Annotated in this window: 97 protein-coding genes and 2 pseudogenes (2 of these 99 cut by a window edge); 57 read left to right on the top strand and 42 right to left on the bottom strand. The window is 68.7% G+C overall.

Annotated features, from left to right (window positions below; translation table 11 throughout):
• Positions 1-627 carry the 5' portion of a DUF4476 domain-containing protein gene (locus BO221_RS37465; protein WP_158079983.1) on the bottom strand. It extends 93 nt beyond the left edge of the window, so 627 of the gene's 720 nt are visible here — the first part of the coding sequence; the start codon lies at positions 625-627; the stop codon falls past the left edge of the window.
• A gap of 359 nt (positions 628-986) precedes the next feature.
• Between BO221_RS37465 and BO221_RS37460 the strand changes: the two genes are divergently transcribed.
• Entirely contained in the window at positions 987-1,880 is an 894-nt protein-coding gene (locus tag BO221_RS37460) for a lipopolysaccharide assembly protein LapB (RefSeq protein WP_158079982.1), read from the top strand.
• Between the two features lie 21 nt (positions 1,881-1,901).
• On the opposite strand, the gene BO221_RS37455 is transcribed toward BO221_RS37460, so the two are convergent.
• From BO221_RS37455 to BO221_RS37445, 3 genes are read right to left on the bottom strand one after another with little or no spacing between them, the layout of a single operon-like run.
• A complete protein-coding gene (locus BO221_RS37455) occupies positions 1,902-2,705 on the bottom strand; it encodes a carbohydrate ABC transporter permease (protein WP_073565669.1) in 804 nt (267 codons plus the stop codon).
• Entirely contained in the window at positions 2,705-3,589 is an 885-nt protein-coding gene (locus BO221_RS37450; RefSeq protein WP_073565668.1) for a carbohydrate ABC transporter permease, read from the bottom strand. Before BO221_RS37450 ends, BO221_RS37455 begins: the two co-directional genes overlap by 1 nt.
• A 13-nt stretch (positions 3,590-3,602) precedes the next feature.
• On the bottom strand, positions 3,603-4,886 hold the full coding sequence (locus BO221_RS37445; protein WP_073565667.1) for an ABC transporter substrate-binding protein: 1,284 nt from the start codon (positions 4,884-4,886) through the stop codon (positions 3,603-3,605).
• 111 nt (positions 4,887-4,997) lie between these two features.
• Between BO221_RS37445 and BO221_RS37440 the strand changes: the two genes are divergently transcribed.
• The 4 genes from BO221_RS37440 to BO221_RS37425 all read left to right on the top strand — a co-directional run bounded on the left by BO221_RS37440 (position 4,998) and on the right by BO221_RS37425 (position 6,683).
• Positions 4,998-5,435, top strand: coding sequence for a DUF2809 domain-containing protein (locus tag BO221_RS37440; RefSeq protein ID WP_073565666.1), 438 nt, complete (start codon positions 4,998-5,000; stop codon positions 5,433-5,435).
• A gap of 250 nt (positions 5,436-5,685) precedes the next feature.
• A complete protein-coding gene (locus BO221_RS37435) occupies positions 5,686-5,892 on the top strand; it encodes a cold-shock protein (protein ID WP_043411966.1) in 207 nt (68 codons plus the stop codon).
• 90 nt (positions 5,893-5,982) lie between these two features.
• Positions 5,983-6,165, top strand: a complete 183-nt coding sequence (locus BO221_RS37430; RefSeq protein WP_073565665.1) for a hypothetical protein — start codon at positions 5,983-5,985, stop codon at positions 6,163-6,165.
• A 137-nt stretch (positions 6,166-6,302) separates the two neighbouring features.
• The gene (locus BO221_RS37425; protein ID WP_073565664.1) at positions 6,303-6,683 is read left to right on the top strand and encodes a hypothetical protein; all 381 of its coding nucleotides are present in this window, start codon (positions 6,303-6,305) and stop codon (positions 6,681-6,683) included.
• Between the two features lie 57 nt (positions 6,684-6,740).
• On the opposite strand, the gene BO221_RS37420 is transcribed toward BO221_RS37425, so the two are convergent.
• The 6 genes from BO221_RS37420 to BO221_RS37395 all read right to left on the bottom strand — a co-directional run bounded on the left by BO221_RS37420 (position 6,741) and on the right by BO221_RS37395 (position 16,202).
• Positions 6,741-7,058: a hypothetical protein gene (locus BO221_RS37420; protein WP_073565663.1), complete on the bottom strand. Its 318-nt coding sequence runs from the start codon at positions 7,056-7,058 to the stop codon at positions 6,741-6,743.
• A 103-nt stretch (positions 7,059-7,161) separates the two neighbouring features.
• Positions 7,162-7,551: a response regulator gene (locus tag BO221_RS37415; protein ID WP_073565662.1), complete on the bottom strand. Its 390-nt coding sequence runs from the start codon at positions 7,549-7,551 to the stop codon at positions 7,162-7,164.
• Between the two features lie 23 nt (positions 7,552-7,574).
• Positions 7,575-10,076: an ATP-binding protein gene (locus BO221_RS37410; protein WP_073565661.1), complete on the bottom strand. Its 2,502-nt coding sequence runs from the start codon at positions 10,074-10,076 to the stop codon at positions 7,575-7,577.
• Between the two features lie 215 nt (positions 10,077-10,291).
• On the bottom strand, positions 10,292-11,437 hold the full coding sequence (locus tag BO221_RS37405) for an acyl-CoA dehydrogenase family protein (RefSeq protein ID WP_073565660.1): 1,146 nt from the start codon (positions 11,435-11,437) through the stop codon (positions 10,292-10,294).
• Between the two features lie 94 nt (positions 11,438-11,531).
• Positions 11,532-12,164: an RNA polymerase sigma factor gene (locus tag BO221_RS37400; RefSeq protein WP_073565659.1), complete on the bottom strand. Its 633-nt coding sequence runs from the start codon at positions 12,162-12,164 to the stop codon at positions 11,532-11,534.
• A gap of 48 nt (positions 12,165-12,212) precedes the next feature.
• Positions 12,213-16,202, bottom strand: coding sequence for a protein kinase (locus BO221_RS37395; protein WP_083681995.1), 3,990 nt, complete (start codon positions 16,200-16,202; stop codon positions 12,213-12,215).
• Between the two features lie 329 nt (positions 16,203-16,531).
• On the opposite strand from BO221_RS37395, the gene BO221_RS37390 reads away from it, so the two are divergent.
• Genes BO221_RS37390 through BO221_RS37365 form a run of 6 tightly spaced genes read left to right on the top strand, consistent with a single transcriptional unit; the run spans position 16,532 to position 23,463 of the window.
• Positions 16,532-17,413, top strand: coding sequence for a patatin-like phospholipase family protein (locus BO221_RS37390; RefSeq protein ID WP_158079981.1), 882 nt, complete (start codon positions 16,532-16,534; stop codon positions 17,411-17,413).
• Between the two features lie 26 nt (positions 17,414-17,439).
• Complete coding sequence (locus BO221_RS37385) at positions 17,440-18,726, top strand: hypothetical protein (RefSeq protein WP_073565657.1); 1,287 nt, start codon at positions 17,440-17,442, stop codon at positions 18,724-18,726.
• Positions 18,708-20,237, top strand: a complete 1,530-nt coding sequence (locus BO221_RS37380) for a Dyp-type peroxidase (protein WP_073565656.1) — start codon at positions 18,708-18,710, stop codon at positions 20,235-20,237. Before BO221_RS37385 ends, BO221_RS37380 begins: the two co-directional genes overlap by 19 nt.
• Positions 20,234-21,448, top strand: a complete 1,215-nt coding sequence (locus tag BO221_RS37375) for a cytochrome P450 (RefSeq protein ID WP_073565655.1) — start codon at positions 20,234-20,236, stop codon at positions 21,446-21,448. Before BO221_RS37380 ends, BO221_RS37375 begins: the two co-directional genes overlap by 4 nt.
• Before the next feature lie 36 nt (positions 21,449-21,484).
• Positions 21,485-22,996, top strand: coding sequence for a DUF2380 domain-containing protein (locus tag BO221_RS37370; RefSeq protein ID WP_233166430.1), 1,512 nt, complete (start codon positions 21,485-21,487; stop codon positions 22,994-22,996).
• A complete protein-coding gene (locus BO221_RS37365; RefSeq protein WP_073565918.1) occupies positions 22,993-23,463 on the top strand; it encodes an NUDIX hydrolase in 471 nt (156 codons plus the stop codon). Before BO221_RS37370 ends, BO221_RS37365 begins: the two co-directional genes overlap by 4 nt.
• A 20-nt stretch (positions 23,464-23,483) precedes the next feature.
• Here BO221_RS37365 and BO221_RS37360 read toward each other — a convergent pair whose 3' ends face one another.
• The gene (locus BO221_RS37360; RefSeq protein WP_073565654.1) at positions 23,484-24,017 is read right to left on the bottom strand and encodes a WbuC family cupin fold metalloprotein; all 534 of its coding nucleotides are present in this window, start codon (positions 24,015-24,017) and stop codon (positions 23,484-23,486) included.
• A gap of 52 nt (positions 24,018-24,069) precedes the next feature.
• Positions 24,070-28,161 (bottom strand): protein kinase, encoded by a 4,092-nt coding sequence (locus BO221_RS57455; RefSeq protein ID WP_143195911.1) that lies wholly within the window; start codon positions 28,159-28,161, stop codon positions 24,070-24,072.
• 329 nt (positions 28,162-28,490) lie between these two features.
• Between BO221_RS57455 and BO221_RS37350 the strand changes: the two genes are divergently transcribed.
• From BO221_RS37350 to BO221_RS37340, 3 genes are all read left to right on the top strand, one after another.
• On the top strand, positions 28,491-28,922 hold the full coding sequence (locus BO221_RS37350) for a response regulator (protein ID WP_073565653.1): 432 nt from the start codon (positions 28,491-28,493) through the stop codon (positions 28,920-28,922).
• A gap of 97 nt (positions 28,923-29,019) precedes the next feature.
• The gene (locus tag BO221_RS37345) at positions 29,020-29,577 is read left to right on the top strand and encodes an RNA polymerase sigma factor (protein ID WP_073565652.1); all 558 of its coding nucleotides are present in this window, start codon (positions 29,020-29,022) and stop codon (positions 29,575-29,577) included.
• A 143-nt stretch (positions 29,578-29,720) separates the two neighbouring features.
• Positions 29,721-30,350: a DoxX family protein gene (locus BO221_RS37340; protein ID WP_158079980.1), complete on the top strand. Its 630-nt coding sequence runs from the start codon at positions 29,721-29,723 to the stop codon at positions 30,348-30,350.
• Between the two features lie 141 nt (positions 30,351-30,491).
• Here the strand turns inward: BO221_RS37340 and BO221_RS37335 are convergent, their stop codons facing one another.
• Complete coding sequence (locus tag BO221_RS37335; RefSeq protein WP_233166429.1) at positions 30,492-31,127, bottom strand: hypothetical protein; 636 nt, start codon at positions 31,125-31,127, stop codon at positions 30,492-30,494.
• A gap of 201 nt (positions 31,128-31,328) precedes the next feature.
• Between BO221_RS37335 and BO221_RS37330 the strand changes: the two genes are divergently transcribed.
• The 3 genes from BO221_RS37330 (at position 31,329) to BO221_RS37320 (ending at position 34,989) form a co-directional block, all read left to right on the top strand.
• The gene (locus BO221_RS37330; protein ID WP_073565650.1) at positions 31,329-31,886 is read left to right on the top strand and encodes a hypothetical protein; all 558 of its coding nucleotides are present in this window, start codon (positions 31,329-31,331) and stop codon (positions 31,884-31,886) included.
• 328 nt (positions 31,887-32,214) lie between these two features.
• Positions 32,215-33,411: a GDSL-type esterase/lipase family protein gene (locus BO221_RS37325; RefSeq protein ID WP_233166428.1), complete on the top strand. Its 1,197-nt coding sequence runs from the start codon at positions 32,215-32,217 to the stop codon at positions 33,409-33,411.
• Between the two features lie 90 nt (positions 33,412-33,501).
• A complete protein-coding gene (locus BO221_RS37320) occupies positions 33,502-34,989 on the top strand; it encodes an NAD(P)/FAD-dependent oxidoreductase (protein ID WP_073565648.1) in 1,488 nt (495 codons plus the stop codon).
• A 10-nt stretch (positions 34,990-34,999) separates the two neighbouring features.
• On the opposite strand, the gene BO221_RS37315 is transcribed toward BO221_RS37320, so the two are convergent.
• On the bottom strand, positions 35,000-36,409 hold the full coding sequence (locus BO221_RS37315) for a deoxyribodipyrimidine photo-lyase (RefSeq protein WP_073565647.1): 1,410 nt from the start codon (positions 36,407-36,409) through the stop codon (positions 35,000-35,002).
• A 90-nt stretch (positions 36,410-36,499) separates the two neighbouring features.
• On the opposite strand from BO221_RS37315, the gene BO221_RS37310 reads away from it, so the two are divergent.
• From BO221_RS37310 to BO221_RS37295, 4 genes are all read left to right on the top strand, one after another.
• Positions 36,500-37,864: an AHH domain-containing protein gene (locus BO221_RS37310; RefSeq protein ID WP_073565646.1), complete on the top strand. Its 1,365-nt coding sequence runs from the start codon at positions 36,500-36,502 to the stop codon at positions 37,862-37,864.
• Positions 37,861-38,469 (top strand): imm11 family protein, encoded by a 609-nt coding sequence (locus tag BO221_RS37305; RefSeq protein ID WP_073565645.1) that lies wholly within the window; start codon positions 37,861-37,863, stop codon positions 38,467-38,469. The genes BO221_RS37310 and BO221_RS37305 overlap by 4 nt, the downstream gene beginning before the upstream one ends.
• 192 nt (positions 38,470-38,661) lie before the next feature.
• Positions 38,662-40,026 (top strand): AHH domain-containing protein, encoded by a 1,365-nt coding sequence (locus BO221_RS37300; protein WP_073565644.1) that lies wholly within the window; start codon positions 38,662-38,664, stop codon positions 40,024-40,026.
• A gap of 65 nt (positions 40,027-40,091) precedes the next feature.
• Complete coding sequence (locus BO221_RS37295; protein WP_083681987.1) at positions 40,092-40,628, top strand: imm11 family protein; 537 nt, start codon at positions 40,092-40,094, stop codon at positions 40,626-40,628.
• Between the two features lie 42 nt (positions 40,629-40,670).
• Here the strand turns inward: BO221_RS37295 and BO221_RS37290 are convergent, their stop codons facing one another.
• Together BO221_RS37290 and BO221_RS37285 are read right to left on the bottom strand one after the other, a co-directional pair.
• The gene (locus BO221_RS37290) at positions 40,671-41,864 is read right to left on the bottom strand and encodes an MFS transporter (protein ID WP_073565642.1); all 1,194 of its coding nucleotides are present in this window, start codon (positions 41,862-41,864) and stop codon (positions 40,671-40,673) included.
• 59 nt (positions 41,865-41,923) lie between these two features.
• Positions 41,924-44,662 carry a bifunctional acetate--CoA ligase family protein/GNAT family N-acetyltransferase gene (locus BO221_RS37285; RefSeq protein ID WP_073565641.1) on the bottom strand — a complete coding sequence of 913 codons (2,739 nt, stop codon included), beginning with the start codon at positions 44,660-44,662 and terminating at the stop codon, positions 41,924-41,926.
• Between the two features lie 118 nt (positions 44,663-44,780).
• Here BO221_RS37285 and BO221_RS37280 point away from each other — a divergent pair, with 118 nt between their 5' ends.
• The 6 genes from BO221_RS37280 to BO221_RS37255 all read left to right on the top strand — a co-directional run bounded on the left by BO221_RS37280 (position 44,781) and on the right by BO221_RS37255 (position 52,197).
• Positions 44,781-45,224: a hypothetical protein gene (locus BO221_RS37280; protein WP_073565640.1), complete on the top strand. Its 444-nt coding sequence runs from the start codon at positions 44,781-44,783 to the stop codon at positions 45,222-45,224.
• A gap of 95 nt (positions 45,225-45,319) precedes the next feature.
• Entirely contained in the window at positions 45,320-46,822 is a 1,503-nt protein-coding gene (locus BO221_RS37275) for a GDSL-type esterase/lipase family protein (protein WP_073565639.1), read from the top strand.
• Positions 46,819-48,786 carry a serine hydrolase gene (locus BO221_RS37270; protein WP_073565638.1) on the top strand — a complete coding sequence of 656 codons (1,968 nt, stop codon included), beginning with the start codon at positions 46,819-46,821 and terminating at the stop codon, positions 48,784-48,786. The genes BO221_RS37275 and BO221_RS37270 overlap by 4 nt, the downstream gene beginning before the upstream one ends.
• A gap of 275 nt (positions 48,787-49,061) precedes the next feature.
• On the top strand, positions 49,062-51,317 hold the full coding sequence (locus BO221_RS37265) for a molybdopterin oxidoreductase family protein (RefSeq protein ID WP_073565637.1): 2,256 nt from the start codon (positions 49,062-49,064) through the stop codon (positions 51,315-51,317).
• Positions 51,317-51,985, top strand: a complete 669-nt coding sequence (locus BO221_RS37260; RefSeq protein WP_073565636.1) for a hypothetical protein — start codon at positions 51,317-51,319, stop codon at positions 51,983-51,985. Before BO221_RS37265 ends, BO221_RS37260 begins: the two co-directional genes overlap by 1 nt.
• Positions 51,986-51,993: 8 nt before the next feature.
• A complete protein-coding gene (locus tag BO221_RS37255; protein ID WP_073565635.1) occupies positions 51,994-52,197 on the top strand; it encodes a hypothetical protein in 204 nt (67 codons plus the stop codon).
• Positions 52,198-52,342: 145 nt separating this feature from the next.
• On the opposite strand, the gene BO221_RS37250 is transcribed toward BO221_RS37255, so the two are convergent.
• A complete protein-coding gene (locus BO221_RS37250) occupies positions 52,343-53,044 on the bottom strand; it encodes a phytanoyl-CoA dioxygenase family protein (protein WP_073565634.1) in 702 nt (233 codons plus the stop codon).
• An 80-nt stretch (positions 53,045-53,124) separates the two neighbouring features.
• Here BO221_RS37250 and BO221_RS37245 point away from each other — a divergent pair, with 80 nt between their 5' ends.
• The 4 genes from BO221_RS37245 (at position 53,125) to BO221_RS37230 (ending at position 56,580) form a co-directional block, all read left to right on the top strand.
• Positions 53,125-53,535, top strand: a complete 411-nt coding sequence (locus BO221_RS37245; protein WP_073565633.1) for a VOC family protein — start codon at positions 53,125-53,127, stop codon at positions 53,533-53,535.
• A 101-nt stretch (positions 53,536-53,636) separates the two neighbouring features.
• Entirely contained in the window at positions 53,637-54,743 is a 1,107-nt protein-coding gene (locus BO221_RS37240; protein ID WP_073565632.1) for a glycoside hydrolase family 3 N-terminal domain-containing protein, read from the top strand.
• A 467-nt stretch (positions 54,744-55,210) separates the two neighbouring features.
• Positions 55,211-55,645 carry a hypothetical protein gene (locus tag BO221_RS56645; RefSeq protein WP_233166427.1) on the top strand — a complete coding sequence of 145 codons (435 nt, stop codon included), beginning with the start codon at positions 55,211-55,213 and terminating at the stop codon, positions 55,643-55,645.
• Positions 55,646-55,728: 83 nt separating this feature from the next.
• Complete coding sequence (locus BO221_RS37230; protein WP_083682086.1) at positions 55,729-56,580, top strand: DUF3396 domain-containing protein; 852 nt, start codon at positions 55,729-55,731, stop codon at positions 56,578-56,580.
• Between the two features lie 3 nt (positions 56,581-56,583).
• Here BO221_RS37230 and BO221_RS37225 read toward each other — a convergent pair whose 3' ends face one another.
• The gene (locus BO221_RS37225) at positions 56,584-58,212 is read right to left on the bottom strand and encodes a sigma-54-dependent Fis family transcriptional regulator (protein ID WP_073565630.1); all 1,629 of its coding nucleotides are present in this window, start codon (positions 58,210-58,212) and stop codon (positions 56,584-56,586) included.
• Between the two features lie 139 nt (positions 58,213-58,351).
• On the opposite strand from BO221_RS37225, the gene BO221_RS37220 reads away from it, so the two are divergent.
• Together BO221_RS37220 and BO221_RS37215 are read left to right on the top strand one after the other, a co-directional pair.
• Positions 58,352-58,798, top strand: a complete 447-nt coding sequence (locus tag BO221_RS37220) for a hypothetical protein (protein ID WP_073565629.1) — start codon at positions 58,352-58,354, stop codon at positions 58,796-58,798.
• A gap of 29 nt (positions 58,799-58,827) precedes the next feature.
• Complete coding sequence (locus BO221_RS37215) at positions 58,828-59,292, top strand: hypothetical protein (protein WP_073565628.1); 465 nt, start codon at positions 58,828-58,830, stop codon at positions 59,290-59,292.
• 53 nt (positions 59,293-59,345) lie between these two features.
• Here BO221_RS37215 and BO221_RS37210 read toward each other — a convergent pair whose 3' ends face one another.
• Complete coding sequence (locus BO221_RS37210; protein ID WP_073565627.1) at positions 59,346-60,215, bottom strand: hypothetical protein; 870 nt, start codon at positions 60,213-60,215, stop codon at positions 59,346-59,348.
• Positions 60,216-60,317: 102 nt separating this feature from the next.
• Here BO221_RS37210 and BO221_RS37205 point away from each other — a divergent pair, with 102 nt between their 5' ends.
• A complete protein-coding gene (locus tag BO221_RS37205; protein WP_073565914.1) occupies positions 60,318-60,806 on the top strand; it encodes a MarR family winged helix-turn-helix transcriptional regulator in 489 nt (162 codons plus the stop codon).
• A gap of 1 nt (position 60,807) precedes the next feature.
• On the opposite strand, the gene BO221_RS37200 is transcribed toward BO221_RS37205, so the two are convergent.
• The 3 genes from BO221_RS37200 to BO221_RS37190 all read right to left on the bottom strand — a co-directional run bounded on the left by BO221_RS37200 (position 60,808) and on the right by BO221_RS37190 (position 63,182).
• The gene (locus BO221_RS37200) at positions 60,808-61,248 is read right to left on the bottom strand and encodes a type III secretion system chaperone (RefSeq protein WP_198956272.1); all 441 of its coding nucleotides are present in this window, start codon (positions 61,246-61,248) and stop codon (positions 60,808-60,810) included.
• A gap of 77 nt (positions 61,249-61,325) precedes the next feature.
• Positions 61,326-62,273 carry a hypothetical protein gene (locus BO221_RS37195; protein ID WP_073565626.1) on the bottom strand — a complete coding sequence of 316 codons (948 nt, stop codon included), beginning with the start codon at positions 62,271-62,273 and terminating at the stop codon, positions 61,326-61,328.
• A gap of 132 nt (positions 62,274-62,405) precedes the next feature.
• Entirely contained in the window at positions 62,406-63,182 is a 777-nt protein-coding gene (locus BO221_RS37190) for an N-acetylmuramoyl-L-alanine amidase (RefSeq protein WP_073565625.1), read from the bottom strand.
• A 189-nt stretch (positions 63,183-63,371) separates the two neighbouring features.
• Between BO221_RS37190 and BO221_RS37185 the strand changes: the two genes are divergently transcribed.
• From BO221_RS37185 to BO221_RS37175, 3 genes are read left to right on the top strand one after another with little or no spacing between them, the layout of a single operon-like run.
• A complete protein-coding gene (locus BO221_RS37185) occupies positions 63,372-64,013 on the top strand; it encodes a TetR/AcrR family transcriptional regulator (RefSeq protein ID WP_073565624.1) in 642 nt (213 codons plus the stop codon).
• Positions 64,014-64,055: 42 nt separating this feature from the next.
• A complete protein-coding gene (locus tag BO221_RS37180) occupies positions 64,056-65,270 on the top strand; it encodes a cytochrome P450 (protein ID WP_073565623.1) in 1,215 nt (404 codons plus the stop codon).
• 25 nt (positions 65,271-65,295) lie between these two features.
• Positions 65,296-66,543, top strand: a complete 1,248-nt coding sequence (locus BO221_RS37175) for a cytochrome P450 (RefSeq protein WP_073565622.1) — start codon at positions 65,296-65,298, stop codon at positions 66,541-66,543.
• Positions 66,544-66,684: 141 nt separating this feature from the next.
• Here BO221_RS37175 and BO221_RS37170 read toward each other — a convergent pair whose 3' ends face one another.
• The 3 genes from BO221_RS37170 to BO221_RS37160 form a co-directional block, all read right to left on the bottom strand.
• Entirely contained in the window at positions 66,685-67,971 is a 1,287-nt protein-coding gene (locus BO221_RS37170; RefSeq protein WP_083681985.1) for a hypothetical protein, read from the bottom strand.
• Between the two features lie 209 nt (positions 67,972-68,180).
• A complete protein-coding gene (locus tag BO221_RS37165; protein WP_073565620.1) occupies positions 68,181-68,741 on the bottom strand; it encodes a pyridoxamine 5'-phosphate oxidase family protein in 561 nt (186 codons plus the stop codon).
• Between the two features lie 78 nt (positions 68,742-68,819).
• Positions 68,820-69,104, bottom strand: a complete 285-nt coding sequence (locus BO221_RS37160; RefSeq protein WP_073565619.1) for a hypothetical protein — start codon at positions 69,102-69,104, stop codon at positions 68,820-68,822.
• A gap of 263 nt (positions 69,105-69,367) precedes the next feature.
• On the opposite strand from BO221_RS37160, the gene BO221_RS37155 reads away from it, so the two are divergent.
• The 4 genes and pseudogenes from BO221_RS37155 (at position 69,368) to BO221_RS37145 (ending at position 71,883) form a co-directional block, all read left to right on the top strand.
• Positions 69,368-70,642, top strand: coding sequence for a matrixin family metalloprotease (locus BO221_RS37155; RefSeq protein ID WP_073565618.1), 1,275 nt, complete (start codon positions 69,368-69,370; stop codon positions 70,640-70,642).
• A gap of 212 nt (positions 70,643-70,854) precedes the next feature.
• Positions 70,855-71,148: pseudogene (locus tag BO221_RS57150) on the top strand (multicopper oxidase domain-containing protein); the annotation flags it as partial.
• A gap of 10 nt (positions 71,149-71,158) precedes the next feature.
• Entirely contained in the window at positions 71,159-71,296 is a 138-nt protein-coding gene (locus tag BO221_RS57710) for a multicopper oxidase domain-containing protein (RefSeq protein ID WP_369865930.1), read from the top strand.
• A 197-nt stretch (positions 71,297-71,493) separates the two neighbouring features.
• A complete protein-coding gene (locus BO221_RS37145) occupies positions 71,494-71,883 on the top strand; it encodes a transposase (protein WP_083682084.1) in 390 nt (129 codons plus the stop codon).
• 49 nt (positions 71,884-71,932) lie between these two features.
• Here BO221_RS37145 and BO221_RS37140 read toward each other — a convergent pair whose 3' ends face one another.
• Positions 71,933-72,676 carry an SDR family oxidoreductase gene (locus BO221_RS37140; protein ID WP_073565615.1) on the bottom strand — a complete coding sequence of 248 codons (744 nt, stop codon included), beginning with the start codon at positions 72,674-72,676 and terminating at the stop codon, positions 71,933-71,935.
• 240 nt (positions 72,677-72,916) lie between these two features.
• Between BO221_RS37140 and BO221_RS37135 the strand changes: the two genes are divergently transcribed.
• Positions 72,917-73,813, top strand: a complete 897-nt coding sequence (locus BO221_RS37135) for an AraC family transcriptional regulator (protein ID WP_073565614.1) — start codon at positions 72,917-72,919, stop codon at positions 73,811-73,813.
• Positions 73,814-73,917: 104 nt separating this feature from the next.
• On the opposite strand, the gene BO221_RS37130 is transcribed toward BO221_RS37135, so the two are convergent.
• Entirely contained in the window at positions 73,918-74,469 is a 552-nt protein-coding gene (locus BO221_RS37130; protein WP_073565613.1) for a TetR/AcrR family transcriptional regulator, read from the bottom strand.
• Positions 74,470-74,573: 104 nt separating this feature from the next.
• Between BO221_RS37130 and BO221_RS37125 the strand changes: the two genes are divergently transcribed.
• On the top strand, positions 74,574-75,488 hold the full coding sequence (locus BO221_RS37125; protein WP_073565612.1) for an NmrA family NAD(P)-binding protein: 915 nt from the start codon (positions 74,574-74,576) through the stop codon (positions 75,486-75,488).
• Positions 75,489-75,613: 125 nt separating this feature from the next.
• Here the strand turns inward: BO221_RS37125 and BO221_RS37120 are convergent, their stop codons facing one another.
• Positions 75,614-77,926, bottom strand: coding sequence for an RCC1 repeat-containing protein (locus BO221_RS37120; protein WP_233166425.1), 2,313 nt, complete (start codon positions 77,924-77,926; stop codon positions 75,614-75,616).
• An 853-nt stretch (positions 77,927-78,779) separates the two neighbouring features.
• Here BO221_RS37120 and BO221_RS54260 point away from each other — a divergent pair.
• On the top strand, positions 78,780-79,178 hold the full coding sequence (locus BO221_RS54260) for a hypothetical protein (RefSeq protein ID WP_233166424.1): 399 nt from the start codon (positions 78,780-78,782) through the stop codon (positions 79,176-79,178).
• Positions 79,179-79,207: 29 nt separating this feature from the next.
• On the opposite strand, the gene BO221_RS37110 is transcribed toward BO221_RS54260, so the two are convergent.
• Positions 79,208-80,008: a S9 family peptidase gene (locus BO221_RS37110; protein WP_073565610.1), complete on the bottom strand. Its 801-nt coding sequence runs from the start codon at positions 80,006-80,008 to the stop codon at positions 79,208-79,210.
• A 127-nt stretch (positions 80,009-80,135) separates the two neighbouring features.
• Here BO221_RS37110 and BO221_RS37105 point away from each other — a divergent pair, with 127 nt between their 5' ends.
• Together BO221_RS37105 and BO221_RS37100 are read left to right on the top strand one after the other, a co-directional pair.
• Positions 80,136-80,810 (top strand): response regulator transcription factor, encoded by a 675-nt coding sequence (locus BO221_RS37105; protein WP_073565609.1) that lies wholly within the window; start codon positions 80,136-80,138, stop codon positions 80,808-80,810.
• Positions 80,803-82,086, top strand: coding sequence for a HAMP domain-containing sensor histidine kinase (locus BO221_RS37100; RefSeq protein ID WP_073565608.1), 1,284 nt, complete (start codon positions 80,803-80,805; stop codon positions 82,084-82,086). Before BO221_RS37105 ends, BO221_RS37100 begins: the two co-directional genes overlap by 8 nt.
• Here BO221_RS37100 and BO221_RS37095 read toward each other — a convergent pair.
• Complete coding sequence (locus BO221_RS37095) at positions 82,055-82,429, bottom strand: hypothetical protein (protein WP_073565607.1); 375 nt, start codon at positions 82,427-82,429, stop codon at positions 82,055-82,057. The two genes, BO221_RS37100 and BO221_RS37095, sit on opposite strands and share 32 nt — an antisense overlap.
• A 119-nt stretch (positions 82,430-82,548) precedes the next feature.
• Here BO221_RS37095 and BO221_RS37090 point away from each other — a divergent pair, with 119 nt between their 5' ends.
• From BO221_RS37090 to BO221_RS37080, 3 genes are all read left to right on the top strand, one after another.
• Positions 82,549-83,361: a helix-turn-helix domain-containing protein gene (locus BO221_RS37090; RefSeq protein WP_233166423.1), complete on the top strand. Its 813-nt coding sequence runs from the start codon at positions 82,549-82,551 to the stop codon at positions 83,359-83,361.
• A 114-nt stretch (positions 83,362-83,475) separates the two neighbouring features.
• Positions 83,476-85,056 (top strand): serine hydrolase, encoded by a 1,581-nt coding sequence (locus BO221_RS37085; protein WP_073565606.1) that lies wholly within the window; start codon positions 83,476-83,478, stop codon positions 85,054-85,056.
• Positions 85,057-85,137: 81 nt separating this feature from the next.
• Complete coding sequence (locus BO221_RS37080; RefSeq protein WP_073565605.1) at positions 85,138-89,448, top strand: LysM peptidoglycan-binding domain-containing protein; 4,311 nt, start codon at positions 85,138-85,140, stop codon at positions 89,446-89,448.
• A 139-nt stretch (positions 89,449-89,587) separates the two neighbouring features.
• Here the strand turns inward: BO221_RS37080 and BO221_RS37075 are convergent, their stop codons facing one another.
• From BO221_RS37075 to BO221_RS37060, 4 genes are all read right to left on the bottom strand, one after another.
• Positions 89,588-90,925 carry a Dyp-type peroxidase gene (locus tag BO221_RS37075; protein ID WP_073565604.1) on the bottom strand — a complete coding sequence of 446 codons (1,338 nt, stop codon included), beginning with the start codon at positions 90,923-90,925 and terminating at the stop codon, positions 89,588-89,590.
• A 14-nt stretch (positions 90,926-90,939) separates the two neighbouring features.
• On the bottom strand, positions 90,940-91,953 hold the full coding sequence (locus BO221_RS37070; protein WP_198956264.1) for a hypothetical protein: 1,014 nt from the start codon (positions 91,951-91,953) through the stop codon (positions 90,940-90,942).
• A 30-nt stretch (positions 91,954-91,983) separates the two neighbouring features.
• Complete coding sequence (locus BO221_RS37065) at positions 91,984-92,511, bottom strand: hypothetical protein (protein WP_073565603.1); 528 nt, start codon at positions 92,509-92,511, stop codon at positions 91,984-91,986.
• Between the two features lie 237 nt (positions 92,512-92,748).
• Entirely contained in the window at positions 92,749-95,430 is a 2,682-nt protein-coding gene (locus tag BO221_RS37060; protein ID WP_158079979.1) for an Ig-like domain-containing protein, read from the bottom strand.
• Between the two features lie 142 nt (positions 95,431-95,572).
• On the opposite strand from BO221_RS37060, the gene BO221_RS37055 reads away from it, so the two are divergent.
• Positions 95,573-96,535: a bifunctional helix-turn-helix transcriptional regulator/GNAT family N-acetyltransferase gene (locus tag BO221_RS37055; protein WP_073565602.1), complete on the top strand. Its 963-nt coding sequence runs from the start codon at positions 95,573-95,575 to the stop codon at positions 96,533-96,535.
• Here BO221_RS37055 and BO221_RS37050 read toward each other — a convergent pair.
• A complete protein-coding gene (locus tag BO221_RS37050) occupies positions 96,462-97,235 on the bottom strand; it encodes a delta-60 repeat domain-containing protein (RefSeq protein WP_073565601.1) in 774 nt (257 codons plus the stop codon). The genes BO221_RS37055 and BO221_RS37050 overlap by 74 nt on opposite strands.
• A 274-nt stretch (positions 97,236-97,509) precedes the next feature.
• Here BO221_RS37050 and BO221_RS37045 point away from each other — a divergent pair, with 274 nt between their 5' ends.
• Positions 97,510-97,818, top strand: coding sequence for a hypothetical protein (locus tag BO221_RS37045; RefSeq protein WP_073565600.1), 309 nt, complete (start codon positions 97,510-97,512; stop codon positions 97,816-97,818).
• A gap of 173 nt (positions 97,819-97,991) precedes the next feature.
• Here BO221_RS37045 and BO221_RS37040 read toward each other — a convergent pair whose 3' ends face one another.
• From BO221_RS37040 to BO221_RS37025, 4 genes are all read right to left on the bottom strand, one after another.
• Positions 97,992-98,285, bottom strand: coding sequence for a hypothetical protein (locus tag BO221_RS37040; RefSeq protein ID WP_073565599.1), 294 nt, complete (start codon positions 98,283-98,285; stop codon positions 97,992-97,994).
• 261 nt (positions 98,286-98,546) lie between these two features.
• Complete coding sequence (locus tag BO221_RS37035) at positions 98,547-99,320, bottom strand: SDR family NAD(P)-dependent oxidoreductase (RefSeq protein ID WP_073565598.1); 774 nt, start codon at positions 99,318-99,320, stop codon at positions 98,547-98,549.
• A gap of 102 nt (positions 99,321-99,422) precedes the next feature.
• Positions 99,423-100,559 carry an epoxide hydrolase family protein gene (locus BO221_RS37030; protein ID WP_073565597.1) on the bottom strand — a complete coding sequence of 379 codons (1,137 nt, stop codon included), beginning with the start codon at positions 100,557-100,559 and terminating at the stop codon, positions 99,423-99,425.
• Between the two features lie 16 nt (positions 100,560-100,575).
• Positions 100,576-101,220, bottom strand: coding sequence for a hypothetical protein (locus BO221_RS37025; protein WP_073565596.1), 645 nt, complete (start codon positions 101,218-101,220; stop codon positions 100,576-100,578).
• Positions 101,221-101,329: 109 nt separating this feature from the next.
• Between BO221_RS37025 and BO221_RS37020 the strand changes: the two genes are divergently transcribed.
• Together BO221_RS37020 and BO221_RS37015 are read left to right on the top strand one after the other, a co-directional pair.
• The gene (locus tag BO221_RS37020; protein ID WP_073565595.1) at positions 101,330-101,977 is read left to right on the top strand and encodes a TetR family transcriptional regulator; all 648 of its coding nucleotides are present in this window, start codon (positions 101,330-101,332) and stop codon (positions 101,975-101,977) included.
• A 342-nt stretch (positions 101,978-102,319) separates the two neighbouring features.
• Entirely contained in the window at positions 102,320-102,673 is a 354-nt protein-coding gene (locus BO221_RS37015; protein WP_233166422.1) for an SHOCT domain-containing protein, read from the top strand.
• 40 nt (positions 102,674-102,713) lie between these two features.
• Here the strand turns inward: BO221_RS37015 and BO221_RS37010 are convergent, their stop codons facing one another.
• On the bottom strand, positions 102,714-105,077 hold the full coding sequence (locus BO221_RS37010; protein WP_073565593.1) for an ATP-binding protein: 2,364 nt from the start codon (positions 105,075-105,077) through the stop codon (positions 102,714-102,716).
• A 323-nt stretch (positions 105,078-105,400) separates the two neighbouring features.
• On the opposite strand from BO221_RS37010, the gene bla reads away from it, so the two are divergent.
• Complete coding sequence (gene bla, locus BO221_RS37005) at positions 105,401-106,291, top strand: subclass B3 metallo-beta-lactamase (protein WP_073565592.1); 891 nt, start codon at positions 105,401-105,403, stop codon at positions 106,289-106,291.
• 85 nt (positions 106,292-106,376) lie between these two features.
• On the opposite strand, the gene BO221_RS54255 is transcribed toward bla, so the two are convergent.
• Complete coding sequence (locus BO221_RS54255) at positions 106,377-107,429, bottom strand: hypothetical protein (RefSeq protein WP_143195905.1); 1,053 nt, start codon at positions 107,427-107,429, stop codon at positions 106,377-106,379.
• 85 nt (positions 107,430-107,514) lie between these two features.
• Here BO221_RS54255 and BO221_RS36995 point away from each other — a divergent pair, with 85 nt between their 5' ends.
• Positions 107,515-109,353, top strand: a complete 1,839-nt coding sequence (locus BO221_RS36995) for a hypothetical protein (RefSeq protein ID WP_073565590.1) — start codon at positions 107,515-107,517, stop codon at positions 109,351-109,353.
• A 53-nt stretch (positions 109,354-109,406) separates the two neighbouring features.
• Here the strand turns inward: BO221_RS36995 and BO221_RS36990 are convergent, their stop codons facing one another.
• On the bottom strand, positions 109,407-110,951 hold the full coding sequence (locus tag BO221_RS36990) for an alkaline phosphatase (RefSeq protein ID WP_143195904.1): 1,545 nt from the start codon (positions 110,949-110,951) through the stop codon (positions 109,407-109,409).
• A gap of 312 nt (positions 110,952-111,263) precedes the next feature.
• On the opposite strand from BO221_RS36990, the pseudogene BO221_RS57705 reads away from it, so the two are divergent.
• Both BO221_RS57705 and BO221_RS36985 read left to right on the top strand, forming a co-directional pair.
• Positions 111,264-111,392 (top strand): annotated as a pseudogene (locus BO221_RS57705) (hypothetical protein); the annotation flags it as partial.
• 39 nt (positions 111,393-111,431) lie between these two features.
• Positions 111,432-112,019, top strand: partial view of a hypothetical protein gene (locus BO221_RS36985; protein WP_143195902.1) — the beginning only. The gene runs 834 nt beyond the window's last position; the window shows 588 of its 1,422 coding nt (coding positions 1-588); it begins with the start codon at positions 111,432-111,434; the stop codon falls past the right edge of the window.

The following is a 112,019-nucleotide window of genomic DNA, read 5'->3' as shown; positions in this document are numbered from 1 at the left end:
CGACCACAGCATCCGCACCGCCTTGAGCTTGTCCTGCGAGAACTGGAACTGGTTGAGCACCTGCTGCACCTGGCCGACGAGGAAGTAGTGGGTACCGGCGGCACCCTCCAGGACGTTCATCTTGTTCTCGGCGAAGGGCTCACGGGACATGGAGCCCATGATCATCTGCAGCTTGCCGTCGGCGATGGGCTGATAGGCCGGGGGCGGGGGCGGGGTGGGGCCCGGGTTGCCGTAGCCACCACCGCGGCCCTGGCTCCGCAGCTCGGGAGCATCGGCGACCAGCTCGCGGAGATCCTTCAGCTCCTCGTAGGCAGCGCGGATCTTCGCCTTGCCGCCGTTGCCGCGATTGCCGCTCTCGAAGGCCTGACCCAGCAACTTCTCCAGGTCGGCGAGGCGCTGCTCCACATCCTCGCGCTCGAGCACCACCAGGGTGCCACGGCGGCCGCGGCGGTACTCGCGGAACTCGTCGCCGTCGTCACGGCCGCCGCGGAACTCGTTGGACGAGGTCGGAGGCGCGTTGCCGGTGGGCTGGCCGGGGGGAGGAGCGAAGGAAGGGGCTGTCTGGGCGGAGGCGGCAACCGAGGTCAGGAGCGTGATGGCGACGAAGAGGGCCTTCATGGGAGTCATCTTTCTGGACTGTGTCCTTGCTGCATCTGCCCACTCTGACGGGCCGCGAGCGTCCGCATTCAAACGGATCCACTCCATTCCCGCCCAGGCCCCCCACCCTCGTGGGTCGTGCTCGTTGGTCCAGCAACGAGCCCGCCAGCGGAGCGGGGTCCGGGCGCGGTCTTCCTGAACTTGTCCAACAGTTGGACAAGTTCGTACCGGGTGCGCCCGGAGGGGGCGGCCCAGGTCATCACACGCGCAGCAGGGGCCCTGCCGTCGTCCCCTGCGGACGGAGCATCCCGCGCATGGACGCACTGATGAGCCAGGTGCCGGAAAAGACGTGGGTCCACCCTGGGCCGGGCATTGCACGGGGGCCGGGCATGATGACACTCACGACTCCCTCCCTCCGCCCGTCGTTCAAGCATGACCCGCTCCTCGGGGCCCGGCTCAAACAGCTGAGCCTCCTATCCGGCGTGATGACGTTCGCGGGCTTTGGCGGCATCGTCATGCTGCTCGACCCGAGCGCCCTGGCGGACTTCTCGGAGGTGGACCTCGGGGTGACCCAAATCCCCCTGCCCATCGTCCTCGCGGGCCTCTTCTGCGCGGGCCTGGCACTCCGCCACTGGCTGGGCTGGCGGGTGCGCCAGCTGGAGCGGCGGGGTTGGGAGCAGCTCCAGGCGGGCAGACCCGATGCGGCCATCCATTCGCTGGAAGCCGCGGTGTCCGCCGGAAACGATATCTCGCGCGGCCGGGGCTATTACGCGCTCGCCCTCGCCTGGTTCCGCCAGGGCGACTACGAGCGCGCCCTCGCCCTTGGAGAGAAGACCACCTGGATCGGGAGGAAAAGGGACACCAGGGTCTGCGATGCCCAGGTCCCCGCGCTGATGGCCGTCATCCTGGCCCTCTACGGTGAGCTGGACGACGCCAGGGAGTGGGTGGGGCGCATCCGCCGCCCCATGTTCGACGAGACGGACCACGCGCTGCTGGCGCAGGCGGTGATGCTCTGCCGCGAGGGCAGGTACGTGGAGGCGGTGAAACGCATCCAGCGCACCGTGCACGAGGACGTGCCCGAGACGGACGTGGGAGCGGTGGCGGTCATCCACGCCTTCGCGCGCAGCCGGCTGGGCGGGCAGCTGGTGCCCCTCAAACCGGGATGCGTCCTGCCCCAACGGCCCGCGCGGGGCTCGGAGTACGAGTACCTCGCGTGCGAGTGGCCCGAGCTCGCCGCCTTCCTCCGGGGTGAGGACGCCCCGGTGCCCGTGCTCGACGCGTGACGGGGACCGCCGGAGGGCGAGCTACTCCTTCACGGCCCCGGCGGTGAGCCCGCTGACGATGCGCCGCTGGAAGAGGACGGTCATCACCACCAGGGGCAGCGTGGCGATGACCGAGGCGGCGGCGATCTCCCCCCACGGCTCCTTGTGCTCGCTGGCGAAGAGGCTGATGGCCACGGGCACCGTGCGCTTCTCCGGCGAGGACAGGAAGGTGAGCGCGTAGAGGAACTCGTTCCACGCGAAGATGAAGACGAGGATGGCGGTGGTGGCCAGGCCCGGAGCGGCCAGGGGAAGCAGCACCCGCCAGAAGGCACCGAGCGGAGTGCATCCGTCCACCCGCGCGGCGCGGTACAGCTCGTCCGGGAGCTGCCGGAAGAAGGACGTGAGAATCCAGAGCGTGAGCGGCAGCGCGAAGGTGGCGTAGGGAGGCACCAGGCCCACCAGCGTGTCGCGCAGGCCCACTGTGCGCAGGATGAGGTAGAGCGGGCTCACCGTGGCGATGGGCGGGAACATGGACACGGCGAGCGCCGCGGCCAGCAGCAGGCCGCGCCCGCGGAACTCCAGCTTCGCCAGCGCGAACGCCGCCGACGCGCCCACCGCCATGCAGAAGAGGGTGGTGAGCGAGGCCGCCAGCAGCGAGTTCATCAACACCTGGAGGAAGGGACGGCCCCACAGCACGCTCACGTAGTTGTCGAGGGTGAGCGAGCTGGGCAGGGGCTGGGTGAGCTGTCCGTCCGGCCACAGCGACGTCAGCACCTGCCAGAAGAAGGGCCCCAGGAAGAAGGTGAGGAAGGCCACCGTCGCCAGCCACAGTCCGGGCCGCTTCATCACCGCCCCTCCTTCCCGAGCAACCGGATGTAGACGAGGCTCAACCCCACCACGCACAGGAACGTCATCACCGACAGCATGGAGCCGTAGCCGAAGTTGCCCGCCCGCATCAGCGTCTTGTAGGCGTAGATGCTCAACGTCTCCGTGGTGTTGGCGGGGCCGCCCTCCGTCAGCACGAAGATGGCGTCGAAGACGCGGAAGGCATCCAGCGTGCGGAACAGCAACGCCAGCAGGATGGCGGGCTTGAGCAGCGGCAGGGTAATCGACACGAACGAGCGCCAGCGCGACGCGCCGTCCACACGCGCCGCCTTGTAGATGTCCTCGGAGATGCCCTGCAGGCCCGCGAGGATGAGCAGCGCCATGAAGGGCGTCGTCTTCCACACGTCCACGAGGATGGCCGCGTGCAGCGCGTACCCCGGCACACCCAGCCAGTTGATGTCCTGCCCCGGCAGCAGCCGGTTGATGAGGCCGTAGTCCGGGTTGAAGAGCCACGCCCACAGCTTCGCGCTCACCACCGTGGGGATGGCCCACGGCACCAGCACCGAGGCGCGCAGGAGGCCCCGTCCCGGGAACGCGGTGTTGAGCAGCAGGGCCAGCGGCAGCGCCAGCAGCAGCTCCACCGACACCGCCACCAGCGTGAAGTAGCCCGTGTTCCCCAGCGCGTTCCAGAAGCGCGCGTCGCCCAGCATGAAGCCGTAGTTCTCCAGCCCCAGCCACCGCTGCTCGCCGAAGACGAGGATGAGCCGGTGCAGGCTCAGCCAGATCGCCGCGAGAATCGGGTACACCGCCACGCCCACCAGCACCAGCACCGCGGGCGCCACCAGCAGGTACGCCTGCCGCCGCTCGCGGCTCATGGAGCCCGTGGCCTTCACCGTGCCATTCATCTCGCGCGCTCTCCTACTCGAACTGCCCGGTGAGATGGTCCACCTGCCGCTGCGCCTGCTTCAGCGCCGTCTCCGGCGTGCGGATGCCCGCGATGGCCGCGGAGAACTCGCTCTGCAGCACGTCCGAGAGCAGGTTGTAGTACGGCGTCACCGGCCTCGGCCGCGCGTTCTCCACCATGCCCAGCAGGCTCGCGATGAAGGGCACCCGCTCCACCAGCCTCGGGTCCTTGTACACCGAGGGCCTCGGCGGATTGCGGCCATAGCTCAACGCCATCATCACGTTGGCCTCCGGCGAGGTGAGGTGCGCGATGAGCCGCTCGGCCGCGTCCTTGCGCTTGGGCGACACGTGCGCGTTCACCGCCAGCTGCCACCCGCCCAGCGTTCCCCAGCCCGGCTCGCCGCTCACCGTGGGCAGCGTGGTGATGCCCACCTTGCCCCGGATGGGCGAGTCCGGCTTCTGCGCCTCCTCCCACGCATAGGGCCAGTTGCGCATGAAGACCGCCTGGCCGGACTGGAAGACGCGCCGCGCCTCCTCCTCGCCCGCCGAGGTGACGCCCGGCGGGGAGATGCCACTGGCGATGAGCCTGCGCAGGTACTCCAGCCCCGCGCGGGCCTGCTCCGTGTCCAGTGCCAGCCGCCCCTTCTCGTCCAGCACCTGGCCCCCGTGGCCCCAGATGGCCTCGAATGCGTTGCAGTTGAGCCCCTCGTACTGCCGGCCCTGCCACACGTAGCCCTGCAACCGCGGGTCCTTCGCCTTCGCCTCGCGTGCGAACTGCTCCAGCTCCGCGTAGGTGCGCGGCGCCTGGGGCACCAGGTCCTTGCGGTAGAAGAGCACCCCCACGTCCACGTACCACGGCACCGCGTACGTCTTGCCGTCCACCACCACCGCCTCCACCGGGCCGGAGAGGAAATCCCGGCGCAACACCTCGGGCGGGAAGGCCTTGGAGATGTCGGCGATCCATCCGGCCTTCGCGAACTCGGGCACCCAGACGACGTCCACCACCAGCACGTCGAAGTCGTCCGCCCCACCCTCCAGCGAGGTGAGGAAGAACTGGTGCGCCACGTCCGAGGAGTTCGGCAGCGCCTCGGTGCTCAGCGCCACGTCCGGGTTCTTCCGCTCGAAGTCCGCGAGCAGCTCGCGGAAGGCCACCGGGTCTCCCAGCGGCTGGTACTTGAAGACGAGCGGCGTCTTCCCCCCGGCCACGGAGGCCTCTTCCTTCTTGCGGCGGCAACCCGGGAGCGTCCCGAGGACGAGCCCCAGCACGAGCACGAGCACGGAGATGAGCGGGCGGCGCATAGGGCCCGATGGTCCACATCTCCCCACGCCAGGGGCAAGCACGTTCGCACCACCCCCTCGCGAAATGTCGCCCTGTCTCCGGAAACCGGCGCGTAGCGTACACTGCCCGGGATGCGTCCCGGCCCCCGCTCCCGCGCGCTGCTGCTGCCCCTGATGGTGCTCGTCGTCGCGCTGGGCCTGGGCTCGCGCTCCCAGGCGGCGAGGCTCCACCTGCCCCGCTTCGTCACCGACTACGCGGGCGATGCGCTGTGGACCGTCATGGTCTACCTGTGCCTCGTCTTCGTCCTGCCCCGCCTCTCCGTCCGGCGCGCCGCCGCGAGCGCCCTGGGCCTCTCCGTGCTCGTCGAGCTCAGCCAGCTCGTCCACACCCCCTGGCTGGACGCCCTGCGGGCCCACCGCCTGGGCGCACTCGTGCTGGGCCGGGGCTTCCTCGCCTCGGACCTCGTCTGCTACACGGTGGGCGCGGGGCTCGCCGCTGGCACGGACCTGCTGCTCGCCCGTCGCCCCCCCACGCGCGCCCTGCCGCCGGCAAATGGTGCCCATCCCTGAACAGCCCGTATTCCCGGAGTCCGTCACCGTCCTACCGGAAAGCTTCTGGCGGACGGTGATTCCGGAAGAACACGGCCTCAAAGGAGTGTTATGTGGTGGATCGCCGCCGTGTGCCCGGCGTTGTGAAAACGAAAGCCGGAGGGTTCCCGGCTCGACTTCACGAGCAACCGGGTGTACGCCCGGCATGCGCTCCAGTGAGCGCACAGACCGGCGATGGTCGCCCGGCTGTGTAGGAGAAAGAATCAGAGCAATGGCAAGTGGCACCGTGAAGTGGTTCAACGACGCGAAGGGCTTTGGCTTCATCACCCAGGACAGCGGGGGCCCGGACGTGTTCTGCCACCACACCGCGATTCAGACTGATGGATTCCGGACCCTGGCCGAGGGCCAGAAGGTGGAGTTCGACGTCAAGAAGGGCCCCAAGGGTCTTCAGGCCGAGAACGTTCGTCCGATCGGCTGATCACGCGAACGCGGCTACTTACCTTTGAGTCCACGAGGCCCGGCCTCTCATGAGGTCGGGCTTCTTTTTTCCTCTTTCCCAGGAGCATCCATGCAGGGAAGGTCAACGAAGAGACAGAAGGAGATGGCCCGCCAGCAGAAGCAGCGGGACAAGGACGCCAAGAAGGCCGAGCGCCAGCGTGAGAAGGAAACGCGGCCGCCCCGCCAGCCCGGCGATGAGGATCCGGATATCGCCGGCATCGTGCCCGGCCCCCAGCCGCCCCTCGAGATGTGAGGCAGTCCAACCGTGAGGCAGGCAGACAGGCGCCCGACCGGCGTCCAGGGCTCGGATCCCCAGGGATTCCGGGCCCTTCGTGCGTTCAGGGCCCGGTGTCATGCCTACCTTCCGGAAGGAAACAGACGGAGGCGCGCATGGCGAAGGATGAGGCTCATTCGACGGGGAAGGCCGGGGCGCACGAGGCCCAAGCAGCGGAGCGGGAGCCGGCGAGCCACGTCTTCGACAAGCCCGCCACCGTCCGGGAGCCCGCGGCGCCGCGTGTTCCCCAGGTCCAATCCCCCGCGGGCGTGGCCGTCATCCCCCTGCCCGGCGAGGAGCGGGCACAAGCCTCCGAGGCCCGTCCCGAGACGCTCCAGCAGGCCCGGGAGACCACCGATGCGCTGTTGGAGGAGATTCTGGAAGAGGACTTCCTGAACGAGTCCCCCGAGTCCCAGCGCGCCGAGCCCGCGCGGCCCTCCCGGGAGGAGGACTGGCCCGCGGAGCTGCACTCCCTGCCCCTGCCGGAACAACCGTAGGCGCCCCGTGGATGTCCCCTCTCCCTCTGGGAGAGGGCCTCGGTGAGGGTCTTCTCTCTAGCGCTGATCGTCCGGCTGCTGATCCTCGGTCTCCCCCTGCCGGCCATCCAGGCCGATGCCACTGGGGGCCTCCTGCTCCGAGGGCACGCTCTGGAAGCCTTCCTCCTCGGGCAGCCGGTTCAAATCCCGGGGCTCCTGGCCCGGCCCGGTGTCCTCCTGCTGGCCCGCGCCACCCGTGCCCGGCGCTGGCTGCTGCTGCTGGTTCTGGACGTCCTGCGCTCCCTGCTGCCGGTTCGCCTGATCGCGGCAACCCGTCACCCACAGGGCCGATGCGGCCAGGCCGAGCACCACCACACGCTTGAATCCGTTCCTCATCCGGGTCTCCTTGCTGGGAGCCTTTTCTCTGGCTTCCCCCAAGGCTTTGGCGTGCCGGGCAGTGCTGCAGCGGCCCGGCACGCGCCCGTCCGGCCGTCCGCCGTCAGGGATGCTGGCTCGCCCGCCCCCACTGGGGAGGCAGCACGGACTGCACGAGGTGGAGCATCTCCTCCAGCTCGAAGGGTTTGCTCAGGCAGCCCACGGCCCCCACCTCGAGCCCACGCCGCCGAGCGTCCTCGGCCGCCGTGCACACCACGATGGGGACGCGGTGGCCATGACGCCGGCGCAGCTCCGCCGCGAAGGTCCAGCCGTCCATCACCGGCATCCGCATGTCGAGCAGGATGAGGTCCGGCGCGCACGCCTCCACCTGTTCCAACGCCTCCTGGCCATTCGAGGCCCTGCACACCTGGTAGTCCCCGGCCTCCAGGGCCAGGGCCATCACGTCCTGCATGTCCGGGTCATCGTCCACGACGAGGATGCGTGCTCCGGTCATCCCGCTCACCTCCTCTCCGCAAACTAGGAATGAAGCCCATTCCTCTCCCGCCGGGGTGCGTAGGGGACGGAGAAGCAGAAGGTGCTTCCCCTGCCCTCTTCGCTCGACACCCGCATGGTGCCGCCGTGGTGGAAGATGATCTCCCGCGAGATGTAGAGGCCCACGCCCATGCCCCCCCGGTCGTGCGGCGTGCCCGAGTGCGCGCGGTAGAAGCGCTCGAAGAGCCGGGCCTGGCGCTCCACGGGGATGCCGATGCCCTCGTCACTCACGCACACCTCCACGCCGTGCTCGTGCGGCTCCAGCCGGACCTCCACGCGCCCGCCGGAGGGGGAGTAGCGCACGGCGTTGTCCAGCAGCACCACGAGCACCTGCCGCAACCGGCCCCGGTCTCCCTGGACGATGACGGCCTCCCCCGGCCGCACGCTGAAGCGGTGCTGGGTGCCCTGCGCGGCCATGTTCGCCACCGTCTCCTCGGCCAGCTCGCGCAGGTCCAACGGCTCCTCCGTCAGCTTCAACTGGCCCAGGTGCAGCTGCGAGACGTCCAGCAGCTCTCGCACGATGCGGTCGATGCGGTCCGCGCCCCGGTTGATGGCATCGAGCATCTTCCGGTACGTGGCCGGCGTGGGCTCGGACTTGAGCGCGAGCTGGGCATAGGACTTCATGATGGCCACGGGTGTCTTCAGCTCGTGGGCGGCCACGCGGACGAACTCGTCCTTGAGATGATCCAACTCCACCATCTCGGTGACGTCGCGGGCCACGGACACGGCGCCGGTGATGTGGCCGAGCTCGTCGCGGATGGGGGCGGCGTTGGCGCGCAGGTGCAGGGTGCGGCGCCGCTCGGGCGAGGGGAAGCTCAGGTCCGCGTCCACGACGACGTTGCCGCGCAGGGCCTGGTACAGGGGCATCTCATCCAGCCGCGCCACCCGCTCTCCGCCCAGCCGCATGCCATGCAGCTCCAGGTGGCCCTCGGTGAGCTGGAGGCCCTCGGAGCCCACCTCACCGAAGAACTGGCGGCCCGCCTTGTTCACGAAGGTGATGCGGCCCGTCCGGTCGCTCACCACCACGCTGTCCACCATGTTGTCGATGGTGGCCTGCAACTCCATGCCGCGCTGTTGCAGTTGCGCGAGCAGCCGGTTCCGCTCCTCCTCGGCGCGCTGTCGCTCGGTGATGTCCGCCAGGAAGAGGTAGCGCATGAGCCTGCCTCCGCTCTGGACGACGGTGGTGGAGATCTCCACCGGAAGCTCCCCGCCGTCCTGACGCCGTACCTGCGTGCAGATGCGCTGGCGGCGCATTACCGCACCGTCGTCGCCCTCCAGCAGCGGCCGCAGCGCCGGGCAGAACAGCAACTCGAAGGCCGGACGGCCCACCGCCTCCTCCTTCGTCCAACCGAGGAGCCGCTCGGCCTGCGTGTTCCACTCGCAGATGAACTGGTGGCAGTCCACCGCGACCACCGCGTCGAGCGAGGTCTCCAGCACTTCACGCAGCCGGCGCTCGCTGCGCGCCAGGACCTCGTGCAACCTCCGTCGCTCCTCGAGCGCGAAGGACAGCTCGCGGATGCGCACGGTGCGATGGACGAGGAAGGGAACGGCCAGCAGCACGCCCCACACCGCCACGCCGAGCAGGAGGATGGCCAGCCGGAAGCGCTCGAGGCTGGCGAAGAGCGAGGACTCCGCGCTGGAGACATGCACGGTCCACCCCGACTCACCAATCTCCACCTGGGCGGTGCGCCGGGGGCCGGGAGTCCGCCCCGCCTCGTACCCACGCGCGTCCGCGAGCGTGAGCTCCCCCAACGCCGCCACCGGCCGGCCCCGCTCGCGCGCCCACGCGAGGAGTGGCTCCTGGGCGGGGTGGGCGAAGAGCCAGCCTCCGGGAGTGGTGACGTAGAACCATTCCGACCCGCCGGGAGCATTCGCCCCCTGGAGGATGCCGTGCAGGAGGGGGATGGAGACGTCCACGGCGATGACGCCCACCGGCTTCCCGGAGGCATCGAGCAGGGCGCGCGCATGGACGCGGTAGATGGAGTCCTCGACGGGGTGGGGCTCCGGAAAGACAGGCGCTCCCCGGGCCTCCAGGGCCCGCCGGTACCAGGGCTGCCCATGGGGCTCATCGGGCTGAGAGGTGCGCGCGTTGGTGACGGCGACGAGCCCCTCTCCAGAGCCGGCACGGTGGGCATAGGGGGCCACGGCGGGCCCACCACCCGTGCCAACCGAGGGCTCGAACCAGACCCCGAGTCCGTGAATGGCCTCCGTGGGAGCCGCGATGAGCAGCGCTTGGAGCAACCGCTCCAGCTCGGCCACGTCCCTCACGGGGGCCACGACGGCGGCCGCCGATTCCGCGACATGGTGGGTGTAGGAGATGCCGGGCTTGAGCTGGGAGGCGATCTCCTTGGCGCGGAGCATTTGCCGCAGCAGGGCCTCGTCCTCCAGGCGCTGGCGGGTCATCGAGTAGAAGGCCACCAGCCCCGCGGTGAAGACGGCCCCGAGGAGCAGGAGGAGGGACACCAGGGACTTGAAAGGCAGCTTCATGGTGGCGGGGACCGGCCACGGCGTGTGGGAAGGACATCCTTTTCGGGAACACGTGTGCTCCCCACTCCCCGCCGTCCATCACCCCCGGAGGCCAGCGATTGCCGTCTGGCCCACACCCCACGGAAGCGGGCGGCCGCCGGTCCGGGCGCGCAGCCGGTCAACTTGTCCAACAGTCGGACAAGTTGGAGCCGCTCGCCACCGGAAGGGTCCCGCGGCTACAGCCCCAGCTGCTTCGCGATGATGACCTTCATGATTTCGTTCGTGCCCGCGTAGATGCGCTGCACGCGGGCATCCATGAAGGCGCGGCTGATGGGGTACTCCAGCATGTAGCCGTAGCCGCCGAAGAACTGCAGGCACTCGTCCACGACCTTGCTCAGCATCTCCGTCTGCCACAGCTTGGCCATCGAGCACTCCTTCACCAGGTACTCGCCCGCCATGTGCTCGGTGAGCAGCCGGTCCAGGAACGCGCGGCCCACTTCGATTTGCGTCGCGCAGTCCACCAGCTTGAACTGCGTGTTCTGGAACTTGGAGATGGGCTTGCCGAACGCCTTGCGCTCCTGCACGTAGACCAGCGTGTCCGCCAGCACCTGCTCGGCCGAGGCCTGCGCCATGGCCGCCACCACCAGCCGCTCCTGCTGAAGCTTCTTCATCAACTGCAGGAAGCCCGCGCCCTCCTCGCCCAGACGGTTCGCCACCGGCACGCGGCAGTCCTCGAAGACGAGCTCCGAGGTGTCCTGCGCCGCCATGCCCATCTTCTTGAGCTTCTTGCCCTTGAGGAACCCGGGCGTCCCCGCCTCCACCACGAAGAGCGAAATACCCTGGTGCGCGTTCTTCGGATCCGGGTCCGTCTTGGCGGCCACCACGCACACGTCGCAGAGGATGCCGTTGGAGATGAACGTCTTGGCGCCATTGAGGACGTAGAAGTCGCCGTCACGCACCGCCGTGGTGCCCAGGGCCGCCAGGTCCGAGCCCGCGCCGGGCTCCGTCATCGCCACGGCGGACACCGCCTCGCCCGAGGCCAGCTTCGGCAACCAGCGCTTCTTCTGCGCGTCGTTGCCGAACTCGTGGATGTAGGGCACCACCACGTCCGAGTGCAGCGGCATGGCGAGCCCGGACTCGTAGATGCGGGCCAGCTCCTCCATCACCACCACCGAGTGCAGGAAGTCGCCGCCCGCGCCGCCGTACTCGGGCTCCAACCAGGGACAGAGGAAGCCCGCCTCGCCCGCCTTGCGCCACACCTCCCGGTCGACGATACCCGCCTCGTTCCACCGCTCCTGGTGCGGCTTCACCTCGCGCTCGAGGAACTGGCGGAACGACTGGCGGAACTGCTCATGGTCCTCGCGGAAGAGCTTCCTCTGCACCTGGGTGGCCTCCGGGCCTCGCGGGCCTCGTGCCCGCGCTGGGAGGCGGATGCTCCCCCGGGATTGACGCGGAATCAACCGGGGGAGCCCTCCCCTACGCGGGCGTCGGGGAGTCCTCGTCCGCGATGAGCCCCTCCTCCTGGGCGAGCGAGCGCAGGTGCGTCTTGATGCGCTGGAATTGCTGGCGCAACGCCGCCGCCTTGCGCTTGAGCGCCGAGTCCGACAACGGCTCCTCGCCCTCGGACATGACGCGCGCCACCTCCTCCCAGGACAGGCGCTGATCCACCCGGAGCAGCAACAACATGCGCTCCTGGGGTTCCAGGCTCTCGCGCAGCGCTCGGAAACGCTCCTTCACCGAGGTGCGTTGCCAGGGCCGTGTCTCCGAGCGAGGCCTTTCCGCGGCGTCCGGCAGCTTGGACATGGTCACCGGCTGCTCCCGCCCGGCCGGCGCGTGCATCACCTGGTAACATGCGTTGCGCGCCAGGCGGTAGGCCCACGTCCGGAAGGAGCTCTCCCAGCGAAATCCCGGGAGCCCCCGCAGGAGGTTCTCGCTGAAGAGGCTGAAGGCGTCCCGGCTCCGCTCATAGTCGTGCAGCACGGAGGCCATCAACCGCATGATCTCCTGCCCATACCCCTCCAGCGCCCGCTCCACGGCCCCGGCCAGGTCGCCCCGCTTGCACAGCACCTGGATGTCCTGCTCCAGCTTCTCGCGCTCTTCCAACTGCATGGTGGCTCTCCCTCGCTGCCTCTCGTTGTCCTTCACTCTCCTGCCCCCTCAGACAAGCCCCGGGACCCCCGCGCCTGGTCCCGCTGGCCGCTCGAGCGCCAGCAACGCATGCCGCTCGAATTCTCCGGCGCCCTGCTCACGGGCGATGCGCACCGCCTCGAGCAGGCTCGCGTGGGCCTCCTGCGCGTGGCCCAGCGCCCGGTGTGCTCCGGCGCCAATCCGGTGCAACTCCGCCTCGTAGGAACGCTCCCCCACCGCCTCCACCCACCGCAGTCCCTCTTGCACCGAGAGCAGCGCCTCGCGGGGCTCATTCAGGCGCAGGTGCACTTCCGCCAACAGCCCGAGGGTGTGCGGCATGCCCGCGCGCAGGCCCGTCATCCGCCACCGGCCGAGGAACTCGCGCATCTGCTCCAGCCCCTTGCCGGGCTGTCCCAGCAGGGCCAGCGCCCAGCCGCGCAGCAGGCCGGACCACTCGATGAACAACCGCAACCAGTGCTCGCTCGCGAGGGCATGGCATTCCTCGGCCAGCTCGAGCGTGCCGCGCGCGTCCCCTCTCACCTGGCAGGACAGGGCGGCGTAGAGCAGCGTATAGGCCCGGGTGTTCGCATGGCCGATGCGGGCGGCCAGCTCCAGCGCCTCGCGGCGGTACTGGAGCGAGCGCTCCGGCTGGCCGAGCACCGCGTGGATGAGGGCGGCATGGATGAGGGCCACCGCCGTGGGGTCCACCCAGTGCTTCTCGGCCAGCAACCGGTGCCGCTCCGGGGAGAAATCCGAGCACGCCAACGCCCGCTCCACGTACTCGCGCGCCGCGTGCTGCTGGCCCCAGGCGAAGAAGTCGGCGGCCATCATCCGGTAGCCCAGGGAGAGCAATTCCTGGTCGTGCCTGCGCGAGCCGAGCTCCACCAGTTGCTCAGCCAGCTCGTGCGACAGGCGGTACTCGGCGCGGGCGAAGTAGTAGGCGAAGGGCCCCCAGTAGGGCAGCTCCAGGTCCGGCAGCGCATCCCCCACGGACTGGAAGAGCTCCCGGGCCCGGGCGTACGTGTGCTTCACCTCGGGCGAGCGGTAGCCCTGCACCTGGGACAGCGGAATGCCCAGGGCGATGAGCAATTGCAGCTCCTGGTGGATGCGCTGGCCGGCGTCGGGCAGGGAGCGCAGCAGCTTCAGCGCATAGCGCAGGTGGCTCACCGCCTCCTGGTTGGCCGAGTGCAGGCTGGCGCGGATGCCGGCCCTCATCCAGTGGTGGATGGCCGGCACGAAGTCCCCCGCCTCGGTGTAGTGGTGGGCCAGCACCTCGGGCTGCGTCTCCACCACCTCGGGGAATTGCTCCACCAGCGCCTGGGCGATGCGGCGGTGGTGCTGGCGCCGGGTCCCCCGCAGCATCGACTGGTAGGCCGCGTCCTGGAGCAGGGCATGGCGGAACTGGTAGCCGGGCCCGCCCTCCTCGACGTCGTGTTGGAGCAGGCCAGAGGCCACCAGCTCCTCCAGGTCCGCGCGCAGCGAGGCGGCACCGCGCCGCGTCAGCGTGGCCATCAACGCGTGCGAGAAGCCACGCCCCACCACCGCGCACAGTTGCGCCAGCGCCTTCTGTCCTGGCGGGAGCCTGTCCAGCCGCGCCAGCAACAGCTCGTGCAGGGTGATGGGGATGGAGGGCATGACGCCGCCTCCGGCCACCATGCGCGTCATCTCCTCCACGAAGAGGGGGATGCCGTCCGTCTTCTCCACGAGCCTCAGCACCGTCTCGGGCGGCAGCTCCCGCTCCCCGGCGGATTCCCGTACCAGCGTGGCGGTGAGGCGGGCCGGCAGCCGCTCCAACCCCACCCGGAGCAGCGGGCCCGTGGCGGGCCAGGTGTGCTGGAAGCCCGGGCGGGCGCTCAGCAGCACCAGGACGCGCGCCTTCTCCACCCGGCCCAGCAAGAAGTCCAACAGCTCCAACGTGGAAGGATCCGCCCAGTGCAGATCCTCCACCACGGCGAGCACCGGGCGCGTCCGCGCCATGCGCAGCAGCAGCTCCGCCAGGGCCTCGAAGGTGCGCTCCTTCTGGCGCTCCGGCGAGAGCTGGAGGATGGGCAGGTTCTCCTTCACTGGCAGCGAGAGGAGCGCGGCGATGAGGGCCATGTGCTCCGGCGCCAGGCCGACCGCCCCCAGGTGCGATTCCAGCCGGGCCAGGTTGGCGCCGGGCGAGCCCTCCGCGTCCAGGCGGAAGAGGTGCTGCAACATCTCGACGAGGGGGTGGAAGGCGCTGTTGGCGAACTGGCTCCAGCACTGGCAGCGCAGGCGGCTGGGCGTGGACGCGGGCACCCGGAGGCGCAGCTCCTGGAGGAGGCGCGACTTGCCGATGCCGGCCTCGCCCGAGACGAGCACGAAGGAGCCCCGGCCCTCCCGGGCCCGCTCCCAGACATCGAGGAGCAGGCGCAACTCGTCCTCGCGGCCCACGAAGGCGGAGAGCGGACCGGTGGCCAGCGCCCGGTCGAAGCGGAACACCGCCTTGCGCACGCGCGTCACGCGCCAGGCCGCCACGTTGCGCGCACCGGACACGCCCTCGAAGGTGCGCGTGCCGAGTGCATCGGCCTCGAAGGCCGGGCGCACCAGGGTGTGCGTGGCGTGGCTGAGCATCACGGTGCCGGAGTTGGCCTGACGCGCCAGCCACGAGGCGATGCGGGGGGCCTCGCCCTGGATGGTGGGCGTGCGGCCGCGCAACTCCGGGAGGTTGTCGTCGAACACCACCGTCTCGGTATGGATGCCCACCCGCACCGGCAGCGACGCGGCCAGGCGCAGCCCCGCGTCCACCGCCCGCACCGAGTCCTCCTCGCGCGCCACCGGGTAGCCGAAGCAGGCCAGCACCTCGTCTCCCACGCAGGTGGTGATGGAGCCGCCGTAGCGCTGGATGACCTCCGAGCAGCTCTTCTGGAAGCTGGCCTCCAGCTCGCTGAAGTCCTCCGGGTCCAGCTCACCAGCCGAGGCCCCGGAGTCCGCGAGCCGGCAGGACACCAGGGTCACCTGACGGCGTTGGGGCACCAGCGAGCGCGGCTCCTCGCGCCAGGGCCCCAGCCGCTCCTCCACCCGGCGCAGGCTGTCTCGCAGCTCGGCCGCGGAGCGCGGGCGCTCGTGGGGCTCCTTGGCCAGGATGGCGGCCACCAGCCCATCCACCTCCTCCGGCACCTCCGGACGGTGGGCGCGGATGCGGGGCGCGGGCTCGGCGGACACCACCTGGTCGCGAAGCTCCTCGAGCGTGGCGCTCGGGTAGGGCAGCTCACCGGTGAGCATTTCGTACAGCATGACGCCCGCGGACCAGAGGTCCGTGCGCTCATCCTGCGCCCCGCCGCGCCACTGCTCCGGGGACATATAAGGAGGCGTGCCCGCGGTGGGCAGGTAGGGCACGGGCGAGCTGCTGGTGGACGTCAGCCACGCGAGCCCGAAGTCGAGCAGCTTCACCGGCCCCTGCCGGGTGAGGAAGACATTGCTGGGCTTGAGGTCGCGGTGGACGATGTGGCGGTCGTGCGCGTGCGCCAGGCCCGTGGCCACCCCGGACATGATCTCCACCGTCCGCCGCACACCCAGCCGGCGCTCGCGATGGAGCAGCTCGGCGAGCGACTCCCCTTCCAGACACTCCATGACGAGGAAGGGAATGCGCGGCTCCCAGGAGGCGCCCACCCACTCGGCCACGTCGAAGATGCGGACGATGTTCTCGTGGTCGAGGTGCGCGATGGCCCGCGCCTCCTGGCGTAGCATGGAGGTGAGCCACTTCCCGTCATGGCCCGCGCGCGGGAGGATGAACTTGAGGGCCACCTCGCGCTGCAATTCCTCGTCACGGGCGCGGAACACCTGTCCCATGGCGCCCCCGCCCAGCTCCGAGATGATGTCGAAGCGGCGGCCATCCGAGCCCCCCAGCCGCTCTCCGGGAGCCGGCTTGCGGAACGGGAGGGGCTCCTGCGCCACCTCCTTGAGGAAGGAATCGCCGAAGTCCGAGCCACCGGAGGAGTGCCCCCCCGCCGGGCGAGGCTGGCCGTCCCTGGGATTGTGACCGGTCTCTTCACGCATTCCCTGCTCCCCGGTCGACGGGCCCTCGCGATGCAAGGCCTTGCTGGATGAAGTTACGGGTCTCATGGTCACCGGGCAATGCAACGGGCCAGGAGGGCAGGAGCTCTGTCCAGGGCTGGCAACCGCATCGTTCCGTCGAAGTACCTGTGGAGGCGGAGCCACGGTGCCGCGTTCGTGACGCGACGGAGTGACGCCGCTCCCCTCTCCGCTCCCTGAGCATCCAGGCGAGGCACCGCAAGGAGCCCCCAAGGGCCACACCTCCGGTGCGTCACACCACGAGCGAGGCCAGTCTACCCGCGGGAATCCGATGTGGCACGGGGGCCATGGGCGTGACATTTCCTTTCAAGAATCTCGTCTTCGAGGGGGCCGGGGTCCGCAATTGTGCCTACGCCGGGGCGATGCTCGCCCTGGAGGACCATGGAGTCTTCGGGCAGGTGGAGCAGGTGGCGGGCACGTCCTCGGGCTCCATCGCCGCCACGCTGGTGAGCCTGGGCTACACGCCGGCGGAGATCCGCCAGGAGATGCTGAACCTGGACTTCGCGCGCATCCAGGATGGCAACTGGCTCACCGGGCCCGTGCGCATGCTCAACCACCATGGATGGAACCCGGGCGACTACTTCCTCGCGAGCATGGAGGACGTCATCGCCCGCAAGACGGGGGATGGACGCATCACCTTCGCCCAGCTCCGCGCGCGCGGCTTCAAACCGCTGTACGTGGTGGGCACCAACCTGTCGGTGCGCAACGTGCGCGTCTTCCCCGACGAGCACAGCCAGGACATGGCCGTCGCGGACGCGGTCCGCATCTCCATGTCCATTCCCTTCTTCTTCGCCAGCCGCGAGTTCCAGGGAGAGATCTACGTCGATGGCGGAGTGATGTGGAACTACCCCATCGACCTCTTCGACGGACCCGAGAGCTACAACGCCCGGACGCTCGGCTTCTTCCTGGACACGTTCAACCAGCCGAAACCGGACCCCATCCACAACCTGCACGACTTCACCGGGTCCTTCTTCGCCTCGCTGCTCAGCTCGCAGGAAATCGATCTGATGAACAGTCCCGCCAACCTGGCGCGGAGCATCCGCATCGACGACCTGGGCCTCAAGCCCACGGAGTTCGGAATCACCCGCGAGCAGAAGCTGGCCCTCATGCGACAGGGCGAGCAGTCCACGCGGGCCTTCCTGGAGCGCTACGCCGCATCACATTCCGCGGCGTGAACCTCCCTTTTCCGAGGAGTGTTTCCATGTCCAGCAATGCCCTGACCGTCGTCACCCCCATCCGGCCCGACAAGGTGAAGCAACTCGATGAACTGCTGAGTGAGATCGGCGAGGACATCAACAACAAGACGGGGCGGCACATCTCCTTCGCCCGGCTCACCACGGTGCACTTCCTGCGCTGGGTCATCCTTCCCGGGGACAATGATGGAGGGCGCCACTACCTCCCGCAGCTCGCCTTCGAGAGCAATTACGACGGTCCGCTCGACGCGCACCTGGAGGAGCTCATCCGCGTGGGGGGGCCGGTGCTGGCGCGCATCTACAGCTACTGCGCGGGCTGTCCCTCGGACGTGGCGGGCAGTGCCGCTTCCTTCAAACGCTTCCTGAAGCGCTATCAGCTCCGCAGCGCCGCCTTCTACCGGGGCTACCCGAACTACAGCGTCCAGGACGTGATGGAGAACACCCGGGCGCGGCGGGCCATCCAGGACTTCCTGGACGACCCCGAGCGCGGGGCCACCCTGCGCGGCTTGCCGCCGGAGCAGCTCTGCCAGGAGATACAGAAGTACCTGGCCACCGTGCCCGGGCTGAAGCTGGAGCGCGGCCCCAACCCCAAACCGAGCCTGTTGGATCGGTTCGTCGGGCGCCTCATGGACTCGCGCCCCGTGCAGCTGGCCGTGGGCATTCCCATGGTCCTGCTGCTGCTGCCCGTGCTCGTGCCGACGGCCCTGGTGCTGCGGTGGAAGGAATCCCGCGACGAGGTGGAACCCAAGACGAAGGACATGGTGGATCCGCGCGTGGAGGGGCAGGAGGACTACAAGGTCCAGAACCAGCTCACCCACCTGGTGGAGGTGCGCCCGGGCTTGTTCCGCCAGATCACGCTGCGCACGGTGCTGGGCGGAATCAATTTCCTGGCACGCCACTACTACAACCGCGGCAACCTGGGAGGCATCCCCAGCATCCACTTCGCGCGCTGGGTCCTCATCGACAAGGGCCGGCGCCTGCTCTTCTTCAGCAACTACGACGGGAGCTGGGAGCGCTACCTGGGTGACTTCATCGACCAGGCGGCCGTGGGGCTCACCGGCGTGTGGAGCAACACGCGCGGTTATCCGAAGACACGGATGCTCTTCGGCGAGGGAGCGACCAACGAGGAAGACTTCAAGCAGTGGACGCGCGACCACCAGCTCTACACCCAGGTCTGGTACAGCGCCCACCCCGACGAGAGCGTCCGCAACATCCTGCAGAACGTGGCGGTGTGCGCGCAGTTGAAGGCTCAGCTCAAATCCCAGGAGGCGGCGCAATGGCTGCTCAAATTGTAACGTCCGGCTCTCAGACGGCGGCGGTGGTACCGGGCGAGGCACTCGAGTTCGAGGACATCCAGGGGCTCGTCTTCTTCGGGCACGGGCACCTGAAGTACTCGCGGTATGTCTTCCTCCGGGTGAAGGACGGAGCTCGGGCACGGGCGTGGCTGCGCACACTGGTGGAGCGCAAGGAGATCACCACCGCGGGCGGCAAGCAGCATCCCGGGCGCGAGGACACCAAGGGCGACCACGCGGTCCAGGTGGCCTTCACGGCGTCGGGACTGGAGCACCTGGGAGTGCCGCCGGAGGTGATGACCACCTTCCTGCAGGAGTTCCGCGAGGGGATGAGGGACCGGCGCCGCGCGCGCATCCTGGGCGACACGGGCGGGAGCGCGCCGGAGAAGTGGCAGTTCGGCGGCACGGACGAGACGGTGCCCCACATCGCGCTGGTGCTCTTCGGCCGGGACGACGCGGACCTGGATGTCTTCCACGCCTCGCACCGCGAGCGCTACCAGGACGTATTGGAGGAGGTGTTCATCCAGGACGCGGACATGCGCCAGGGAGACACGGAGCCGTTCGGCTTCCGGGATGGCATCTCGTTCCCCTACATCAAGGGCGTGCCCACCACGCGCACGCCGGATGCGCTCGGCCTGCCCATCGACGCGGGCGAGTTCATCCTCGGCTACCACAACGCGTATGGCCAGTACCCCTTCTCGCCCCGGGTGCCGCGCGGCGAGGATCCGCGCGACCTGTTGCCCGAGGTGCCTCGGGGGCAGACGGTGCCCGGAGAGCCCCGGCCCAAGGACCTGGGACGCAACGGCACCTACCTGGTCATCCGCAAGCTGAGCCAGGACGTGAAGGGCTTCTGGAAGTTCATCGAGGAGAGCAGCCGCGACCCGGACAGGAGCGCGGAGGAGAACGAGGCGAACAAGGAATTGCTGGCCGCGAAGCTGATGGGCCGGTGGAAGAGTGGCGCACCCCTGGTGCTGTGCCCGATGAAGGACGACCCGAAGCTGGGCGAGGACGCCACGAGCAACAACCACTTCGAGTTCGGAGATGACCCGTACGGAACGAAGTGTCCCCTCAGCTCGCACGTGCGCCGCGCGAATCCCCGGGACACGCTCGTCGAGGACCCCGAGGAGTCCACCAAACTGGTCTCCCGCCACCTCATCATCCGCCGGGGCCGGCCCTATCACGACAAACTGGCTGGGGGAGAAGAGGAGCAGGGGCTGATGTTCGTGGCGCTCAACACCAACATCGGGCGCCAGTTCGAGTTCATCCAGCAGACGTGGATGAACAACCCCAAGTTCAACGACCTGTACGACAGCAAGGATCCCATCGCCGGAGACAACTACGACCCCCAGTATCCGGAAGACGACCCGAAGGACTACACCGCCGTGGTTCCCGGCTTCCCGGTGCGCCAGCGCATCTCCGGTCTGCCGCGCTTCGTGCACATGCGGGGCGGAGACTACTTCTTCATGCCTGGCATCAAGGCGCTACGGTACCTGGGCTCGGAGCGCGCGCGATGAGCTCCCGATTCGTCCGATGGCTCACCGGCGCGGACATGCAGCGGGCGGTGTTCGGATTCATGCGCCAACACCACCCCAACATGAGGCTGGGCAAGCGGGTCCTGGTGACCCGGGCCGAGGACGTGAACGAGGTATTGAAGACAGACGCGGTCTTCGGGGTGACGGAGATCTACGCCGAGCGCATGGAGCGCACCACGGGGGCCTTCTTCCTGGGAATGGAGAACACGCCGCAGTACCAGCGGGAGGCGGCCATCTCCCGGAAGGCGGTGCACCCGGGGGACATGGAGCAGATCCGGAGCATGGCGCGCGAGCATGCCGAGCAACTCATCGCCCTGGCGCGCCCCACGGGGCGGCTGGACGTGGTGAACGGGCTCGCGCGGCCGGTGGCGGTGGGGATGGTGGACCGCTTCTTCGGTGTGCCAGGACCGGATCCGGAGACGATGAAGCGGTGGATGCGCGTCATCTTCTGGGACATCTTCCTCAACCCGGGCAACGGCGCGGACGTCACCGCGCGGGCGAAGGAGGCCAGCGCGGAGCTGAAGCGCTACATGGAAGGGCTCATCACCCAGCGCAAGGCCGGGCTGGCCACCGAGAGCCGGGACGACTTCGTCACCCGGCTGCTGAGGATGCAGGAGGACGAGACCACGCGCCTGGACGACGATGCGGTGAGACGCAACGTGGGTGGCATCATCGTCGGCGCGGTGGACACCACCTCCAAGGCGCTGGCACAGCTCGTCAATGAATTGCTGGAGCGGCCCGAGGCACTGGGGGAGGCACAGAACGCGGCCCGGGCGGGAGACACGGCGCGCGTGGCGGCCCATGCCTTCGAGGCGTTGCGCTTCGACCCGCACAATCCGCTCCTGATGCGCACGTGCCACGAGGACTACGTGCTCGCGAGGGGCACGGACCGGGAGATGAGGATTCCGAAGGGCACGCTCGTCATCGCCTCTACGCTCTCGGCGATGTTCGATCCAGCGGTGATGCAGCACCCGGACGAGTACCGGGTGGACCGTCCGCCCCAGGGCTACATGCACTTCGGCCGAGGGCTGCACACCTGTTACGGAGAGCGCATCAACCACCTCGTCCTGCCCGAGGTGCTCGGGTGCCTGCTGCGGCTGCGCAACCTGCGGCGCGCGCCCGGCGGCGAGGGACGGATGCGATTCGAGGGCCCCTTCCCGGACCGGCTGATGGTGGAGTTCGACGCGGGCTGACCTGGCTAGAGTGGAAAGCCTCCATAGGAGGCACTGATGACGAACCAGCCCGCCAACCCACCCCCTGTGGATGCACCGATGGAACGGTGGAGTACCCGGACGCCCCAGAAAGTGACGGTGCTGGCGCTGCTGCTCGTGCCGGCCCTGCTATCCGCTGGTTGCGCCTCGCTGATGCCACTGCCCGACAGAGGGATGAATCTACGCTACACGCATGGCGATGCCGGCACGCCCGCCTGGGCCGGGGACCAGCGCAAGGGCGCGAGCGCGACGGTGGGTCCTGGACGTGCGGAGGAGACTGCGGGAGCAAGCGTCCTGGCGGTCCACCTGGCGTTTCGCGGCGCACTGGGCGAGGTGACTGGCACCCTCCACCACCTTTCTGGCGAGCTCTCCAGGTTGGAGAAGAGCCACTGGGGCATCGCAGGCGAGGGCACTGGCTTATTCCTGCCCCATGTGGAGTATGGCCAGCGCCAGCTGCGGTGGATGGAAACCGAGTTCGCCACCGCAACCCGGCTGGCCCACACGGCCTCGGAGGTGGAAGACGACGACATGCAACTGGCCCTGTTGCGCCTGGCGGGCCCCCGGATCGAGGCAGCCATGCTGGGCTCGCTGCTGTTAGCCACATGGGTGGACGTCCTCCACCTGCTCGATGTGGCATTCAAGCACGGCTACACCTCGTTGGAGACGCTGTTCGTGGAGATGGACCGCTGGCAGAAGAGGTTGGAGCCGGCCATGACGGCCCTGGCCTCGCAGGAGCCAGGGCAGTTGGAGGCAGCGGCCCAGGACATGCCCATGCTGATGGGACACCTGTCCAGCGAGTTCAAGGCGACGGCGCAGAGACTCCACTCGGGGCTGAGGAAGACCCAGAAGCTGATGGCACTGGCGCAGCTCGTGGAGATGGTAACGATGGTGTCCGCGATGAAGTTCTCGCTGCCTCGGCTGGGACCATCAGCCCCCGCGACACTGGGGATGGGAATGGTGATGGGAGGCGATGGGGTGATGATGGGCACGCGCCTTGTCGTCTCCGCCGAGTGGGTGGAGATGATGCGACGGTTGGTGCGGGCGGGCGTCCTCTCACTGCCTGTTGTGAGCGCGGCGGTGCGGATTCAGGCCGGACAGGTGTTGATGGCCGAGGCGCACGACGAACTGCCGCGCGGCGTGCGTGCGGCACTGGGCGATGGACCTGAGGTGCGGGGCATGCACGTGACGGGTAGAACAGGGGCAGGCATGGCCGAGCCACCGCGACACCACGTCCTGCCCAAGGAGTTCCGAGAGTGGTTCGAGAAGCGTGGTTTCACGGGCGAGATGGACATCGACCAGTTCTGCGTCAAACTGGAGCAGGCACACCATCAGGCCATCCACGGCGGTGGGAGCTGGAAGCTGGGGCGCGTATGGCCGGGTGAGTGGAACCGGATGATCATGGAGACACTGCTCGAAGCCGAGACAACGGCCGGCCGGATGTTGACGCGAAATGAGATCCTGGGAACAGTTGCGAAGCGAATGGAGGACTACGACATCCCGATGAATTTCCTCCCGTGGAGGAGGCGATGAGTGACGGGAAATCCTGGCAGGGAAACTGGAAGGTGCGCCTGCACGAGCGGGTCCGCGCTCGTGGATACGATTCGCTCACCGCATTCGCTGATGCGCGCCCTGCTGTCCCGCTGCACCTGCTGGCTGCGGAACTCGGCAAAGACGACGTCGCCGGAGTGCAGGTGTTGAACGGGTTGCTCGCCGAGGCGGAACGGCGCAAGCAGCTCACGCGTTTCGTACGCGATGTATTCACACGCCTGTGGTCCCAGAGCGTCCCCGACGGCTGGCCGGCTGTGCTGGACGACGCAAACCGCTTCAAGGTTGCCGAGGCGCTCGGCTCGTGGATTGCCTACACTCCAGAAACCCACAAGGCTCGAGCCAGGCAGGTCAGGACAGCGCTCCTCGCGGCGCCACCTCCTCCCGGGTGGCGCCCGCTCGGCCCCGACGACGAGTTGCTCCTCACGCTCCTGCCCGACGAGGAAGTCTGACTGGCGGAACTCCACCCCGCTCAACGGTGCTCCGGATACCTCCGCCGGAACTCCTCGCGCAGGGACTCGAGGTAGGCCGGGGCCTCCGGCGTGCCCTCCGCGGGCGCCCAGGGCGCGAAGGCCTTGTCATTCGCCGGTGCGTACGGCCCGTTCTTCACCTCGTAGATGACGGTGTCCGGCGTCAGGGCCACCAGCCCGTGGAAGATGCCCGGAGCCAGGTCCACCCCGAAGTGCTCTCCCCCCGCCTCCAATGACAGACAGTCGCGCACGCGCCCATCGTCCTCGAAGGTGAAGAAGGCGACCGCCCCGCGCAGCAGAATCCACGCCTCCGTCTTCGGCGGCTCCAGGTGCCGGTGCGGCCGCACGTAGCTGTCCGGCTGGACGACGTTGAACATCCGATGCAGCGGATCCGCGTCACTCTTGTGGAAGGGCTGGATGATGCGCCGGCGGGGGCTCGTCCGCGAGGCCTCCGTCACCTCCTCCACCAGCGAGCGGGAGAGAACCACCAGTTCCCCCGCGGGGGCATCCAGGGCACGTCGATGGGAAGCACTCATGTCCCCGAGCGGAGCACAGGCGCGCCCCGCCGGCCAGCCCGGACCGCCTTCCTCACGGATGCCGCGCGGGCGGCTCCTCCGCGAGCCCCAGCCGGCGCAGACTCGCCTGGGCCCTCTGCTCGTAGGCCCCCATCCCGTGCTCCCGTGCGAAGCGGATGGCCTCGAGGAACGCCGCACGCGCCTCGTCCTCCCGGCCGGCCAGCCTCAGCAGCTCGCCACGGACCCGGTGCAGCTCGGGCAGGTAGGAATACTCCTCCGTCACCGCCGGCCACGTCAGCGCCTCGTCCACCGCGGCCAGCCCCTCCTGCGCCTGTCCCAGCCGCAAGTGGATGTGGGCCAGCATGCCCAGGTTGTGGTGCATGCCCGCGATGATTCCCGAGCGCTTCCACCCCTCCAGCACCTGGCGCATCTGCACCAGCCCCTCCTGCGGACGCCCCAGCTCGGCCAGGGCCCACCCCCGCACCGCCGAGGGCCACAGGACCCACAGGAGGAAGCGGTGCTCACGCGCGAGCGGAATGCACTGCTCGGCCAGTCCCAGCGCCGTGCGCGCGTCCCACCGCAGCTGGCTGGCGATGGCGCAATAGGTGAGCGCGAGCGACGTCGTGTGCGGATGGCCGATACGGCCCGCCAGCTCCAGCGCCTCGCGGGTGAAGCGCTCGGCCCGCTCCCACTGTCCGGACACCGAGAGCGGCAGCGTCGCATACGCCAGCGCGCCCACTCGCGGATTCACCCACTGCCGGATGGCGAGCGCCCGGTGCTGCTCCAGGTCCATCTCTGGTACCGACAGCGCCAGCTCCAGGTGCCGCAGCGCATTGTCCACCTGCCCCCAGGTGAACAGGTCCGTGGCCATCATCCGGTGCCCCATGGAGAGCAGCTCCGGCTTGTGCTGGCGCTCGCCCAGGCTCACCAGCAGCTCGGCCACCTCGTGCGAGTCGTGCGATTTGCCCCGCGCGAAGTAGTACGCGAAGGAGCCCCAGAAGCTCAGCTCCAGGCGCGGCAGCTCCTCACCCACCTCGCGGAAGAGGGCCTGCACCCGCGTGTACGTGCGCTCCACCTCGGGCGAGCGGTAGCCCTGCACCTGCACCAGGGGCATGCCCAGGGCGATGAGCAGTTGCAGCTCGTCCCGCGTGAGCACCGGAGCGTCCGGCAGGCTGCGCAGCAGCTTCAACGACTGCGAGAGGTGGCTCACCGCCTCCTCGTTGGCGGAGCGCTGGCTCGCCCGCATGCCCGCCAGCTTCCAGTAGTGGATGGCCAGCTTCAGTTCCCCGGCCTCGGTGTAGTGACGGGCCAACAGCTCCGGCCGCGTCTCGGCCACCGCCGGGAAGTGCGTCCCCAAGGCCTGGGCGATCCGCTGGTGGTACTGCCGCCGCGCGCTCCGGGGCAGCGACTGATAGGCAGCCTCGTGGATGAGGGCGTGGCGGAACTGGTAGCCGGGCTCGTCCTCGTCCCGCGCCTGGAGCAACCCCGCGGCCACCAGCCCCGCCACGTCCCTGCGCAGCACGGTGCCCCGGAGCCCCGTCAATTGCGCGAGCAGCGCGAAGGAGAAGCTGCGCCCCACCACCGCGCACAACTGCGCCAGTTGCTTCTGCCGGCGCGGCAGCGAGTCCAGCCGGGCCAGCAACAGCTCCTGCAGGGTGACGGGAATGGAGGCCGCGGCCCCGCCCTCCAGCATCACCCGCGTCATCTCCTCCACGAAGAGCGGAATGCCGTCCGTCCGCTCCACCAACTGCGTCACCACCTCCGCGGGCAGCTCCTGGCCCCGCGTCACCTCCTTCACCAACTGCTCCGTGCAGGCCGCGGGCAGCCGCTCCAGCGGGATGCTCTGGAAGCCGGAGTGCTGGGCCCAGGGCGGGCGGAACTCGGGGCGGGCACTGAGGACGAAGAGCAGGCTCGCCCGCTCCACGAAGCCAATCAGGAAGCTCAGCAGTTGCAGCGTGGAGGGGTCCGCCCAGTGCAGATCCTCCACCACCACCAGCACCGGGCGCTCACCCGAATTCTCCATGAGCAGGGTGGCCAGGGCCGCGAGCGTCTCGTCCTTCTGACGCTGGGGAGTGAAGCGCAGGTGCGGCGAGTCCTCCCTCACCGGCAGCGACACCAGCGAGGCCAGCAGACGCACCTGCATGGGCGTCAGGCCGCGCTTCTCCAGGTGCCGCTCCACGGCGCGCAGGTTCTCCTGGGGCGAGCGCTCCGGGCTCAACCACGCGCGCTGCAGCATCTCGATGACGGGGTGCAGGGCGCTGGTGCTGTACTGGTGCCAGCACTGGAGCCGCAGGAGGAGGGGCTTCTCCGGCAGCACCCGCTCGCGCAGCTCCTGGATGAGGCGGGACTTGCCGATGCCGGCCTCGCCGCACAGCAGCACGTAGCCGCCATGCCCCTCACGGGCCCGCTCCCAGGCGGCGAGCAACTTCCCCAGCTCCTCCTCCCGGCCCACCAACGGGCTCAACTCGCCCATGGGCAGACGGGTGCCGGCCGTGCGCGAGCGGCCCAGCACGTGGTGCACGTCGAAGGTGCGCCGCCCGTCGAAGACGCGGGCCCCGAGCGGCTGCGTGTCGAAGGCGCGCCGCACCAGGCTGTACGTGCTGGGGCCCACCACCACCTCGCTCGGCCCGGCCTGCTGGGCCAGCCACGCGGCGATGCGAGGGGCCTCCCCTTGAATGGTGGGGGTGTGCCCTCGCAGCTCCGGGAGGATGTCGTCCAGCACCACCTGGTCCGTGTCGATGCCCACCCGCACCGCCAGCTCCGCGGCCGTCCCCGGCGGCAACCGGGCCTGGAGCGCCGCGAGCACCACCGGGGGCAATTCCAGCCCCGCGCGCACCGCGCACTCCGCGTCCCCCTCCTTCGCCACCGGGTAGCCGAAACACGCCAGCACCTCATCTCCCAGACACAGGGTGATGAAGCCCCCATGGCCTTGGATGCCCTCCGAGGCCGCGCGGTGGAAGGCCGCTTCCAGCTCGCCGAAGTCCTCGGGGTCCCACTCCTCCGCCAGCGCGCTGAGCCCCGTCACCCGGCAGTGCAGCAACGTCACCTGCCGGCGCTGGGGCGCCGTCGAGCGCTGCGGCGCCCGGCCCGGCCGCAGGTTCTCCTCCAGCTCGCGCAATTCCTCGCGCAGCTCCTCGGCCGACAGCAGGCGCTTCTCGGGGTCCTTCTCCAGCAGCACCGACAGCAGCGACTCCAGCTCCCAGGGCAGCTCCGGGTTGCGCTCGCGCGGCGAGGGCACCGGCTCCGGGGAAAGCACCTTCGCGCGCAGCTCGCCCACCATGAGGTGCGGATAGGGCAGCTCTCCGGTGAGCAGCTCATACAGCATGACGCCCGTGGCCCAGATGTCCGTGCGCGCGTCCACCTTATCCCCGCGCCACTGCTCCGGGGCCATGTAGGGTGGCGTGCCCGCCGTGGGCAGCTCCGGCTGCTCGGAAGCGAGGCCCGGCGCGGGTGCCAGCCACGCAAGCCCGAAGTCCAGCAGCTTCACCGTGCCCTGGCGGGTGATGAAGACGTTGCTGGGCTTGAGGTCCCGGTGGACGATTTGATGCTCGTGCGCGTGCGCCAGGCCCGCGGCCACGTCGCGCATGATGTCCAGCGCGCGCGCCAGCGGCAGCTTCCGCTCCCGGCGCAGCAGGTCCAGGAGCGACTCGCCCCCCAGACATTCCATGACGAGGAAGGGGACGGTGGGCTCGCCCGGTCCGCCGCTCCACTCGGACACGTCGAAGATGCGGACGATGTTCTCGTGGTCCAGCCGCGCGATGGCCCGGGCCTCCCGCAGCCCCATGCCGGCCAGCTCGTCGCGCGGGAAGAGGAACTTGAGGGCCACCACGCGCTGCAGCTCCTCGTCCTGGGCCCGGAAGACCTGGCCCATGGCCCCCTCGCCCAGCGACTCGAGAATCTCGAACCGGCGCCCGTCCACGCCGCCCAGCCTGTCTCCGGGCGTGAGCCGGCGGAACGGCATGGGCACGTCGGAGCTCAGCACCTCGTTCAGGAATGAATCGCCGAAGCCGAGCTCGTCTTCCAAATCCAGCTCGTCGTCGAAGTCGAGCCCGCCGTCGAAGTCGAGCGCGTCATCGGCCTCCAGCCCGTCTTCCTGCCCGGCCTCGGCCTCCTCCCCAGGGGGAGCCCCTGGCTCCTGGCCGTCCTGATCGCCACTGCGTCCCATGGCGCTTCCCCCCGCCCCTCTCGATGAAAAGTAGGGGCGCCAGGAAGGACGGGCAACGAGCCGGCCCGGCGGGGCGGGGTAGACGTTGCCTTTCCACCGTCATTCCCGCCCGGCTGGCTGGCCCCGCCGCGGCCCCCCCGGCGTCCAGCGACGGAGCAGGCGGGCCCTTCTCACGGGGATGTGGCCATCTCGAGCAACGCGCATCAAATCACACACATCACACCAGGGAGACGTGGACTCCACCCGGTAGAGGCGGGAACCGGAGCTCCCTCCCTGGAGAAGCCCGGATCACGCTCTATCCCCTACCTGAGGAAAGGACAGGCCGAGTCATGAGCACCATTCTTCTCGTTGATGACGAACCCGAGCTCCTCGACCTCTACACGGAAGTCCTGGAGCTGATGGACCATCGCGTGCTGCGTGCACATGATGGAAGGGAGGCCCTGGAAATCGCCCACGCGCGGCGGCCGGACCTCGTGGTGACGGACTGGCAGATGCCCCGGATGAGCGGGGTGGAGTTGTGCCAGTGGCTCGTCCAGGACGAGGAGTTGCACGACGTCCCCGTCATCATGCACAGCGCCGCGACGGACCCGCACGCGCCCGGCGTGACGGCGTTCCTCTCCAAATGCTCGGAGCTGAGCGAGTTTGAAGAGGTGGTCAACCGGGCGCTCACGGATTCGGGCGTCTCCCCGCAGGGTCCGCCCACTCCGCGCAGGCTGTACCTGGATTGGGAGCACGAGCAGGTGTGCTCCATGGGCCAGTGAGGCCCGGACAGAGCGGGTGACCGAGCGGGCCGGAAGAAAATCTTCTGGCCCGCGTGCTTTTCGGGATGAGGGCCCCTCTATCCATGCAGGAGGCCACATGCCACGCACGTTCTCTGGAAACAGCCGGGAGTTCGCGGAGCTCATCGCCCCGCATGGAGCGCTGCTGATGGGGCTCGCGCACAAGCTCTGCCGCAACGGCGGAGTGGAGCCCGAGGACCTGATGCAGGACACCCTGGAACGCGCGTTGTTGCACTTCGAGTCGTTGCGGGGCTGGAGCGATGGCACCCGCCGCGCGTGGTTGTGTACCACGCTCCAGCGGCGCTTCCTGGACCACTGCCGGCGCCAGCGCACCGAGAGCAACGAGGGGCCCGCCCTGGAGCTGGTGCACGCGCCCGTGCTCGTGCGCGAGCCGCGTCAGTGGCACACCTGGGAGCGCGTTTCCGACGAGGAATTGCACGAGGCCATCGCATGTCTGCGCGCTCCGCTGAGGGAAGCCTTCGAGCTACACACGGCGGGCGTGCGCTACAAGGACATCGCGCGGCGGCTCGGCACCACGCCGGGGACGGTGGGCTTCTGGCTGCACCAGGCCCGGCTCGAGCTGAGGAGCCTCTTGCGGCCGCTCGCCACGGAGCGCGCGGAAGAGCTCGCGGCCTGAGCGGACAAAGCCAGACAAAAATCCGCCGGAAAGACAGACAAAAAGCCCGCACAAGAAAATCAACGCCGCGCGTCATGAAACCGGCACCTGCTGCGAACAAGCCAACCCCAACCACAAAAGACAAACACCCAATGAACTCGCTCATGCGTCAGACGAATCCCCTTGCCCCGTTCTCCTCCTCCCGCGCCGATGAGAGCCGCCAGGGCTGGCGCCCGCGTCTCGTGCGCACGCTGGCGGCGCATCCCAAGCGCGACTACTGGCTGGAGCGCGTCCCCGAGACTGCCGGCCGCTACCAGGTGCGCGGCGTGACGGGTGTCATCTTCATCCTCTTCGGACTGATGAAGGCCTTCGACTTCACGCTGCCCATCCTCGTCGGTGCGCCAGGGCTGCAGGTGAACACCGGTGTGGAGGGCTTCGCGCAGTTGATCTCCGGCATCGGCATGCCCTTCCCGTTCTTCAGCGCGGCCATGGTCATCGCCATGGAGGTGGTACTGGGCCTGGGGCTCATCCTCGGCGCGTGGACGCCGGCGACGCGGCTCATCACCCGCCTGTGCGCCCTGCCGCTCGCGGGGGACATGCTGGTGGCGCTGCTGGTGGGCATCCGCCAGGTGCAGGGCAACCCGGTGGTCATCGACGGACACGCCATCATGAACCAGTTCTGGCGGCTGCCGCTGGAGCTGGGCCTGCTGGCCGGCATGATGTACCTGCTGTGGCGGCCCGCGGCCCGGCCGGTGGCTCCGCGGCTGGTATCCGTGCCCGTGCGTGAGGGCTGAGCTGACGAGCAGGCGAGCACCCCGCGCCCTGGTCTCCTGGCGAGAAGCGAGCCAGGAAGCCGGGGTGCTCGTGTATCCGGGACAACGCGTTTCCGGGAAGGCACGGGCCGTCCCAGGTGCGCACCTTGGAACCCTCCGGGTCTACCTGTCGTGCGCCAGGCTCGAATACCACGGGGCCGGAGGCGGCGAGGACATGATCCTGTGGACATCGAGTTGCCGGGACACCCACGCATAGCGAAGCCGGTAGCCAGCGGGGAGCACCTTCCAATACGTGGCCCACCAGGGGCGCAACACCTCACCGTGCTTCGATTCGGGAAGGGGCCGGTACTCGTTGCCGCTCCGCTCGTGGCGCTGGTACTCCTCCTCTGCGGCTTCACGGCTGGCCGCTTCGATGACACAGATCTCCGGCTCGCGGTCCCAGCCCGCGTCGATGTAGCGGCTCCAGTCCGGCTGGGCGTAGTGCTCCCAGGCCTCACCACCCCGGGGGGTGAGCCGGTAGACGAAGCGGTCCGGGGAGAACCGTTCGCCCTGAGACAGGGCGCGCTCGAGCTCCGCTCGGGTACGGGCCACCACCGCTTCATCCCCGGCCTGATGGACTCGGATGAGCTCGCGCTCGCTCAGCGAGGCCAGCTTCTCGCACAGGGCCTCGGGAGAGAGGCCGTGCCCCCGTGGCATGTTCAATGCCAGTGCCACCTTCGGGCCCAGGAGCATGTGCAGCGGCGTTGCCAGCTCCACCACGGCCTCCAGGAGCCAGAGGTCATCCTCGTCCAGGGTCATGGGCGGATCTCCCCTCATATGGGTCCCGGGTACAAGCCGGTGTCCGGTTCCCGGCCGATCCTTCGTTCAACCCCGAAACTCCGGGAAGGAGCTACAGGCCCGCCTTTCTTCCCACCGAGCAGGGAGCCAAGGTCACCCAGCCGTTACGCGGCGCGTGCGTAGCTTCACCCCCGCACCACAACGCAGCACGGAGGGGTCTCCATGACACCGACTCTCACGACCAGCGCCTATGTGCTTCACAACCTCGGCCTCGCGGCGGGCTTCGGCGGTTCGCTCTTCGGCCGTATCGCCCTGAACCCGTCGGCCCGGCTCATCAATGACAAGCTGGACCGGGCGAGGATCGTCAACGCCGCCTGGAACGGCTACAACATCATCAACGCCGTGGGCCTGGGCGCCACCGCCCTCACCTGGCTCGTCGGCCGCTCCAGGATTTCCGGCCGCTCCATCTCCGCCAGCGCGCGCAAGCTGGTCCTCGTGAAGGACTTCCTGATGGGCGCCACGCTCGTCAGCGGTGTCATCAACCTCATTGGCGGCGGCTTCCTCGCCAAGCGCGCCCTCCAGGACGGCATCCCCATGGAGTCCGGCAGCAAGGCCGCCGATGACGCGCCGGATGACGTGAAGAACACCACCAAACTCGTCAACTGGCTGGGTGTCTTCAGCCTCGCCACCATGGCTGGCCTCATCGGCGTGTCCACGTGGCTGGACAACACCGCCCAGGCCAGCAGCAAGTGGAAGTTCATCGCCCGCGCCCTGCCGTAAGTACAAAGGCAGACAGTCGTGTCCACGGCCTCCGCGCGTCCTGCGAGCGGGGGCCGTCGTGTTTCCACGCCCCGCGCCGTGCAACCCGCTGCCGGACACGGGCCGCTCGCCCGCCTGCCCTCCGGCGTGGGCAGCACCAGGGCGCTGGCCGGAGTGGGATGCAAGCCCCGCTCCCCAGGGACCCACGCGGTGCACACCCTCTGGAGCGAGGGGGGTTCGAATGGGCTGGCGGGAATGGACTCGGGTCCTGGTGTGTGCATGCGCGGTCCTCGTCGTGGCGGGATGCGATTCCACCACCAGGGAGGTGGAAGAGTCCGTCGAGCCGCCCGTGTCCGAGGAGCCCACCTCCGAGCCGCCCGTGCCGGGCGACGAGGAGCCACGGCCTCAACCCGAGGATCCGGTGGTGGTGACACCCGTCGAGCCAACGCCCCCGGAAGAGCCCCGGCCGCCGCCGCCCATGTTCCAGCCCGGCTTCCATCAGGCGCTGCGCTGGTCCTACAGCACGGGCAGCGTGACGTTCCGCCTGCGCGTGCCGGTGGGCCGGGGCGGAGAGCGGGTGCGGCTCGCGTTCCGCGCGGGAGAGGGGAGCCTCGTGTTGCGCAAGGCCACCGTGGCGCTGGCGGGCCCGGATGGCTCGCTGGCCTCGGCGCCGGTGGCGGTGACGTTCTCCGGCACGCCGGGCTTCTCCGTGGCCGCGAGGACGCGCGTGGTGTCCGATCCCGTGTCGCTGCCCGTGCAGTTCCGCGACGAGCTGGCCGTGTCCTTCGAGGTGCAGGGCGCGCTGGGAGTGAGCGCCATCCATGCGCTGCCGGGCAGCTACGTGCGCTCGGGCGCCTACGCGAGCGTCTCGGGCCCATTGGGCGGGACGCCGTGGGATCGCGCCGTGGGACTGGCCACGGTGGACGTCGAGGGCCCGCCCGCCCGTGCCTTCGTGGCCCTGGGTGACAGCATCACCGAGGGCTACATCGACGAGCTGGACGACACGCGCCTGGCCTGGCCCTCCGTGGCCGAGGCGCAACTGGGCGTGCCCATCGTCAACGCGGGTGTCTCGGGCCAGGGATTCTACGACGCGCTGCAGAACCTGGACACGGAGGTGCTCTCGCTCCAGGGCATCACCGACTGCATCGTCCTGCTGGGCACCAATGATCTGGCCGCACTGGACATGGGCGGCCTGAAGTCGCGGATGAACACGCTCGTCTCGCGATTGCAGCCCTTCTGCCGCCTCTGGGTGGGGACGCTGCTGCCCAAGGAGAAGAGCAACCACGGCAGCTACGAGGTGGTGAAGCAGCAGCGGCTGGAGATGAACGCGTGGCTTCGCGCCACATTCCCGGATGTCATCGACTTCGAGGCGGTGACGCGCCGGCCCGACAACGTGCACCTCTTCCTGGACGGGCTGGAGGTGGACGGCATCCACCCGAGCGCCGAGGGACACCGCGTCATGGCCACCGAGGCGGCGCGTGTGCTGCGCGAAGCAGGCGTGCAACCCGGCCCGGGCGTGCTGCTGCCCGCCGAAGGGGAGCCCTGAGCGGGGCGTCCGGGGGTGCCGAACGGCTCGCCAGGAGGACGGCGGACGGTTATGTCTCCAGGTGCCGGACCTGTCCTCCGGCACGGCACCATGACGAACACCTGGTACGACGCGGTGGTGGTGGGCTCGGGCTTTGGCGGACTGGCCACGGCGCTGGAGCTCACCCGGAGGGGCGCGCGGGTGGCCCTCTGCGAGACCCTCAACTACCCGGGAGGCTGCGCCAGCACCTTCCGCCGGCACGGCTATTCCTTCGAGGCGGGCGCCACCCTCTTCTCCGGGCTCGACGAGGGGCAGCTCTTCGGCCGGTGGGTGCGGCAGCTCGGGCTGGACGTGACGGTGGACTGGTTGGATCCGATGGTGGAGCTGCGCACCCCGGGCATGCGGCTGGAGGTGTACCGCGACCGCCAGCGCCTCGTGGAGCAGCTGTGCGCCTTCCCAGAGGCTCCCGCGGACGCCCTGCGCGACTTCTTCACGCTGCAGCGGCAGGTGGCCCAGGCGCTATGGCCGCTCTTCGATGATCCTTCACTGCTGCCGCCGCTCGACGTGCGCGCGCTGCTGCGGCATGCCTCGCGTGCCCTGCGGTACACGCCGCTGGTGCGCTGGATGGGACGGCCCCTGGGCTCCATCCTGGAGCGGCTCGGGCTGCTGCGCTTCACCCCGCTGCGCACGTACCTGGACGCGCTCTGCCAGATTACCGTGCAGTGCGCGGCCGCCGAGGCCGAGGCCCCTTTCGCGCTCGCGGCCATGGACTACTACTGGCGGGGCACCGGGCACGTGCGCGGAGGGATTGGAAGACTGGCCAGTGCGCTCGCGGGGGCCGTCACCGCGGGGGGCGGCGAGGTGCTGTACGCCAACCGGGTGAAGTCACTCGAGGCCGTGCCGGGAGGGTGGAAGGTGTCGGCGCGCCGGGGCGAGCTGCTCGCGCGCCACGTGGTGGCCAACGTGCTGCCCCAGGGGTTGATGCGGCTGCTGGGCCTCCCGCCCGAGCAACTGCCCGCGCGCCTGCGGGAGCTGGCCGGACGGGTGGCGGACGGATGGGGCGCGGTGATGCTGTACCTCGTGGTGCGAGCGCCTGGGGACGCACCACCCGGTGCGCACCACCTGGAGCTGGTACAGAACGAGCAGGCCGCCTTCGTCGAGGGCAATCACCTGTTCGCCTCGCTCAGCGGAGAGGCGGACACGGGCAGGGCGCCGCCGGGACACAGGACGCTCACGGTGTCCACGCACGTGCCGCTGCGCGCACTGACGGAGCGGCCCGAGGAGGAGCAGGCGCGCATCGTGTCCACGATTCAAGAGCGGATGCGGCAGGGATTGCGGCGCCTGGCGCCCGAGTGGATGGAGAACCTGCAGCACGAGATGACGGCCTCACCGCGAACCTTCGAGCGCTTCACGCAGCGCGAGGCGGGCGCGGTGGGCGGAGTGCCGAGGCGGGCCGGGCTGTACCACTACCGTTCCCTGGGGCCGAGGCCGGTGATGAATGGATTGTGGCTCGTGGGGGACTCGGTGTTCCCGGGACAGAGCACGCTGGCCACCGCGCTCGGAGGCGTGCGTACCGCCGCGAGCATCGCGCGCGGGTGACGAGGGGGGCTCAGTCGCCCTCGAAACGCACGCCGGCCTTCCTGGCCTCGGCCACGAGCATGTCCACCTTCTCGAGATAGGCATCCATGTCCGCCTTGCGCTCCAGGCCGCCCGAGGACATGTAGCGCACGGTGCCGAAGATTTCGCGCTCGCCCCAGGGCCTGTCGTGCAAGCCGAACAACCAGCCCACGTTCGCGTAGGAGTTGGCGTCGCGCCCGTCCAGGAAGTACCGGTTGTTGAGCGCCAGCGTCGTGGCGTGCGCGTGCTCGGGGGTGCTGCTCCACTCGAGGATCTTCTTCCCCCAGTACATGCGCATGGCGTTGTGCATGTAGCCCGTGTAGCGCATCTCCCGCATGGCGGCATTCCAGTACGGGTCGTGCGTGCGCGCCTGCTCGAGCTGCTCCCGCGAGTACTGGTGGTGCCGCTCGTCGCTCCGGTGCTTGTCCAATGTCTTGCGCGCCCACTCGGGCACGCACGCGAAGGTGTCGTAGTGGGGCGAGTACTCGGCGAAGTTCTGCGCCAGCTCGCGCCGGACGATGAGCTCCTCGAGGAAGCTCTCGCGCTGATTGTCCGCCGCCTTCGACTCGCGCGCCGCGAGCGCCACCTGCACCGGGCTCACCTGCCCGAAGTGGAGGTACTTGCTCATGTGCGAAACGTGCGTCGTCTCCGGGTGCGGCCGGCTCTCCTCGTAATTGGGGAGGTGCTCGGTGAGGAATTTGCGCAGCAGGCGCTTCGCCTCGCTCGTGCCGCCCCGGAAGCGGTGGCTCACCGGCGGCACGGTGCGATCCAGGTCCAGCTTCGCCAGCACCGCGTCGAGGCTCTCCAGGTCAAGTCCCTTGACGCCCAGCCCCAGTGAGTCTGTCTTCAACGGCGTGGGCGAGAGTTCCACCAGGTACGTGCTCCAGAGGCGGTGGATTCTGGGGCGGAGGGTGCGCGCGGCGTACTCGGCCTTGCCCGAAGCGGCTTCCACCGGCACCACCACGTCGCCCTCGACTTGAATCACCGGGCAGGAAGCCTTCTCCGCCACGGTCTCGCGCCACTGCTTCTGGTGGCGCAGGTAGCCCCGGTCACACACCACGAGCGAGGCCTTCTTCGCGAGCTTCAGCGCCACCACGTCCGGAGCACCGCGCTGGAGCACGAGGGGAATCTTCCGGCGCGCCAGCGTGCGCTGCGCGTCCTGGAGCCCCTCCAGCATGAAACGGTAGTGGCGGACATTGGCCTCGGGGTAACCGTCCATGAGGCCGAAGCCCACCAGCAGCGGCAGCTTCGCCTCGTTGGCGCGCTGGATGGCGTACTCCAACGCCGGGTTGAATTCGGCCCGCTGGCTCTGCTGCATCCAGTAGAGGATGTAGTCGCCGCGCTTCGGCTCGTGCGTGTTGAGCCGCTTGATGCGGCCCTCTTCGATGGTCCTGCTCGCCATGGAGCCCTTTTAGGGAAGTGCCTGTTCCACGGCCAGGGTAAGAGCAACCCGAGTCATCTGCTGGACTCGCGAGGGCAGAAGGAACCGGACATGAAGCCGAGAAGCACTCACGCCCTGTACCTGTTGATACTGGTGGCTTTGTCACTCCAGGCCGCTCCGGCGGGAGCCCAGGAAGCACTGGCAGTGCTCGAACCGGTGGAGGTGAGCAGCTACCAGGGGGAAGAGGGACAAGGACTGCGGCTGGCCTTCAAGAGGGTGAGGCCAAACCCGGCACTGGCACTGTGGACGGTGGGCCAGGCCAGGGAGGTGGTGGCGGCATTGGAGGAGGAATTCCAGCAGGCGACGTCGAGGCCTGGACTGAAGCTGTTGCCGGAGGCACACACACGGACGATGGCGGGCCTTCCGCCACCAGCGGACCTGCGCCCCTCGGCATTGGAGAGGCGGGTGCGCGAGGAGTACGAGGCGCTGTTGGGTGCGTCCTTGGTGGAGCTCCCCGGCTCTCTGGAGAGTGCCCGGTGGTTTCAGGCACTGAAGCTCTCTCCGCGCTACATGGGCGAGGGAGTACACGAGGCCGCGGTGGAGCTGTTCAGCTCGCCCGCCGTCCTGCTCTCGGTGGGCACGTCCATGGCGCTGTATGCGCTGGCGTGGGCGGCACCGGAGCCCGTGTTCTCCAAGGCGTTGGCGGGAGCGGTAACACTGGCCCTGCTGCTGACGTACAGCGCGGCGGAACTCTACAACGTGGGGCTGGCCTGCCTGACGCTGTACCGCGAGGCGGAAGCGGCAACGACGAGGGAAGCGCTGGAAGCGGCGGCCGAGCGATTCGGCAAGGCGCTGGGCGGAGTGGGGCTGCGCGTGCTGGTGACGGTGGCGGGGGCGAAGCTGGCGCGAGGACTGCCGGAGGTGCCGAAGGGAGGGCTGTGGGCGAGTCTGTCACCTCCGCGCTTCGCCCTGGCGGGAGGGAGCGCGCGAGGAAGCGTGAGGGTAGTGGCGGGAACGTCGGCCCAGGTGAGCGTGGCGAACGGGACGGTGGTGCTGATGGGCGTAACGGGGAGCACGGCGGCGGCGGCGATGACATCGGCGGTGAGCGCAACGAGAACGACGGGAGCGTGTGCGGAGTCGGGGGAGGGCGGCCACCAGCGCCACCACCTGTACACCAACAAGAACGACATCTCCGAGAGCAGCGGCGGCCCCTGGACGCCCCGGTTCGAGAGGCTCTTCAAACGAGCGGGGATGAGCCTGGATGACCCAGCAAACGTCGTCTACCTGCGAGACCACAAGGGGCCCCACCCCGAGTCGTACCACAGCGAGATTTTCGAACGATTGGAGCAGGTGTTGTCGGGTTGTTGGCCCCAGGCCGATTGTCGAACGAAGCTCGTGGACGAACTCGACAAGATTGCAGGTGATGTATGCAAGCAAGGCTCCAGGCTCAACAAGCTGGCCACGGGGAAGCCATGACTGCTCTGACAAGATATTACAAGCTGTACGACAACGTATACATTCCAGGGCGCTGGGAGCTGGATTTTCCTCTCTTCGCGGATGGCGAGCCCGAGAGAGGGCGCGAGGAAGACGACCAGCGCGAGTTGTTCGACATCTGGCGGTTCAAGCAGGGCCGCGTCCTGGAAATCGACGAGCCCATTCGCTTGACCATGAAGCCGGCGGGCCTCGCACTCGAATTCAGTCATGCCATCGGTGTTCCCGTCGTCCACCGGAGGGTCGTCTCGCTGTTCGAGCGCCTGGGGCTCCAGAAGGACGTGCAGTTCATCCCCGTGAAGATAGAGGGGCAGACGGAGCCCTGGTTCATCCTCAATGCATTGCGCGTCATCCGGTGCATCGACGACGCCCGGTGTGAGGAGGTGCTCTACTGGCTGCCCGAGGACAACCGCCCGGACAAGCTGGGGCAGTACCGCAACGTGGCGGGGCTGAAGGTGGACTCGGAGAAGATTGGCGACGCCCACATCTTCCGTCCCTGGGGCTGGAAGGTCGTCCTCATCGTCTCCGAGCACGTCAAGTCCGCCATGGAGGCCGAGGGCATCACCGGCATCAAATTCCTCGAAGTCTGAAGCGCCAGCTGCTCCACTTCCTGCAGCCTGGCCACCGCGAACCGCTACCGGTGCAAGGACCAGGGCTGGTGCGTATCCCGGGCTCAGCATGTGAGCACAGCTCACTGCGGACCCCTCCCGCCTGGCGGCGTTCCAGTACGGTAGAAGCCCCCCATCCATCCCCTCGACTCCCAAGGGCGGAAGGAGCCAGACATGAAGCCGAGAAGCACTCACGCCCTGTCCCTGTTGATGCTGGTGATCCTGACGCTCCGGGCCGCACCGGCGGGAGCCAAGCAAGCGCTGCCGGTGCTCGAACCGGTGGAGGTGAGCAGCTACCAGGGGGAAGAGGGACAAGGGCTGCGGCTGACCTTCAAGAGGGTGAGGCCGAACCCGGCACTGGCACTCTGGACGGTGGGCCAGGCCAGGGAGGTGGTGGCGGCATTGGAGGAGGAATTCCAGCAGGCGGCGTCGCGGCCTGGACTGAAGCTGCTGCCGGAGGCCCACACGCGGGCGATGACGGGCCTTCCGCCACCAGCGGACCTACGGCCCTCGGCCCTGGAGAGGGGGGTGCGTGAGGAGTACGAAGCGCTGTTGGGTGCTTCCCTGGTGGAGCTACCCGGCTCTCTGGAGAGTGCCCGGTGGTTTCAGGCACTGAAGCTCTCGCCGCGCTACATGGGCGAGGGGGTGCGCCAGGCCGCGGTGGAGCTGTTCAGTTCGCCCGCCGTCCTGCTCTCGGTGGGCACGTCCCTGGCGCTATATGCGCTGGCGTGGGCGGCACCTGAGCCCGTGTTCTCCAAGGCGTTGGCGGGAGCGGTAACACTGGCCCTGCTGCTGACGTACAGCGCGGCGGAACTCTACAACGTGGGGCTGGCGTGCCTGACGCTGTACCGGGAGGCGGAAGCGGCGAGGACGAGGGAAGCGCTGGAAGCGGCGGCCGAGCGATTCGGCAAGGCGCTGGGCGGTGTGGGGCTGCGGGTGCTGGTGACGGTGGCGGGGGCGAAGCTGGCGTGCGGACTGCCGGAGGTTCCGAAGGGAGGGCTGTGGGCGAGTCTGTCACCGCCGCGCTTCGCCCTGGCAGGAGGGGGCGCGCGGGGAAGCGTGAGGGTGGTGGCGGGGACACGGGCGCAGGTGAGCGTGGCGAACGGGACGGTGGTGCTGATAGGAATGACGGGGAGCACGGCGGCGGCGGCGGTGACGTCGGCGGTGAGCGCGGCGCGGACGACGGGGGACTGTGCGGAGTCGGGGGAGGGCGGCCACCAGCGCCACCACCTGTGCACCAACAAGAACGACATCTCCGAGAGCCGCGGCGGCCCGTGGACACCTGATTTCGAGAGACTCTTCAAACGAGCGGGGATGAGCCTGGATGATCCGGCGAACATCGTCTATCTGCGAGGCCACAAGGGGCCTCATCCGGAGGCGTACCACGCCGAGATTTTCGAGCGGCTGAGCGATGCGCTTGGAACCTGTAAGCCCCTGGCGGAGTGTCGAGCGAAACTCGTGGACGAACTCGATAGGATCGCAGGGGATGTCTGCAAGCAGGGATCCAGGCTCAACAAGCTGGCGACGAGGACGCCATGACCGTGCGTACAAGGTACTTCAAACTATATGATGACAAATACATCCCGGGGCGTTGGCACTTGGGGATGCCGCTCTTCGCAGATGGCGAGGACGAGGACTCGGGAGATCCCGAGAAGCGCGAGCTGTTCGACACCTATCGGTTCCTCGAGGGGCGGGTCCTCGAAATCGAAGGGCCGATCCGCCTGGTGGTGAAGCCGGTAGGCGTCGCACTCGATTTCAGTCAGGCCCAAGGTATTCCCATCGTCAACCGGCGGGTCGTCTCACTCTTCGAGCGTCTGGGGCTTCACAAGAAGGTCCAGTTCATCCCCGTGGAGGTCGAGGGACAGACGGAACCCTGGTTCATCCTCAATGTCTTGCAACTCATCCGGTGCATCGACGACGCCCGGTGTGAGGAGGTGCTCTACTGGCTGCCCGAGGACAACCGCCCGGACAAGGAGGGGCAGTACCGCAACGTCGCGGGGCTGAAGGTGGACCCGGAGAAGATTGGCGACGCCCACATCTTCCGGCCCTGGGGCTGGAAGGTCGTCCTCATCGTCTCCGAGCACGTCAAGTCCGCCATGGAGGCCGCGGGCATCACCGGCATCAAATTCATCGAGGTTTGAAACCTCAGCGCTCACCGCACGGCGAGTGCTCAGTGCATCCTGTCACTCCGCTCCCTGGACCGCCCCGCTCCGCTCCCGCGCCGCGTGCCACGCCAGCGCGCCGAACGTCCCCGCCAGCGCGCTCAGCAGGCCTCCCGCCGCCAGGAACGCACCTCCCAGCCCCACCGCGCCAATCAGCGGCTGCGCGAGCAGCGGTGACACGAACTGCCCCAGGAAGAGGCTCGTCGTCAGCAGGCCCATCACCCGGCCTCGCGCGGCTTCCGGTGCCACCTCGCCCGCCCAGTTGGCCATGTTCGGCGTCAGCAATCCCTGCCCCAGTCCCGACACCGCCAGCCCTCCCACCACCGCCGCGTACGACTGCGACATGCCCACCAGCACGTAGCCCAGCGCCATGCACGCGAAGAGCACCGCCATGATGCTCCGGTACCCGAGCACCTGCCTCACCCGCGCATAACGCAGCGACACCACCGACCCCACCACCGTCGACACGCCCACCGCCAACCCCGCCATCGCCGAGGACTGCACCCCCAGCCTCCTCAGCAGGAACGGCAGCTGCACCGGAATCAGGTAGAAGATCATCATCCCCACCATCGCCAGCGCGTAGACCTGCCACAGCGTGCTCCACGGCAGCGCCACCCGCGCCGCTCCGCCCGCCGCCGCTCCCCGCTTCACCTCCGGCTCGGGCAGGAACAGCAGGATGAGCGGAAGGACCAGGAGGGCATATAGGTAGACGGCGAACGGAGCCCTCCAATGAATGTCGGCCAGCAGGCCTCCGCCCAGCATGAAGACGAAGCCTCCCACGCCCATGAACGCCGCCTGGCGCCCCAGCACCACACCCCGCTCGGGGCCCGCGTAGTAGTCCGCGATGAGCGCCGCCGCCGTCGTCATCAGCCCTCCCACCGCCAGCCCCAACAGCCCCCGGCACACCAGGATCAGCGGCAGCGACGTCAGCACTCCCGGCAGCGAGCCCGCCACGCCGTACAGCGCCACCGACGCCACCAACAGGCGCTTGCGGCCAAAGCGGTCGATCAACACCCCCGCCAGCGGCGCCCCCATCGCGGTGAACAGCGCCGGCAGCGACACCACCAGCCGCACCCATAGGTCAATCCCTGGCACCCACTCGAAGGCCATCCGCAGCCGCGGCAGGGAGGGTGAGATGGCGGCGCTCGCCATGATCGTCATCATGCTCACGAGCAACAGGGTGAGCAGACGCAGGGCCGGGTGGGGGGTGCGCATCCGGAGTTTGTAGCCCCACTGCTCCCCTCGACTCCAGACCCCCCGGGTGCGTCTCCGGCTCAGAGCTCCTTCACCGCCTTCACCACGTTGTCACCCACACTCCCCGGGTGAATGATTTGAAACCCAAGGTTGCGGCAGACGCGCTGCATCGCCCCGTTGCCCGAGAGGATGTCCGCGACAATCCGTCTCAGCCCCCAGTCGCGGCCCACGTCCACCAGCCGGCGCAACAGCTCCGACCCCAGCCCCTGTCGCTGCACCGCGTCACTGATGAGCATCGCGAACTCGGCGTCCTCCGTCCCCGGCAGCCGCGTCAGCCGCCCCACCGCGAGCAGCTCTCCCATGTTCGGCGCCTCCGCCCGCTCCACCACCAACGCCATCTCCCGCGCGTAGTCATTGAAGCAGATGCGCGCCAGCCGCTCGTGCGCCACGCGCTGGCCCAGCTTCATCATCCCCGCGTACCGCAGGAACACCGTCTGCTCCGACAGCGTCTTGTGGAACTCCACCATCCTCGGCTCGTCCTCGGGACGGATGGGGCGGATGACCACCCATCCCCCCTCCTTCGTCCTCCACCGCTCCACGTACTTCACCGGGTACGGGTGGATGGCCAGCCGCGGCAGGTCCTCCTCCCTCACCTCCGGGCCGTGCAACACCACGCGCGCGTCCAGCGCCACCAGCCGCTCCGCCGACGCCAGCAGCGGGTTGATGTCCACCTCCTTGATGAAGCGCTGCTCCACCACCAGGTTGCTGAAACGCACCAACAGCTTGCGCAGTGCCCCCAGGTCCACCGGCTCGCGGCCGCGCACGCCCTTCAACGCCTCGTGGATACGCGTCTGCTCCATCAGCCGGCCCGCCAGCGTCGTGTTCAGCGGCGGCAGCCCCAGCGCCCGGTCCTTGAACACCTCCACCAGCGTACCGCCCGCGCCGAACAGCAGCACCGGCCCGAACTGCGCATCCAGTGTGCTCCCCACGATGAGCTCATAGCCCTCCAGCTTCACCATGGGCTGCACCGTCACCCCGTCGAAGCCGTCTCCCTTCCCCAGCGCCTCCAGCTTCCCCCGGATGGCCTCGAAGGCCTCGCGCACTTCCCGCGCCGTCCCCAGGTTCAGCTTCACCCCGCCCACCTCCGACTTGTGGGTGATTCGATGCGAGTGCAGCTTGAGCACCACCGGATAGCCCAGTGACTCGGCCTCGCGCACCGCCTCGTCCACCGTCGTGGCCAGCCGCGTCTCCACCGCCGGAATGCCATACGCCGCCAGCAACCGCTTGGACTCGTACTCCGTCAGCAGCGTGCGCCCCGCCTCGCGCGCCTCGCGGATGAGCCGCTCCGCCTCCTCGCGACCCTGCGGCTCCTCCGCCAACACCGGCGTCTCGTACAGGCCCGCCAGGTTGTACGTGTAGCGCCACATGTAATTGAAGATGCGCGCCGCCGTGTCCGGATAGCCGAACGTCGGAATCCCCACGTCGTTGAGGATGCGCTCGCCCGCCGCCACGTCCGAGCCTCCCATCCAGCTCGCGATGACGGGCTTGCCCAGCTTCGCGTAGGGCCGCAGCCGCTCCGCCGTCTGCGTGGGCTCGGTCATGTCCTGCGGCGCGAGAATGACGAGCAGGCCGTCACTGTTCTTGTCCGCGCCCGTGACCTCGAGTGCCTTCGCGTAGCGCTCGGGATCCGCGTCGCCCAGGATGTCCACCGGGTTGCCGTGGCTCCACGCCGGGGGCAGGAAGCCATTCAGCTCCGTGACCGTCTTCTCCGAGAGCTTCGCCAGCTCGCCCCCGCCCGCCACCAACGCGTCCGTGGCCAGTACACCCGGGCCGCCCGCGTTGGTGAGGATGGTGAGCCGCCGGCCCTCGGGACGCGGCTGCCGGGCCAGCACCTCGGCCATGTAGAAGAGGTCCGCGATGGAGTCCACGCGCAGCACGCCCGTGCGCCGGAAGGCCGCGCTCAGCACCTCGTCGCTGCCCGTCAGCGAGCCCGTATGCGAGGCCGCCGCCGCCGCCGCCTGCGCCGTCCGCCCCGCCTTGATGACGATGATGGGCTTGTGCAGCGCCACCTCGCGCGCCGCCGACAGGAAGGCCCGCGCGTCGCCAATGGACTCCATGTACAGCAGGATGCTGCGCGTGCGTGGGTCATCCCCGAGGTAGTCGATGACGTCGCCCCACCCCACGTCCAGCATCGAGCCGATGGACACACAGGCGCTGAAACCCACCCCCTCGCCTTTGCTCCAATCGAGGATGGCCGTGAGCAGCGCGCCACTCTGGCTGACGAAGGCCACGTTGCCCGGCCGCGCCATGTCCCGCGCGATGGTGGCGTTGAGCCCCGTGCTCGGCCGCATCACCCCCAGGCAGTTGGGGCCGATGATGCGGATGCGAGCCTCCCGGGCGATCTGGAGCACCTCCTGCTCCAGCTTCACGCCCTCGGGGCCCACCTCCTTGAAGCCCGCCGAGATGATGATGACGCCCTTCACCCCCGTCTTCGCGCACTCGCGCATCACCCCGGGCACCGTGTCGGCCGGTGTCACGATGACGGCCAGCTCCACCGGCTCGGGCAGCGCCTCCAGCGAGGGCCACGCGCGGATTCCCAGCACGTTCTTCCGGTTGGGATTGATGGGGTAGACGGTGCCCCCGAACGGGCTGCTGATGAGGTTCCAGAGGATGGTGCGCCCCACGCTCCCCTGCCGCTCGCTCGCCCCTATCACCGCCACGCTGTGTGGACTGAAGAGGGCATCCAGCGGATGCCGGCCCTGCTGGTGCAGCAGGTCGTACGAAGGGTCATTCGGTGGCGTACGGGTCGGCTGGGCCATGGGGTCCGTTTCTTGCTCCCGGAACGCCCGGGTTCAACCGCAACCGTATGCCACTGGCGGATGTGGAACAGGTGCCTGGCTACGCCCGGGACCGTGTTGGCGGTAGGCTTCTCCCGCCATGGCTCGCCGCAAACAGACCGATGAGGCCACCACCCGTGTCCGCAACCTGATCGCCCTCGACGCAGCCAACATCATGCGCCGGCTCGACGCCCGCCGCGGAGAGATGTTCGCCCTCTTCTCCCGCCTGCGCAGCCGCGAGCCCATGCTCAGCACCATCTCCACCCGCTACACCTCGGCCACCTTCCAGGAGCTCATCCACCTCCCCGTCCTCGAGCAGTCCGTCGTGGACCACTTCTACGAGTGCCTCGACACGCTGCGTTGGTACTTCACCTATACCGAGGACATGCCCAGTACGGCGCAGCAGACCTTCAATACGCTGCACCGCCGTCTGGAGGAGGCCCACCGCAAGCTCGTCGCGACGCTGGGTCATCCCGTCTCTCCAGATGGCACCACGGTGGTCGAGGGCGAGGTGATCCGCAGGGCCGACAAGGCACTTCCCTGAAGCGAGTGAGCAGGCAAGCGACAGGCTGCTACGTGCCCCGGCTTCTCGGCCGGTTCCTGTCTCGGTCCGGGTCTTTCGTCTAGAGTTCCCGCCGCATGTTCCAAGCTTCTCGTGGCAGGCGGTGGGCGGTCGTCCTCCTCGTTCCCTTCCTCCTCGGTGCCCTCCTCTGGGCGTTCTGGCCAGTTCCCGCGAAACCACCGGCGCCCCGGCTGGCCCGTGCTCCGCGCGCCCCGCGTGCCGCAGCCTCGGCCGACAAGCCGCTCCGGCTCGCCCAGGCCTCCGCTCCCGCCCAGGCAGCTCCGGCTCCCGCCGCCCCGGCTCCCGCCGTCAGCCGCGCGCTGCCTCCGCCCTCTCCACGGGCCCTCAAGCTGTATCAGCTCGGCAAGAAGCTCGGCGTCCACGAGCCCCATCTCGAGGACCCCTGTGTCGCGCCCTCCGGCACCACCTGCGCCCGCACCGCGCTCGCCCCCTTCTTCGAGTCCCTCGACGCCCTCTCCTCCCGCGAGTCCTCCTCCCCCATCGTCATCTCCGCCTTCGGCAACTCGCTGATCGCCGGAGATCGCATCGTGGACGTCATCCGCGAGGAGCTCGGCGCCACCTTTGGCGACGGTGGGCGCGGTGTGCTCGCCGTGGATCGCCTCGCCAACTATGGGCCCCGCGTCCGCGCCGGCTTCGCTCGCGGCGGCTGGGAGCCTCGTACCCTGGGCGAGGTCAAACTCGCCGAGCTCCCCTTCGGCATCAGCGGCGTCTACCACCGCTCCACCACCACGAAGGCCAGCAGCCGCTTCGCGCTCGACCGTGAGCCACGGGGCACCCTGTGGTGGCTCGACGTGCCCCGCGCCGGCCAGCTCTCCGTCCACGCCGATGGAAAGGAGCTCGCCCGCGCCGAGCCCCAGGGCTCCGGTCAGGCCCAGGCCCTCTCCTTCGACATCCCCGAGGGCGCCCGCAACCTGGAGGTCGTCGCCGAGGGCCGTGACGCCGTGGTGCTCGGCGTCGTCCTGCAGCACCAGCGTCCCGGCATCGTGCTCGACACGCTCGGGGTGCCCTCCGCCGACGCCAATCTCTTCCTGCGCGCCCGCGAGGACGTCTTCCGCGCCCAGCTCGCCGAGCGCTCCCCGCGCCTGCTCCTCTTCATCCTCGGCGGCAACGAGGCCAAGCGCCTCGAGTGGGGCCGCTCCAACCTCGCCGAGGTCGAGGAAGGTCTGCGCACCTTCGTCCGCCGCTCGCGCGCCGCCGCTCCTGGCAGTGCCTGCCTCGTGGTGGGCCCCATCGACGCCGTGCGCGGGGGCAGCGGCGCCAAGAGACTCGCCCAGCGGCCCTACCTCGACGAGGTCATCTCCATCGAGCGGCAGATCGCCCTCTCCGAGGGCTGCGCCTTCTTCGACATCTTCTCCGCCATGGGCGGCTCCGGCTCGCTGGCCCGCTTCGTCGAGGCCAGGCTCGTCCACGACGACCTCGTCCACCCGCGCGGCCATGGGCTCGACATCCTCGGCCAGCTCATCACCGATGCGTTGCTGCGCTCGTGGGTGGACGCGGCGGACCCGAACCGCCAGGCCGCCCTCGCCCCGCCGCTCCAGGCCTCCGAGGAGGCACGGTGAGAGCGCTCCTCGCCGCCCTCCTCCTCCTCTGCCTCACCGCACCGCTCCCGGCCCCGGCCCGCGCCCGCACCGCCGCCGCGGCCCGGAAGAAGGACGCGCCCTTCCCTCCCGAGGTGCAACGCGCGCTGAATGCGCTCGTGCGTGCCGAGCTCGCCAAGGGCTCCTACGCCGGACTCTCGGTGGGCGTGCTCCACGGCGGCATGCGCTGGGTGCAGGGCTATGGCATGCGGGACATCACCCAACAGCTACCCGCCACGCCCCGGACGACGTACCGGATGGCCTCCATCACCAAGTCCTTCACCGCCGTGGCGGTGATGCAGCTGGTGCGGGAGGGCAAGCTCGAGCTCGACACGGACGCGCGGACCTGGGTGCCCCAGTACCCAGAGAAGTCCTGGAAGTTCACCGTCCGCCAGCTGCTCGGCCACCTCGGCGGCGTGCCCCACTACGACGGGCCCGAGGCCGCGGAGAACACCCAGCCGCTCGACACCGCGGGCGCCCTCGCCCTCTTCGCAGACAAGCCGCTCGCCGCCGAGCCCGGCACGAAATTCGTCTACACCACCTGGGGATACAACCTGCTCGGCGCCGCCGTGGAGAAGGCCTCGGGCCAGGGCTACGGCCGCTACCTGAAGTCCCACGTCTTCGGCCCCGCCGGCATGCGCCACGCCGCGCTGGATGACCAGCGCACCCGCGACAAGCAGCACGCCGTGGGCTACCGCCACTTCCGGGGACAGCTCGTCCCCTCGCACTTCCTCGATGTCTCCAGCCGTTTCGCCGGCGGTGGCACCCGCGCCTCCGTGGAGGACCTGCTCGCCTTCGGCCAGGCCATCCTCCAGCACAAGCTGGTGCCCGCGGAAACAGCACGGATGATGCAGGCCTCCCTGAGCACCCGCGAGGGCCAGCTCACCGACTACGGCCTGGGCTTCGCCACCTACCCGCTGCGCGGCCACTACATGGTGGCCCACGCCGGAGGCCAGCCGGAGACCACCTCGCTGCTGGTGATGCTGCCCGCCGAGGACGTCGTCATCGCGATCGCCAGCAACCTGGAGGGCGAGGCGAAGCGGCAGCGGCGCATCTCCACCCGCATCATCGAGACGCTGCTGGAGGAGAGGCTCGTCCGCCGCGACGCGCACCTGGTGGACCCGGTGGACGCCGTGGTGCACGAGGGGCTCGCCCGGCTCTTCACCTACGGGCTCGCCTACCACCAGTGGGCCACCCGCGGCCCCGGCGCGCTCCCCGAGCCGGGTGACCTCTCCGAGGCATTCACCCGCATGTCCGCGCTGCTCGACCGCGCCACCATCGCGCAGGACCCCGAGGCGGCGCTGCGGCGCGTGCGCGACGCCCACCATCCCCGCGAGGGCTCGCTGCTCATCCGCGTGGGCGCGCACATGGCCGTGACGCTGGAGAAGACGCTGGGGCCCGAGAAGCTCCGCGAGTACCCCAAACGTGGCGCGCTCGCCTTCTTCACCGACTACCTCGCCGCCTGCGCGCAGGTGCCCTGCCCCGCCCCGCTGCGCTTCAGCGAGGCCGTCCAGAAGGACGCGCGGCACTTCGACGAGGTGTGGCAACGCGCGCAGGTGGCCGAGCTGCGGCGCGTCCGGCTGGACGAGGTGAAGGACCCCGAGGCGCTCTGGCCCGCGCTGGAGCTGGCCACCGCGAACACCACCCTGCACCCGGACTACGTGGATGAAATGCTCCGCGTCGCGGGACTGCTCGGCAAGCGGGGCCGGAAGGAGGAGCAACTACGCTGGCTGGAGCGCACCGTGGCCCTGCATCCACAGTCGGCGCCGGCACGCGAGGCGCTCGCCAAGGTGCAGGCCCCTGGAACGCAGACGGTCCCCGCCGCCACCGCGCCCCTCCGCACCACCGATGGCAGCAGCCCCGTGCCCGATGACGCCGGACTCCTGCCCGCCTCACGCCCCACTCCGCAGCCATCACAGGAACGCGCCGCGGACCAGGGGGGCTGACCCGCGGAGCGCGCCTCCACTGCGTCAAACACCCCTCGCCCTCCGGGAGAGGAGCCCCCCGTCGTTCAAAGGGGGGGCAAGCCCCCCGGGGTGAGGGTATCCGAGCCTGTACTCCTCTCCCGGCACGAGGCGGCACCGTTCACCGTCTGGCATCCCAGCCGTGAGTCAGGGCCCGGGCCGTCGATGAGCGGACAGCTCCACGACTTTTGAAACACACACACGCGCGATGCCGCCCGAGCCTGGGCTGTGATGCCGGGCCCTTCTGGAGGGACGGCATGAGCATGACGCGGCGGGAGCTCCTCCACTACTTCGGCGTGACGGCGGCGGGCCTCGCGGGCCCCGGGTGCATCGGCTGGACGCGCGAGGAGGCCATCCCGGTGGACTCCTGGCACAAGAGCGTGTGCCGCTTCTGCGGCTCGGGCTGCGAGACGCGCGTGGGCGTGCGCGGCGGCAAGGTGGTGAAGGTCGAGGGCCTCCAGGAAGGCTGGAATCGCGGCCGGCTGTGCATCAAGGGCCTGCTCAACCGCGAAATCCTCTACGTCTCGGACCGAGCGCAGTACCCCATGGTGCGCAAGAACGGGCAGCTCGTGCGCGTGTCCTGGGACGAGGCGCTCGACGCCGCGGCCGCTGGCTTCCGCGAGGCCATCGCCCAGGGCGGACCGGACGCGGTGGCGTTCTACGGCTCGGGGCAGCTCTTCACCCAGGAGAGCTACACCGCCAACAAGTTGTTCAAGGGTGGCATCGGGACGAACAACGTGGATGGCAACCCGCGTCTGTGCATGGCGTCGGCGGCGTTCGGATACAAGTCCGTGTTCGGCGCGGACGAGCCCTCGGGCTGCTACGACGACATCGAGCACGCCACGACCTTCTTCGTCATCGGCTCCAACATGGCCGAGTGCCACCCCGTCGTCTGGGAGCGCGTGCGCGACCGCATCCGCACCGCTCCACAGACGCGCGTCATCGTGGTGGACCCGAGGCGCACACCCACCGCCCGCGACGCCACGCTGCATCTCCAAATACGGCCCGGCACGGACGTGGCGCTGCTCAACGCCATGGCCTACGAGCTGCTGCGCACCAGGCTGGTGGACCGCGCGTTCATCGACAACTTCGTCACCTTCCGCAAGGGAGCGGCCGACACGCCGCCGCTCACGCTGGAGGACTTCCAGAAGTTCCTCGAGGACTACGCACCGGAGAAGGTGGCGGACCTGTGCGGCCTGTCCTCGGCGGAGATCCGCGAGGCCGCACGGCTGTGGGGCATCTCCCAGGCGGTGATGAGCTTCTGGACGATGGGGCTCAACCAGCAGACGCACGGGGTGTCGGCCAACCGGATGATGATGGCGCTGCACCTGCTCACCGGGCAGATAGGGCGCCCCGGGGCCTCGCCCTTCTCCCTGACGGGCCAGCCCAACGCGGGCGGCGGCGTGCGGGACACGGGGGCGCTGGCCCACGCGCTGCCGGCCGGACGGCTCGTGTCGAAGGAGAAGGACAGACACGAGATGGAGAAGTCGTGGGGCCTGCCCGAGGGCCGCATCTCGCCCAACCCGGGCCTCTCCGCCGTGCCGCTCTTCGAGGCCATGCGCGAGGGCAAGGTGCGCGCGGCGCTGGTGATGGCCACCAACCCGGCGCGCTCGCTGCCCAACGCGGACCGCTACCGCGAGGGCATGGAGAAGGCCTTCCTCGTCGTCTGTGATTCCATCTTCCCCACCGACACCGCGCAGCTCGCCGACGTCTTCCTCCCGGCCGCCATGTGGGCGGAGAAGGAGGGCGTCTTCTCGCAGTCCGAGCGCCGTTACCACCTGGTCCAGAAGCTGGTGGAGCCGCCGGGCGAGGCACGCTCGGACCTGGAGATACTGGTGGCCTTCGGCGAGCGGCTCGGCCACGGGGAGCTGCTGAAGGCCCGCACGCCCGAGGACGTCTGGGACGAGTGGCGGAGGATTTCCGCCGGCAGCACCTACGACTTCACCGGCATCACCTACGCGCGGCTGAAGGAACTGCCGGGGCTGGTGTGGCCGTGCCCGAGCGAGGACCACCCGGGCACCTGCCACCGCTACGTGCCGGGGAAGGATCCACTGGCGAAGAAGGAGGGACGCATCGACTTCTACGCCCGGCCGGACGGACGGGCCATCGTCTACCTCTCCGAGCAGGGCCCCTTCCGGGAGGCGCTCACGAGCGACTACCCGATGACCCTCACCACCGGGCGCCGGTTGGAGCACTGGCACACCGCCACGCTGACGGGGCGGATTCCGCAGTTGCAGGGCATCGACATGGACTACCTGGAGATCCATCCCGGGGACGCGGCGGTGATGGGCGTGAAGGAGGGAGACCTGGTGCAGGTGACGAGTGCACGCGGCTCGGTGCGGCTGCAGGCGAAGCCGAGCATGCGGGTGAGGCCGGGCGTGGTGTTCGCGCTGATGCACTCGATGAAGCACCTGGTGAACGCGGCGACGAGTGACTACGTGGACCCCACCTCCGGGCAACCCGAATACAAGGTGGCCGCGGTGCGGGTGGAGCGCGTGAAGGAGGGCACGTGATGCATCCCTGGCATCTGCTGGCGATGGCCGCGCCCGAGCCTCCCCATGGCGCCACGTTGGGCGGCACACTGGAAGTGGTGGCCCTGGTGTGCATCGTGGTGGCATTGGTGGGGCTGGTGCTGGTGGAGTTCGTCTTCAAGTCGAGGATGGCGCGCTCGACGTACCGGTGGACGCTGCTGCTGGGGCTCTTCGTGCTGCCAGGCGTGGCGCTGCTGGGCACCACGGGGCACATGTTCGAGTCCATGAAGGAAGTGGAGGCCTGCCAGTCCTGCCACGTGATGGACCCGTTCGTGGTGGACATGCACAATCCAGAGAGCGCCACGCTGGCGGCCCGGCACTACCGGTCGGGAGCCATTCCGGCGAAGCAGTGCTACGCGTGCCACACGGGCTACGGCATCTTCGGCACGGTGGAGTCCAAGCGCGACGGCTTCCGCCACTGGCTGCTGTACGTGACGGACACGTGGAAGGAGCCCATCACGTACAAGGGTTCCTATCCCAACTCCAACTGCCTGGCCTGCCACGGCACGGCACCGGCCTTCACGCACGTGGACAGCCACCGGGCGCTGGGCAAGCAGCTCGCGAATGACGAGATGAACTGCTTCACCTGCCACGGACTGCCGCACCCCTCGCGCCCGAGCCGCGCGCCCACCCGCGCAGCCGTCCACTGAGGAGTCCCATGAACGCGCCCTCGTCCGACACGCTGATTCGAGCCGCCGTCCTCCTCACGCTGGTGGGCCTGCTGATGATGCTGCCCATCCTCTTCGGCATCCGTGCGAGCTTCGTGGGCTTCTACATGCTCGGGAGCCTGCTGCTCACGGTGTCCCTCACACTGTATGTGATTGCCGTGGTGCGCGAGCTGCGCCGCGGCGGCGCGTTGTGAGCGTGAAACGGCGCGGCCCGAGGACCCTTCAAGGGGACGCGGAGAACTTCGCGCTCTCGGCGCCCACGGTGCCCGGGGAGCGGGCGATCAGCGTGGCGTCGATGAGGCCTCGGTCCACGGCAAGGCCTGGGCGTGGCCGCCAAGGTCACCAGCGCTCGTGCCACTCCAGCCCGTCCGGCAGTGAATCCACCGCATATTCCATGTGCAGCACCCGGCGATGCGCCGGAACGATGGCCGGAGAGGAGGCATGCAGGAGCAACGGCCGCATCACCAGCAACCCGCCACGAGGCACGAGGCATTCGACGGCCGGTGTGCGCTCCCGCCACGAGGCGATGTCCTCGGGGCCGAGCCGTCCCACGCGATGAGAGCCCGGCAGCACGCGCACCGGGCCGTTCTCCGCGCCACAGTCGTCGAGGTGCAGGCGCACCGCCACCATCCGCTCCAGGAGTGCAACGGGCGGCTGCACGTGGAGAATGCCGGCCTTCTCGGACCAGGGGCCGAAGCCCTCGACAGCACGGCGCTCGCGCACGGCGATGGTGAGGTCCTGGTGCCAGATGACCTTCCAATTGGCATCCGGTGTCTTGTCGAAGAGCAGGGCACGGACGGCGAAGCAGCCGGGACCCAGCACGGCCTCGGCCGCCTCGCGCATCGCTCCCGCGCGGGCGAGCTCGCGCACCTCGGGCACGGACTCGAAGAGGTCGCGCGTGCCGCCGCGCCGCCGGGGCTCCGTGCCCTGGGGAAGAGCGGCGAGCGCAGAGAGCAGTGTGTCGAGTGCAGCAAGGGGAACGGCCGCGGGGAGGACGGCGAATCCCTCCCGCTCGATGCGTTCAGTCAACTCTCCGCGCATACCTGCTCCCGATTGCCCGTGCCAACGGATGGAGTGTCCTGGCAGGCTACCCCGCCCCAAACCTGGAGCCACCGACGACCATGCTCGAGCTGCGCGCCTGTATCGATGTCGAGGACCTGGACAAGGCCATCGCGTTCTACACCCAGACGCTCGGGTTGAAGCCCGGGCGCCGGCTGGGCTCCGATTGGGCCGAGCTGCTCGGGGCCACCTCCCCCATCGACCTGCTCGCCCGGCCGGCGGGGAGCCCGTCCAGTCCCGGGGCCTCCACCGTGCGCGACTACCGCCGGCACTGGACCCCCGTCCACCTCGACTTCACCGTCACTGACCTCGATGCCGTCGTCCAGCGCGCCCGGGCCGCCGGCGCCACGCTCGAGCGCGACATCCAGGAGCAGAAGTGGGGACGCATGGCCAACATGGCCGACCCCTTCGGCAATGGCTTCTGCCTGCTCGAGTTCCGGGGCCGCGGCTACGACGAAATCGTCGGCGCCTGAGCCACGCCCGCCCGCCCGCTCTGCTCGCGGACTGACGTGCCGTCGGGTGCCATTGAATCCTTTCGGGCCAGAGAGCCCTCTCCGTGGAAGACTGTGCCGCCATGCGAGCCGTGCTTCGTTCATCGTTCATCGTCCTGACGCTCGTGCTGTCCACCGCCGCCGGTGCGGCCCCTCCGGCCAGCAAGCCCAAGGCCTTCCACGCCCGCGTCCCCGATGAGGCGCGAGTGGAGCGCATCCTCCAATCCCTGTCCCCGCGCGAGAAGGTGGGGCAGCTGCTCCTCGCCTACCCGCAGATCGGCAAGGAGAACCCCGTGGAGGTGGGCGGAGTGCTCTTCGTGGGCGGTACGCTCCGCAAGCTCGACGCGGCCAAGGAGCGCATCCGCTCGTCCGGCGCGCGCGCGAAGGTTCCTCCCTTCTTCGCGGTGGACATCGAGGGCGGTGGCTTCAACCGGCTCAAGGCGCACCCGGCGCTCAAGGAGCTCCCGCTGGCCCGGGACATGGCCACGATGGCGGACGCCGAGGTCGAGGCGTGGGGCGTGCGCGTCGGCAAGGCGATGCGCGAGGTGGGGCTCAACATGAACCTCGCGCCCGTGTTCGACGTGGCGCCCAAGGGCCACATGTTCCGCAACGGCCGCGCGTTCTCTGGTGACCCCGAGGTGGTGAAGCAGAAGGCCACTGCCTTCGCGCGCGGCCTGGCGAAGGCCGGCGTCGTCTCCATCGGCAAGCACTTCCCGGGGTATGGGGACATCGACGCGGACTCGGATCACGAACAGGCCGTCGCTGACTGGGACGAGGACCGCGTGCGCCTGGAGGCCGCGGCGTTCCGTGCCGCGGACAAGTACCTGGGCGGAGTGATGCTGTCGAACGTCGTGTACGCGAAGCTCGGCTCGGGGCCCGCAATCCTCGAGCCCGCGCTCGTGTCCATGGCGCACGAGAACGGGTGGATTTCCGTCACCGACGACGTGGCCATCCGCGCGCTCGCCGAGCGCATCGGCGCCGAGCGTGAAGAGGTGGTGCGCCGGGCCTTCCTCGCGGGCAATGATCTCATCCTCACCACCGAGCCGCCGGACTGGTCGGGCGGGCTGGACTACTTCGGCATCCTGACGAAGCTGGCCGGGTCGGACCCGAAAGTCACCGAGCAGCTGGACGCGGCGGTGCGGCGGGTGCTGCGCATCAAGGACCGGATGGGCCTGCTGGACGGGATGTAGCGAGCACTCCGGATTCTTGAGCGCGATGGGGGTTCGGACTGAAGTGCCCGTGCCCATGGCACTGAATCCGAACCCGGTAGCGCCTCACCAGAACGCCCGTTGGCGGCTCGCGCGTCTGCTGCTGACCAGCGTCCTGCTCGGCGCCTGCGCCACCAGCCCCGGGCATCCTGGCCCTGCAACTCGCGGGGACTTGCGGCTCGACACGGAGACCGTCGCCCGCGCGCGCTACGCGGGCCTTGCGCGAGGCACTGGCACTGCGGTCTCCACCACCACCCTGGCCGTCGGCTCCACGCTCGCACTGGCCACACCGGTGGTCCTGGCTGTGTACCACCACAACCGGGACAAGGTGGACGAACTACAGGAGAGCCTCGCGGAGTGCGCCCGGATGGCCGAGCATCGGGTCAACTCCGATCACTTCGGCAACCGGCCTCCCACGAAGGAAGAGTGTGGCGAGGAGTTGGAGGTGGATGGCTGCGGAGAACCCATCACCCGCGCCATGCTCCTGGGCAGGAAGAAGCACGACCTCGCCCTCGCCTGCGCTCGTGACGTCCTCACCCGGCTCTGGCCCGCCCCCCTTCAGCATCGAGCAGCGCTACCGCTACTATCGGCACAGCCACATTCTCGAAACCATCAGCCGCAAGCAGGAGCAGCAATTCATCGAGGAGGGTTGTACCCACAAGCTTCGGGGCACCATCAAGCCCGATATCGTCCTCCATTCGGACTACAATCTCCTCGGGGCCGCGCTCATCATCGACCTCAAGTTTCCTTGCCCTTCTTCCAATGATCCGACGTGGCGCTCGTATGGCAGGAATAGTGCTTATGACGGATTGACCCAAGGGCAGGTCTATCAACAGGCGCTAGATGGCAAGGCCTTCATGCTCACACCTAGAGGGTTCTTTTGATGAAGGAGCACATTCCCCATATCCGGGTGCGAGCGAACAATGGGTTCCTGGTGGCTCGTGACGGCCTCATTCTCAGCTTCTTCATGCGCCGCTCCCACCAGGAGGTTGCCCCCCTTGTTTGGAGGGCCCTGCAGACGTATCTCGATGCCATTCCTCCTGGGGCTTTGAGCGGGTACGTCGCTTGCGAAGGGGGACTCCTGCCTCTCGATGATGAGGGCTGGGAAGACATCCGTCAGGACATGCTCGAACGCCCCTGTCCAGTCTCTCGCAGCGTCTATCTGCGGGAGCACATCGATCAGGTGGGCAGCTACAACTTCGAGTATTACGGCCGCCGGCTCGATGCGCCCATATTCGCCCGCGACGAGTACTCCACCAGCGCCGTGAGCTTTACCCTTCCCACGGGGTACCTGATGGAGCACGGCCCCGCCCGCATTCGCGCCCTCGCTCTCGAGCTCGCTCGCGAGCTGCCCTTCAGCTTCGGCTACGCCAGCCCCGTTCTCGTCGCGCCCAACTATTGGTGGTACGCAGCTCGCGGCGCGGTTCGAGCACTACGAGACCGCTACCCGGGATTGGATGTCTACGACCTTGAGGAGACCAGCCGGCGCCTCGGCACCCGAGCCCGCGGCGTCTATTGGCTCACCTTCCTCGGTCAACCCCTGCTCGGCCAGTTCGGCGGGCTCGAGAGTCTGCGGCAGCGGCTTCCCTTCCCAGAGATGTCCTTCCAGTTCCTGGATGGCGCGCGTGCACTGCTCTCCCTCAGCGAATGGCCCGACGCCATCGACACCGAGCAGGAGCCCGTTCCACCCCAGTACCCCGCCCTCGCCCGACTGCTCGAGCCGTTCATGTACGAGCAGGAGGTCTCCGGCTGGTTCTTCCACGACGACAAGGAAGGACTGGAGGACATGCGCCGGTGGATCCGCCGCTTCTGTCCCTGAGCCTCACCGTTTCCGGCGGCGCATCTCCCGCTCGTAGCTCTTGAGCTTGCGGTACAGCGTGGTCGCGCCGATGCCCAGTTCCTGCGCGGTGCGCGTCCGGTTGCCTCCGTTGTGCGCCAGCACCGCGAGGATGTACTCGCGCTCCACCGCCTCCAGCGTGCGCACCTCTCCCGTCAGCGCCGGTACCGGCAATGCCGCACGCACGTCCTCCGGCAGGTCCTCCAGTTCCACCCGCGTCCCCCGCGAGAGCGCCACCACCCGCTCCATCGCGTTGCGCAGCTCGCGCACGTTTCCCGGCCAGTCGTAGCGCTGGAGTTGATCCGCCACTTCCGCCTCCAACCCCGGTGCCGCTCGCCCCAGCTGTCTCGCCGCGTCCACCAGGAACACCCGCGCCAGCGGCAGGATGTCCTCACGCCGCTCCCGCAGTGGCGGCACCGTCAGTTCCACCACGCGCAACCGGTAGTACAAATCCTTGCGGAAGCGGCCCGCCGCCACCTCCTCGGCCAGCGGCCGGTTCGTCGCCGCCACCACCCGCACGTCGATGGGCCGGTTCGTGTTCTCTCCCACCCGCCTCACCTCGCGCTCCTGCAACGCCCGCAGCAGCTTCGCCTGCATGCCTGGCGGCATCTCCCCCATCTCATCCAGGAAGAGCGTCCCGCCCGCCGCCGCCTCCAGCAGCCCCACCCGCTCGTGCGTCGCCCCCGTGAAGGCCCCTCGCGCATGGCCGAACAGCTCCGCCTCCAACAGCGACTCGGTGAGCGCCGCGCAACTGATGGCCACCAGCGGCCCTCCCGCTCGCGCCGACTCCTCGTGCACCAGCCTCGCCACGCGCTCCTTCCCCGTGCCGCTCTCCCCGATGATGAGCACCGTCGCCTCGCTCCTCGCCACCCGCTGGGCCAGGTCCACCACCCGCCTCATCCCCGGGCTGCGCGCCACCAGCCCTCCCGGCCCCTCCGGCTCGCCCACCACCTGCTCCAGCGCCCTCGCCCGCTCGCGCAGCTTGCGCTCCGTGCGTTTGAGCGCGCTCGCCACCTGGTGCAGCGACGCGTCCAGCACCTCGCCCTGGAAGTACGGCAGGTGCTCCTCCAGCTGGCTCCCCCACTCCTCCAGCGTCCGGCCCGCGAAGTGGCAGGCCGCATCCCCCCTCGCCACGCACCGGTCCTCCAGCACGTAGATGGGCCGGCCCGCCGCCCGGCTCATGTATCCACTGGCGAAGCCACACTGCGTCCAGCACGAGGGCGCCTCCGCCCTTCCCAGGTGCAGCAGGTGCTGCTCCGCTTCGTACGAGTACTCGACCGTGGCTCCCCGGGGCGCCAGCGGATTGTCTTCCCCCGGCCGGATACGAATGAGCCCCTGCAGCGTGTGGAGGAGTCCCCCCGCCATCTGCCACTCGGCCTCGCTGCTCCACCGGTAGCCGGTGCGCAGCGCCTCCGCCATGCGCCAGCCGTGGGCGAAGCCGAAGCGCGTCAGCACCGCCCTCGCTCCCGCGAGCCCCAGCATCTCCACCAGCTGCTTGCGCAGCATCCCCATCGCCACCGCGTCCAGAATGAGCGCCCGCTCGCCCGCGAAGCGCACGCCCTCCCGTGGGTCCACCTCCAACAACGTCTCGATGCGCAGGTCCCTGGCTCGCATGGGCGGCCCTTTCATTTTGGAAGAAGGGTCATTCGTTCCGACCGGTACGTCCAGCCCCATCTCTTCCAACCCAGCGGAACTCCTGGCCCCCTGCAATGGCCCGGGGTTTGCTGTGTTCCCCTGACGCCAGGAGGACGCGATGTCATTCAAACGGGAGACGCTGGAGGAGGGCTCGGTCCGGCTGTCGAGCGAGCGGTGCAGCTATACCTACCGGCGGCTGCGCCCGGGCGTGGTGTTCATCCGCCTCGTCGGGGACGACAAGGGCGAGTTCGGCGACGCGCCCCGGGACGAACTGCGCGAGGACCTCAGCCGCTACGCGCCCGTCGAGCTGTTCTTCGAGATGGATGAAAGCACAGGGGCCAACCTGCCCGTACAGGAGGCGTGGACCGAGTGGTTCAGCACCTGGCGCCCGGCACTCAAGAGCGTCAGCATTCTCACGCGCAGCAAATACATGCACGTCAGCGTCGAGATCGCGAAACTCTTCTCCCGCACCGGCGAGCTCATCCGCGTCTACCTCGACCCGGAGCCCTTCCACGAGGCGATCCAACGCGCGGCGCCCCATGCGCGGCTCGAGCGAAACAAGTGAGCATCCCCACCGGTGGAGCAGGAGGCTGTATGAGCGCAATCCGGCGAGAGACGTTGGCGTGCGGCACGGTGCGGCTGTCGAGCGAGCGGTGCAGCTTCACCTACCTGAGGCCGCGCCCGGGCGTGGTGTTCATGCGCATCGTGGGGACCGACAAGGGCGAGTTCGGCACCGCCCCCATGGACGAGCTGCGCGAGGACCTCAGCCGCTACAGCCCCATCGAGCTGTTCATCGAGATGGATGAGATCACCGGCGCCAACCTGCCCGTCCAGGAGGCGTGGACCGCGTGGTTCAACACGCACCGTCCGGCCCTCAAGAGCGTGAGCATCCTCACCCGCAGCAAGTTCATGCACTTCACCGCCGAGGTGGTGAAGTTCTTCTCCCGCACCGGCGAGCTCATCCGCGTCTACCTCGAACCGCGGCCCTTCGAGGAGGCCCTCCAGCGCGCGGCGCCCGACTTCCCGGGGCTCGAGGCCGCCCGGAAGCCCGGCCCCTAGTCAGACCCTCCGGAGTCACACCCCGCGGCCCCGCCTCACATGCCCCCGCCCTCTCAGAAGGCGCAGAAGTACGGGGCCTCGGAGTCCTGGTTGAGCAGCTCCGCCTTGTCGCCGCGCCGCACGGCCACCGTGAAGATGTGCCCCTCGTAGCGCCGGGTGCCGAGCACCACCACCACCGGCCCCTCCTTGCCCAGCTGGAGGGCCGCTTCCGGGCGAGGCACGCCCACCTCGTCCTTGTCGTAGAGGTTCAGCGGCGACCGCTCACTGCCCTCCATCTCCCCCTTGGACATGGGGTCCGTCCCCACCTTCTTGCCCCCGAGCAGCACGGTGAGCTGCCCGCGCAGCTTAGCCGTCTTCGTCAGCAGGAAGCCGAGCCCCCCGGCCTCGTAGGCCCGGAGATCCTTGCTCGCCGCCTTCTTGCCCTTCGGCAGCGGGGCGCCCAGTGAATTCGCCGGGACCTCCTTCACCGGCAGGGACTCGAGCCCCTCGGTGTCTCCGGGCGGGAGCACCCACACGGGGCCCTCGGGCAGCGGCTTCGAGGAGGAGAAGCCGGCGAAGGTGGCCGTGTTCCCGTCACACCCGTAGGATTCATCCGAGGTGCCCACGTAGGTGCCCTCGCTCGGCCCGGCCGAGGAGACGAGCCGCACCTTCGTGCCCTCGGGTACGGACTTCCACATATCCGTGAAGAGCACCACCTGGGCCTTCGGGTGCCTGGGCGTCCAGTACGCCCGGCTCTCCTCCACCTCGGGCTTCACCGTGGCGAAGCCCAGCCACCCGGGCAGCCCCTGCCAACGCGGCTCCGGCAAGGAGGCCGGGGCCTTGGCGCCCTGGGCCGCCGCCGGGGCCTGCGCCCGAGACTCCGGAGCCTGGCTCCCATCCGCGAGCGCCACCACCACGAGAACGACGAGAGAGAAGGTATTCATAGGGGCCAGCAGCCTAGCCGCCCCAAGCACCGATATGCCCTGGCTTCCCGCGCGTTACCGCCGCAACCCCCTATGGGCCGGAGGGGGACAGGAGACATGTCCATGCCGGAGCTGACGTCCGAGGTGCGCGTGGTGGTCGCGCGGTTGAGGAATCTCTTCGTCGACATGGCCCGGCAGGGGGCCTTCGCCAACCCGCTGGACGAGCTTCCCCACGCGGAGCTCGAGCCCCGGCAGATGCAGGCGCTCTGGTGGCTGCGGGCCGAGAGCCTCCTCTCCGTCAACGGACTGGCCGAGCGCATGGGCATGGCGATGCCGCCCATGACGCGCCTGCTGGACCGGCTGGAGGAGCTGGAGCTCATCACGCGGCATCGGGGCATGCGCGCGGACAAGCGGCAGGTGGCGGTGCGGCTCACCGCCAGGGGTGGCGCGGTGGCCGACGAGGCCGACGCCGTGGTGCAGGAGCGTCTGGCCCGGCTGCTCCTCCCCATGGAGGGGGAGGATCGCAGCGTGTTGCTGGACGCGCTGGAGCGCTGGGTGCAGGCCCTGGCCCTGGCCCGCACCTCGAGAGACGACAGCCGCACCGCGGCGTGACTCAGCGCTTCTCCAGCTCCTCGGGGTGGAAGACGCGCGAGGCCACCCGGTCCAGCACCTCGTCACCCCAGACGACGCTCGCCTTCGCCAGCCGCTTCATGTCCTTGGCGAAGGCGTTGCCGTCCGGCACCTGCGTGTAGTCGCGGCTCAGGAAGAGGCCCCGGTTCTCCCGCTCGTAGTCCACGGTACCGCCACCGGTGTCCGTGCCCTCACGGGCCTCCGCCTGGAAGCCCTCCAGCACGCCCGGCTTGGGCGGCTCCTTGAAGCGGTAGACGAGCGCACTGCACTCCAGCGTCTTCGTGTCCTCGTGGTACTCGAAGTACACCTGCGCCGGGCCCACGGTGATGCCACCGAAGCCCTGCGCGTTGAGGCCCTCGCTCAGCACCGCCCCCTGCGAGCGCGCGTACCAGCGCAACAGCTCCCGCGCCAGCTCGCGCGTCATCACGCCCCCGCTCGGAGGCGGAGGCGGGGCCATTCCCACCGCGGACAGAATCCACTGCAGCATGGCGCGCGGCTCCGTCAGTTGAACTGGCCGGCGCGAGCCTGGTCGAACGGCACACGCTGCGGCAGGTACGCATCACCCAGCCCGTGCGCGCCATTGAGGCCCGAGCCGTGCTCGAAGCGGTGGATGACCGCGCCCTTGCCGCCGTTGCGCGCCCACTCGTCCACGCCCGAGCCGTTGCCCTGGCCGAACCACGTGGGGACGAGGTCCTTGTTGTTGACGTAGTGCACGTACTGGGGGCCATCCGGGAAGTTCGCCGCGGCGCCGCCGAAGGTCTCCACATTCACCTTGCTCAGCAGCTTCTCCACGTCCGCCTTGGACATCCCATCTTCGATGCGCAGCCGGTTGGCCACGTCATTGAGGGCGCGGCTCGTCACCAGGGCTCCCTGGCTGTGGGCGAACAGGTGCACATCCCGCCCCGCCTTCAGCTCCGAGTAGACGGTGTCCGCCATGGAGTCCACGGCCGGGTTGTGGCCCTTGTCCAGCTTGTCCTTCACGCACTGGGCGAGGTCCGCCACCATGCCCTCGGTGGAGTTGTGGATGCCGACGACCTTGGCTCCGGTCCGGTCGGCGATCGCCTGCATGCTGTTGAACTGCTGGTCCTTCGTGTTGGCGATGCCGTTGACGTAGATGAACGTCTCGGTGGGGTTCGGGTTGTTGCGCGGGGTGACGCCCGGGACGTCGCTCAGCGCGGTGCCGGGCGGGAACGTCTGGCCGCCCGCGCCCACCAGGTGCCCGTCGAACGCGCGGTCCGGCTTCGAGCCGCCGAAGAACTGGTTGTTCAGCTCACGGGCCTTGCTCGTGGCCTTGTCCTCGAAGCCGTCGACGAACTGGCCCACGCGCTGAGCGCCATCGGCCACCTTGTTGGTCACCGTGTTCGCCACCTGCTGCGTCTTCTCGACGGCGTTCTGCGCGCCAGTGCGCACGGTGTTGATGAGGTTACGGCCGCGGTCGATGATGCTCATGGGGGGCTCCAGCGGTAGGGCTCGGGGAAATCCGTTGAGGGATTATCGCGATCAGGACGCGGAAGTTGCGTCCCCACCCCTCGTGCGGTCTCCCACACCCCGAATACGGCTCCGGGACCCTGACGCCCCGCGTCAAACAGCCGCGTCGACGGCGCGGCGGACGCGGGCCCAGTCGAAGTTGTCGGCCGGGTCCGTCTTGCGGCCCGGGGCCACGTCCCGGTGCCCGAGGATGTTCTCCTTCGGCACCCAATACCGCCGGGCCAGGTACGGCACGAGCTGCTCCAGCGCCCGGTACTGCGCCTCGGTGAAGGGCGTCTGGCCGGTGCCGTCGTTGGTGATTTCAATGCCGATGGAACGCGCGTTGACGCTGGGCTCGGTGTCGCCGTGCAGCGAGGAACGGCCCGCGTGCCACGCCGTCATGCTGTCCGGCACGAGCTGGTAGACGGTGCCATCGGGGCCCACCAGGTAGTGCGAGCTCACCCGGTTGTTGCCGCGCACCCAGCGCAGCGTGGCCAGATCCACCCGCGCGCTGTTGGTGCCGGTGTGGTGCAGGACGATGGCGTCGATGGCCACGCCCCCGCGGGACGCCTGGTTCCGCGAGGGCTTGGACACCACGGGCGGCTTCTTCACGGGCACCAGCGCCTTGAGGAGCGCGGCGCGCGTCCGGGGCCCGTACCCGCCGTCCTGGGTGAGCCGCCAGTCCCGCTGGAAGCGCGTGAGGGCCTGCTTCGTCTTCGGCCCGAAGTCCCCGTCCGCCTTGCCGCTCAGGTACCCGAGCTGGATCAACACGGCCTGGAGCCGCTGCACGTCCGGGCCCTTGCTGCCCTCGGACAGCGGGCCCTCGGGGAGCGGTGAGGAGGAAGAGGCGCTGCCAGAAGCGCCCAGAGCGGAGGCATTCGACGTGGCCATACCCAGGATTATCGCCCCTGCCCTGACCCCGCCGCGCCTCGGGGCCGAGCCGAGCCTCCGGTAGCCAACATCCCCCCGCCACGGAGGGAAGGACTGTTGCCTCCCGGACGTCCGGAGGGGGCCTTGCCTGCTCTCCTGCCTGTTCTGCTTGAACGTGATTTTCCGGATTTTATATATTGGTTCAACTTCATGAACCCGCGCTCAGCCACCCCACGCACCAAACCCCAGTCCATGCGGATGCGGATGAAGGAGGAGGCGCGGGCCGCCATCCTCGACGCCGCCGAGCAGGTGCTGGACGAGAAGGGACAGGCCGCGCGCATGGACGACATCGCCGCGCGCGTGGGCGTCTCCGTGGGGACGCTCTACAACTACTTCGAGGATCGGCAGCAGCTCCTGGCGGCCCTGCGGGAGATGCGCGGGCGCGAGCTGCTGGCCCTGCTCGACGCGGAGCTGGAGCGCGGCCTTCAGAGCCCCTACCGCGCGCGGCTGCACGGTTTCCTGCGCTGCATCCTCGAGTACTCCCAGACACACTTCCGGCTGTTCTCCCTGCTGCTGGAGGACTCGGTGCGGCGCGACGCCTCCCGCGAGGAGGAGCTGGATCGCCATCTGACGAGGTGGCGCGAGGTCGCCCTCCGTCTCGAGCACCTCGGCGAACAAGGCATCCAGGAAGGCGCCCTGCGGCCCGAGGATGCCCCCCACTACCCCGCGCTGTTGCTGGACATGTTGCACGGCCTCGTCGTGCGCCAGCTCCTCGCGAAGCAGCCCGTGCCCGCCGACGAGCTGCTCGCTCCGCTGCTGCGGTGCTTCCTCGAAGGCGCCGCCCCGCGCTGAGCCCCCCTGTCGACCCCGTCGTTCCCACCAAGGAGCCACACCATGAGCCTGTTGGACAAGTTCGACGTCCTCAACCCCGAGGTCATCAACAACCCGTACCCCTACTTCGTCGAGCTGCGTGAGAAGGCGCCCCTCTTCTGGCTCCAGAGCCTCCAGGCCCACGTCGTCAGCCGCTACGAGGACGTGACGTACGTCCTGAAGAACCCCGCCCTGTTCTCCTCCGTGGACATCCGTGTCAACGGCAAGCTGGCCAAGGACACCTCCCCCCTGGATGGCTCGGTGTCCAACCTGGTCAACTCGGATCCGCCCATCCATACGCGGTTGAGGGGCGTGGTCAGCCGCGCCTTCATCCCCAGGCGCATCTCCGAAATGGAGCCCCGCGTGTTCGAGTTGTCCAAGGGGTTCATCGCGGAGATGACCGCCCGCGAGGAGTTCGACTTCATGGACGGGCTGGCCTCGCCCCTGCCCGTCACCGTCATCTCGGAGATGCTCGGCATCGAGGTCTCCCGGCGCCGCGACTTCAAGCGCTGGAGCGACTCGCTCATCAGCTCCGGCCCGCAGACCCTGCGCGACGGCAAGCCCTCGGAGGAGGTCATCCGCAACGCCACTGAGATGCGCGACTACATGGCGGAGATCGCCGAGAAGCGCCGCCGCGAGCCCACGGGGGACCTCATCTCCCTGCTCGTCCAGGGCGGCGAGGGCGCCGAGCCCCTGACGCCCCAGGAGGTGAACTCCTTCGCCATCATCCTGCTCATCGCCGGCAACGAGACGACCACGAACCTGCTCGGCAACAGCCTGCTCGCGCTCATCCGCCACCCGGAGCAGTACGACTGGCTGCGGCGCAACCCCACGCGCGAGGCCTGCGCCCGGGTGGCCGAGGAGACGCTGCGCTACGACTCGCCCGTGCTGGGGCTGATGCGCCGCACCACGCAGGACGTGGAGCTGAGCGGCGGGAAGGTGCCCGCGGGCTCCACGGTGATGGCGATGCTGGCGTCCGCCAACCGCGACCCGCGCAAGTTCTCCAACCCGGAGCGCTTCGACCCCGAGCGAGAGACGAACGGCCTGATGTCGTTCGGCCACGGCATCCACTTCTGCCTGGGTGCTCCGCTGACGCGGCTGGAGGCCCCCGTGGCGCTCAAGGAGCTGATGGAGCGCGCCCCGCGGCTGGGCTTCGCCTCGCGCCAGCCCGAGCGCATCGACTACGGTGGCTCGTTCTTCCTGCGCGGCCCCCGCTCGCTCTGGCTGCGCAAGAACTGAGGAACCCACTCCCGGGAGACGACCGATGACCCCTGAAATCAACCTCAAGACCCCGGAGATCCGGGCCAACCCGTACCCCACCTATGCCCGCTTGAGGAAGGAGTCACCGGTCGTTCTCTACAAGCACCCCATCTTCGGCAAGACCTACTACCTCACGCGCTACAACGACATCCTGAGCTCCTTCACGGACCCACGGCTCGCCAACGACCGCCGCAACGCCGTGGAGGGCAAGGATCCCATGGACCGCTGGTGGGTGCCCAAGCTGTTCCGGATCCTCCAGAACAACATGCTCTCCAAAGACGCGCCGGATCACCGCCGCCTGCGAGATCTGGTGCACAAGGGCTTCACCCCCCGGCGGGTCGAGGAGATGAAGCAGGCGGTGGAGAAGATTGTCGGCGAGCTGCTCGACGCGGCCCAGAAGAAGCAGACCGTCGACCTGCTCGCCGACTTCGCGCTCCCCCTGCCCCTGACGGTCATCTCGGAGATGATGGGCGTTCCCGAAGAGGATCGGCAGACGTTCCACCGGCAGATGGGCGGCCTGCTGGACAATCTCGCCACCCCCTCGGGGTTCCTGCTCCAGACCCCCAACGCCATCAACATGATGCGCTTCTTCCGCAAGCTCATCCGCCTGCGTCAGACGCAGCCCCGGGATGATCTGCTCACCGCGCTCGTGCAGGCGGAGGAGCAAGGAGACCGTCTCAACGAGGACGAGCTCATCTCCATGATCTTCCTGCTGCTGCTGGCGGGGCATGAAACCACGGTCAACCTGATCGGCAATGGGACGCTGGCGCTCCTGCAGCACCCGGAGCAGCTCCAGAAGCTGCGCGACAATCCCGAGCTGATCGGCTCCGCGGTCGAGGAACTGCTGCGCTACGGCAACCCCGTGGACCAGCCCTCTCCGCGCTACGCCCGGGAGGACATCCACCTGGACGGGCACGTGATTCCCCGGGGAGCCACGGTGCTGCCCCTGCTGGCCTCGGCGAACCGGGATGAGTCGGTGTTCGAGAACCCGGACACGCTCGACATCACCCGCAAGCCCAACCGCCACGTGGCCTTTGGCATGGGTGTGCACTACTGCCTGGGGGCGCCGCTGGCGCGGCTGGAGGGCACCATCGCGCTCCAGCACCTGGTGCGGCGCTTCCCGGACATGAAGCTCGCCGTGCCCGAGGAAAAGCTGCGCTGGCGTGGCTCCATCGGGCTGCGGGGACTCAAGGCCCTGCCGCTCATCCTGTCGCCGTCCGGAGCCCAGGCCGCCGTGCGCGAGGCCGCCTAGCCCCGTTTCCACCCTGGAGCGGTGCTCCTCGACAGCGTTGGAGTCTCTTCCCGCCGTCGCGGCGAACGAGCTCGCCGGGGAGCACGGCCGGCCCCGTGGTGTGGCTGCGCCACGGGGCCACGAATTCAGGTACGGGAAGGGTTACTTGGCGCTCGCGACCCGCTTGACCTGCGACCGCGGCGCGACCTGAATGCTCGAGGGAATGGTCCTGCCGGCCTGCTTTTCGATGGCGGCAGCCACGTTTGCGGAGATCTGGTCGGTGTAGGTGCCGCGCAACACCTGGGCCAACAACGTCTCGGTGCCGGCGGGGCCGAGGAGCGTGGCATAGGCATTGAGGTGCTGGTAGCCGAGCTGCGCCAGGAAGTCCTTGAAGGCGTCGCCCCCCGTGATGATATCCGTGCAGATCTTCGCCCCGTCCAGCGTGGCCCGAGCCGTGGGCGTGTAGGGGGAGCCCGTCCCCGTTCCCACGACGCTCAGTCCCACGGCCACCAAACCCAGGGCGTCGACCTCCCAGCACTCGGGGATCTGGGGGACGTAGAGCTTGGGGATCTGGCCGAGATCGGTAGGTGCCCAGGCGTGGGGGACCACATCGAAGGGATTGTAGAAGCCCTGGACGGTCACCGTCTTGCTCAAGTAGCTCGCGAAGTCACCGTTGCCCGGCGTGGGTCCGGCGACGGGCATGGTGATGACCGTAGACGAGCCATTCTCATCCCACGTCGACTTCGTGTTCTGCAGGTAGAGCGCCAGGGCCGGGGCGAGCGCGCCGCCGAGGCTGTGGCCGCAGACGGTGAGGTTCATCGGACCCTTGCTCGACTCCGCGGCGAGGAAGCTCTCGATCGTGGACAAGGCGCCGGGGATACCAATCCACGGCATGGTGCTGAGCAGGTTGTTCAGGCCGATCGCGGTGCCCTGGGAAATCGCGGCGTTACCGGCGTCACGAGCGGCGGAAGGGGCGACGGATCCGATGACCGTGGACCAGAGCACGGTGCTCGTGACCCAGTTATCCTCGACGAGGAAGTCGACCGGTGAGTTCCCGCTCGTCCCGGCGATCCCAATGACATAGTCATGGGTGTTCGCCTTTTGGGCCACGTACATGGTGTTGTTCGAGACGAGATTGCCCTTCGAGTCGAGGCCGAGCGACAGCGAGGGGCCCCAGACCACGTCCCAGGTGCCGATCTGTCCTTGCATCGTGCTCAGGGCCGTCTTGATGCCATTCAGGGTATCGGCCGGCGCAAAGAGCCCCGACTGGGTATTCCCGATGTTCGCGAGGGCTGCAACGGCGAAGATCTTCTTCTGGTTGTCGGTCGGAGAGGCCATGCGTATCACCATCCATTCACTGGCTTCGGTTTGCCCGCGGCCACCATGGCCCGGGCAGGTCATCTCTTGCTGTTGATGCGCGTTGTCGTTGAACCCTGAGGCCGGGTTCACGGCGAGGAGTTCGTCCCGCCCGGCCTGGCTCTCAGCAAGCTACATGCCAGGGGTGCGGCAGTCCGTGATGCCTCTGGAGCTCGCTTTGGAGCCGCGGCGGCACCACCCCATTGACGTGTCAGTCCCGGCCGTTGACGCGTCAGCCCACACAGACACCCATCCCGCACAGCTCGCGCCCCCAACACAGGGCAGCGTGCCCATTCCCGAAGTCAGGTCCCTTCGTCGAAGAGGCCGGTCGGCAGCCCGTCGAGGCTGCGCGTGTTCTTCTGGCGCTGGTAGGCGTCGAGCCCCTCCGGGCCCTTGGCCTCGGCCCACTTCGTGAGCGTGGGGCGCTCGCCTTCGTATTCGTAGAGCGGCACGCCRTAGCCGCACGAGGTCTGCACGAGCTCGATGTCGAGCAGGATGAKCTGCCGCGCACCGRGTGGCTCCACGCCGCCGAAGKCGGAGGCGAGCAGCCGCGTGTATTCCTCACCGCCGCGGCGCAGGGCCCGGCCRCGGCCGTAGAGGCGCAGAATCATGGGCGGCCCCTCGAAGGCGCAGAACATGAGGGTCAGCCGCCCGTCCGCGARCAGGTGCGCGGCCGTCTCGTTGCCGCTGCCGGTGAGGTCGAGGTACGCGRCTGCCCTGTCTCCGAGCACCCGGAGTGCGTCGAGCCCCTTGGGTGAGAGATTCACGTGTCCGGTGGGCGCGGCGGACGCGGTGAAGAACACCCGCTGGCGCTGGATGAACTCACGATGGGCGGGCTCGAGCCGGGGAAACTGTTTCGCCATGTGGGACGGACCTCCACCGGCAGGCGAATCCATCCGCCCAGCGAAAGGGTGTCAACGAAAGGGTGTCATGAATCAATGTCACCACTCCCGCGGCCACGGGTACGCCTCGAGCTTCTCGGCGAGCGCTTCGCGCGTCGGCGCTTCGATGAACACACGCCCGGCAGGCTTGCCGAGCGCGTAGTGCTGCTCCGGCGTCCAGAGACCGCGTTCATTCATCGACTCCCTGGCGGCCACTTCGGCTTCGGCGGGAGCCACGACCAGTTCTCGCACCCGGAAGACACCGTCCTGCTCGACGACGGCGACGGTTGGATGAGGTGAGCCAAAGGTGAACGGCAGCTTCCCGGCGCGCAGGAGCGCGAGCACGCGAGGCTTACCTAGCGGAGCGATGGGGGCCATGGACCCTGCATGTAAGCACCAAAGGCGCGAGGGCCGCCCCAGGGTCACCCTGCGTCTGCTCATCGCGGACGGACGGGCCCTCTGACGGTTCCGCCGCGAGCACCTTTTTCCGCCAGGACTGCGCCGTCTCTTTTTTTTAATCTCCGAGTGGGACGCGCGCCGCGTTTCTCCGTCCTTACAGGGCAACCGACGCTGGCGCTGAATTCCGGCGTTCATCCACGGAGATGACCATGATGAAGAAGCAGACGCGTTCCTGGCTCGCGCCACTGGCGCTGATGGGCGTGGTGGGCTGTGCCAGCAGCGGGGCCGATGAGTCGAAGCCGAGCGAGCCCGTTGCGCAGGACACCGAGGTGACGGCGTGGGTGCCCGGGACGCCGGCGCCCGCCCAGGCGCACGCCGAGGGAACCAAGCACACGCTCGAGATGGACTGGATCCGCCATGAGGGCTCGATCGAGGACCTGACCGACCACTCTGCGTTGGTCATCGGCGGCCGGGTGGAGTCCACGCGCTTCGACGTCATCCGCACCTATGCGCAGTCCAAGCAGGAGGGACAGCCCTCCGGAGAGGCGAGCGGCATCTACACGGATCTTCCGGTGACCATCGCGACCGTGAGGATCGACGACCTGGCGCGCTCCTCGGCGGCGATCAAGACCGCCTCGGGCGGCGTGGTCGCGCAGGGCGCCACCGTGGAGATCATGTTCCCCGGCGGCCTGCTCTCCGACGGCTGCACGCTCGAGCCGCAGGACAACCCGCTGCCGAAGGTGGGCGAGCAGGCGGTCTTCTTCCTCACGCCGCAGGGGGGTGCCAAGCCCATGGCCGCGAGCTCCATGACGGGCGTCTACTCCGTGACCGGTGGACCGCTGGGCCGGGTGCTGGTGCAGGACGGCCTCGCCCAGGGCAAGCCGGTCAACGCACTGCTCGACCGGGTCGAGGCCCGCGCACGGGCCGTCCAGTACCAGGGCCCCGACGAGCGCGAGGAGACGCTGTTGAAGGCGGGCCCCCAGGAGCCGGCCGCCCTGGGAATGACCGCCCAGGGAGTCACCGCCCAGAGCTGGTGCGGGCTCCAGACCTTTGGCTACAAGTGGTGCCGGAGGCCGACCAACGTCACCTTCACGGACTACACGGGCACGCGTTGGCCCATCGGTGACGCCATGAACGCGTGGATGTACACGGGCATCTCGAACAGCCTGTACCTCTACTGGCGTTCCAGCGGCACCTCCGACGTCTACGTTTACGAGAGCTACTACGGCTACACCGGCTGGTACGGGTACGCGGGCAACAACTGGTCGGGCACCTGCATGACCCGGAGCACCATCCAGCTGAACAACACGTACTACACGGGCGCGCACTACGCGAAGACCGTCGCCATCCACGAGGTCGGGCACTCCCTCGGCATCTATCACCACCCGAACTGCAACTCGATCATGTACATCGACCCCACCCAGTGCACGGCCGCCATCACGTCCTGCGACGCGCAGGCGATCGCGGAGCTCTATCCGTACTGAGCGTGGGCTGAGGACAGGCGGACCCGAGCGGGCTGGACACAGCCCGCGGTGGGTTGCGAAGCGGTCCCTCCGGTTGGACGGCTTCCCCGGCATGGGGATGATGGGCGAGCTCGAGCGCCGACATCGACCTCACCTTCAACCAGCTCTCGGGCGCGCCCCTGCGCGTCCTCGACCGGTTCTCCAGCCGCCGGCCCAACCCCCTGGCGGACATCGTGCTCGAGGGGGAGCCGGTGGACACCCCGGTCTTCGACTCGCCGGCCCGCGCGCACGTGCCCGCCTGGAAGGAAGGGCTCGAGGTGCCGGAGCACCACACGTTCCGGTTGAACGCGCGCGGGGGAGGCCCGCTCGGCATCGAGTGGACCATCGACGGCAAGGCGTTCGCCGGACACGGGCACCGCCACGAGCCGGGGCTGACCCTGAAGCAGGGCCAGTTCTACCGGCTGCGGTACGTGAACGAGTCGGCGCGCCTGCACCCCATCCACCTGCACGGGATGTTCTTCCGGCTGCTCGCGCGCGATGGCGTGCCGGTGGAGGAGCCGTTCTTCCGGGACACCGTCCTCGTCCACGGATGCCGGCAGTTGGATGATGCACTGCCACATCCTCGAACATGCCGAGGCCGGCATGATGACAATGATTGACGTCGAGAAGGAGTGAGTGGTGGAGCAACAGCCTGGGCACCATCAAGGGCAGAGTGCCGTCCAAGTGGGGAAGGCATTGGGAGTTACCCCACGGGCGGTGCACGCCCGGCGGCGGCGCTGGCGCCAGGAAGGTGCTCGGGCGCTGAAGGCCGGTGAGCACCCGGGCCGACCGCCCCGGCTAACGCCAGCCGCGCTGGAAGAGTGGTGGGCGCGGTGCGCTACCCGACGGGGGACTTCCGCTTCGCACACCAGCCCAGGAGCGTCACCAGCGCTCTATTTTTCGCCCTACTGCCCGGGCTGGTGGCGCACGCGAAGCGGACGGGCCGGCGCATCGTGCTGGTGCTCGACAACGGCGGCTGCTTCACCAGCCGCGCTTCGAAGGCCGCTATTGAGGCCGCGAAGCCCCACGTGCGTGTCTTCTGGCTGCCGCGCTACACCTCCGAAACCCTCAACTGGATTGAAGGCTTCTGGGGGGAGTTGAAGTCCACCTACTTCAGCCGCATGCTGACGGCCGACCGCGACTCCTTCTATGGAGCGGCAGTCCACCTGCTGCGCCGCGTCCGCAGACGCGGCAAACTGCCTACCCGAGCCGCTACCCCCTGAACGGAATTAGTTGGGGTGGCTTAGGCGTTCTCCAGGGTTGAGTGCCAGCTCACGCCGAGCGAGCCAGCGCCACGGCGTCGGGGCCGGCGGGGAAACGGAGCGTCCGCGACGTGTCGTTCGCGGCCCGCCAGATGGCTTCGGCCACATCGGACTCGCTCGTCACCGCGGCCAGCTGTCCGAACGAGGCGAAGATGCGCTGTGCGAACGGGGCATAGGCCTCGGGGAAAAGCCCTTCCATGCGGGCGCCGCCGTTGCTCGTGAAACGGGTGTTCGGGCAATAGCCCGGCTCGACGAGCTTCACGCGCACGCCGAACTCCTCGAGTTCGAATGCGAGCGACGCCGTGAACCCCTCGATGGCCGTCTTGCTCGCCGTGTACACGGCCACCAGCGGCATCGGCGCCAGCGTCGCGCTGGACGTCACGTTCACAATCACGCCCGACCCGCGTGCGCGAAACCGGGGCAACACCGCCTGCGTCATCGCCATCACGCCGAAGGTGTTGGTCTCGAACACGTCACGCACCGTGGTCATCGGCGTGGCCTCGAAGGCCCCCATGAGCCCGATGCCCGCGTTGTTGACGAGCACGTCGATGGGGCCACTCGCTTCGAGCGCCGCCGCGATGGAATCGGGCCGCGTCACGTCGAGCGACACCACGTGCAGCCGGTCCGACCCGGGTACGACGTCCTCGCGCGGTGTCCGCATGGTGGCGACCACATTCCAGCCCTGCGCGTGGAAGTGGCGCGCGGTCTCGAGCCCGTACCCGGAGGAGCACCCCGTGATGAGCACCGTCTTCATCGCGCACCTCCTCCGTCCGGGTGGGTGGCCGGGCCCGTGCCGCGCGTCGCGGAGAGCAGCAGGCCGGCCAGTTCGTCTCCCTTCCCGAGGTGAGCAGTCATCGTTGCCCGAAATCCGTATGTCACCTTCATGTCGACTCCTTGCTTGCCGCGAATCGCGGCGTCGATGGATGCAAGGTAGTTTCGGGGAGCTGGACCATCCACCACGTGCAGTCCGCATTTTATTGGCTAGAGTCCAGACATGGGTGATCCCCTCTCGGAAGTCATCGCACTGCTTCAGCCGCGAGCCGTGTTCTCGAAGGGCATCAGCGGAGCGGGACGCTGGGCCATCCGCTACTCGGACTTTGGCCAGCCAAGCTTCTGTGCCGTGCTCGAGGGGCGCTGCCGGCTCGCTGTCGACGGCCAGCCGCCCCTCACGCTCGAGGCGGGCGATTTCCTGCTCCTGCCAGCGACGCCGGGCTTCACCATGTCCGGCTTCGAGCCAGTGAAACCCGTGTACATCGACCCCAAGGTGATGTCCTCTCCCAGAGGCGAGGTCCGTCACGGCACGCGTGGCGGCCGGCCCGACGTGCGCCTGCTCGGGGGGTACTTCGTCTTCGACTCGCCCGACGCGGACCTGATGGTGCCGCTGCTCCCGGCCCTGGTGCACGTACGCGGCGTGGAGAGGCTCTCGGTGCTGGTGCGGCTCGTCGGCGAAGAAACGAGCGGGCAGCGCGCGGGGCGCGACCTCGTGCTCACGCGCCTCACGGAGCTCCTGCTCATCGAGGCGCTGCGGTCGACATCCGGCGACAACGCACCTCCGGGACTGCTGCGTGGCCTGGCCGATGCGCGGCTCGCACCCGCGATACGGCAGATGCACGGCCACGTGGCGCGTTCGTGGACGGTGGAGCAGCTCGCGAAGAGCGCGGCGCTTTCGCGCTCGGCGTTCTTCGAGCGCTTCACGCGCACCGTGGGTCTCCCCCCGATGGAGTACCTGCTGGCCTGGCGGATGGCCGTTGCGAAGGGACTGCTTCGCCGCCGAGAGCTCGGTATCGCCGAGGTCGCCGAACGCGTCGGCTACAGCTCCGCGAGCACCTTCAGCACCGCGTTCAGCCGGCACGTGGGCCAGGCTCCGGGCCGCTATGCGCGGGCGAGCTAGGTCGTAGAGCGCACTCTGGCCTGGCTCTCGAAGTGCCGCGGTCTCCGCATCCGCGGCGACAAGCAGTCAGTGCGGCATAGTCATGGGAGCCGCTCTCGCGGCCTTCACGGCCGTATGCCGGTGAGCGCGAGGCGCAACACCCGGCTCGCGGTGAGCGGATCGTCTTCGTTGGCGACGGCAATCGCGTTCGCCAGCTGCATCAGGTCCTCCGTCGTGGCGCCCGCGTGGAGCGCGCCCGCCGATGACGCCCGTGCCACCAGCACGTCCAACACGTCGAGCACCATGCCGGTGCAGCAGACCTCCTCAGCCGAAAGACCATCCGGGCCGGCCATCAGCGCGGCGGCAAGCCCGCGGTGCGTCGCGGTGTAGACCGTCAACTCCTCGAGCCAATCCGCCAACTCGGCCGCGGGCTCCTTGCCCGGTTTCGCGGTTGCCCGCGCACAGAGCTGCGCGACGCCCTCGCGGAACACCGCCTCCAGCAGCGCCTGCCGTGTCGGGAAGTGCCGGTGCAGGGTCGCCGAGCCCACCCCCGCTCGCCGCGCGATCTCCTCGAGCGACGCCTGTGCTCCATCCCTGCCCACCAGCTCCACCGCGGCCTCGAGAATCCGCTCCCGATTGCGTCGCCCGTCCGCTCTCAACGGCTTCACTCTCTCCATGGCCCTCTTCTTCTCACGATGGCCTTCCTTGACAAACGGGGGGCCCCTCCGTATTCAACCATGAAGATAAGCGGTGGGGTCCCCCACTTACAAAGGAGCCGCCGATGAGCAGCAACCTTCCCGTTCTCGTCACCGCCGCCACGGGGCGTCAGGGCGGCGCCACCGCCCGGGCGCTGCTGGCCGACGGCAGGACCTCCGTGCGGGTGATGGTGCGCAATCCGAAGGCGCCAGAGGCCAGGGCCCTCGCGGTGGCTGGCGCCGAGGTGGTCGTCGGGGACCTCGACGAGCCGGCGTCGTTGCGCGCCGCCTGCGCCGGGGTGCGGGCGGTCTTCTCGATGCAGTCACCCATCGTCTCCGCGACGGGTGTCGACCACAGCAAGGAGCGGCAGCAAGGGAGGAACCTCGTCGAGGCCGCGCTGGCCGAGGGCGTCGAGACGTTCGTGCACACCGCGACGTCCGGCGTCGGCGACCACCGCAACATCGAGGGCTGGGCGGAGGGGCGCTGGAAGGCACACGAGGAGTACTGGGAGAACAAGCTCGCCACCTGCGACCTCGTACGCAACGCGGGCTTCGAGCACTGGACCCTCCTCCTGCCCTCCACGTTCATGGACCATCCGATGTTGGATCCCGCCGGCTTCGTCGACGGGCACCGGTTGCTCACGGTGATCAGGACCGATCGGCTCATCCCGCTGATCGCCCCGGAGGACATCGGCAAGTCGGCCGCGGCGGCAATCAATGCTCCCGCGACGTTCAACGGTGTGACGCTGCAGCTCGCGGGTGACCTGCTCACGCTTCCGCAGATCGCCGAGGTCCTCTCGCGCCTCGACGGCAAGGAGTATGTCGTCCAGTCCGGCACGGTCGAGGAGGCCGTCGCGGCCGGCCTGCATCCCGTCGTGGCGCGAGGCATGACGTACATGAACGTCGCCCCGGTGCTGGCACGGCCCGAGCTCGCGCGTTCCCTCGGCCTTTCGCTCATGAGCTTCGAGACCTGGGCCCGCCAGCGTCGCGGGCTGACCTGAGCCTGGCTTCGGTTTGCGTCAGCGAGAAAGGGCCGGGTTCCCGACGAAACCCGGCCCTTTCTTTTCGTGCTCAGGATTTCAGAGGTGGTGCCGGGACCCATTCGTCCCGGCAGACGAGACGGGGCTCAGGGAAGCAGGGCCACTGTGGGAATCAGGCGATTCGACAGGGTGCCGTCCCCCAACTGGCCGGAGCCGTTGAGCCCCCACGAGTAGACGGAACCATCGGTCTTCACCGTCGCGATGTGTGAGGTGCCCACCGTGAGGTGAGTCACGCCGGAGAAGGTCGGGACCTGGGTGATGGCTGTCCTGTTGGTGGTGGTCCCATCGCCGAGCTGTCCAGAACCGTTGTGACCCCAAGCGTACACAGTGCCACTCGTGGTCAGCGCCGCGGAAGTATTTCCGCCAGCGGCGATGTACACGGCATTGGTCAGGTTGGAAATGACGACGGGCGAAGACCTGTCTGTCGTCGTGCCATCACCCAGCTGGCCGTACATGTTGTCGCCACAAGCCCATGCCGTTCCGTTTGCCTCCAGCAACAGCGTGTGTTTGGCGCCAGCGGCGACGGCGATACTCCTCACGATACCGGGAATCTGGGTGATGATCGAACTGAAGACCCAGGAACTCGAATTGGCGTCGCAGAGTTGTCCGTCCTGATTGTCTCCCCAGGCAAAGGCGGAGCCATCCTGCAGGAGCGCCAGGGAATGGTTGGCGCCCGCCGCGATCGAGACAACGTTCTCGAGGTAATGGACCGGCACGGGGGTGAGGCGATCCGTCTGGGTCTCGTCTCCGAGCTGACCCAGATAATTCCGCCCCCAGGCATAAACCTTCCCGTCGAATCTCAAGGCGAGCGCATGCGTTGCTCCCGCGGCGATGGCCACGATGCCATTCAGCGCCGGAATCTGCGTCGGCAGATTCCGGTTCGTGGTGGTTCCATCCCCAAGCTGACCATAATTGTTCTGTCCCCAGGCAAAGACGATTCCATTTGATGCCAGGGCCAGCGAATAGTTCGTCCCGGCTGCCACCGCGACGATGCCCCCCAGGTAACCCGACCCCGACGACTGTTTGACCTGGACCGGTATCAATCGCCGCAAGGGGGTCCCATCACCGATTTGACCGTAGACATTGGAGCCCCACGCCCACACGCTGCCGTCATATTTGACGTGGAGGGCATGTTGCTCGCCGCCCGCCATACCGCGGATCCCAGAGGTGAGCACCGTGATGACAGGTACGGAGGAATTCGCCGCCGTATTGTTGCCCAGTTCCCCGTAGGTGTTGAGCCCCCAGCCCCAGATGACACCGCTCGAGCTGCCAATCGCATGGGAGCGGTTGGTGCCCGCCGCAACAGCCGTCACACCCGCGACCCCCAAGACGGACACAGGCGCCAGTTGATTGGTCGTGGTACCAATGCCGAGCTGCCCGGAAGTGTTTTGCCCCCATGCGACGACCGTTCCATCGGATTTGAGCGCAATCGAGTGGGTGGCTCCCGCGGCCAGGCTCTTGATGTTGGTCAGGCCGAGAACGCTCACGGGAACTGCACTCGTGGTGGTGGTTGCATTCCCGAGTTGACCGAACGCATTGGAGCCCCAGGAAGCCACGCTTCCGTCCGCTTTCAAGGCAAGGGAATGACTTGTTCCCGCGGAGATGCTCACGACCCCGAGCAAGCCCACGACCTGCACTGCGACGGACTGCTTGGCCAGTGTTCCATTTCCGATCTGGCCAACGGTATTGAGGCCCCAGGCCCAGACCGTCCCGTTCGACTTGAGGGCAAGTGTATGACTTCCGCCCGCGGCAATCGCGACGACATCGGTGAGAGCGGAAATGGTGCCGCCAACCGACTGATTCACCTGTACTCGGGTGAGTCGGTTCACTGCCGAATTGTCTCCGAGCTCGCTGTTGGCATTATACCCCCACGCCCACACCGTTCCATCCGATTTCAAAGCGAACGACTGGTGTGTATTGGCCGCAATGGCGATGACACCGGACAGGGAGACCACCTGCACCGGTGTCATGCGGGTGGTCGTGGTGTTGTCTCCGAGGTTGCCATACACATTACGGCCCCAAGCCCATACGGTGCCATCGGACTTGAGGGCCAGCGAGTAGTTGGCCCCCGCAGCGACCGAGATGACGCCATTCAGACCGAGGACCTGGACAGGCGAAGTGCGAGTGAGCGAGGTTCCGTCGCCAATCTCCCCATACGCATTATACCCCCAAGCCCATACGGTGCCATCGTGACGAATGGCGAGCGTGTGAGTCGCTCCTCCTTCGAGCCTGACGGAAGAGCCGCGGGCATCAATGTTCTGCTCGACCTTGTCGAGGCTTTCGCTACCGCCGGAAAATCCTTTCTCTGCGACTCCTCCACAGCTCGCCATGGCGAACAAAAAAAGAACAGCACAAGAGGCTTCCCACAAAGCAGAGACACGCATCTTTTTTGTCCTCATACAAACACCTCCTCATCAAGAGGATACTCCAGAGCAATGAGTCCACCCAAGAATCCATCACCTCAAAAGGATGGGAGTAATAGACCCATTTTCGGCAAACCCAGATGTTCATACGCGCCTGAAGCATTCCCTGGCTTCGAACGCTGCAAAATATCGACTCCACTGGATTCCAAGAAAATGAGTCTCCATCGAGTTCGCTGTATTGGCCCATCTGGACGGAGCATGAAGTGCGTCATGCGAGGCTTGGATGAGGAGGAGCAGAGCGAGGCGAGAGTGGCATTGACGCCGAGGTGGTGGAGCGCTCGGACCAGGCGAAAAGATTTGTCCTACTTCCCAAACGATGAATTGGAGAGATGCTCTTTGGATGGCTGAAACGGCATCGGCGCTTGTCAAAGGACTGCGAACGCAAGGAGTCTTCCTCCGAAGCGCTCATTGAGCTCGAAATGATTGACCTTATGCTCCGGCGCCTCGCTGACAAGCAGCACGCGAGAGTTGCTCTTCTCCAACGTGGTGGGCTTGAAGGCATTGGCGGCCCTCGGCACTCCAGGGTCAGCACTACCTCCTGTACGGGCAACACTCGAGGACGACCCTCGCGAAGGCCATCGGGACATAGGCCAACAGTGTCTCGGCATCCAGCGCCGTGGAACCTTGGGCTCGAAGCTCCTGAAGGCTGTTGCGCGCCTCGCGCCCGGGCGGATCGATGAAGGAAGCCACCGCCGTCTCGAGTATCCGGGTGCTGTGCCCGCACAGCTCTCGCCTCCAACACAGGCGCCTCCTGTGCGCGAGCCTCTGCTTCCTCCCCCTCCACCCGCTATGCGTTGTGGCCGCGATGGACACGGCGTTTATGGAGCGAATGGCCGCTCGCGGGACGGGGTGCGCCATCCCCGCGGAAACGCCAAGACGCATCACGCCGAGCGAGCCAGCGCCACGGCGTCGGGGCCGGCAGGGAAACCTCGTACGCACCGCGGGCTCCGAGCACTGGACCCTCCTCCTGCCCTCCACTTTCGCGGGTGACCTGCTCACGCTTCCGCAGATCGCCGAGGTCCTCTCGCGCCTCGACGGCAAGGAGTATGTCGTCCAGTCCGGCACGGTCGAGGAGGCCGTCGCGGCCGGCCTGCATCCCGTCGTGGCGCGAGGCATGACGTACATGAACGTCGCCCCGGTGCTGGCACGGCCCGAGCTCGCGCGTTCCCTCGGCCTTTCGCTCATGAGCTTCGAGACCTGGGCCCGCCAGCGCCGCGGGCTGGCCTGAGCCTGGCTGCGGTTGCGGGAGGGAGAGCCTCAGGGCTGGGCGGACAGCCAGCGCCGCACCTCGGTGAGGTAGTCGCGCGGGAGCGCGTGGCCACTGTCGAAGGTGTGGTGCGCCTTGTGCCGTGAGGGGGCCGCGGCGAAGAGGGCCTCGTTCTGCGCGGGTGTGGCGAACCCATCGCGATTGGCGGTCAAGAGCAGCCAGCGCTGCCGGACGCGGCCGACGGCGTTCACGGGCGCCACGTCCTCGAGGACCGGGTCCACGTGCGGCGGCACCATCGTGACCAGGTGCGTGACGCGCGGCTCACGCGCGGCCAGCAGAAGCGCCACCTGGGCTCCCATGCTGTAGCCGCCGAGGAGGACGCGCGGGGGACGAACCCCCTCGAGCGCGTGGGCGAGCACGGCGTGCGCATCCTCCAGGGTGCCCGCCACCATCGAGCGGTACGGGCCGGTGTCGCCCGCGTGCGAGCGCTTCACCCGCTCCTGGGGCTTGTCCCCCTCGACCGCACGCGCGCCGTGCAGCCGCGCATCGAACAGGAAGACGCGGTAGCCCGCCTCGCGCAGCGCCTCGGTGAAGGCGCCGCCGAAGGTGGGCTTCGCGTCCACGAGCCAGTCCTCCTTGTTGCGCGTCAGGCCGTGCACGAGCACCGCCACCGGCGCCGGGCCTTTGGGCGGCCGGTGCGGCTCGAGGACGAGCAGGGGGATGCGCTCGCCATCGGCGGCGCGCACCTCGCGCGTCACGGCGCCGGTGACAGCGGGCGCGGGCGAGACCTCCGCCGCGGGCGCCAGGCACGGGGTGAGCAGGACGAGCGTGGACAGTAGCAGGTGCTTCATCTCGGGGTTCCTCCTGTGCAGAGAGGCGCTCACCCTGCACGGGAGCGGGTCGGCCACGGGTCAGCCGCGCGTTGACGCGGAATTGACGTGCCCGAAGTAACCTCCTCCCCAGGAGGGCCTTCTCGCGATGCGCGTATTGGTGGTGGAGGACAACCGGGACCTGCAGGCGAACATCGCCCGGTTCCTCGAGCCGGATGTCACCCTCGACTTCGCCTCCACGGGCCCCGAGGGACTGGCCCTCGCGCTCGCCCACCCCTACGACGTGATCGTGCTCGACCTCATGCTGCCGGGCATGGACGGCCTGCGGGTGTGCCGGCACTTGCGGCAAACAGCGCCGCGGCTGGTGCCGGTGCTGATGCTCACCGCGCGCGACACGCTCGAGGACAAGGAGGAGGGCTTCGCCGCTGGCGCCGACGACTACCTCGTCAAGCCCTTCTCCCTGCGCGAGCTGCGCTGGCGCCTGGAGGCGTTGGCACGCCGGCCCGTGCCGCCCAGTGGACGCACGTTGTCCCTGGGCTCGCTGCTGCTGGAGCCCGAGAGTGGGTGGGCAAGCCGGGGCGAGCGGAGGGTCCGGCTCAGCCGCACCGAGGCGAGAGTGCTCCAACTATTGATGGAGGCGGCCCCGGAGAGCGTGCCGGCGGCGACGCTCGCCGACCGGCTGTGGGGAGAGGAACCCCGGGAGGGCAGCGCACTGCGCACCCACGTGTACGGCCTGCGCAAGGCACTCGGGGAGTTGGGCCTCGAGCAGTTCGTGGTCACCCGGCGCCACGAGGGGTACGCATTGGAGGTCCGCCTTGCGTGAGGAGCTTCGCCCGCTGCGTGCGGTGCTCCGGCGCGCCCAGTTGCTCTCGTCCGCGCTGGCGCTCGCGGTGATGGGCGGCTTCTTCATGCTCTTCAGCTACGACCTGGAGGACGTCCTCTTCAACCGCATGGTGGCGGCCGAGGCCGACCGGCAGGGGCAGGCGCTCGCGTCCGGCCAGACTCCCGTGCAACCCGCGGTGGGCATGAGCGTGCATCGGGGACACGCGGCCCTGCCGGCCGCGCTCGCACGGGAGCTGTCTCCCCTCCTCGGGCATGGGGAGTACGAGGTGGCGGCGGGCAAGGCTGGGCACTTCCACGTGGCGGTGCGCCCCCGGCTTGCCTCGGGCGACACGCTGTACGTGGCCTTCCGCGCCAATGACTTCACCCGCACGACGTCGCGTCTGCTGCGCAGAGGAGGCATGATCGCCTCGAGCGCGGCGCTCGCGCTGCTGGCGGCGGCGGTGATTGCCAGCCGGGCCGCCCGCCGCCTCAGCGGGCCGTTGGAAGGACTCACCCACTCGCTGCGGTCCGATGGCGCGGCGCTCCCCAGAGAGGACGGGGGAGTGGCCGAGGTGCACGCGCTGCTCGAGGCGCTGCGTGCGCGAGACGCGCGCATCCAGGCCTTGCTCGAGCGTGAGCGGCAATTCAACCGCGACGCGAGCCACGAATTGCGTACGCCGCTCGCCGTGGCGCAGGGGGCAGTGGAGATTCTCGAGCGTCACCCGCCGCGGGACGGTGAGACCTTCGCACGGCTGCGCGATGCCGTGCACCAGATGGGCCTGCTCACCGAGGGCATTCTGTGGCTGGCACGCGAGCGGCGCACGGGCGAGGCCTGTGAGCTCACCTCCGTCTCGCGCGAAGTGGTGGCGCTGTACGACGGGCTGCGCGGCCCGGAGGTGGTGGTGGTGGTGGAGGCGGAAGGCGCGGTGTACGCGCCGGTGCCGGCTTCGGTGGCGCGCGTGCTGCTCGGCAACCTGGTGAAGAACGCCTTCAGCTACACGCGTGCCGGGCAGGTGCGCGTGCGGGTGGAGGCGGGATGCTGGAGCGTCAGCGACAGCGGCGAGGGCCTTGGCGCGGTCGCGCCCGAGCGCAGCGGCTTCGGCGTCGGGCTGTCGCTGGTGGAGCGGCTGGCGCAGCACTTCGGCTGGCACGTACTGCTCACGCCCCTCTCTCCGCACGGCACCCGGGCGGAGTTGCGCTGGCCGGAAAGACACCGAGGAGCGCCTCGAGAGAGCGGGGGCGGGCTCAGCGGGGGCGGACGACGCCCAGGAGCTTGAGCGAGAAGACTCCGAGCACGGACACGGCCTGAGCAGCGACGATCGCAATGCCAATGCCAGACATCCGGGGGCCGTATGCCACGAGGAGCGCGCCGCTGCCGAGCACCCACGAGCCATCGACCGCGAGGTGCACCCGCGCGGCGCGCAGGGGGACGGACGGCTGGGCGGCCACCCATGCATTGAACCCGGCCCAGGGAACCAGGAACAGCCCCACACCGGCCAGGAAGGCCTGGGGGAGTGGCCAGCCGGCGAGTGTGGTGAGGGGGGCGGCCCAGATGAGCAGCACGACGCCCATGGTGATGGCGACAAGGGAATCAAAACGATAGACAAAGCGGTCCGACATGAGGGCTCATCCGGTGAGGGTGAGCCTCAGAGACTCAACGTTCCCGGGGCGCCCCGCAATGACCTCAGAGGGAAGTGCGTCGCCGTCCGTCATCGGGTACCAGCCAGGAGGGGTCCGTGGTGCGTGACGTCGATGACAGGAGACCGCTGGAAGCCACGCGCCGCACGGCGCGACGGAAGACCGCGGCGGGCACTGGTGGCAGCGAGCTGGGCGCGCTGTTGAAGGACTGGCGCGCGCTGCGTGGCAAGAGCCAGCTCCATTTGGCGCTCGAGGCCGAGGTCTCTCCCCGCCACCTGGCGTTCATCGAGTCGGGCAGGACGACGCCCAGCCAGGAGATGGTGCTTCGGCTGGCGGATGCGCTGCTGCTCGGACTGAGGGAGCGCAACGTCCTGCTCGTGGCGGCCGGCCACGCACCCCAGTTCGGTGAAGGCACCTGGGACAGCGAGGAGCTGAAGGAGCTCCGTCAGGCGGCGGCGATGATGCTCGAAGCGCACGAGCCATACCCCGCCCTCGTGCTCGACGCGGCATCGACGGTGCTCGACGCGAATACCGGTGCGCTCGAGATGATGGGAGAGCGGCGCGAAGCACTCGGGCGTATCAACCTGATGGACCTGGTCTTCTCGCCCGGCCGGGTCCGCTCGGCCATCGGGAACTGGCATGAGGTGGCTGGCTTCCTGCTTCACCGGCTGCGGGAGAACGCCCGGCTGCGAGGCCCCCGCTCCGAGGTCGCGCGCGTGCTGGAGCGCGTGCTCGCCTTCCCCGAAGCGCGTCAATTGCCAGCCCTGCCTGGCGGCGCGGGGGCCGTACTGGTGCCGTTGACCTTCACCGTTGGTGGCGTCACCACTCGCTGGTTCACCACCATCACCACCTTCGGCGCCCCGCTTCATGCGCTGGCCGAGGAAATCACCATCGAGCAGTTCCATCCGCGCTGAGCCCTGGGAGACAGGAAGCGCCAGGCGGCGGGACGGTGCATGCAATCAACTCCGAAGCCTTTCGTAGGTATTTCGCCACGGGGGCTCATCACGAGCCCTCCCCGGAAGCCACCCATGAAACAGACTCCGTTCCGATTCGCCTCCATCGCCCTCGCGGGCCTCACTGCCATCGGCCTTCTCACGGCCGCGGACACGCGCAGGCCCGCCACCCAGTGGCTCGCGCGCCCCACCGAGGCCGCACGCATCGCCCGAGTGGAAGCGGGCCTTTCGCCCATCACCCTCCCCGGCGAGGCCCCCCGCGGCCTGTCGCTCCAGCAGTGGATGGAGCTGTACAAGATTCCCGGCGTCAGCATCGCCGTCTTCGACCAAGGCGCCCTCGTCTGGGCCAAGGCCTACGGCGTCAAGCAGGCCGGCGGCTCCGAGCCCGTCACCGTCGACACCCTCTTCCAGGCCGCCTCCATCAGCAAACCCGTCGCTGCCCTCGCGGCCATGCACCACGCCGAGAAGCGGAACTGGCCGCTCGACGCGAACGTCAACGAGCTCCTCACCTCGTGGAAGGTGCCGGACAACGACTTCACGAAGGAGCAGAAGGTCACCCTCCGCCGGCTGCTCGCCCACAACGCCGGCACGACGGTCCACGGCTTCCGCGGCTACGCGGCGGGTGAGCCCGTTCCCACCCCCCAGCGGATTCTCGACGGCGAGACACCCGCGAACTCCGGCCCCGTGCGCGTCGACACCGTGCCCGGCACCGTGACGCGCTACAGCGGCGGCGGCACCGTCATCGTCCAGCAGATGCTCGTCGACCGGCTCCAGAAGCCCTTCCCGCGAATCATGCAGGAGACCGTCCTCGCGCCGCTCGGACTGAAGCACAGCACCTTCGAGCAGCCCCTCCCCAAGGCCCTGGAGTCCCAGGCCGCCATCGGCACGCGCCCCGGCGGCACGAGTCTCGAGGGCCGCTGGCACACCTACCCGGAGATGGCCCCCGCCGGCCTGTGGACCACGCCGTCCGACCTGGCTCGCGTCGCCCTCGAGGTCTCCAATGCCTGGAACGGCAAGTCCCGGCGCATCATCTCCCCGGCCATGGCGAAGCAGATGCTCACCCGCCAGTCCGAGGCCTTCGGCATCGGATTCATGCGCCACCCCGGCGAGGACTGGTTCGGCCACGGCGGCGCGAACGAGGGCTACCGCGCCTTCCTCATGGCCTTCGCCGACTCGGGCAGCGGCGTCGCCATCATGACCAACTCGGATGACGGCTCGCGCCTCTTCGAGCGGCTCATCGCCAGCGTGGCCACCGAGTACGGCTGGAAGGGCTTCACCGCCAGGCCCGACGGCCCGGCCACGACGGTGGACCTGGTCCTGCGCTTCCAGGGCACCGACGCCGCCCTCTCCTGGTTCAAGGACCACGAGAAGAACGCGGGCCCGGAGGCAAAGTCCTCCTCCGGCATTCTCAACGAGCTCGGATACTCGCTCCTGCGCGAGAAGAAGGTCGCTGACGCCGTGAAGATCTTCGAGGCCAACACCGAACTCCATCCCAACGACGCCAACACCCACGACAGCCTTGGCGAGGCCTATGCCGAGGCTGGCCGGAAGGACGAGGCCATCAGCCGCTACAGGAAGTCGCTCGAGCTCGACCCGAAGAACGCCAACGCCGCGAAGATGCTGGAGAAACTCGGCGCGGCCTCCACGAAGGAATAGTCCTGGTGGCACCGCGGACATGCGGACGAGGGGGCCCGGCGGATTGGTGAATCGGGGGAGCGCGGGTAAGACGTAGCACCCATGAAGAACCTCCCGGTCCTCGCCCTCGCACTCGTGCTCTGCACCTCGAGCGCGTCACCCGCCCAACAACCCCCGCGATTCCTGCAGGGGCTGGAGGACAGCACCCCCGTGCACCTGCCCTGGACGGAGGTGCGCCAGCTCCTCGAGCGTGCCTACCCCCCCGAGGCCTCTGCCTCCTTCGAGTACGCGCTGGGCCCGGGGAAGGTGGAGGGCGAGGTGCGCGAGAGGGTGTTGTCCGCCACGCTCGAGCTGCCGCTCTCGGTGTACTCGAACCAGTGGGTGGTGGTGCCGCTGCTGGCCTCCGGGTCCGTGCGGGCGGCACGCCTCGACGGGCGGGCGGTGGCCCTCATCCAGGAGGCGGGACACAGCGCGCTCCTGGTGAAGGGGCCGGGAGAGCACCGGCTGTCGCTGGAGGTGATGCTGGCCCTGAGCAGCCCGGACAGCGCGGCGCTGTCTTTCGAGACGCAGGTTCCCCTTCACTGGCGGCTGCGATTGCCCGGCACCACCGCGTACCTCGAGCCCGCGGCCCGTCAGTCGCTCACCCGGGTGGAGGAGGGCAAGGTGCTCCTGGAGGCCCACTCCCTGCCCGCCGCTCGGGTGCAGCTCGACTGGTCCGGGGCCAGGCAGTCACAGGTCTCGGCCCGCGCCTCCGCCGAGTTCCTCACCTTCGTGAGCTTCCAGGAGGGCACCACCAGTGGCCGGGCCCACTTCGCGTTCGACATCTCGGGCACCCGCAGGGACCGGCTCGGGGTGCGGCTGCCGCCAGGCCTGGAGCTGCTTTCAGTCGAGGGCAAGGAGCTGGCGGGCTGGAGCGTGGAGCCGGCGGCCGGGGCGCAGCGGCTGGTGCTCACCCTGCGGCGGCCCCAGACGGGGAAGGTGACGGTGGACCTCAGCTTCGAGCTGCCGGGCCCGGGCGAGGATGCCGGCCTGCCGTCGCTCTACGCCGAGGAGGTCGAGGAACAGCAGGGCTACCTCGCGGCCTATGCGGAGTCGCCCTTGTCGCTGACGCACCAGCAGGTCGCGGGGGGCGAGCTGATGGACGCCAAACACCTGCCGGCGCGGCTGCTGCGGGGAGTGAAGGTGCCATTCACGCTCGCCTACCGCGCCGGTGGCAGTGACTTCGCGGCCCGGGTCCGGCTCGAGCGCAATGCCAGCGTGGCCCTGGCGCAGGCGACGATTGATGCCGCGTACTACACCACCGTGGTGACGGACGAGGGGCGCGAGGTGGTGAAGGCCACCTTCCTGGTGAAGAACAACCTGCGGCCCTACCTCGCGGTGGCGCTTCCGGCGAACGCCACCCTGTGGGCGGCGTTTGTGTCGGGAACGCCGGTGACGCCCGCGACCGAGGGGGAGCAACTGCTGCTGCCGCTGGTGAAGAGCCGCGAGGTGGGAGAGGGCGACACGCTGGCGACCCACGAGGTCGAGGAGGGCTGGTCTCTCTCGGACGTGGCGATGCACTACTACCACGATGCGTCCAAGTGGCGGGTCATCCAGCAGGCCAACGTGGAGCAACTGGGCGATGGCATGAACACGCAGCGGGGGCAGCTGCTGCGCATTCCGCGGCTCTCCGGGCCGGGCAGTGACCTGGAGACGGCGTTCCCGGTGGAGCTCGTCTACTCGCGCGAAGCGCCCCGCCTGGGCCGGATGGGGAGCCTGAACCTGGAGCTGGCGGTGGCGGACCTGGGCGTGATGCGGGCGGTGTGGACGGTGTACCTGCCCTCGCGGCTGGAGCCGCTGTCCTTCGAGGGAAACCTCTCGCAGGCCTCCCACATCCGCTACGGCCTGCTGCGCCGGCTGAGGTACTTGAGCCAGGGGACGATGGCGGTGCTCACCCCCAGTCTGGTGAGTGGGGTGGCGCTCGCGGGCGAGTACGAGCCCTACTCGCTGCGCAAGCGCTTCTCGAAGTACGAGCTGCAGGAGGATGACGAGGCGTTGGCCGGCCGCCCTCGAGACAGCTTGCCGTTGGTGGGCAGGCCCTTCGTGTTCAAGCGCTACCTGCTCGAGGGCGAGCGGCCCCAGCTCCAGGCGGTGTACCTGGACCGCGCGCTCGAGCAGCCGGTGCGCACGCTGATGCTGCTGGTGGGCTTCGTGCTGGCCCTGCTGCTGGGAAGAGCCGCGCGGGGGGGCGAGCCCCGGCGGGTGTGGACGTTGGGGCTGGCGCTGGTCGCGTACCTCGGGGTGGGGTTGCTGGTGGGTCACTTCGTGCTGGGGACCCACGTGCGGGTGCTCCTGGGGCTGACCCTGGGGGGTTGGTGCCATCTCTTGCAGGCCCTCCTGTCCCGCGTCCGATCCGCGAAGGGCTTGCGCCGGTGGGTGGGAGGGACGGTGCTGGGGCTCAACGGCCTGGCCTTGTTCCTGGTGGTCGTCGACGGCCTGGGCCCCCGCACGGGGACGCTGGCCATCCTATGTGGGGCCGGGGGAATGCTGTTCCTGGCACGCACACACGCGGTGCTGGCGGCGAGCGCGGCCTCGGCGCTGCTGCTGCTCGCACCCCTGTCCGCGCGCGCGCAGGAGCTGCCGGGCGCGGAGGTGACCCTGCCGTTCGGCAAGCTCAAGGGACTGCTCGAGAAGGAGTCCGTGCCCACACCGCCGCGGCACCATGTCCTGGTGTCGGCGGCCTACCGCGGGACGCTCGGTACCGACAGCCTGGAGGTCGAGGGGGAGCTGGAAGTGGAGCTGCTCACGGAGGGCTGGGTGAGCGTGCCGCTCGTTCCCATCACCCAATCACTCGTCTCGCTGACGGTGGATGGCAGACCCGCCGGCGCCTCGGTGGGTGAGGGCCACTACATGCTCACGCTGCGGGGGTTGGGGCGGCATCAGGTCCGGCTCACCTTCGTCGCGCCGGTGCTCGAGCCAGGCCGGGTGCCACTGAGTCTGGTGCCGGGAGTGCCGGGCACACTCGGGGTGCGGCTGCCCGCGGCGGAGCTCGCCCCCGACGTCGCCGGTGGCACCGAGGTGAAGGTCCAGGGCGCGACCGTCACCTCGCGGGTGCCCGCGGACGCCAACGTGGAGCTCTTGTGGTCCAGCCAGCCGCGCAAGCCGGAGGGAGGCGCGCCCCCCGCCGAGGAGGTGCGGATGACGGCGCGGACCCTTCAGCTCGTCTCGGTGGATGAGCGGCGCGCGCGCATCTACGTGCTGGTCCGCTACCACCTGCAGCGCGGGAGCACCAACCGCTTCAGCGTCGAGCTCCCGCCCACGGTGGAGCTGCTGGATGTCCAGGCGCCGGGGATGGCGGACCATCAGGTGGTGTCCGAGGGGGGCAAGCGGCTGCTGGTGGTCACCACGGACTCGAGCGTCCGCGATGAGATGGAGCTGTCCTTCGCGTGCGACTGGCGCTGGAGCCAGGAGGGCGGGGCACTCCCGGTCTTCTCCGTTCCTGGCGTGCGCTCGGAGACGGGCACGCTGGGGATCGAGGCCGCCGGAAGCAGGGAGGTGCGAGTGGCCGAGGTGACGGGTGCGGCCACGCAGGTGGACGTGCGCAGCGCGCCCGAGCTGTTCTCTCAAACCGACAAGCCCATCCTCCATGCCATCCGCTACCTGCGCCAGCCGTACGGGGTGAAGCTGTCGCTGGTGCAGCATCCGGAGGTGGAGCTGGAGACGGCGACGGTGGACCGGGCCGAGTACACGACGGTCATCGCGGGGGACGGGCGGGCCATCAGCCAGGGCGTGTTCAAGGTGCGCAACGCGCGCCGGGCCTTCCTGGGGGTGAGTCTGCCGCCCGCCTCCGAGGTGCAGAGCGTGTTGATTGGAGGGGCGCCGGCCCGGCCCGTGCGGGACGGGAAGGGCACCCTGCTGTTGCCGCTGCCGCGCTCGGCGTCGAGTGACCAGGGGATGCAGCAATTCGACGTCGAGGTGGTGTACCTCACGCAGGCCCCGGAGGTCGCGGCGCGCGCGGTGCTCCCTCAGTTGCTGCCAGCCATTGACCTCCGGGCCAGCAAGGTGAGCTGGTCGCTGTACGTCCCGCCGGGCATGGAGGTGGAGCAAGCGCCAGGGACGGAGAAGGCGACGGACTCGATGCAGTGGGCCACGGCGTCGCGTGCGGAGCTGTCGGTGGCCCGGGGCCCACAGGGTCGCGGCGCGGAAGTCGCCGGCGTGGGAGGAGGCCTGCTTCCGGTGCGCTTCAACCTCCCGACCCACGGAGAGCCGGCGACGTACTGGGTGCACTACCTGCCGGCGGGCGTCGCACCGGACCTGGCGGTGGGTTACACGCCGCGCTCGCTGCCTCCACTGGTCCAGGCGCTGGGAGGGTTCATGGCCCTCGCCCTGCTCGTGCTCCTCGGCCTCGCCGTGCGCCGCGCCCGTGCCGCATAGCCCAGGTGCCTCGGGCCGGTCCTCCAAGATCAGGAGGCCGGCCCTTTCTTCATGCGGGCATCCCGGCGGCCGGGCACGAGCGGAGCCATGCAAGGTGCTGGTGCTCGGTGGCCACACCCGTGACTCGTCGTCGGCCCCTTCAGGTCCGAAGGTCCGCGAGCCAGCGCAGGGCGCGCAGGCCGGGCATGAAGCCGTACTCACCGCCCCGGGTGACAACGAACCGCGGCAATCCCTGGAGGCGTCTCGGAATCGGCCGGCGTGGGATGGAGAAGGTGCCAGCCCCGTCGTTGGCTCCGGCAATGGGATCCTTCACGCTCCCCAGGCCGAGGAAGTCACCACTGTCGACCCACTCCGACTGGACGAACTCGAACTGCCGGCCCAGGTGCGTCCCGAGGAAGGCGAACATCAACCCCCGGTCGGCGCCGTCGTCCTCGGTGACGCCTTCCGGAAGCAGGGGGCCGTAAGCGGTTCCGCGGCGGATCATCCGGTGCAAACGGACGACGCCGGCCACGGAAGCGTCTCGCGGATTCGCCCGCCGGATGTGCGAGCCGGGAGGAGTCACATATCCCGTCGGGTCCTCCCCCCGGTAGAGGAAGTCATTGTTGCGGCGAGGGTCGGCACCCAGCTCGGGAGCGTCATGAAACGGGCAGAGCGCCAGGGGGGCACCGCTGCGCCAGCGCCCCATCAGCTTGGCCGCGAGGAGCTCCTCATCCTCGGGGCTGGAGGAGTGGGCCTTCAGGTACTGACGGAAAGCCGCCACGCGCTGATGCAACTTGCGGAAGGCGACGTACGTCCCGTTGCGCCCCAGGACCTCGGGCTGGGGCAGCGGGGGGAAGCCCCCCATCTCGTCGCGGTAGCCAAGGACGAACTCCCCGGCCTTCAAGGGCTCCTCCCGGGAATTGGTCCCGGGAATGCCGCTCCCCTCGATGGCCGGGTGGCTGATGCCATCCCGGAACCCGAAGGGCTCCCGCTGGGTGGGCAGCGCATGGCAGTCCTGGCGCCAGATCGCCTCGACCCCGTCCAGCGCCTCGAGCACCTGGCGCGCGCGAGCGATCGCCGTTTCCAGATGGGGTGTGTCCGGCGCGACGGCCACGAGCACGACGTGGACGTCCGGCGTCCCAAGTGGCTTCTCCCAGTTCTCGGGGCTGCTCTCGCCCGTGTCTCCCAGCGCCCTGGCGCGTGCGGCCATCCCCTGCCTGAACTCCCACGCGAAGCTGTCGAGCGAAGCCTGGGGGACACCCAGCGCCTTCAATCCGTGGAACGTGAGCGCGACGCTCAGCCACGTATCGCTTGCCGGGCTGCGCGGGTTGCTCGCCGAGGCCACCGCGGTGCTCAGCCGGCGCATCAGCTCGCGCCCCGCCCCGCGGTCGTCGATCCGGAGCAGGATGTAGGCCGCCGCATACGGAGTGGGCCGGGGGCGGAGGGTCCCGCTCTGGATGTCATCCAACTCGAGAGGTGTATATGCGACCTCGCTCATGGACCCTCCTCGATTCAGTGCGCCGTGGCGATGTTCCTCCAGAAGCGCTCCAGGCTCTCGTCGTGGCCAAACAGGGTGCTGAAGACCGTGGAGTCGGCCACCAGCACATCCCCGCCCCGGTCGCCGCCCGGCGGCATCCAGACGAGCGCATTGAACTCCTGGTTCCCAGCCAGCGTGAACGGATGGGGCCTGGACGTGTCGATGGGCTGCCTGGCCAGGACATGGACGGCCTTCGTCGCCTCGTCCGTCAAGGCGTAGTGCGGCAGGTGCTGGTGGAAGTTGAAGTTCGTGACTCCCGCGAGCCAGCCGCGCGTATCCAGTTCTCTCATCACCGTCAGTGGAGCGATCCGACGGCTTTCCTTCATCACCGCGGGGCGGAGACCGTGCCGATTCTCGACGGGGATTCCGAGCCCCTGCATCAGCGAGCGGGTGTACCGTCCGAACCGCTGCTGGCGGGGCACCAGCGCGTCGCCATGGTGGGCATACTCCATGGCGCGCTCCTGCATCTCCGGCGAGGCCCCGACGTCGTGGTGGGGGCCGATGATGAGGCAGGTACCCTCGCGCTCGAGGAAGTTCCTGACGGCCTCTATCTCCTCCGGGGAGGCCTCCTGCTCGGTGACCATGTGGTCCAGCCCGAAGACCAGCAGCGTGTCGGCGTCGGCGAGAACCCGCTCGTCGAGCGGCAGCCTGAAGCCGGCCTGATCGACGCGCTGGAACACGGGGACCTCGTGCCCAGTGGTCTCCCGGATGACCTGCTGGAACCGCACCCAGGCCCAGAAGAACAACTCCAGCGAGCCCGCGATCCCCTGCTGGAACATCAAGGGGTCCGCGAACCTCGGTGACTCATAATCGGGCCAGAGCACCCGGCGGACCTCGGTCATGGTCGAGTAGCGGTTGTCCATCCCGGTCACATCCCGGTTGGCTTCGCCCGGGTAGCTCCAGGAGATGTAGACGCTGACGCGGCGCCGGCCCTGGACGTACTTCCGCGGCACGTGCTCCTGGTTGTAGGTCCGCGCGGGTTCGCTCATCACCGTGTCCTCCCTGCGGTTCCCTCCGCCTCATTGCATCTGTTCGAGCATGTCGGAGAGGGCGGCCTTGACCTTCAAGGCCTTCTTGATCTCATCGGCGGTGACATACGGATACTCTCCGTACTCCAGGAAGCTCGGGCACTGGTGCGCCCGGACGAACTTGATGAACGCCTCGGGGTTCGTCTTCCAGTCCATGGGGAAGCCTTCGAGGCTCTCGAAGACCGTGTCGACGCCAGCCTTCTTGAAGAGCTCGATCGCGTCCTCGGTGTACTTGTCGAAGTCGGTGTCGAAGATGCCCTGGTACATGAACCGCGTGTCGTTGTCGAAGAGCACCCAGCGCAGGTAGTGGAGCTTGAGGGGTGCGAGCAGCTCGGGGTCACCCTCCAGCGACTTCGCGAGCTTCTTCCCATAGGCACGGATGTTTTCCGCCGTGCCTGGTTTGATGTTCGCGATGATGGTGAATCCGTAGCACGCCGGAGTCCTTGGCCAGACGGGGCCGTATTTTCCGACTTCCCACGCGTCATCATGTCTCGGAATCGCGACCGCCGCTGGTTTCATACCGGGAACGTGGGGGTGTGGCCGGTGTGGGTCAAGGAGTGACGTGGCAGCATGGAGGCGGGCGCTTGGCATCCTGCGCTCATCCGTGCGGGGAGCGCGTCTGCGTTCATCCCCGGGGCTCCAGGTCAACGGCGGAGGGCCCCTCGCCTCACCCTGGAGGGATGGGCGGACGTCATTTGTCTCCGCGCAGCCGCACCACCGTCCCCTCCCCCAGCAGGGGAGGAAGGAAAGGGAGAGTCAGTTGACCTTCACGGTGATGGGCGCCGACGCCGTGACGTTGCCCACCGCGTCGTAGGCCTTGGCCGTCAGCGTGTGAAAGCCCTTGGTCACCGACAGCAGGTTCCAGCTCACGCTGTAGGGCGACGTGGTGTCCGTGCCGATGACCTTGGTGCCGTCGTAGAACACCACCTGGGTGACACCCTGGGCGTCACTCGCGCTCGCCTGCAGCGTGGTGAGCAGGAACAGCGAGGCCCCGTTGGCGGGAGACGTGAGGGCCACCGTGGGTCCGGTGTTGTCCACGTAGACGGGGCGGCCGCCCGTCACGACGTTCCGCGTGTCATTCCCCGCCAGGTCGTAGGCCAGCACCTCGAGCGAGACGTTGCCATCGGGTCCGGTGCTCGAGTCCCAGTTCACCTCGTAGGGCGCCGTGGTGTCCGTGCCGATCAGCGTCTCGCCCGCGAAGAACTCGACCTTCGTCACGCCATGGAGATCGCTGGCGTTGACACTGACCGGGACGATTCCCCGAAGCCAGGTGTACGCCTGCGGAGCGGTGAACTCCGTGGACGGAGGGGTGTTGTCGACCGTCACCACCACCTCGGTGGAGATGCCGACGTTGCCCAGGTAGTCCACGGCCCTCGCCGTGAGCCGATGGACCCCATCCTGCCTCGGCCAGCTGGTGTTCCAGGTCGCCGCGTGGGACGTCCGGGGCGAGATGGGGAACGCGCTGAGCTCCGTCTCTCCGGAGAAGTACTCGATGTCCATGACGCCGGTGGGGTCGCTCGCCGTGGCGTCGAGCACGACACTGCCCCGCACGAGCGCCCCCGGCACCGGGGAGACGAGCACCGTGCTCGGCCCGGTGTTGTCGGTCTTGATCACGACCGCCGTGGAGGTGGTGACGCGGCCCGCGGGATCATGGGCCTTCGCCGTGAGCGAGTAGGTGCCATCCGCCACGGCGCCGCTGTTCCAGCTCACCTCGTAGGGCGCGCTGGTGTCGGTACCGAGCAGCGTCCCGTCCACGTAGACCTCGACCCGCGTCACCGCCATATCGTCCTCGGCCGCCACGGCCACCGGCACCACGCCACGGACCGGCCGGTCGTAGATGGTAGTGCTGTAGGGACTGGTGATCTTCACCGCCGGCGGGAAGGCATCCGTCGGCGGGCCCACCGCGAAGACGAGGTCGTCATGGTCGTCGCGCGAGCCCGTGCTGCACGATGACACCGGGCTGGTGCGCACCGCCTGGAACTGGGCGCGGATCGCCTGCAGGTTGCCCGAGGGCAGCACCACCTCCGCCGAGAGCCAGTGAGTCCCATAGATGGTCCCCGTGACCGAGGTCAGCCAGGTCCACGAGGGGTTCGTGGCATCGCTCGCGGAGAACAGGTCGAGCACATCCTCACCGACCGGGTCTCCGGAGACGAGGACGTCGACCCGGGCCCGCCGGTTCTCGGCCAGGAGCTCCCCACCGACGCGCTTCACGATGATGCGCTGGATCCGCTCGGAATAGACCTGGTCGAGCCCCGGCCCGTCGGCACAGCCGTCGAGCGTGTTGGGCGCGTGCGGCTCCGAGGTGTTCCGGTCCTCGACCAGCTTCGCGGTGTCGCACAAGTTATTCACCGTGTCGCACACGGGGGCGCCGAGCACGGGGTCGAACACGGCGGTGCCGGGCTTGAACAGGGTGATGGGCACCGGGGCGCTCGTGGCCGTGTTGCCCGCCAGGTCATAGGCCTTGGCGGTCAGGGTGTAGTCCGCGCTGATCGCGTAGTCGAAGTTCCACTGCACGGAGTAGGGAGCCGTCGTGTCTTCCCCAATATGCGAGCCGTTCAGCAGGAAGACGACCTTGGCGAGCCCCCGTTCATCCGAGGCGTCCGCCGTGAGGGTGACGAGTCCTCCCGGCACGACCGTCCCGCTGGAGGGCGCGGTGAGGACCACGCTCGGCGCGGTGTTGTCGTTGTCCATGATGAGGGTGATGGGCGCCGACGTGGTCACGTTCTGCGAGAAGTCCCACGCCTCCAACGTCAGCGTGTGCGGACCATTGGAGAGGTATTTGACGTACAGCGAGTCGAAGGCATACGGCGCACTGGTGTCGGCGTTGAACAGGACTCCATCCACGAAGACCCGCACCATGTAGATGCCCCGGTCATCCGACGCGGTGCCCTCGACGCGCACGGTCTCGTGGACCGTCGTGCCGTCCGCCGGAGAGAGGATGGAGACCGTGGGCGGGATGAGGTCCTGGTCGATCGTCACGTTCATCACCGGCGTGGTGGCGATGACGTTGCCGGAGCTGTCCTTGAGCCGCGCGATCAGCGTGTGGGCGCCATTCGCCACGGACCTCGTGTTCCAGGAGGTCTCGTCGGAGTCGTAGGGATAGCTGAGCCAGCCGCGCGCTATCTGGGTTGTGCCGTCCAGGAGGACGTCGTAATCGCGCACCCCCGAGAGGTTGTTGGCGAACACCCGGACCGTGATCGTCCCGGTGAGCGGCGTGGGGCTATAGGGCAGGGAGAGGGTGACGTTCGGCGGCCCGGTGACGGCGGCCTCGAGGGCCGTGACCTCCTCCTCTATATGCGGGGTGTCGCTCCGGGGGCCGCTGGCCGGCTCCAGCGCGGCCGCCTCCAGCGTCGTCGTGGCGAAGCTCCGGTCCAAGACCGAGGGCTCACAGGCCGTGAGCACGAGTGCTGCCGCGAGCAGCGATACCAGGATCCGCATGACTCCCCCCTCTGGGGCTGAAAAGCCGTTTCCTGAGGTATTGAAGAAATCCAGGCGAATTGGATCGCTGACGTTCACCCCCCTTGCGCTCCATCCCGATTCATAGCTATCTATATAGCGCGCTATGAAACGGAGGTACGGCATGGAAGTCGATCTTCTGGCGGGGTTTGGCGTGGGCTTTCTGGGCAGCCGGCTCAAGCGCCTGGCCGAGCGGATGCAGGCCGACGCCGCCGAGGTGGCCCGCTCACTGGACCTGCCGGTCCAGCCGGCCCAGATATCGCTGCTGATGACGATCCACCTGCACGGCCCGATCACGGTGGGAGAACTGGCCGAGCGCCTGCAACTGGCCCAACCCACGGTGACCCGCGCCCTGGGGACACTGGAAGACTTCGTCGAAGCACGGCGCTCGCCGGACGACCAGCGCACGAAGCGCCTGGCGCTGACGGAGAAGGGCGAGGCCCTGATGGTCCGCATCCAGACGCAGCTGTTGCCGCGTATCGAGCCCGCCGCCGCCTCGCTGGTCGAGGGGCTGTCGGGCGACTTCATGCAGGGCCTGGCCCAGGTGGAGGCGCGGCTGGCCGAGGCCTCTCTGCTGAGCCGGATCAAGGCCGCCGGTCCGCCCAGGATGTGGGCGCGCGACTTCTCCGACGGCCTGGCCGGCGCCTTCTATCGGATCAACGCCGAATGGATCGAGGACATGTTCGCCCTCGAGGAGAACGACATCGCCCTCCTGTCGAAGCCGCGCGAGCTGATCCTCGACAAGGGCGGGGTGGTGCTGTTCGCCGAGACGCCGGAGCTGGGCGTGGTCGGGACCTGCGCCCTGATGGTGTCCAAGGACGGCTGGGTCGAGCTGACCAAGATGGGCGTCCTGAAGAGCGCCCGGGGCCTGAAGGCCGGCGAGTTCCTGCTCGCCAAGACGCTGGAGCGGGCCGCCAGCCTGGGTTTCGGCAAGGTCTATCTGCTGACCAACAAGAAGTGCGCGGCGGCCATCCATCTCTACGAGAAGCTGGGCTTCGTGCACGACGCCGAGATCATGCGGCTGTTCGGAGCGCGCTACGAGCGATGCGACGTGGCGATGTCGTACCGGCCGAGGGGTCAGCCCTGAAGCGGCGGATGAAAGCCGGTGTCCAGGCTGCCGTCTGGCAGAAAATGCTCGAGATCTCTTCCGCGGCGAACGCCGAACGGAAACGCTCGGCGGCCGCCCTGTCGATCCGTCCGTTCGAGTCCAGGCGTGCCAGCACCACGCGAGCCTGTTCCTCGAACGCGTTCAAGAGACCCACCCGGGCGACGATGAAGCCTCCGTCCGCGAGAGCGCTCAGGTGGTTGGCTTCAAAGGTGATGATCAGGGCCAGCTTGTCCTCGTGATTCGGAGAGCTGAAGATCGACTTCGAGCCCAGGAGGATTCTGCCATCCGGCTGAAGCCAGACGCGGCCTGGAGTCGAGGGCGTGAGGCTCGAGCAGCGGTCCTGTCCCTTGAAGGAGGGATCGACGCTCCCATCCGGCAGGAGCCGGGAGAGCTTCACGCCGTTCTTCAACGTTCCTTCCTTGGAGATGAAGCCTTGGATGAGGAGCTTGCCGTCAGGCTGGTACGTGACACCCAGGACTTCCGTGCTGAGCCCATTCTCGGCGGCTTCCGCCAGGGGAACCTCGCAGGGCGAGGTGAACGCGAACCCCATCAGCTTGCCGTAGAGGGCCTCCCCGGGCCTGAACCACACGTCGGAGGACGCCACGTACACCGTGACGTCCAGGAAGGGGGCTCTTCGGGGCACGAGCGCGCTGATGACCATCCTGCGTGCCTGGGACATGCGCATCAATCACACCGGCCAGGTGAGCGCGAAGTAGTAGAGCGTATGGCCACGGGGATGGCGAGGACAAGCGGCCAGAACCACAGGAGACGTCTCATGTCCCCCCGACTCTAGCGGAGGGCCTCCAGTCCCAGAACTGGAGTCTCGGGAAACCCCAGATCGCGGAGGGACTGCTCGTTGGACCGCTCCTGGCTGTAGCTTCGTCCCGAGCAGCGCTGTAATCTCTCCCTTTGGCTGTCTGGAATGAAGTGACTCATCCCAAAGGAGACGTACCATGCAGGTGAAGACCGTCATGGGTGGAGTGCTGCTCGCAGTGGGACTGCTGTCGGCCGGGTGCGGCAGCGTTCCACAGGACGAATCGACGGAGATCGGCGCGCTCGGCACCCGCGAGGATGCACTCCCGGCGTGTAACGGCAGCGCCTTCTTCTATGACTATTACAAGGACGCCGCGCTCACCCAGTATACGGGTTCGGGTTGGTGCGACTGCGGTGACAGCACCATGTGGCTCTCCGGCAGCATGTCGCGCTACAAGGACGTCCTCTACGAGTCGGTGTGCGCCGAGGCGCCCGCTCCCACGAACTGAGTGAATCCGCGCGGGAGCCGAGTTGAAACGGTTCCCGCGCGCTCGCCTCGTCATACCAGCGGATGAAGGCGAAGCGCTCGGCCCACCAGATCCGCCACCATCCTCCACACCTCACGCAGGCGAACACGTCGAAGTCGAACGTCCTCCTGAGCAACTCGCCCGCTAGCGTGTGGTCACGGCCAGATGACTTGGAAGCTGAAGTCGCAATCCATGGCACTGCGCTGATCGGTAAATCCGGTCAGGATGTGGAGCCTCGCGTTCGTTCCATCCGTCCACCAATTTTGAAGGACGACGTTGGCGGTGGTGTATGCACTCATCGGACTGAGGAGTACGGTCGGCTCGGTGCCACCGCTGTTCTGGAAATAAAGCTGAAAAGAGCCGGTACCGTCCTTGGTCACCGAGAAGTTGCCCGAACCGCTCTTCACCGTGCTGTTGCTCGCCCTGATGTGCCCAAATGCCTGCTGCATCGCCTGTCTCCCTGGTGATGTTGACGCCTGGTCACGGGTCCCGAAATCGAAGTCCCCGTTCCGCTGCATCAATGGCATTGCAGGCTGGATGCCAGGGCAATGGCCGTTGCCACTGCCCCGAAAGACCGTTTTCGAGCCCTCGGCGGCATCGAGCTGACGTGTCAGTACCGGCGGTTGTCACGACACGTCATGCGGCCGACGTGTCAGCCCACGCTCGATGTGCTCCTCCCTCGGGGTACACGCCTGCCCAGGCCGCGCTGCTCAGGGCAGGCTGGAGGACCAGCCACCGTCCACGGTGTAGGCGCCGCCGGTGCAGTAACTGCTGTCATCGCTGGCGAGGAAGAGGTTCATCCGGGCGACCTCCTCGTTGGAGGCGAAGCGCTTGAGGGGCACACGCCCAGCGACCCAGGCCCGGATCGCGGCCTCGTTGCCGGCCCCCATGGTCCGCTCCACGTTGGCCATCATGTCGTTGTCGACGGGGCCAGGGCACACCGCGTTGACCCGGATGCGGTGGGGCGCGCCGTCGATCGCGGCCGCGCGCGCGATCCCCACGACGGCATGCTTGCTGGCCACGTACGGCGAGGAGACGCCCATCCCACCGAGTCCTCCCGCCGAGGAGGTGAGGATGATGCTCCCGCCGCCGCGCTTCTGAAGTTCGGGGAACGCGTACTTGATGGCCAGCCACGTACCGCGCACGTTGATGGCCATCACCGAGTCGAAGGACTCCACGGAGATGTCGGAGATGGGGTGGAACTCCCCCTGGATGCCCGCGTTGCTCACCAGGAGGTCGAGCCCGCCATGGCGCTCCACCGCCTCACGGAGGTAGCGCTGGGTGTCCTCGACCTGGGAGACATCCGCCACGCTGTAACTGACGTTCTCGTGGTTGATCTCCTGCATCGTCTTGCGCAGCTTCTCCTCGTTCCGGCCGACCACCACGACCCGGGCGCCCTCCTGGACGAAGAGCGCGGCCGTCGCCGCTCCGATGCCACTGCCGCCGCCAGTGATGACCGCCACCTTGTTCTGCAACCGCTTCATGATGTGCCCCCTGTCGAGGCCGGCGGGTGCTCCAGCCACCGGCCGGCAGCGCGAAGCCTAGCAAGCCTTCCCTTCACGGGAACCCACCGCTCGCGGGGCACGTCACTGGCGCAGCGTGCGGAAGAAGGCGCGCACATCCTCCAGGAGCAGCCCGGGTGTCTCGACGGCGGCGAAGTGGCCGCCGCGCGGCATTTCCGTGTACCGCCGCAGGTCGAACCGCGCCTCCAGCCAGCGCCGGGGCGACGCGTAGAGTTCCTTGGGAAACGCCGCCACCGCCGTGGGCACCCGCACGGGCGCGCTCATGTCCAACCGCCGCGAGAAGGTCTCGTAGTACAGGTTGGCCGCGCTCGCGATGCTGTTGGGCGCCCAGTAGAACATCAGGTTCGTCAGCAGCCAGTCCTTGGAGAAGCAGCGCTCCACGTCCCCTCCACAGTCGCTCCAGGTGCGGAACTTCTCGACGATCCACGCGGCGAGCCCCGCGGGGGAGTCGGCCTGCGCGATGGCGAGCGACATGGGCTTCGTGCCCTGCACGTGGCTGTAACCCGCCTCGGCCGCCTGCCAGGCCGCGGCCTTCTGACCGGCGGCCCTCGCCTCTTCGCTCTGTTCCTCACCCGGGGGAGGCGCCGCCACGGCCATGTTGAGGTGGATGCCCAGCACGTGCGCGGCGTGGTTCATCCCGAGCGCCGTGGTGACGAGGCTGCCCCAATCCCCTCCCTGCGCACCGTAGCGGGGGTAGCCAAGCTCCTCGACCATGAGCCGATCGAAGGCCGCGGCGATGCGCGCGGTGTCCCACCCGGCCTCGCGAGGTTTGCCGCTGAAGCCATAGCCGGGGAGGGAGGGAATGACGACGTCGAACGCGTCCGCCGCATCGCCCCCATGCGCGGAGGGATCCGTCAGCGGTCCGATGAGGTGGTGGAACTCATACATGGACCCGGGCCAGCCGTGCGTCAGCAACAGCGGCATGGGAGCGGGGCCCTTGCCCCGGACATGCCAGAAATGGATGTCCACTCCGTCCACCTCGCAGAGGAACTGCGGAGGGCGGTTCAGCAGGGCCTCGTGCTTGCGCCAGTCGTACTGATTGCGCCAGTACGCGCACAGCTCGCGCACGTAGGAGACATCGGCGCCGCGCGCCCAGCCACCGCCGGGGAGCGGCTCCGCGAAGCGCGTGGCGTCGAGTCGGCGGTGGAGATCGGCGAGAACACTCTCGTGGACATCGATGCGGTAGGGACGAGCGGGCATGCAGAGAGGCTAGCCTCTACGGATGCCACGTCGCGAGCCCGAGCGCGAGGAGGGCCCCGCCGAGCCGCACGGCCCGCTCGTTCTGCGCTCCCCCGAGGGGAACCTCCGCCTGACGCGCGGCTCGAAGCTCGGCGGGCTGCAGGCGGAGTGCCCCCAGGGCATCCTCGCCGGCGTGGAGTTTCAGCGCTCCAGAGGTGACGCCGAGGTATTGCCGGACGGCGTCGGCGGGCAGCGCGCGGAACTGTTCGAGCAGCAACGCGCCGAGGTGCAGCCGGATGGTGCCACGGCCAACACCCCCGGCCGCCGCCGCGGCCTGCCCTTCACCGAGCATCGCCGCACGGAACCGCACCGTCGCCAGCCGCTCCAGGGCGCCGACGACCTCCGCGGGTTGGATCAACTTCTCCTCGAGCAGCAGGTGCTCTGGCGGAAGGCCTCGTTTCGCGGCCGCCGCGCCCAGGGGCTCGACGAGTCCGGGGTCGAGCTGGCCCTCCGAGGCGAGCAGGTCCAGCAGCCCTTCCGATGGGACCGTCGACTCGGAGGAGACGATGTACCCGTTGGCCACCCCGAAACACCGGATGCCCGAGGACCCCCTGGCGACGACACGTGCCGACAGCTTCGACCCGGAGAGCGAGACCGCGGACAGGAAGCGGGGGTTGAGCATGGGGGGGGGCCTCTCCTTTGCCTCCAAACGACAATAATGGCACTCGGTGCCATCGGCAACATGCAGCGCCAGGATTGCCGGGGTCCGGAAAGTAGGTTCAGCTACGCGGATGAAGGAGAAGGAACCCTCCCCTGCCCCTGGCTCTCTGCAGGAGCGCAAGCAAAGGCTGGTCCGGGCGAACATCGCGGAGCTCGCCGTGGTACCGCTCATCGAGCACGGCTTCGATGCCGTGACGATCGACGACCTGGCGAAGGCAGCGGGCATCTCCAAGAGGACGTTCTTCCGCTACTTCGCGACGAAGGAAGAAGTGGTCACGTGGGAGTTCGATGAAACAGGCACGGCGCTGCTGGCGGCGTTCCGTCTTCGTCCCCGGGATGAGCAGCCGCTGGTGTCGCTGCGCTTCGCCATGGACTTGATCATCGACCGCCTCTCCAGCGACCCGGAACGCGCCCGGGCCTTGATGCGGCTCATCCACCGGACCCCCGCGCTCCGCGGGCGCTTCCTCGTCACCCAGGACCATTGGAGGGAGCAGTTCACCTCGGCGATCGCCGAACGGCTGCCTGGAGGACCACGGACCCCGATGCTCGCGCGCCTGACCGCCACCGTGTCGATGGCCGCGGTCGACGCGGCGATGATGGCGTGGGCCGAGAGCGGCGACAGGGACATCGGCACCGTCGTGGACGAAGCGTTCGAAGCGCTCGCCACCGTCGTCAAGGCGGCAACGCACCCGGCCCAGGGCCGCAAGCGCTCCCGCTGACATGGGCTGGGAGCCGCCCGAAGGAGAATGGGCGGTGAATTCTATTGGGTTGACGCACCGGACCGCCCAGCGCGTCACGGGGCAGTGGTAGCGTCGCCGCGGCATGAACGACTTGTGCCCAGATTCCCGCCCGCCTCTGAAGGACTCGCATCGAGGTGATTCGTGAGTATGTTCCTCATTGTGGCGTTCGTGACTGGGTGGGTCCTGCCCCTCGGTCTCGGCGTCGCGTTATTCAGCCGTTCGGAATGGGGGCGTTACTTCGCTTCGGGCTGGACGGCGCGTCGCCTCCGCCAGCAGGGAATACCCGCCGAGGCCACCATCCTCCAGATGGAGCGCACGGCGATGCAAGTCAACAGGGCCCACGTCTACGACTTCCTGCTGGAAGTGAAGCTGCCGGGCCGCCCCGCCTACCAGGTGAAGCACAAGAGCCGGGCGATTGACTGGAATGCCTTCATCGTGGAGCCCGGCGTGCGGTTCAAGGTGAAGGTCGACCCGGGAGACCCTCAACAGCTCGTCGTCCTGGAGCCCGTCACGCCGCAGCAGAGACCTGAGAGCATCCACAAGCTCCTCGCGGGCCTGGAGCGCCCCTCGGACCCGGTCAAGTCCCTGAAGGACCTTCAGTCGATGCTGGACAACGGGCTCATCACGCCGGACGAGTACGCACAGAAGAAGGCGGAGATTCTCGCGCGCCTCTGAAGGCACACATCTCGACGCTTCAAAAAAGGGCACCACCCACTCAGTCGGCCGTCACGCGTGTCCGCTCCTCCGCGGCCGGGGCGGCCCGCAGCGGCAGCTCGACGGCGAAGGTAGCGCCTTCGCCCAGCCGGCTGTCCACGTGCACCCGGCCGCCCATCGCCTCGACCAGTTGGCGCGAAATGTAGAGGCCCAGGCCGATGCCTCCGTACTGGCGCTCCGACACCGCGCGCTCGAACCGGCCGAAGAGCCGCGGCAGCGCCTCGGGCGCGATGCCGATGCCCTCGTCCCGGACGGTGAGCCGCGCGACGCCCCCCGCCTCCTCCACCCTCACGTGCACGGGATGGCCCGCTCCGTACTTGGCCGCGTTGGTGAGCAGGTTCACCAGCACCTGATCCAGCCGGTGTGCGTCCCAGTGGCCGTGCACCGGCGCTGGCGCATCCAGGTGCACCTCGCAGCCGGCCCGCTCCAGCACCTCCGCGAGGCGCTCGAGCACCTCGCGCGTCAGGGCTCGCAGCTCCACCTCGCCGAGCTCCAATGACAACCGGCCTTCCGACAGCCGCCCCACGTCCAGCAGGCTCTCCACGAGTGACTCGAGCCGCCCCACCTGCCGCTCCATGGCCCGCAGGCGCGGCGCGCCCACCACGGGCGGGCGGGTGCGCTCCAGCAACTGCAGTTGCAGCTTGAGCGAGGTCAGCGGCGTGCGCAGCTCGTGCCCGGCCACGGACAGGAACTCCTCGCGCACGCGCACCGCCGCCCGCGCCGCGAGGTAGAGGTTCGCGCGCTCGAAGGCCTGGGCCACCTGCTGGCTGAGCGCCAGCAGGAAGGCGCGCTCCTCCTCCTCCAGCCGGTGCGGGACGGGGAAGCCGATCATCAGGACGCCGAGCACCCTCGAGCTTCCCAGCAGCGGCAGCACCGCCCAGGACTGGTTGCCGCTCTTCAGCACCGGGCCCAGGTCCGGGAAGTCCTGGAGCATCTGCTCGGCCGACTCCACCCAGAGCGGAGTGCCCGAGCGCACGACGTGCGTGATGGGCAGCGGGGCCTCGAGGGGAATGTTCGCGTGGACCGCCGCCACCTCCGCGGGCAGTCCCTGGACATGCAGCCGGCGCAAGGGGCCGCCTTCCGACTCCAGCACGAAGAAGGTGCCAGAGCCCGCTCCAATCCCATCGATGGCCTCGGCGAGCACGGCGCGCGCCATCTCCTCGGGCGTCAGCGCGCGCGAGAGGGCCGACGTCACGGCCTGCAACCGCTTCGCCCGCTCCTGGGCGCGCTTCTCCGCCGTGATGTCCACCACCAGCGCGACGACGCCCTCCACCTCCCCCCGTGAGGTGCGCTGAGGGATGTACGAGGCGCGGATGTGGCGGGTCCTGCCGCGCTGGTAGGGCATGACGCGCTCGAAGATGACGCTCTCGCCCGAGAGCGCCCGCTCCAGGTAGGGACGCACGCCCTCATAGGCTGCCTGGCCGAGGACCTCGGCGATGGTGCGGTTGAGCACCTCCTCGCGCGTGAGGTTGAACCACTCCGTGTAGCCGCGGTTGACGTAGGTGTAGCGGTCGTCGCGCTGGATGAAGGAGACGAGCACGGGCAGGGCGTCGGTGACGAGGCGCATCTGTGCCTCGCTCCGCTCGAGCCGCCGCACCAGCTCCTCCTCCTCGGCCGCCTGCAGTCCGCGGTACACCCGGACGACGTGGCCGAGCACCACGAGGTAGGCCACCAGGCGCAGCCCATGGAAGAGCCACCAGATGGCCCCCCACAGGTGGCTCATCCCGAAGAGCAGGCCCGCGACGCCAAAGAGGAGACAGTGGTTGGCGAAGGTGAGGTCCTCGGCGGCCCCCTCGCGCCGGTAGCGCCGCAGGAAGAAGGTGGCCGAGGTGAGGAAGCCCATGCCGCCCACCATGTTGATGAACCGGGCCCAGAGGACATAGGTGCCATCCTCGGAGAAGGCGCGCGGCCAGCTCTGGGGTGAAGCGATGAGGCCCGCGCACAGGGCGACGCTGAGCAGGCCGGCGGCGAGCCGGAGGTGCCGCGCCGCGCGGCTCCGCGTCCAGCCGGCGGGCAGCCAGACGAGGGCCATGAGCAGGCCCCCCAACAGCGTGGGCAGGGCGCGGGACCAGAAGAAGCCGGGGCTGGTGTGCAGCCCCGCGTGTGTCAGGTCCAGCAGCCCCATGCACACCAGCGAGGTGACCACCCACGGCAGGTGTGAGCCCGGTTCCCCATAGGCACGCCGCCAGAGCAGCACCGCGGCGACCGCGAGGGCGATGAGGCCCCCGGCTGTCTCCAGGGAGGAGTGGAGGGGCGCGTGTACCCAGGTGACCGCGCCCACGAGCTGGCGGAGCACGGCCGTGGCCAGCGCGGGCAGCACGAGCGAGAGGACAGCGGTGAGCGGAACGGAGCGGGGGGGCAACACGCGGGCTCGTTTCCCGTGGGAGGATGTCGGCCCACCCTGCATACCGCGATTCACCGGCCGGCATCGGACCTTCCACGAGCGTCCAATATCCGTTGCGCTGCGACCCTCGTCCTCTCACCAGGCAGGCGGGGTGAACAACGAAACCACCGCCGCGTCCACGAAGCCGCGCCGGGTGCGGTCGAGTGGAGGCGCTGTGTGGTGTCCGGCACGCGGGCCCGCCGCGATCTCGGGCCGAAGACCTCCGGGCGGACGGCCTGGAGCTCGCGGCAAGCTCCTTGCACACAGGGGCGGCCTCTCTCTCTCCACTTTCGGAGCCAACCCCGATGCGACTGCTCGCCTTGCTCGTCCCGCTCATCACCGCCGCGGCCCCCTCCGTCCCGCCCGACACCGCGCCCATCGACTGCCAAGACTGCGCGGAGTGGAACCGGCCGCAGGCGCCGTTCCGCGTGTACGGGAACACGTACTACGTCGGCGTCGCCGGACTGTCGTCGGTCCTCATCGACAGCGGGGAGGGCCTCATCCTCGTGGACGGCGCGCTGCCCCAGTCCGTGGAGCGCATCGCGGAGGGCGTGCGCGCCCTGGGCTTCGACCTGCGCGACGTGAAGTGGATCCTCAACTCGCACGCGCACTTCGACCATGCCGGGGGCATCGCGGCGCTACGGCGGATGAGCGGTGCCAAGGTGGCGGCGAGCCCCGCCGGGGCCAAGGCGCTGCGCCTCGGATCGACCACCCCGGATGACCCCCTGGCGGGCTTCGGAGCCGCCATGCGCTACCCGGCCGTGCGGGACGTGGTGACGGTGGCCGACGGCGGGACGGTGACGCTCGGCAAGGCCGTCGTCACCGCGCACCACACGCCGGGGCACACCCCCGGAGCGACGACATGGACGTGGCGCAGCTGCGAGGGGGAGCGTTGTGTGAACGTGGTGTACGCCGAGAGCCTCACGGCCGTGGCCGCACCGCGCTTCCGCTACGGCGCCGACGCCGCCCGCGTGAAACAGTTCCGCGGCAGCATCGAGAAGGTCCGCACCCTGCCGTGTGACGTGATGATCCCCACCCACCCGGAGGCTGGCCGCGTCTTCGAGCTGCGGGCCCGGAGCGAGAGCGAGGGGCGACAGGCCTTCATCGACTCCGGCGCGTGCCGCGCATACGCGGACCGGGCGGACCAGAGGTTCACCGCGAGGCTGGAGCAGGAGGCGAAGGGCAAGGTCGAGTAGCTTCCAGGGGCGCTGAGGGGGAGGGAGGATCGTCACCAGTACAGCGGCTTGCACTCGAAGCTGGGGCTGGAGACGATCGCCGGCGTCACTTCGGAAGAGGCGGGGGCGGTGCCGCCAGCGGCATGGGCGTCACTTCGACGCGGCACGAGTGGCGCTTGTTGCCGGCATCGGATAGGGGGCGGCACACCAGCAACGGCGCTACGGGGGCTCCCTTGGCGAGAGCCCGTGGCTTGCTCTTCAGAATGCAGGAGGGTTCGCTGGGCGAGTACCAGTTGCACGGCTCCGAGGGGAGCGCCTCCAGGGGTTGCCATGAGGCCTTGCGGCTCGTGGATTCGTCGCACTGCAGCGACGCCTCTCCCGGTTCGACGCACTGGAAGAGCGGGTACATGCCTGGGGCCGGAGTCGATACCTCGATGCGCTTGCACCAACGGAGATGAACCTTCTGCTCGCACGCCGTGTGGACGGAGTAGTGCGGCGTCTGGGTCAACTCGAATGGCCTGCCGTCGAACGCTCTGCCCACCATGACGAAGCGCTCGGTGCTCGAGTCGGGGTCCGAGCGCGTCAAGAAGGGGCGGCCAGCCTTCATCGAAGCTTCCGCTTGAGGCTGCCATTCCCAGACACCCGGTGCCGCTCCAGGAGCGGCCATCAGGCGGCCTCCGATCTTGTCGATGTCGCAAGGCTCACACGATACGGACTCGCGTTGGAGCGCCACGGGAACGGGCGGAAGCCGCCCCGTGCGGAGCCAGCTCAGCTCGGCGTCCCCCTCGCTCACCGGCCGTGTGCGTGAGCAATGCCAGACAGAGTCCGGACTCTCGCCCTGGGCATACATGAGGTACTCCATTCCGGCCTTGAAGGCGATGCTGCAATCGCCGCCACCTCCGGAAGGCAATTCGAGCCTGTCTCCTGGCTTGACCTTGCCCTTGAAGACCTCCAGGACCTCGACGGAGGCCTTGCCACCGAAAGCGGCCGGGTCCACGGACAGGAGGCGTGCCCGGTAGATGGCCACCGCGCTGGCGCGTGCCCTTCGCAACTCGGTGGGGAGGTCAGCGGGGTCCTCGGCACAACTGCAGGCATGGGACGCCGCTGGCCACGCGATTGAAGCGATCACGACGATGAGCCAGGTCAGTCTTGTTGGCATTCAGCACAATCTAGCGCACTCCAGCCCCATTTGTTACCGTGTGCACCATGCGCGGTGAACTCGCCCCGCCCATGGAGGATTCATCATGGCCTGCTCAGCTCACGCCGAGACCGATTCGACTTGCGCGGGATGTTTCAACGGGGAATTGCTCGCCTATCTCAGTGCCCTCAAGAACGGGAATGTATCCGCCAAGGACATGCGCACCCGGCATGTGAAATTGAGCACCTCCTATTCGAAGATCAAGGACAAGAGCAACGAGGAGGTCACGCTCCGGCTGGTGCAAGACATCAATTATGCCATTGCCGGGAGCCTGAGCAAACGCAAGAACGTGGTGGATGCCAGCGTCTTCGAGGGGGCCTCGGGGTTCGACAAGGATCTGCTCAAACTCGTCAAGAAGAAGGAGGCCGGGGAGGACGCGGCATGGATCGCCGTGCCCGGCTACAACGAGCCCATCGAGCACACTCATCGGACGGCTTACCGCCGCTTCCTGCGCAAGGACGGCTCGTGGATTGGCACCCCCGAGCTGGAGGCCCTGGCGCGGCTCTTCCACGTCAACCTCCAGGTCCACATCGTCGGGCTGGGGTTCATCGACATCAACGCCGCGCCCACCCCCGCCACCCGGGTGCTCTTCGCGGGCAACGCGGCGACGCCCCTGGCGGTCACCTGTCTGCGCCACTCGGGGCTGCATTACGAGTGCGCCAGACTGGCGCCTCCCCACACTCCCATCCTGCTGACCAACAAGAACGGCAACTGTGGGCTGGAGGCGTTCCTGACCGCGGTGACCAACGAACCCCATCTCCGGGCCAACCAGCCGTGGAACGTGCTCTGGAATGCCTACAAGAACGAGCCCACCGCAGAGCTCTCACGCGAGGACAACCTCTATCGCGGGGCCACCATCGCCCAGATTTGCGATGGCTGGTTGCGATTGAAGCCCGCGAACCAGGTCGCCGTGACGGACGACAGCAGTGCGAACTATATCCGATTCATGGAGAACTTCCGGGGCTGGCTCGCCGCGGCCATGACCAACGCGGAGATCGACAAGGCCATCCGCAGCCTGGGAGGAGGTCTCCTGCCACTCCGGGACTCGGCCCGGGGGGTGCTCTCGCTGCCATCGGATCCGAAGGAGACGGCCATCGACGCGACGGTGGACATCGCCGAGCTGAGCCTCAAGACGGCCGGCGAGGCCGACACCACGGTGGTCCAGGGCGGCGATTATGACACCCGTATCCGGTGGATGGGCTGCAATGGCAATGGCGTCACCCAGGAACACCTGGATGGCATTGTGGAGGCGCTGCATCTCGGCACGGCCAAGGGTTTCATCGGAGTCCTCTCGTCGAAGAAGCAGATCGACAACCTCAACAATCCCGGGTCGAAGAGCGCCAAGAAGCCGGAGGAGGAATACAGCCACATCCTGCTGTCCGCCGGTGACCACGTCGCCTACACCGCTATCCGTGACGAGCTCGTGGGCGCCAACGCCACGCACTTCGGGGTGGGGCTCGCGGTGATCACCGCCTCCGTGCCCGGACAAAAGGAGCCCAAGGTGTTCGCGTACATCTGCGCCGCCGCGAACATGCTGCAATCGGGCGCCATCGCGCTGGACGCACAGGGCAAGAACAACAAGGGGACGGGGATCCACACCGAGATGTATTGTCTGATCCAGCTCGAGTCCATCCTCCGGCGGGTGTTCCGCGTCAGGTTCTCCGAGCGCTTCAGCGGGTACTCGAACTGCCTCGAGCCGGTGACCGCGAAGAATGACGGGAAGGACGTCAGCGTGAAGAGCGTGAACATGTATTACTTCACGGAGCTGCCCATCTGCGTCCCCCAGTGTCAGCCGGGCTTGCTGGCCTTCGAGGAGAAGCTGAGGAAGGTGGGGATCGACTTCTCCGTCGTCGAGGTCGACGCGAACATGAAGAAGCGGTCCTGAGCTGGCGGCGAAGCGCCCGGGCGGAATCACAGCGGGCTCCTCGGGGTGGGGGCTTACTGGAAGCCCGACTCGAACAGCAGCTTCGGCTCGCCGGGGGTGTCCTCGTCCTCGCCGAAGAGCTTGAAGTTGAGCCGTGCGAGGCCGCCGTCGAGCTCCACCTCGATGGCGCCCACATTGAGGCCGCCCACCGGCTGCTCGAGCACGCGCGCCATGCTGCCGCCCAGCAGGTGGATGCGCGCCCACTTCCCCTCGAGGTCCGCCATCGCGAAGTGCGTGCGCGGCATGTGACGCGCCAGGTGCCAGTCGAGCGAGGACAGCTTGTGGGTGATGGAGCTCGACACGAACTGGTAGAGCGAGGTCGGCGGGTCCGTGCGCCAGTCACACCGGGCCGCATAGCCCACGTGGACGTCTCCACTCACCATCACCACCCGCTGCCGGGGGTGGCGCTGCTGGTGGTCGCGGATGAGCTCCAGCATGCGGCAGCGGTCGGCGCGGTACTGCGGGTGCGTCCAGCGGTCGTGCGCGTCCTCGCGGAAGCTGCCCGGCACGTAGCGGGCAATGCGGGAGAGCCAGCCGGGCATGAAGAACGGGGGCACGCTCACGACGATGAAGAGCACCGGCGCGGAGTCATTCACGTTCAGCCAGGTCGCGAAGCGCTCCAGCTGGTGCGGCGAGAAGACGCGCGCATGCTCCCCGTCGGCGGAGCGCCGCTCCGAACGCACGTCGAGCACGTAGCCCGCCGCGGCGCCATACTCGAAGGTGTAGTCGTAGGGGCCCTCGAAGCCAGGGCGCGGGGGCTCCACCCGCGCGTGCTGGTAATGGCGGTAGGCCTCCTCGGCCGCGTCGCGCAGATGGCGCCACTTCTTGCGGTGGTGCTTGGGCAGGGTGCCGTAGTTGTCCGCGACCTCGTGGTCATCGAGGATGGGGTAGCCTGGAAAGCGCGCCTGGAGCTCCAGCCAGGCCGGGTGGCCCCAGTTGCGCCGGTAGCGCTTGTGGTACACCGCGAGCACCTCGTCGTGGGTGCATTCGAGCAGGCTCTCGCGGCCCGGGGGGGCCACCGTCTTGAAGTACTTCGGCTCGAAGAGTGATTGGCTCTCGGGGTAGTCCGCATAGAGCTGGTCTCCCACCCACAGCACCTGCTTGACGTCGCAGCGCTCCCAGGCGGCGCGCGCGACGCGCAGCATCCGCAGCCCCATCTCGTGCATCTCGCCCTGGTCGTCGAAGGGCTGGTGGCAACTCGCCACGCCGAGGCAGAAACGCCGGGGCATCTGTGAGGGCCTGGAGGGGAGTGTCTCGAAGCAGCCCTCCCCCACGAGCACGCCATCCGCCCGGCTGATGCGGTAGCCGTAGCGCGTGACGGGCTCGAGGGGCCGGGCGCCGGGGATATCCTCCGGGTAGGCGAAGGCGTAGGTGTGGTCGCTGTGCGCGCGCTCGCCCATGTCGAAGGCGTAGGTGAGGCGCTCCGAGCGCACCGCGTCCAGCCAGAGCTCGAGCCGGTGCGCTCCCCCTCCAGGCGAGCGCATCCATAGTCGTACGCCCCGAGGGCTCACGCGGCCCACGGCCACGGCACGCTCCATCTCTGGGAGATCGGTCCGCATGGACTCAGAGTGGGGATACCCGAGGCTGCGGACCAGCACCCGCCTGACCAGGCGCCCCCGGGACACACCTGCTCGGCAGCCTTCATCCGGGCCGAGCGTGGGGAGGGTTCTCCTCAGCACCCGTGTGCGCGCCCCCCCCGCCAGGCGGGTTCGGCCCCTGTCCCGCCGGCCGGAGAGCAGTCAGGGTGTCGTCACGGGGCTCACGGGTGGTGACGCACCCGCCGCCGGCCCCACAGCATCCCCGCGCCGAGCAGCAGCCACTAAACCAGACCAGGGCTCGCGCGGCCCGGGCCCGACACCCGGCACCTCAAGAGCCTCAGGCTCGACGTGGCCTACACCTCGGCCCTCACCCGCGCCCAGGAGACGCTCGCCCTCATCCTCGAGCCGCTCGGCCAGCAAGGGCACGGCGAACGGATACGGCGCGGCGACACCTGCTTTTGATGCCGGGGAACGGGCCTCGGTGGGTATCGTGCGGGGCCCATGTACCCGACACGCCGTCTTCTGGCCCGTGGACAGTGGTTGTTCGATCTCAGGCCCCAGCGGCTCATCGTCTTCCACGGAGCCGGGGGCGTGCGCCGTCAGGGACGAGGAGACGCGCCGGACCATCCGCCGGCGCCCGTGGTGCTCGCCGCGCTCGACGAGGCAAAGAACGCTTGGGTGGGAGGCGGAGATCGGCGTGTCTTCTCCGTGGGGGCCGGCGCGAGCGCTCCCGTCCAGGCCTTTCCGAGGGAGTGCTTCGATCTCACCACCGATGGGAACCGGCTCATCGGGACGTTGGTGGACGACGCCCTAAAGCTGACCACCCTCTTCGTGACCGATGGGTCCGGGCAGCGGTGGGAGCCCATGACCTTGCCCAAGCCCGTGCGCGCCATGCACGGGCACGGGTATTGCGAGGGGCTCCCCCTCCCTCAGTCCCCCGATGGGGCGTTCTTCGATACGAGCCCCTTTGGCATCACCGTCCTGGAGAAGGGCCGGGGCCGCGTCTACGTGCTCCGCCCGGGGGCGGCTCAGCCGGAGGGAGCGCTCGAGGTGGAGCCGGGCCATGAGCAGGACACGTGGCGGGCCCAG

The organism is Archangium sp. Cb G35, assembly GCF_001896145.1.
Taxonomy (GTDB): domain Bacteria; phylum Myxococcota; class Myxococcia; order Myxococcales; family Myxococcaceae; genus Archangium; species Archangium violaceum.
Note: the sequence above shows the minus strand (reverse complement) of the source record. Positions and strands in the feature narration are given on the sequence as shown.

What these genes read in the sequence shown, in the direction of transcription:
- BO221_RS37460 (WP_158079982.1), top strand. Translation starts at nt 987, where the DNA reads ATGATGACACTCACGACTCCCTCCCTCCGCCCGTCGTTCAAGCATGAC.
- BO221_RS37455 (WP_073565669.1), bottom strand. Translation starts at nt 2,705, where the DNA reads ATGAAGCGGCCCGGACTGTGGCTGGCGACGGTGGCCTTCCTCACCTTC.
- BO221_RS37450 (WP_073565668.1), bottom strand. Translation starts at nt 3,589, where the DNA reads ATGAATGGCACGGTGAAGGCCACGGGCTCCATGAGCCGCGAGCGGCGG.
- BO221_RS37445 (WP_073565667.1), bottom strand. Translation starts at nt 4,886, where the DNA reads ATGCGCCGCCCGCTCATCTCCGTGCTCGTGCTCGTGCTGGGGCTCGTC.
- BO221_RS37440 (WP_073565666.1), top strand. Translation starts at nt 4,998, where the DNA reads ATGCGTCCCGGCCCCCGCTCCCGCGCGCTGCTGCTGCCCCTGATGGTG.
- BO221_RS37435 (WP_043411966.1), top strand. Translation starts at nt 5,686, where the DNA reads ATGGCAAGTGGCACCGTGAAGTGGTTCAACGACGCGAAGGGCTTTGGC.
- BO221_RS37430 (WP_073565665.1), top strand. Translation starts at nt 5,983, where the DNA reads ATGCAGGGAAGGTCAACGAAGAGACAGAAGGAGATGGCCCGCCAGCAG.
- BO221_RS37425 (WP_073565664.1), top strand. Translation starts at nt 6,303, where the DNA reads ATGGCGAAGGATGAGGCTCATTCGACGGGGAAGGCCGGGGCGCACGAG.
- BO221_RS37420 (WP_073565663.1), bottom strand. Translation starts at nt 7,058, where the DNA reads ATGAGGAACGGATTCAAGCGTGTGGTGGTGCTCGGCCTGGCCGCATCG.
- BO221_RS37415 (WP_073565662.1), bottom strand. Translation starts at nt 7,551, where the DNA reads ATGACCGGAGCACGCATCCTCGTCGTGGACGATGACCCGGACATGCAG.
- BO221_RS37410 (WP_073565661.1), bottom strand. Translation starts at nt 10,076, where the DNA reads ATGAAGCTGCCTTTCAAGTCCCTGGTGTCCCTCCTCCTGCTCCTCGGG.
- BO221_RS37400 (WP_073565659.1), bottom strand. Translation starts at nt 12,164, where the DNA reads ATGCAGTTGGAAGAGCGCGAGAAGCTGGAGCAGGACATCCAGGTGCTG.
- BO221_RS37395 (WP_083681995.1), bottom strand. Translation starts at nt 16,202, where the DNA reads ATGCGTGAAGAGACCGGTCACAATCCCAGGGACGGCCAGCCTCGCCCG.
- BO221_RS37385 (WP_073565657.1), top strand. Translation starts at nt 17,440, where the DNA reads ATGTCCAGCAATGCCCTGACCGTCGTCACCCCCATCCGGCCCGACAAG.
- BO221_RS37380 (WP_073565656.1), top strand. Translation starts at nt 18,708, where the DNA reads ATGGCTGCTCAAATTGTAACGTCCGGCTCTCAGACGGCGGCGGTGGTA.
- BO221_RS37375 (WP_073565655.1), top strand. Translation starts at nt 20,234, where the DNA reads ATGAGCTCCCGATTCGTCCGATGGCTCACCGGCGCGGACATGCAGCGG.
- BO221_RS37370 (WP_233166430.1), top strand. Translation starts at nt 21,485, where the DNA reads ATGACGAACCAGCCCGCCAACCCACCCCCTGTGGATGCACCGATGGAA.
- BO221_RS37365 (WP_073565918.1), top strand. Translation starts at nt 22,993, where the DNA reads ATGAGTGACGGGAAATCCTGGCAGGGAAACTGGAAGGTGCGCCTGCAC.
- BO221_RS37360 (WP_073565654.1), bottom strand. Translation starts at nt 24,017, where the DNA reads ATGAGTGCTTCCCATCGACGTGCCCTGGATGCCCCCGCGGGGGAACTG.
- BO221_RS57455 (WP_143195911.1), bottom strand. Translation starts at nt 28,161, where the DNA reads ATGGGACGCAGTGGCGATCAGGACGGCCAGGAGCCAGGGGCTCCCCCT.
- BO221_RS37350 (WP_073565653.1), top strand. Translation starts at nt 28,491, where the DNA reads ATGAGCACCATTCTTCTCGTTGATGACGAACCCGAGCTCCTCGACCTC.
- BO221_RS37345 (WP_073565652.1), top strand. Translation starts at nt 29,020, where the DNA reads ATGCCACGCACGTTCTCTGGAAACAGCCGGGAGTTCGCGGAGCTCATC.
- BO221_RS37340 (WP_158079980.1), top strand. Translation starts at nt 29,721, where the DNA reads ATGCGTCAGACGAATCCCCTTGCCCCGTTCTCCTCCTCCCGCGCCGAT.
- BO221_RS37335 (WP_233166429.1), bottom strand. Translation starts at nt 31,127, where the DNA reads ATGACCCTGGACGAGGATGACCTCTGGCTCCTGGAGGCCGTGGTGGAG.
- BO221_RS37330 (WP_073565650.1), top strand. Translation starts at nt 31,329, where the DNA reads ATGACACCGACTCTCACGACCAGCGCCTATGTGCTTCACAACCTCGGC.
- BO221_RS37320 (WP_073565648.1), top strand. Translation starts at nt 33,502, where the DNA reads ATGACGAACACCTGGTACGACGCGGTGGTGGTGGGCTCGGGCTTTGGC.
- BO221_RS37315 (WP_073565647.1), bottom strand. Translation starts at nt 36,409, where the DNA reads ATGGCGAGCAGGACCATCGAAGAGGGCCGCATCAAGCGGCTCAACACG.
- BO221_RS37310 (WP_073565646.1), top strand. Translation starts at nt 36,500, where the DNA reads ATGAAGCCGAGAAGCACTCACGCCCTGTACCTGTTGATACTGGTGGCT.
- BO221_RS37305 (WP_073565645.1), top strand. Translation starts at nt 37,861, where the DNA reads ATGACTGCTCTGACAAGATATTACAAGCTGTACGACAACGTATACATT.
- BO221_RS37300 (WP_073565644.1), top strand. Translation starts at nt 38,662, where the DNA reads ATGAAGCCGAGAAGCACTCACGCCCTGTCCCTGTTGATGCTGGTGATC.
- BO221_RS37295 (WP_083681987.1), top strand. Translation starts at nt 40,092, where the DNA reads ATGCCGCTCTTCGCAGATGGCGAGGACGAGGACTCGGGAGATCCCGAG.
- BO221_RS37290 (WP_073565642.1), bottom strand. Translation starts at nt 41,864, where the DNA reads ATGCGCACCCCCCACCCGGCCCTGCGTCTGCTCACCCTGTTGCTCGTG.
- BO221_RS37285 (WP_073565641.1), bottom strand. Translation starts at nt 44,662, where the DNA reads ATGGCCCAGCCGACCCGTACGCCACCGAATGACCCTTCGTACGACCTG.
- BO221_RS37280 (WP_073565640.1), top strand. Translation starts at nt 44,781, where the DNA reads ATGGCTCGCCGCAAACAGACCGATGAGGCCACCACCCGTGTCCGCAAC.
- BO221_RS37275 (WP_073565639.1), top strand. Translation starts at nt 45,320, where the DNA reads ATGTTCCAAGCTTCTCGTGGCAGGCGGTGGGCGGTCGTCCTCCTCGTT.
- BO221_RS37265 (WP_073565637.1), top strand. Translation starts at nt 49,062, where the DNA reads ATGAGCATGACGCGGCGGGAGCTCCTCCACTACTTCGGCGTGACGGCG.
- BO221_RS37260 (WP_073565636.1), top strand. Translation starts at nt 51,317, where the DNA reads ATGCATCCCTGGCATCTGCTGGCGATGGCCGCGCCCGAGCCTCCCCAT.
- BO221_RS37255 (WP_073565635.1), top strand. Translation starts at nt 51,994, where the DNA reads ATGAACGCGCCCTCGTCCGACACGCTGATTCGAGCCGCCGTCCTCCTC.
- BO221_RS37250 (WP_073565634.1), bottom strand. Translation starts at nt 53,044, where the DNA reads ATGCGCGGAGAGTTGACTGAACGCATCGAGCGGGAGGGATTCGCCGTC.
- BO221_RS37245 (WP_073565633.1), top strand. Translation starts at nt 53,125, where the DNA reads ATGCTCGAGCTGCGCGCCTGTATCGATGTCGAGGACCTGGACAAGGCC.
- BO221_RS37240 (WP_073565632.1), top strand. Translation starts at nt 53,637, where the DNA reads ATGCGAGCCGTGCTTCGTTCATCGTTCATCGTCCTGACGCTCGTGCTG.
- BO221_RS56645 (WP_233166427.1), top strand. Translation starts at nt 55,211, where the DNA reads ATGGCTGCGGAGAACCCATCACCCGCGCCATGCTCCTGGGCAGGAAGA.
- BO221_RS37230 (WP_083682086.1), top strand. Translation starts at nt 55,729, where the DNA reads ATGCGCCGCTCCCACCAGGAGGTTGCCCCCCTTGTTTGGAGGGCCCTG.
- BO221_RS37225 (WP_073565630.1), bottom strand. Translation starts at nt 58,212, where the DNA reads ATGCGAGCCAGGGACCTGCGCATCGAGACGTTGTTGGAGGTGGACCCA.
- BO221_RS37220 (WP_073565629.1), top strand. Translation starts at nt 58,352, where the DNA reads ATGTCATTCAAACGGGAGACGCTGGAGGAGGGCTCGGTCCGGCTGTCG.
- BO221_RS37215 (WP_073565628.1), top strand. Translation starts at nt 58,828, where the DNA reads ATGAGCGCAATCCGGCGAGAGACGTTGGCGTGCGGCACGGTGCGGCTG.
- BO221_RS37210 (WP_073565627.1), bottom strand. Translation starts at nt 60,215, where the DNA reads ATGAATACCTTCTCTCTCGTCGTTCTCGTGGTGGTGGCGCTCGCGGAT.
- BO221_RS37205 (WP_073565914.1), top strand. Translation starts at nt 60,318, where the DNA reads ATGCCGGAGCTGACGTCCGAGGTGCGCGTGGTGGTCGCGCGGTTGAGG.
- BO221_RS37200 (WP_198956272.1), bottom strand. Translation starts at nt 61,248, where the DNA reads ATGACGCGCGAGCTGGCGCGGGAGCTGTTGCGCTGGTACGCGCGCTCG.
- BO221_RS37195 (WP_073565626.1), bottom strand. Translation starts at nt 62,273, where the DNA reads ATGAGCATCATCGACCGCGGCCGTAACCTCATCAACACCGTGCGCACT.
- BO221_RS37190 (WP_073565625.1), bottom strand. Translation starts at nt 63,182, where the DNA reads ATGGCCACGTCGAATGCCTCCGCTCTGGGCGCTTCTGGCAGCGCCTCT.
- BO221_RS37185 (WP_073565624.1), top strand. Translation starts at nt 63,372, where the DNA reads ATGAACCCGCGCTCAGCCACCCCACGCACCAAACCCCAGTCCATGCGG.
- BO221_RS37180 (WP_073565623.1), top strand. Translation starts at nt 64,056, where the DNA reads ATGAGCCTGTTGGACAAGTTCGACGTCCTCAACCCCGAGGTCATCAAC.
- BO221_RS37175 (WP_073565622.1), top strand. Translation starts at nt 65,296, where the DNA reads ATGACCCCTGAAATCAACCTCAAGACCCCGGAGATCCGGGCCAACCCG.
- BO221_RS37155 (WP_073565618.1), top strand. Translation starts at nt 69,368, where the DNA reads ATGATGAAGAAGCAGACGCGTTCCTGGCTCGCGCCACTGGCGCTGATG.
- BO221_RS57710 (WP_369865930.1), top strand. Translation starts at nt 71,159, where the DNA reads ATGGCGTGCCGGTGGAGGAGCCGTTCTTCCGGGACACCGTCCTCGTCC.
- BO221_RS37140 (WP_073565615.1), bottom strand. Translation starts at nt 72,676, where the DNA reads ATGAAGACGGTGCTCATCACGGGGTGCTCCTCCGGGTACGGGCTCGAG.
- BO221_RS37135 (WP_073565614.1), top strand. Translation starts at nt 72,917, where the DNA reads ATGGGTGATCCCCTCTCGGAAGTCATCGCACTGCTTCAGCCGCGAGCC.
- BO221_RS37130 (WP_073565613.1), bottom strand. Translation starts at nt 74,469, where the DNA reads ATGGAGAGAGTGAAGCCGTTGAGAGCGGACGGGCGACGCAATCGGGAG.
- BO221_RS37125 (WP_073565612.1), top strand. Translation starts at nt 74,574, where the DNA reads ATGAGCAGCAACCTTCCCGTTCTCGTCACCGCCGCCACGGGGCGTCAG.
- BO221_RS37120 (WP_233166425.1), bottom strand. Translation starts at nt 77,926, where the DNA reads ATGAGGACAAAAAAGATGCGTGTCTCTGCTTTGTGGGAAGCCTCTTGT.
- BO221_RS54260 (WP_233166424.1), top strand. Translation starts at nt 78,780, where the DNA reads ATGGCCGCTCGCGGGACGGGGTGCGCCATCCCCGCGGAAACGCCAAGA.
- BO221_RS37110 (WP_073565610.1), bottom strand. Translation starts at nt 80,008, where the DNA reads ATGAAGCACCTGCTACTGTCCACGCTCGTCCTGCTCACCCCGTGCCTG.
- BO221_RS37105 (WP_073565609.1), top strand. Translation starts at nt 80,136, where the DNA reads ATGCGCGTATTGGTGGTGGAGGACAACCGGGACCTGCAGGCGAACATC.
- BO221_RS37095 (WP_073565607.1), bottom strand. Translation starts at nt 82,429, where the DNA reads ATGTCGGACCGCTTTGTCTATCGTTTTGATTCCCTTGTCGCCATCACC.
- BO221_RS37085 (WP_073565606.1), top strand. Translation starts at nt 83,476, where the DNA reads ATGAAACAGACTCCGTTCCGATTCGCCTCCATCGCCCTCGCGGGCCTC.
- BO221_RS37080 (WP_073565605.1), top strand. Translation starts at nt 85,138, where the DNA reads ATGAAGAACCTCCCGGTCCTCGCCCTCGCACTCGTGCTCTGCACCTCG.
- BO221_RS37075 (WP_073565604.1), bottom strand. Translation starts at nt 90,925, where the DNA reads ATGAGCGAGGTCGCATATACACCTCTCGAGTTGGATGACATCCAGAGC.
- BO221_RS37070 (WP_198956264.1), bottom strand. Translation starts at nt 91,953, where the DNA reads ATGAGCGAACCCGCGCGGACCTACAACCAGGAGCACGTGCCGCGGAAG.
- BO221_RS37065 (WP_073565603.1), bottom strand. Translation starts at nt 92,511, where the DNA reads ATGAAACCAGCGGCGGTCGCGATTCCGAGACATGATGACGCGTGGGAA.
- BO221_RS37060 (WP_158079979.1), bottom strand. Translation starts at nt 95,430, where the DNA reads ATGCGGATCCTGGTATCGCTGCTCGCGGCAGCACTCGTGCTCACGGCC.
- BO221_RS37055 (WP_073565602.1), top strand. Translation starts at nt 95,573, where the DNA reads ATGGAAGTCGATCTTCTGGCGGGGTTTGGCGTGGGCTTTCTGGGCAGC.
- BO221_RS37050 (WP_073565601.1), bottom strand. Translation starts at nt 97,235, where the DNA reads ATGTCCCAGGCACGCAGGATGGTCATCAGCGCGCTCGTGCCCCGAAGA.
- BO221_RS37045 (WP_073565600.1), top strand. Translation starts at nt 97,510, where the DNA reads ATGCAGGTGAAGACCGTCATGGGTGGAGTGCTGCTCGCAGTGGGACTG.
- BO221_RS37040 (WP_073565599.1), bottom strand. Translation starts at nt 98,285, where the DNA reads ATGCAGCAGGCATTTGGGCACATCAGGGCGAGCAACAGCACGGTGAAG.
- BO221_RS37035 (WP_073565598.1), bottom strand. Translation starts at nt 99,320, where the DNA reads ATGAAGCGGTTGCAGAACAAGGTGGCGGTCATCACTGGCGGCGGCAGT.
- BO221_RS37030 (WP_073565597.1), bottom strand. Translation starts at nt 100,559, where the DNA reads ATGCCCGCTCGTCCCTACCGCATCGATGTCCACGAGAGTGTTCTCGCC.
- BO221_RS37025 (WP_073565596.1), bottom strand. Translation starts at nt 101,220, where the DNA reads ATGCTCAACCCCCGCTTCCTGTCCGCGGTCTCGCTCTCCGGGTCGAAG.
- BO221_RS37020 (WP_073565595.1), top strand. Translation starts at nt 101,330, where the DNA reads ATGAAGGAGAAGGAACCCTCCCCTGCCCCTGGCTCTCTGCAGGAGCGC.
- BO221_RS37015 (WP_233166422.1), top strand. Translation starts at nt 102,320, where the DNA reads ATGCAAGTCAACAGGGCCCACGTCTACGACTTCCTGCTGGAAGTGAAG.
- bla (WP_073565592.1), top strand. Translation starts at nt 105,401, where the DNA reads ATGCGACTGCTCGCCTTGCTCGTCCCGCTCATCACCGCCGCGGCCCCC.
- BO221_RS54255 (WP_143195905.1), bottom strand. Translation starts at nt 107,429, where the DNA reads ATGCCAACAAGACTGACCTGGCTCATCGTCGTGATCGCTTCAATCGCG.
- BO221_RS36995 (WP_073565590.1), top strand. Translation starts at nt 107,515, where the DNA reads ATGGCCTGCTCAGCTCACGCCGAGACCGATTCGACTTGCGCGGGATGT.
- BO221_RS36990 (WP_143195904.1), bottom strand. Translation starts at nt 110,951, where the DNA reads ATGCGGACCGATCTCCCAGAGATGGAGCGTGCCGTGGCCGTGGGCCGC.